The organism is Pseudomonas sp. NPDC089396, assembly GCF_044749545.1.
GTDB lineage: Bacteria > Pseudomonadota > Gammaproteobacteria > Pseudomonadales > Pseudomonadaceae > Aquipseudomonas.
In genome coordinates, this window is sequence record NZ_JBIVIC010000019.1 from 1 (window position 1) to 104,777 (window position 104,777).

Annotated in this window: 117 protein-coding genes, 1 tRNA gene and 1 riboswitch; of the genes, 77 read left to right on the top strand and 41 right to left on the bottom strand. The window is 62.9% G+C overall.

The annotated features are described in order from the left end of the window. The 31 genes from ACIPZB_RS25035 to bfr form a co-directional block, all read left to right on the top strand. The coding region (locus ACIPZB_RS25035) for an elongation factor Tu (protein WP_081011215.1) at window positions 1-378 on the top strand (378 nt) is incomplete at its 5' end. Window positions 379-519: 141 nt separating this feature from the next. Beyond that, window positions 520-831, top strand: coding sequence for a 30S ribosomal protein S10 (rpsJ, locus tag ACIPZB_RS25040; RefSeq protein ID WP_003186070.1), 312 nt, complete (start codon window positions 520-522; stop codon window positions 829-831). 80 nt (window positions 832-911) lie between these two features. Then, window positions 912-1,547 carry a 50S ribosomal protein L3 gene (rplC, locus tag ACIPZB_RS25045; RefSeq protein WP_003257089.1) on the top strand — a complete coding sequence of 212 codons (636 nt, stop codon included), beginning with the start codon at window positions 912-914 and terminating at the stop codon, window positions 1,545-1,547. Window positions 1,548-1,559: 12 nt separating this feature from the next. After that, the gene (gene rplD, locus ACIPZB_RS25050) at window positions 1,560-2,162 is read left to right on the top strand and encodes a 50S ribosomal protein L4 (RefSeq protein ID WP_008089819.1); all 603 of its coding nucleotides are present in this window, start codon (window positions 1,560-1,562) and stop codon (window positions 2,160-2,162) included. Further along, complete coding sequence (rplW, locus tag ACIPZB_RS25055) at window positions 2,159-2,458, top strand: 50S ribosomal protein L23 (RefSeq protein ID WP_003255484.1); 300 nt, start codon at window positions 2,159-2,161, stop codon at window positions 2,456-2,458. Before rplD ends, rplW begins: the two co-directional genes overlap by 4 nt. Before the next feature lie 14 nt (window positions 2,459-2,472). Beyond that, window positions 2,473-3,297 (top strand): 50S ribosomal protein L2, encoded by an 825-nt coding sequence (gene rplB, locus ACIPZB_RS25060; protein WP_008089816.1) that lies wholly within the window; start codon window positions 2,473-2,475, stop codon window positions 3,295-3,297. Between the two features lie 16 nt (window positions 3,298-3,313). Beyond that, entirely contained in the window at window positions 3,314-3,589 is a 276-nt protein-coding gene (gene rpsS / locus ACIPZB_RS25065) for a 30S ribosomal protein S19 (RefSeq protein ID WP_003255482.1), read from the top strand. A gap of 11 nt (window positions 3,590-3,600) precedes the next feature. Next, a complete protein-coding gene (gene rplV, locus ACIPZB_RS25070; protein WP_003103908.1) occupies window positions 3,601-3,933 on the top strand; it encodes a 50S ribosomal protein L22 in 333 nt (110 codons plus the stop codon). A 13-nt stretch (window positions 3,934-3,946) separates the two neighbouring features. Continuing rightward, window positions 3,947-4,633 (top strand): 30S ribosomal protein S3, encoded by a 687-nt coding sequence (rpsC, locus tag ACIPZB_RS25075; protein ID WP_003255481.1) that lies wholly within the window; start codon window positions 3,947-3,949, stop codon window positions 4,631-4,633. A gap of 12 nt (window positions 4,634-4,645) precedes the next feature. After that, window positions 4,646-5,059, top strand: coding sequence for a 50S ribosomal protein L16 (gene rplP / locus ACIPZB_RS25080; RefSeq protein ID WP_003255479.1), 414 nt, complete (start codon window positions 4,646-4,648; stop codon window positions 5,057-5,059). Next, a complete protein-coding gene (gene rpmC, locus ACIPZB_RS25085) occupies window positions 5,059-5,250 on the top strand; it encodes a 50S ribosomal protein L29 (RefSeq protein ID WP_002555481.1) in 192 nt (63 codons plus the stop codon). The genes rplP and rpmC overlap by 1 nt, the downstream gene beginning before the upstream one ends. Before the next feature lie 2 nt (window positions 5,251-5,252). Beyond that, window positions 5,253-5,519: a 30S ribosomal protein S17 gene (rpsQ, locus tag ACIPZB_RS25090; RefSeq protein ID WP_008089812.1), complete on the top strand. Its 267-nt coding sequence runs from the start codon at window positions 5,253-5,255 to the stop codon at window positions 5,517-5,519. Window positions 5,520-5,542: 23 nt separating this feature from the next. After that, window positions 5,543-5,911 (top strand): 50S ribosomal protein L14, encoded by a 369-nt coding sequence (gene rplN / locus ACIPZB_RS25095; RefSeq protein ID WP_008089810.1) that lies wholly within the window; start codon window positions 5,543-5,545, stop codon window positions 5,909-5,911. Window positions 5,912-5,922: 11 nt separating this feature from the next. Continuing rightward, window positions 5,923-6,237, top strand: coding sequence for a 50S ribosomal protein L24 (rplX, locus tag ACIPZB_RS25100; RefSeq protein WP_003255476.1), 315 nt, complete (start codon window positions 5,923-5,925; stop codon window positions 6,235-6,237). Window positions 6,238-6,257: 20 nt separating this feature from the next. Further along, window positions 6,258-6,797: a 50S ribosomal protein L5 gene (gene rplE / locus ACIPZB_RS25105; RefSeq protein ID WP_003255474.1), complete on the top strand. Its 540-nt coding sequence runs from the start codon at window positions 6,258-6,260 to the stop codon at window positions 6,795-6,797. A 13-nt stretch (window positions 6,798-6,810) separates the two neighbouring features. Beyond that, complete coding sequence (gene rpsN / locus ACIPZB_RS25110; RefSeq protein WP_008089807.1) at window positions 6,811-7,116, top strand: 30S ribosomal protein S14; 306 nt, start codon at window positions 6,811-6,813, stop codon at window positions 7,114-7,116. A gap of 209 nt (window positions 7,117-7,325) precedes the next feature. Continuing rightward, window positions 7,326-7,718 carry a 30S ribosomal protein S8 gene (gene rpsH, locus ACIPZB_RS25115; RefSeq protein ID WP_008089805.1) on the top strand — a complete coding sequence of 131 codons (393 nt, stop codon included), beginning with the start codon at window positions 7,326-7,328 and terminating at the stop codon, window positions 7,716-7,718. A gap of 12 nt (window positions 7,719-7,730) precedes the next feature. After that, a complete protein-coding gene (gene rplF, locus ACIPZB_RS25120; protein ID WP_008089803.1) occupies window positions 7,731-8,264 on the top strand; it encodes a 50S ribosomal protein L6 in 534 nt (177 codons plus the stop codon). 10 nt (window positions 8,265-8,274) lie between these two features. After that, window positions 8,275-8,625: a 50S ribosomal protein L18 gene (rplR, locus tag ACIPZB_RS25125; RefSeq protein ID WP_008089801.1), complete on the top strand. Its 351-nt coding sequence runs from the start codon at window positions 8,275-8,277 to the stop codon at window positions 8,623-8,625. A gap of 3 nt (window positions 8,626-8,628) precedes the next feature. After that, window positions 8,629-9,129 carry a 30S ribosomal protein S5 gene (rpsE, locus tag ACIPZB_RS25130; RefSeq protein ID WP_003255465.1) on the top strand — a complete coding sequence of 167 codons (501 nt, stop codon included), beginning with the start codon at window positions 8,629-8,631 and terminating at the stop codon, window positions 9,127-9,129. A gap of 2 nt (window positions 9,130-9,131) precedes the next feature. After that, window positions 9,132-9,308, top strand: a complete 177-nt coding sequence (gene rpmD / locus ACIPZB_RS25135; RefSeq protein ID WP_008089798.1) for a 50S ribosomal protein L30 — start codon at window positions 9,132-9,134, stop codon at window positions 9,306-9,308. Window positions 9,309-9,311: 3 nt separating this feature from the next. Continuing rightward, the gene (rplO, locus tag ACIPZB_RS25140; protein WP_008089796.1) at window positions 9,312-9,746 is read left to right on the top strand and encodes a 50S ribosomal protein L15; all 435 of its coding nucleotides are present in this window, start codon (window positions 9,312-9,314) and stop codon (window positions 9,744-9,746) included. Beyond that, complete coding sequence (secY, locus tag ACIPZB_RS25145) at window positions 9,747-11,078, top strand: preprotein translocase subunit SecY (RefSeq protein WP_003255459.1); 1,332 nt, start codon at window positions 9,747-9,749, stop codon at window positions 11,076-11,078. A gap of 28 nt (window positions 11,079-11,106) precedes the next feature. Next, the gene (gene rpmJ, locus ACIPZB_RS25150) at window positions 11,107-11,223 is read left to right on the top strand and encodes a 50S ribosomal protein L36 (protein WP_002555468.1); all 117 of its coding nucleotides are present in this window, start codon (window positions 11,107-11,109) and stop codon (window positions 11,221-11,223) included. Window positions 11,224-11,354: 131 nt separating this feature from the next. Beyond that, on the top strand, window positions 11,355-11,711 hold the full coding sequence (rpsM, locus tag ACIPZB_RS25155) for a 30S ribosomal protein S13 (protein WP_003255457.1): 357 nt from the start codon (window positions 11,355-11,357) through the stop codon (window positions 11,709-11,711). An 18-nt stretch (window positions 11,712-11,729) separates the two neighbouring features. Continuing rightward, the gene (rpsK, locus tag ACIPZB_RS25160; protein WP_003255454.1) at window positions 11,730-12,119 is read left to right on the top strand and encodes a 30S ribosomal protein S11; all 390 of its coding nucleotides are present in this window, start codon (window positions 11,730-11,732) and stop codon (window positions 12,117-12,119) included. Between the two features lie 15 nt (window positions 12,120-12,134). After that, window positions 12,135-12,755: a 30S ribosomal protein S4 gene (rpsD, locus tag ACIPZB_RS25165; protein WP_008089778.1), complete on the top strand. Its 621-nt coding sequence runs from the start codon at window positions 12,135-12,137 to the stop codon at window positions 12,753-12,755. Between the two features lie 22 nt (window positions 12,756-12,777). Continuing rightward, entirely contained in the window at window positions 12,778-13,779 is a 1,002-nt protein-coding gene (locus ACIPZB_RS25170) for a DNA-directed RNA polymerase subunit alpha (RefSeq protein WP_003255452.1), read from the top strand. A 42-nt stretch (window positions 13,780-13,821) separates the two neighbouring features. Next, window positions 13,822-14,208 carry a 50S ribosomal protein L17 gene (gene rplQ, locus ACIPZB_RS25175; protein ID WP_003255451.1) on the top strand — a complete coding sequence of 129 codons (387 nt, stop codon included), beginning with the start codon at window positions 13,822-13,824 and terminating at the stop codon, window positions 14,206-14,208. A gap of 173 nt (window positions 14,209-14,381) precedes the next feature. Then, window positions 14,382-15,821, top strand: coding sequence for a catalase (locus ACIPZB_RS25180; protein ID WP_400643186.1), 1,440 nt, complete (start codon window positions 14,382-14,384; stop codon window positions 15,819-15,821). Between the two features lie 163 nt (window positions 15,822-15,984). Continuing rightward, window positions 15,985-16,449, top strand: coding sequence for a bacterioferritin (bfr, locus tag ACIPZB_RS25185; RefSeq protein ID WP_008089766.1), 465 nt, complete (start codon window positions 15,985-15,987; stop codon window positions 16,447-16,449). Between the two features lie 69 nt (window positions 16,450-16,518). Here bfr and uvrA read toward each other — a convergent pair whose 3' ends face one another. After that, a complete protein-coding gene (gene uvrA, locus ACIPZB_RS25190; RefSeq protein ID WP_400643187.1) occupies window positions 16,519-19,353 on the bottom strand; it encodes an excinuclease ABC subunit UvrA in 2,835 nt (944 codons plus the stop codon). Window positions 19,354-19,482: 129 nt separating this feature from the next. On the opposite strand from uvrA, the gene ACIPZB_RS25195 reads away from it, so the two are divergent. Together ACIPZB_RS25195 and ACIPZB_RS25200 are read left to right on the top strand one after the other, a co-directional pair. Beyond that, entirely contained in the window at window positions 19,483-20,877 is a 1,395-nt protein-coding gene (locus ACIPZB_RS25195; protein ID WP_400643188.1) for an MFS transporter, read from the top strand. Window positions 20,878-20,886: 9 nt separating this feature from the next. Further along, window positions 20,887-21,438 carry a single-stranded DNA-binding protein gene (locus ACIPZB_RS25200; RefSeq protein WP_400643189.1) on the top strand — a complete coding sequence of 184 codons (552 nt, stop codon included), beginning with the start codon at window positions 20,887-20,889 and terminating at the stop codon, window positions 21,436-21,438. 87 nt (window positions 21,439-21,525) lie between these two features. Here the strand turns inward: ACIPZB_RS25200 and ACIPZB_RS25205 are convergent, their stop codons facing one another. From ACIPZB_RS25205 to ACIPZB_RS25215, 3 genes are all read right to left on the bottom strand, one after another. Next, window positions 21,526-21,999, bottom strand: coding sequence for a heme-binding protein (locus ACIPZB_RS25205; RefSeq protein WP_400643190.1), 474 nt, complete (start codon window positions 21,997-21,999; stop codon window positions 21,526-21,528). A 212-nt stretch (window positions 22,000-22,211) separates the two neighbouring features. Beyond that, a complete protein-coding gene (locus ACIPZB_RS25210; RefSeq protein ID WP_400643191.1) occupies window positions 22,212-22,484 on the bottom strand; it encodes a DUF3077 domain-containing protein in 273 nt (90 codons plus the stop codon). 4 nt (window positions 22,485-22,488) lie between these two features. Further along, window positions 22,489-22,758, bottom strand: a complete 270-nt coding sequence (locus ACIPZB_RS25215; protein WP_008089753.1) for a hypothetical protein — start codon at window positions 22,756-22,758, stop codon at window positions 22,489-22,491. A gap of 564 nt (window positions 22,759-23,322) precedes the next feature. Between ACIPZB_RS25215 and fdnG the strand changes: the two genes are divergently transcribed. The 7 genes from fdnG (at window position 23,323) to ACIPZB_RS25250 (ending at window position 32,652) form a co-directional block, all read left to right on the top strand. After that, window positions 23,323-26,391 (top strand): formate dehydrogenase-N subunit alpha, encoded by a 3,069-nt coding sequence (gene fdnG / locus ACIPZB_RS25220; RefSeq protein ID WP_400643192.1) that lies wholly within the window; start codon window positions 23,323-23,325, stop codon window positions 26,389-26,391. Beyond that, window positions 26,391-27,341 carry a formate dehydrogenase subunit beta gene (gene fdxH, locus ACIPZB_RS25225; RefSeq protein ID WP_400643193.1) on the top strand — a complete coding sequence of 317 codons (951 nt, stop codon included), beginning with the start codon at window positions 26,391-26,393 and terminating at the stop codon, window positions 27,339-27,341. Before fdnG ends, fdxH begins: the two co-directional genes overlap by 1 nt. Further along, window positions 27,338-27,994 carry a formate dehydrogenase subunit gamma gene (locus ACIPZB_RS25230; protein ID WP_400643194.1) on the top strand — a complete coding sequence of 219 codons (657 nt, stop codon included), beginning with the start codon at window positions 27,338-27,340 and terminating at the stop codon, window positions 27,992-27,994. The genes fdxH and ACIPZB_RS25230 overlap by 4 nt, the downstream gene beginning before the upstream one ends. Window positions 27,995-27,998: 4 nt before the next feature. After that, window positions 27,999-28,925: a formate dehydrogenase accessory protein FdhE gene (fdhE, locus tag ACIPZB_RS25235; RefSeq protein ID WP_400643195.1), complete on the top strand. Its 927-nt coding sequence runs from the start codon at window positions 27,999-28,001 to the stop codon at window positions 28,923-28,925. Between the two features lie 278 nt (window positions 28,926-29,203). Then, a complete protein-coding gene (gene selA / locus ACIPZB_RS25240; RefSeq protein ID WP_400643196.1) occupies window positions 29,204-30,631 on the top strand; it encodes an L-seryl-tRNA(Sec) selenium transferase in 1,428 nt (475 codons plus the stop codon). After that, window positions 30,628-32,550, top strand: a complete 1,923-nt coding sequence (selB, locus tag ACIPZB_RS25245) for a selenocysteine-specific translation elongation factor (protein WP_400643197.1) — start codon at window positions 30,628-30,630, stop codon at window positions 32,548-32,550. The genes selA and selB overlap by 4 nt, the downstream gene beginning before the upstream one ends. 6 nt (window positions 32,551-32,556) lie before the next feature. Further along, window positions 32,557-32,652 (top strand) — tRNA-Sec (locus ACIPZB_RS25250). 260 nt (window positions 32,653-32,912) lie between these two features. Here ACIPZB_RS25250 and ACIPZB_RS25255 read toward each other — a convergent pair. After that, entirely contained in the window at window positions 32,913-33,899 is a 987-nt protein-coding gene (locus ACIPZB_RS25255) for an asparaginase (protein WP_400643198.1), read from the bottom strand. A 72-nt stretch (window positions 33,900-33,971) separates the two neighbouring features. Then, entirely contained in the window at window positions 33,972-35,414 is a 1,443-nt protein-coding gene (locus ACIPZB_RS25260) for an alanine/glycine:cation symporter family protein (RefSeq protein WP_400643199.1), read from the bottom strand. Between the two features lie 177 nt (window positions 35,415-35,591). Between ACIPZB_RS25260 and ACIPZB_RS25265 the strand changes: the two genes are divergently transcribed. Beyond that, window positions 35,592-36,401 (top strand): helix-turn-helix domain-containing protein, encoded by an 810-nt coding sequence (locus tag ACIPZB_RS25265; protein WP_400643200.1) that lies wholly within the window; start codon window positions 35,592-35,594, stop codon window positions 36,399-36,401. A gap of 115 nt (window positions 36,402-36,516) precedes the next feature. Here ACIPZB_RS25265 and ACIPZB_RS25270 read toward each other — a convergent pair whose 3' ends face one another. Together ACIPZB_RS25270 and ACIPZB_RS25275 are read right to left on the bottom strand one after the other, a co-directional pair. Beyond that, window positions 36,517-37,305, bottom strand: a complete 789-nt coding sequence (locus ACIPZB_RS25270; RefSeq protein ID WP_400643201.1) for a TSUP family transporter — start codon at window positions 37,303-37,305, stop codon at window positions 36,517-36,519. A 14-nt stretch (window positions 37,306-37,319) separates the two neighbouring features. Then, a complete protein-coding gene (locus tag ACIPZB_RS25275) occupies window positions 37,320-38,363 on the bottom strand; it encodes a hypothetical protein (RefSeq protein ID WP_400643202.1) in 1,044 nt (347 codons plus the stop codon). Window positions 38,364-38,590: 227 nt separating this feature from the next. On the opposite strand from ACIPZB_RS25275, the gene ACIPZB_RS25280 reads away from it, so the two are divergent. After that, on the top strand, window positions 38,591-39,475 hold the full coding sequence (locus ACIPZB_RS25280; protein ID WP_008092333.1) for a sugar nucleotide-binding protein: 885 nt from the start codon (window positions 38,591-38,593) through the stop codon (window positions 39,473-39,475). After that, on the top strand, window positions 39,468-40,400 hold the full coding sequence (locus ACIPZB_RS25285) for an NAD-dependent epimerase/dehydratase family protein (RefSeq protein ID WP_400643203.1): 933 nt from the start codon (window positions 39,468-39,470) through the stop codon (window positions 40,398-40,400). Before ACIPZB_RS25280 ends, ACIPZB_RS25285 begins: the two co-directional genes overlap by 8 nt. Before the next feature lie 119 nt (window positions 40,401-40,519). Here ACIPZB_RS25285 and ACIPZB_RS25290 read toward each other — a convergent pair whose 3' ends face one another. The 5 genes from ACIPZB_RS25290 to ACIPZB_RS25310 form a co-directional block, all read right to left on the bottom strand. After that, entirely contained in the window at window positions 40,520-41,203 is a 684-nt protein-coding gene (locus ACIPZB_RS25290; RefSeq protein ID WP_400643204.1) for an OmpW family protein, read from the bottom strand. A gap of 110 nt (window positions 41,204-41,313) precedes the next feature. Continuing rightward, entirely contained in the window at window positions 41,314-41,847 is a 534-nt protein-coding gene (locus tag ACIPZB_RS25295) for a DUF3299 domain-containing protein (protein WP_400643251.1), read from the bottom strand. A gap of 99 nt (window positions 41,848-41,946) precedes the next feature. Continuing rightward, window positions 41,947-43,212 carry an ABC transporter permease gene (locus ACIPZB_RS25300; protein WP_400643205.1) on the bottom strand — a complete coding sequence of 422 codons (1,266 nt, stop codon included), beginning with the start codon at window positions 43,210-43,212 and terminating at the stop codon, window positions 41,947-41,949. Beyond that, a complete protein-coding gene (locus ACIPZB_RS25305; protein ID WP_400643206.1) occupies window positions 43,212-43,922 on the bottom strand; it encodes an ATP-binding cassette domain-containing protein in 711 nt (236 codons plus the stop codon). Before ACIPZB_RS25305 ends, ACIPZB_RS25300 begins: the two co-directional genes overlap by 1 nt. Continuing rightward, entirely contained in the window at window positions 43,923-44,486 is a 564-nt protein-coding gene (locus ACIPZB_RS25310; protein WP_400643207.1) for a DUF2796 domain-containing protein, read from the bottom strand. Window positions 44,487-44,618: 132 nt separating this feature from the next. Here ACIPZB_RS25310 and ACIPZB_RS25315 point away from each other — a divergent pair, with 132 nt between their 5' ends. Further along, window positions 44,619-44,963 (top strand): hypothetical protein, encoded by a 345-nt coding sequence (locus ACIPZB_RS25315; RefSeq protein WP_400643208.1) that lies wholly within the window; start codon window positions 44,619-44,621, stop codon window positions 44,961-44,963. 126 nt (window positions 44,964-45,089) lie between these two features. Here the strand turns inward: ACIPZB_RS25315 and trxA are convergent, their stop codons facing one another. Genes trxA through ACIPZB_RS25330 form a run of 3 tightly spaced genes read right to left on the bottom strand, consistent with a single transcriptional unit; the run spans window position 45,090 to window position 47,106 of the window. After that, a complete protein-coding gene (gene trxA / locus ACIPZB_RS25320; protein WP_400643209.1) occupies window positions 45,090-45,962 on the bottom strand; it encodes a thioredoxin in 873 nt (290 codons plus the stop codon). Between the two features lie 31 nt (window positions 45,963-45,993). Continuing rightward, window positions 45,994-46,653: a class I SAM-dependent methyltransferase gene (locus ACIPZB_RS25325; RefSeq protein ID WP_400643210.1), complete on the bottom strand. Its 660-nt coding sequence runs from the start codon at window positions 46,651-46,653 to the stop codon at window positions 45,994-45,996. Next, window positions 46,654-47,106, bottom strand: a complete 453-nt coding sequence (locus ACIPZB_RS25330; protein WP_008092349.1) for a YbaY family lipoprotein — start codon at window positions 47,104-47,106, stop codon at window positions 46,654-46,656. It lies immediately after the preceding gene. 105 nt (window positions 47,107-47,211) lie between these two features. Between ACIPZB_RS25330 and nrdR the strand changes: the two genes are divergently transcribed. The 12 genes from nrdR (at window position 47,212) to ACIPZB_RS25390 (ending at window position 56,120) form a co-directional block, all read left to right on the top strand. Further along, window positions 47,212-47,676, top strand: coding sequence for a transcriptional regulator NrdR (gene nrdR, locus ACIPZB_RS25335; RefSeq protein ID WP_008092351.1), 465 nt, complete (start codon window positions 47,212-47,214; stop codon window positions 47,674-47,676). A 2-nt stretch (window positions 47,677-47,678) separates the two neighbouring features. Next, a complete protein-coding gene (gene ribD, locus ACIPZB_RS25340) occupies window positions 47,679-48,809 on the top strand; it encodes a bifunctional diaminohydroxyphosphoribosylaminopyrimidine deaminase/5-amino-6-(5-phosphoribosylamino)uracil reductase RibD (RefSeq protein WP_400643211.1) in 1,131 nt (376 codons plus the stop codon). Between the two features lie 42 nt (window positions 48,810-48,851). Continuing rightward, entirely contained in the window at window positions 48,852-49,517 is a 666-nt protein-coding gene (locus tag ACIPZB_RS25345; protein WP_003255399.1) for a riboflavin synthase, read from the top strand. Window positions 49,518-49,535: 18 nt separating this feature from the next. Further along, a complete protein-coding gene (ribBA, locus tag ACIPZB_RS25350; protein ID WP_400643212.1) occupies window positions 49,536-50,627 on the top strand; it encodes a bifunctional 3,4-dihydroxy-2-butanone-4-phosphate synthase/GTP cyclohydrolase II in 1,092 nt (363 codons plus the stop codon). A 90-nt stretch (window positions 50,628-50,717) separates the two neighbouring features. Further along, on the top strand, window positions 50,718-51,194 hold the full coding sequence (gene ribE, locus ACIPZB_RS25355; RefSeq protein WP_008092356.1) for a 6,7-dimethyl-8-ribityllumazine synthase: 477 nt from the start codon (window positions 50,718-50,720) through the stop codon (window positions 51,192-51,194). Further along, complete coding sequence (gene nusB / locus ACIPZB_RS25360) at window positions 51,191-51,691, top strand: transcription antitermination factor NusB (protein WP_008092358.1); 501 nt, start codon at window positions 51,191-51,193, stop codon at window positions 51,689-51,691. The genes ribE and nusB overlap by 4 nt, the downstream gene beginning before the upstream one ends. Before the next feature lie 18 nt (window positions 51,692-51,709). After that, the gene (gene thiL / locus ACIPZB_RS25365; RefSeq protein WP_400643213.1) at window positions 51,710-52,669 is read left to right on the top strand and encodes a thiamine-phosphate kinase; all 960 of its coding nucleotides are present in this window, start codon (window positions 51,710-51,712) and stop codon (window positions 52,667-52,669) included. Continuing rightward, window positions 52,666-53,169 carry a phosphatidylglycerophosphatase A gene (locus ACIPZB_RS25370; RefSeq protein ID WP_008092362.1) on the top strand — a complete coding sequence of 168 codons (504 nt, stop codon included), beginning with the start codon at window positions 52,666-52,668 and terminating at the stop codon, window positions 53,167-53,169. Before thiL ends, ACIPZB_RS25370 begins: the two co-directional genes overlap by 4 nt. Before the next feature lie 17 nt (window positions 53,170-53,186). Then, on the top strand, window positions 53,187-53,930 hold the full coding sequence (locus tag ACIPZB_RS25375; RefSeq protein ID WP_400643214.1) for a substrate-binding periplasmic protein: 744 nt from the start codon (window positions 53,187-53,189) through the stop codon (window positions 53,928-53,930). 344 nt (window positions 53,931-54,274) lie between these two features. Beyond that, complete coding sequence (gene ribA / locus ACIPZB_RS25380; RefSeq protein WP_008092366.1) at window positions 54,275-54,892, top strand: GTP cyclohydrolase II; 618 nt, start codon at window positions 54,275-54,277, stop codon at window positions 54,890-54,892. Continuing rightward, window positions 54,889-55,308: an MFS transporter gene (locus ACIPZB_RS25385; protein ID WP_400643215.1), complete on the top strand. Its 420-nt coding sequence runs from the start codon at window positions 54,889-54,891 to the stop codon at window positions 55,306-55,308. Before ribA ends, ACIPZB_RS25385 begins: the two co-directional genes overlap by 4 nt. After that, window positions 55,308-56,120: a cobalamin-binding protein gene (locus ACIPZB_RS25390; protein ID WP_400643216.1), complete on the top strand. Its 813-nt coding sequence runs from the start codon at window positions 55,308-55,310 to the stop codon at window positions 56,118-56,120. The genes ACIPZB_RS25385 and ACIPZB_RS25390 overlap by 1 nt, the downstream gene beginning before the upstream one ends. Here the strand turns inward: ACIPZB_RS25390 and ACIPZB_RS25395 are convergent. From ACIPZB_RS25395 to ribB, 5 genes are all read right to left on the bottom strand, one after another. Continuing rightward, window positions 56,098-57,939 carry a TonB-dependent receptor plug domain-containing protein gene (locus ACIPZB_RS25395; protein WP_400643217.1) on the bottom strand — a complete coding sequence of 614 codons (1,842 nt, stop codon included), beginning with the start codon at window positions 57,937-57,939 and terminating at the stop codon, window positions 56,098-56,100. The two genes, ACIPZB_RS25390 and ACIPZB_RS25395, sit on opposite strands and share 23 nt — an antisense overlap. 104 nt (window positions 57,940-58,043) lie before the next feature. After that, window positions 58,044-59,945, bottom strand: a complete 1,902-nt coding sequence (gene dxs / locus ACIPZB_RS25400; RefSeq protein WP_400643218.1) for a 1-deoxy-D-xylulose-5-phosphate synthase — start codon at window positions 59,943-59,945, stop codon at window positions 58,044-58,046. A 182-nt stretch (window positions 59,946-60,127) separates the two neighbouring features. Next, on the bottom strand, window positions 60,128-61,015 hold the full coding sequence (gene ispA, locus ACIPZB_RS25405) for a (2E,6E)-farnesyl diphosphate synthase (protein ID WP_400643219.1): 888 nt from the start codon (window positions 61,013-61,015) through the stop codon (window positions 60,128-60,130). Next, the gene (locus ACIPZB_RS25410) at window positions 61,012-61,254 is read right to left on the bottom strand and encodes an exodeoxyribonuclease VII small subunit (protein ID WP_008092375.1); all 243 of its coding nucleotides are present in this window, start codon (window positions 61,252-61,254) and stop codon (window positions 61,012-61,014) included. The genes ispA and ACIPZB_RS25410 overlap by 4 nt, the downstream gene beginning before the upstream one ends. Before the next feature lie 210 nt (window positions 61,255-61,464). Next, window positions 61,465-62,118, bottom strand: a complete 654-nt coding sequence (gene ribB / locus ACIPZB_RS25415) for a 3,4-dihydroxy-2-butanone-4-phosphate synthase (RefSeq protein ID WP_400643220.1) — start codon at window positions 62,116-62,118, stop codon at window positions 61,465-61,467. Between the two features lie 80 nt (window positions 62,119-62,198). Beyond that, window positions 62,199-62,340: riboswitch (FMN riboswitch) on the bottom strand. Between the two features lie 92 nt (window positions 62,341-62,432). On the opposite strand from ribB, the gene ACIPZB_RS25420 reads away from it, so the two are divergent. After that, entirely contained in the window at window positions 62,433-63,638 is a 1,206-nt protein-coding gene (locus ACIPZB_RS25420; RefSeq protein WP_400643221.1) for an RtcB family protein, read from the top strand. A 110-nt stretch (window positions 63,639-63,748) separates the two neighbouring features. On the opposite strand, the gene ACIPZB_RS25425 is transcribed toward ACIPZB_RS25420, so the two are convergent. The 13 genes from ACIPZB_RS25425 to ACIPZB_RS25485 form a co-directional block, all read right to left on the bottom strand. Then, complete coding sequence (locus ACIPZB_RS25425) at window positions 63,749-64,639, bottom strand: alpha/beta hydrolase (RefSeq protein ID WP_400643222.1); 891 nt, start codon at window positions 64,637-64,639, stop codon at window positions 63,749-63,751. Window positions 64,640-64,660: 21 nt separating this feature from the next. Then, window positions 64,661-66,892, bottom strand: a complete 2,232-nt coding sequence (locus ACIPZB_RS25430; RefSeq protein ID WP_400643223.1) for a TonB-dependent siderophore receptor — start codon at window positions 66,890-66,892, stop codon at window positions 64,661-64,663. Between the two features lie 75 nt (window positions 66,893-66,967). Further along, window positions 66,968-68,314: a histidine kinase sensor domain-containing protein gene (locus ACIPZB_RS25435; protein ID WP_400643224.1), complete on the bottom strand. Its 1,347-nt coding sequence runs from the start codon at window positions 68,312-68,314 to the stop codon at window positions 66,968-66,970. Further along, entirely contained in the window at window positions 68,314-69,006 is a 693-nt protein-coding gene (locus ACIPZB_RS25440) for a response regulator transcription factor (protein ID WP_400643225.1), read from the bottom strand. The genes ACIPZB_RS25435 and ACIPZB_RS25440 overlap by 1 nt, the downstream gene beginning before the upstream one ends. 322 nt (window positions 69,007-69,328) lie before the next feature. Further along, window positions 69,329-70,027: a helix-turn-helix transcriptional regulator gene (locus tag ACIPZB_RS25445; protein WP_400643226.1), complete on the bottom strand. Its 699-nt coding sequence runs from the start codon at window positions 70,025-70,027 to the stop codon at window positions 69,329-69,331. Between the two features lie 173 nt (window positions 70,028-70,200). Further along, window positions 70,201-70,728 carry an inorganic diphosphatase gene (gene ppa / locus ACIPZB_RS25450; protein ID WP_008092397.1) on the bottom strand — a complete coding sequence of 176 codons (528 nt, stop codon included), beginning with the start codon at window positions 70,726-70,728 and terminating at the stop codon, window positions 70,201-70,203. Between the two features lie 93 nt (window positions 70,729-70,821). Continuing rightward, the gene (locus tag ACIPZB_RS25455; RefSeq protein WP_400643227.1) at window positions 70,822-71,637 is read right to left on the bottom strand and encodes a zinc-dependent peptidase; all 816 of its coding nucleotides are present in this window, start codon (window positions 71,635-71,637) and stop codon (window positions 70,822-70,824) included. Between the two features lie 8 nt (window positions 71,638-71,645). Continuing rightward, entirely contained in the window at window positions 71,646-72,293 is a 648-nt protein-coding gene (locus ACIPZB_RS25460; protein WP_400643228.1) for a DedA family protein, read from the bottom strand. A 240-nt stretch (window positions 72,294-72,533) separates the two neighbouring features. Next, window positions 72,534-72,992: a GNAT family N-acetyltransferase gene (locus tag ACIPZB_RS25465; protein ID WP_400643229.1), complete on the bottom strand. Its 459-nt coding sequence runs from the start codon at window positions 72,990-72,992 to the stop codon at window positions 72,534-72,536. 108 nt (window positions 72,993-73,100) lie between these two features. Next, complete coding sequence (gene eutC / locus ACIPZB_RS25470; RefSeq protein ID WP_400643230.1) at window positions 73,101-73,919, bottom strand: ethanolamine ammonia-lyase subunit EutC; 819 nt, start codon at window positions 73,917-73,919, stop codon at window positions 73,101-73,103. Window positions 73,920-73,927: 8 nt separating this feature from the next. Continuing rightward, complete coding sequence (locus ACIPZB_RS25475; RefSeq protein ID WP_400643231.1) at window positions 73,928-75,322, bottom strand: ethanolamine ammonia-lyase subunit EutB; 1,395 nt, start codon at window positions 75,320-75,322, stop codon at window positions 73,928-73,930. Between the two features lie 49 nt (window positions 75,323-75,371). After that, window positions 75,372-76,820, bottom strand: a complete 1,449-nt coding sequence (eat, locus tag ACIPZB_RS25480) for an ethanolamine permease (RefSeq protein ID WP_400643232.1) — start codon at window positions 76,818-76,820, stop codon at window positions 75,372-75,374. Between the two features lie 206 nt (window positions 76,821-77,026). Further along, window positions 77,027-78,547 (bottom strand): aldehyde dehydrogenase family protein, encoded by a 1,521-nt coding sequence (locus ACIPZB_RS25485; protein WP_400643233.1) that lies wholly within the window; start codon window positions 78,545-78,547, stop codon window positions 77,027-77,029. A 257-nt stretch (window positions 78,548-78,804) separates the two neighbouring features. Here ACIPZB_RS25485 and ACIPZB_RS25490 point away from each other — a divergent pair, with 257 nt between their 5' ends. The 4 genes from ACIPZB_RS25490 to ACIPZB_RS25505 all read left to right on the top strand — a co-directional run bounded on the left by ACIPZB_RS25490 (window position 78,805) and on the right by ACIPZB_RS25505 (window position 83,107). Next, window positions 78,805-80,781 (top strand): sigma-54-dependent Fis family transcriptional regulator, encoded by a 1,977-nt coding sequence (locus ACIPZB_RS25490; protein WP_400643234.1) that lies wholly within the window; start codon window positions 78,805-78,807, stop codon window positions 80,779-80,781. Between the two features lie 66 nt (window positions 80,782-80,847). Then, window positions 80,848-82,197: a UDP-N-acetylmuramate:L-alanyl-gamma-D-glutamyl-meso-diaminopimelate ligase gene (gene mpl / locus ACIPZB_RS25495; RefSeq protein WP_008098339.1), complete on the top strand. Its 1,350-nt coding sequence runs from the start codon at window positions 80,848-80,850 to the stop codon at window positions 82,195-82,197. After that, window positions 82,194-82,823 (top strand): flavin prenyltransferase UbiX, encoded by a 630-nt coding sequence (gene ubiX, locus ACIPZB_RS25500; protein ID WP_400643235.1) that lies wholly within the window; start codon window positions 82,194-82,196, stop codon window positions 82,821-82,823. Before mpl ends, ubiX begins: the two co-directional genes overlap by 4 nt. After that, complete coding sequence (locus ACIPZB_RS25505) at window positions 82,820-83,107, top strand: YceK/YidQ family lipoprotein (protein WP_400643236.1); 288 nt, start codon at window positions 82,820-82,822, stop codon at window positions 83,105-83,107. Before ubiX ends, ACIPZB_RS25505 begins: the two co-directional genes overlap by 4 nt. 108 nt (window positions 83,108-83,215) lie before the next feature. Here the strand turns inward: ACIPZB_RS25505 and ACIPZB_RS25510 are convergent, their stop codons facing one another. The 3 genes from ACIPZB_RS25510 to ACIPZB_RS25520 all read right to left on the bottom strand — a co-directional run bounded on the left by ACIPZB_RS25510 (window position 83,216) and on the right by ACIPZB_RS25520 (window position 86,208). After that, window positions 83,216-83,860, bottom strand: a complete 645-nt coding sequence (locus ACIPZB_RS25510; RefSeq protein ID WP_008098334.1) for an oxidoreductase — start codon at window positions 83,858-83,860, stop codon at window positions 83,216-83,218. A gap of 27 nt (window positions 83,861-83,887) precedes the next feature. Then, entirely contained in the window at window positions 83,888-85,621 is a 1,734-nt protein-coding gene (locus ACIPZB_RS25515) for a C13 family peptidase (RefSeq protein WP_400643237.1), read from the bottom strand. Window positions 85,622-85,752: 131 nt separating this feature from the next. Further along, entirely contained in the window at window positions 85,753-86,208 is a 456-nt protein-coding gene (locus ACIPZB_RS25520) for a MaoC family dehydratase (protein ID WP_008098330.1), read from the bottom strand. Between the two features lie 145 nt (window positions 86,209-86,353). Between ACIPZB_RS25520 and ACIPZB_RS25525 the strand changes: the two genes are divergently transcribed. The 3 genes from ACIPZB_RS25525 to ACIPZB_RS25535 are packed head-to-tail and all read left to right on the top strand — an operon-like array spanning window position 86,354 to window position 88,029. Next, window positions 86,354-86,716, top strand: a complete 363-nt coding sequence (locus ACIPZB_RS25525; RefSeq protein WP_400643238.1) for a CidA/LrgA family protein — start codon at window positions 86,354-86,356, stop codon at window positions 86,714-86,716. Further along, entirely contained in the window at window positions 86,713-87,429 is a 717-nt protein-coding gene (locus tag ACIPZB_RS25530; protein WP_400643239.1) for an LrgB family protein, read from the top strand. The genes ACIPZB_RS25525 and ACIPZB_RS25530 overlap by 4 nt, the downstream gene beginning before the upstream one ends. Before the next feature lie 9 nt (window positions 87,430-87,438). Beyond that, a complete protein-coding gene (locus ACIPZB_RS25535; RefSeq protein ID WP_400643240.1) occupies window positions 87,439-88,029 on the top strand; it encodes an LON peptidase substrate-binding domain-containing protein in 591 nt (196 codons plus the stop codon). A 108-nt stretch (window positions 88,030-88,137) separates the two neighbouring features. Here the strand turns inward: ACIPZB_RS25535 and ACIPZB_RS25540 are convergent, their stop codons facing one another. Beyond that, window positions 88,138-89,454, bottom strand: a complete 1,317-nt coding sequence (locus ACIPZB_RS25540; protein WP_400643241.1) for a bifunctional DedA family/phosphatase PAP2 family protein — start codon at window positions 89,452-89,454, stop codon at window positions 88,138-88,140. A 3-nt stretch (window positions 89,455-89,457) separates the two neighbouring features. Next, the gene (locus ACIPZB_RS25545) at window positions 89,458-90,150 is read right to left on the bottom strand and encodes a DNA-3-methyladenine glycosylase (RefSeq protein WP_400643242.1); all 693 of its coding nucleotides are present in this window, start codon (window positions 90,148-90,150) and stop codon (window positions 89,458-89,460) included. A gap of 294 nt (window positions 90,151-90,444) precedes the next feature. On the opposite strand from ACIPZB_RS25545, the gene ACIPZB_RS25550 reads away from it, so the two are divergent. The 13 genes from ACIPZB_RS25550 (at window position 90,445) to ACIPZB_RS25610 (ending at window position 102,871) form a co-directional block, all read left to right on the top strand. Beyond that, window positions 90,445-91,716: a glutamate-5-semialdehyde dehydrogenase gene (locus ACIPZB_RS25550; RefSeq protein ID WP_400643243.1), complete on the top strand. Its 1,272-nt coding sequence runs from the start codon at window positions 90,445-90,447 to the stop codon at window positions 91,714-91,716. 1 nt (window position 91,717) lies between these two features. After that, complete coding sequence (gene nadD, locus ACIPZB_RS25555) at window positions 91,718-92,377, top strand: nicotinate-nucleotide adenylyltransferase (protein WP_400643244.1); 660 nt, start codon at window positions 91,718-91,720, stop codon at window positions 92,375-92,377. 44 nt (window positions 92,378-92,421) lie between these two features. Further along, window positions 92,422-92,844 (top strand): ribosome silencing factor, encoded by a 423-nt coding sequence (gene rsfS / locus ACIPZB_RS25560; RefSeq protein ID WP_008090423.1) that lies wholly within the window; start codon window positions 92,422-92,424, stop codon window positions 92,842-92,844. Between the two features lie 9 nt (window positions 92,845-92,853). After that, window positions 92,854-93,321 carry a 23S rRNA (pseudouridine(1915)-N(3))-methyltransferase RlmH gene (gene rlmH / locus ACIPZB_RS25565; protein WP_008090421.1) on the top strand — a complete coding sequence of 156 codons (468 nt, stop codon included), beginning with the start codon at window positions 92,854-92,856 and terminating at the stop codon, window positions 93,319-93,321. Window positions 93,322-93,337: 16 nt separating this feature from the next. Next, complete coding sequence (gene mrdA / locus ACIPZB_RS25570) at window positions 93,338-95,227, top strand: penicillin-binding protein 2 (RefSeq protein ID WP_400643245.1); 1,890 nt, start codon at window positions 93,338-93,340, stop codon at window positions 95,225-95,227. Window positions 95,228-95,265: 38 nt separating this feature from the next. Beyond that, window positions 95,266-96,369, top strand: coding sequence for a rod shape-determining protein RodA (gene rodA / locus ACIPZB_RS25575; RefSeq protein ID WP_400643252.1), 1,104 nt, complete (start codon window positions 95,266-95,268; stop codon window positions 96,367-96,369). A 17-nt stretch (window positions 96,370-96,386) separates the two neighbouring features. Beyond that, window positions 96,387-97,397, top strand: a complete 1,011-nt coding sequence (gene mltB / locus ACIPZB_RS25580) for a lytic murein transglycosylase B (RefSeq protein ID WP_400643246.1) — start codon at window positions 96,387-96,389, stop codon at window positions 97,395-97,397. Then, entirely contained in the window at window positions 97,397-98,395 is a 999-nt protein-coding gene (locus ACIPZB_RS25585) for a septal ring lytic transglycosylase RlpA family protein (RefSeq protein ID WP_400643247.1), read from the top strand. Before mltB ends, ACIPZB_RS25585 begins: the two co-directional genes overlap by 1 nt. 273 nt (window positions 98,396-98,668) lie before the next feature. Beyond that, window positions 98,669-99,829 (top strand): D-alanyl-D-alanine carboxypeptidase family protein, encoded by a 1,161-nt coding sequence (locus ACIPZB_RS25590; protein WP_008100497.1) that lies wholly within the window; start codon window positions 98,669-98,671, stop codon window positions 99,827-99,829. 75 nt (window positions 99,830-99,904) lie between these two features. Further along, the gene (locus tag ACIPZB_RS25595; protein WP_008100495.1) at window positions 99,905-100,180 is read left to right on the top strand and encodes a DUF493 domain-containing protein; all 276 of its coding nucleotides are present in this window, start codon (window positions 99,905-99,907) and stop codon (window positions 100,178-100,180) included. Further along, on the top strand, window positions 100,180-100,827 hold the full coding sequence (gene lipB / locus ACIPZB_RS25600; RefSeq protein ID WP_400643248.1) for a lipoyl(octanoyl) transferase LipB: 648 nt from the start codon (window positions 100,180-100,182) through the stop codon (window positions 100,825-100,827). Before ACIPZB_RS25595 ends, lipB begins: the two co-directional genes overlap by 1 nt. A 2-nt stretch (window positions 100,828-100,829) precedes the next feature. Then, complete coding sequence (lipA, locus tag ACIPZB_RS25605; RefSeq protein ID WP_008100490.1) at window positions 100,830-101,846, top strand: lipoyl synthase; 1,017 nt, start codon at window positions 100,830-100,832, stop codon at window positions 101,844-101,846. A gap of 86 nt (window positions 101,847-101,932) precedes the next feature. Beyond that, a complete protein-coding gene (locus ACIPZB_RS25610; protein WP_400643249.1) occupies window positions 101,933-102,871 on the top strand; it encodes an LD-carboxypeptidase in 939 nt (312 codons plus the stop codon). 117 nt (window positions 102,872-102,988) lie between these two features. Here the strand turns inward: ACIPZB_RS25610 and ACIPZB_RS25615 are convergent, their stop codons facing one another. Continuing rightward, window positions 102,989-104,305, bottom strand: coding sequence for a lytic murein transglycosylase (locus ACIPZB_RS25615; RefSeq protein WP_400643250.1), 1,317 nt, complete (start codon window positions 104,303-104,305; stop codon window positions 102,989-102,991). A gap of 60 nt (window positions 104,306-104,365) precedes the next feature. Continuing rightward, a complete protein-coding gene (gene arfA, locus ACIPZB_RS25620; RefSeq protein ID WP_012274368.1) occupies window positions 104,366-104,530 on the bottom strand; it encodes an alternative ribosome rescue factor ArfA in 165 nt (54 codons plus the stop codon). Window positions 104,531-104,777 lie beyond the last annotated feature (247 nt).

The following is a 104,777-nucleotide window of genomic DNA, read 5'->3' on the forward strand; positions in this document are numbered from 1 at the left end:
CGTGCTGGCGAGAACTGCGGCGTTCTGCTGCGTGGTACCAAGCGTGACGACGTTGAGCGTGGCCAGGTTCTGGTCAAGCCAGGTTCGGTCAAGCCGCACACCAAGTTCACCGCAGAAGTCTACGTCCTGTCGAAGGAAGAAGGCGGCCGTCACACTCCGTTCTTCAAAGGCTACCGTCCTCAGTTCTACTTCCGTACCACTGACGTGACCGGTAACTGCGAACTGCCGGAAGGCGTTGAAATGGTAATGCCAGGTGACAACATTCAGATGACTGTCACTCTGATCAAGACCATCGCAATGGAAGACGGTCTGCGCTTCGCTATCCGTGAAGGCGGTCGTACCGTCGGCGCCGGCGTCGTAGCCAAAATCATCGAGTAATCACTCGACCGATTGAAAAAACCCCCGCTCAGCGGGGGTTTTTTTTATTGGGTTGACACTAAATTGGGGCGTCTATAGAATCACGCCTCCTTTTAGCGGGCGTAGTGCGTCCGTTGGGAACAGCCTGGAGTCTGAAATCCAATGCAAAATCAGCAAATCCGTATCAGGTTGAAGGCTTTCGACCATCGCCTGATCGACCAATCCACCCAGGAAATCGTGGAAACCGCGAAACGTACTGGTGCACAAGTGCGTGGTCCAATTCCACTGCCTACCCGCAAAGAGCGTTTCACCGTTCTGGTCTCCCCGCACGTCAACAAAGACGCGCGTGACCAGTACGAGATTCGCACTCATAAGCGTGTTCTGGACATCGTCCAGCCAACGGATAAAACCGTTGACGCGCTGATGAAGCTTGATCTGGCGGCAGGTGTGGAAGTACAGATCAGCCTCGGCTAAGACTTCGGTCTAGTCGTGTAACGCTCTGAAATGGGCGGCCATAGCGGGTGAAAGCCCCGTACACTCATGAGGTTTACAACATGACTATTGGTGTAATCGGTCGCAAATGCGGTATGACCCGCATTTTCACCGAAGAAGGTGTCTCCATTCCGGTCACGGTCATTGAGATCGAGCCGAATCGCGTCACCCAGTTCAAAACTGAAGAAACCGATGGCTACCGCGCAGTGCAAGTCACTGTCGGCGAGCGTCGTGCTTCGCGTGTGACTGCCGCTCAGGCAGGCCACTTCGCCAAGGCTAACGTTGCCGCTGGTCGCGGTGTTTGGGAGTTCCGTCTTGAAGAAGGCGATTTCCAGGCTGGCGATCTGATCAAAGCTGAACTCTTCACTGCAGGCCAGCTGGTAGACGTAACCGGTCAGTCCAAAGGTAAAGGCTTCGCCGGTACCATCAAGCGCTGGAACTTCCGTGGCCAGGACAACACCCACGGTAACTCCGTGTCGCACCGTGTCCCAGGTTCCATCGGCCAGTGCCAGACTCCTGGTCGTGTGTTCAAGGGCAAGAAAATGTCCGGTCACATGGGCGCCGAGCGCGTGACTGTTCAGTCCCTGGAAGTAGTTCGCGTAGACGCTGAACGCAACCTGCTGCTGGTCAAGGGTGCCGTTCCTGGCGCTACTGGCGGCGACGTGGTTGTACGTCCGGCTGTCAAGGCTCGCGGTTAAGGGGAAACTGACATGCAACTTAACGTAAATGACGCTCAGGCGATCGAAGTTTCCGAACTGACCTTCGGTGGCGAATTCAACGAGACGCTGGTTCACCAAGCAGTCGTGGCCTACATGGCCGGCGGCCGTCAGGGCACCAAGCAGCAGAAGACCCGTTCCGACGTGGCTGGTGGCGGTAAGCGCCCATGGCGTCAGAAGGGTACTGGCCGTGCTCGTGCTGGTACCACTCGTGGTCCGATCTGGCGTGGCGGTGGTGTTACCTTCGCAGCTCGCCCTCAAGATCACTCGCAGAAGCTCAACAAGAAGATGTACCGCGCAGCCCTGCGCTCCATCCTCGCTGAGCTGGTGCGTAGCGACCGTCTGGTCGTGGTTCAGGACTTCGCTGTTGAAGCGCCGAAAACCAAAGATCTGCTGAACAAGCTGAACGGCATGGGTCTGAACGACGTTCTGATCGTTTCCGACGCTGTTGATCAGAACCTGTACCTGGCTGCTCGTAACCTGCCGCACGTCGATGTACGTGACGTACAAGGTTCCGACCCAGTCAGTCTGATCGCATACGAGAAAGTGTTGATCACTGTCTCGGCCGTGAAGAAATTCGAGGAGCTGCTGGGATGAACCAGGAACGCGTATTCAAAGTCCTCCTTGGCCCGCACGTTTCCGAGAAGGCTACCGTTCTGGCTGAGAAAAAAGGCCAGTTCGTATTCAAGGTTGCTACCGACGCAACCAAGCTGGAAATCAAGAAAGCTGTCGAAGGCCTGTTCAACGTAAAAGTTGAAAACGTGTCGACTGTTAACGTTCTGGGTAAAACCAAGCGTACCGCACGTGGTCTGGGCAAGCGTAATGACTGGAAGAAGGCGATCGTCTCCCTTCAGCCAGGCCAAGATCTCGATTTCAGCAGCAGTGCTGAGTAAGGAAGGGGTGCATCATGGCAATCGTTAAATGCAAACCGACTTCCCCTGGCCGCCGTTTCGTGGTCAAGGTGGTCAACAAGGAGCTGCACAAAGGCGCTCCTCACGCACCGCTGCTCGAGAAGAAATCGAAGTCTGGTGGTCGTAACAACAATGGCCGTATTACCACTCGTCACGTTGGTGGTGGTCATAAGCAGCATTACCGTCTGGTCGACTTCCGTCGCAACGACAAAGATGGCATTCCAGCCACTGTCGAGCGTATCGAATACGATCCAAACCGTACTGCTCACATCGCCCTGCTGTGCTACGCAGACGGTGAGCGTCGCTACATCATCGCCCCTAAAGGCGTGAGCGCTGGCGACCAGCTGATCGCAGGTGCCCTGGCCCCAATCAAGGCCGGTAACTCCCTGCAGCTGCGCAACATCCCAGTAGGTAGCACCATTCACGGCGTCGAACTGAAGCCGGGTAAAGGTGCTCAGATCGCTCGTTCCGCTGGTGCTTCGGCTCAGCTGATCGCTCGTGACGGCGTATACGTGACTCTGCGTCTGCGCTCCGGTGAGATGCGTAAAGTACTGGCTGAGTGCCGTGCGACCCTGGGCGAAGTCTCGAACTCCGAGCACAGCCTGCGTTCGCTGGGTAAAGCTGGTGCCAAACGCTGGCGCGGCGTTCGCCCAACCGTTCGTGGTGTTGCCATGAACCCGGTTGACCACCCACATGGTGGTGGTGAAGGTCGTACCTCCGGTGGTCGTCATCCGGTATCGCCATGGGGCTTCCCAACCAAGGGTGCTAAAACCCGCGGTAATAAGCGTACCGACAACATGATCGTCCGTCGTCGCAAGTAACTAGAGGGATACGACAGTGCCACGTTCTCTGAAAAAAGGTCCTTTTATCGATCTTCACCTGTTGAAGAAGGTCGAAGTGGCGGTGGAGAAGAACGATCGCAAACCAGTTAAAACCTGGTCGCGTCGCTCGATGATCCTGCCACAAATGGTCGGTCTGACCATCGCGGTTCACAACGGTCGCCAGCATGTCCCAGTTCTCGTGAACGAAGACATGGTCGGCCACAAACTGGGCGAGTTCGCCGGTACCCGCACCTATCGCGGGCACGTGGCTGACAAGAAAGCCAAGCGTTAAGGGGTAAGGAAATGGAAGTAGCCGCTAAGTTGTCGGGCGCTCGCATCTCCGCCCAGAAAGCCCGCTTGGTCGCCGACCAGATCCGCGGGAAGAAGGTGGGCGAAGCGCTCAACCTGTTGGCCTTCAGCAGCAAAAAAGCCGCTGAAATCATGAAGAAAGTCCTCGAGTCGGCCGTTGCCAACGCCGAACACAACGAAGGCGCAGACGTTGATGACCTGAAGGTCTCCACCGTCTTCGTCAACGAAGGGCGTTCGCTGAAGCGCATCATGCCACGTGCCAAAGGCCGTGCTGATCGCATCGTCAAGCGGTCTTGCCATATCACTGTCAAGGTTGCGGACAAGTAACGGAGTCGATCAGATGGGTCAGAAAGTACATCCCACTGGCATTCGCCTGGGAATCGTCAAGGAGCACACCTCCGTCTGGTACGCAGACGGTGCTACTTACGCAGATTACCTGTTGAAGGATCTGAAAACGCGTGAGTACCTCCAAGACAAACTAAAAAGCGCGTCCGTAAGCCGTATCGATATTCATCGTCCGGCTCAAACTGCACGCATCACCATCCACACCGCTCGTCCCGGTATCGTTATCGGGAAGAAAGGTGAAGATGTCGAGAAGCTGCGTCAGGACCTGACCAAGCAGATGGGTGTGCCTGTGCACATCAACATCGAAGAGATCCGCAAGCCGGAACTCGACGCTATGCTGGTTGCGCAGAGCGTAGCTCAGCAGCTGGAACGCCGCGTAATGTTCCGTCGCGCCATGAAGCGCGCCGTGCAGAACGCCATGCGTATTGGTGCCAAGGGCATCAAGATCCAGGTGAGCGGTCGTCTCGGCGGTGCTGAGATTGCTCGTACCGAGTGGTATCGCGAAGGTCGTGTGCCTCTGCACACCCTGCGTGCCGATATCGACTACAACACCTACGAAGCTCACACCACTTACGGTGTGATCGGTGTGAAGGTTTGGATCTTCAAAGGCGAAGTTATTGGTGGTCGCCAAGAAGAACTGAAACCACAAGCACCAGCGCCTCGTAAAAAAGCTGCTAAGTAAGGGGTACGCCAAATGTTGCAACCAAAGCGTACAAAATTCCGCAAGCAGATGACTGGCCACAACCGTGGTCTGGCACTGCGCGGTAGCAAAGTCAGCTTCGGCGAATTCGCCCTGAAAGCTGTTGCTCGCGGTCGCCTCACCGCTCGCCAGATCGAGTCCGCACGTCGTGCGCTGACCCGTCACGTTAAGCGTGGCGGTAAGATCTGGATCCGTGTGTTCCCGGACAAGCCGATCTCCAAGAAGCCTCTCGAGGTTCGTATGGGTAAAGGTAAGGGCTCCGTGGAATACTGGGTTGCCCAGATCCAGCCAGGCAAAGTCCTGTACGAGATCGAGGGTGTTTCTGAAGAGCTGGCGCGCGAAGCTTTCGCCCTGGCTGCTGCAAAGCTGCCTCTCGCCACCTCCTTTGTTAAGCGGACGGTGATGTGATGAAAGCGAATGAACTTCGTGAAAAATCTGCACAGCAACTGAATGAGCAATTGCTCGGCTTGCTGCGCGACCAGTTCAATCTGCGTATGCAGAAAGCAACTGGCCAGTTGGGTCAGTCGCACCTGCTCTCGCAAGTTAAGCGTGACATCGCTCGCGTGAAAACTGTGCTCAACCAGCAGGCAGGTAAGTGATCATGGCTGAAGCTGAAAAAACCGTCCGTACGCTGACTGGCCGTGTCGTCAGCGACAAAATGGACAAGACCATCACCGTTCTGATCGAGCGTCGCGTAAAGCACCCGATCTACGGTAAATACGTTAAGCGTTCGACTAAGCTGCACGCGCACGACGAATCCAACCAGTGCAAAATCGGCGACAAGGTTTCCATCCGTGAAACCCGTCCGCTGGCCAAGACCAAGTCCTGGGCACTGGTTGAAGTCCTCGAACGCGCTGTTGAAGTCTAAGGGCTAGGGGTCGGAGAAATTTTATGATTCAGACTCAATCCATGCTCGATGTGGCCGATAACAGCGGCGCTCGTCGCGTCATGTGCATCAAGGTACTCGGCGGTTCGCACCGCCGTTACGCCGGCATCGGTGACATCATCAAAGTAACCGTCAAGGAAGCAATTCCGCGCGGTAAGGTCAAAAAAGGCCAGGTGATGACCGCTGTTGTCGTCCGTACCCGTCACGGTGTACGTCGCGCTGACGGTTCCATCATTCGTTTCGACGGCAACGCTGCTGTTCTGCTGAACACCAAGCAAGAGCCGATCGGCACTCGCATCTTCGGGCCAGTGACCCGTGAACTTCGTACTGAGAAGTTCATGAAGATCGTCTCGCTCGCCCCTGAAGTGCTGTAAGGAGATCCGACATGCAAAAGATTCGTCGTGACGACGAGATCATCGTGATCGCCGGCAAAGACAAAGGTAAGCGCGGTAAGGTGCTGAAGGTTCTCGCTGATGACCGTCTGGTCATCGGTGGTGTGAACCTGGTTAAGCGTCATACCAAGCCTAACCCGATGGCGGGCGTTCAGGGCGGTATCGTCGAAAAAGAAGCGCCTCTGCACGCTTCCAACGTTGCCATCTTCAACGGCGAAACCAACAAGGCTGACCGCGTTGGTTTCAAAGTAGAAGACGGTAAGAAAATTCGTGTCTTCAAGTCGACCCAAAAAGCGGTTGATGCTTGAACACTGCTAGGTAGAAGACCATGGCACGACTGAAAGAGATTTACCGGAACGAAATCGCTCCCAAGCTTAAGGAAGAACTTAAGCTGTCGAACGTGATGGAAGTTCCACGCGTAACCAAGATCACCCTGAACATGGGTCTGGGCGAAGCCATCGGTGACAAAAAAGTCATCGAGCACGCTGTAGCCGACCTGGAAAAGATCACCGGTCAAAAGCCGGTCGTGACTTTCGCTCGTAAATCCATCGCGGGCTTCAAAGTCCGTGAGGGATGGCCGATCGGCGTCAAGGTGACCCTGCGTAGCGACAAGATGTACGAATTCCTGGACCGCCTGCTGGCGATCTCCCTGCCTCGGGTTCGCGACTTCCGCGGCCTGAATGCCAAGTCCTTCGATGGCCGTGGCAACTACAGCATGGGCGTGAAAGAGCAGATCATCTTCCCGGAAATCGATTACGACAAGATCGATGCTCTGCGCGGTTTGGACATCACCCTGACCACCACTGCTCGTTCGGACGACGAAGGCCGCGCTCTGCTGCGTGCTTTCAAGTTCCCGTTCCGCAACTGATTGGAGTAGGAAAATGGCCAAGAAGAGCATGAAAAACCGCGAGCTGAAGCGTCAGCTCACGGTAGCCAAGTTCGCTAAAAAGCGCGCTGAGCTGAAAGCGACCATCGTCAACGTGAACGCCTCTCCAGAAGAGCGTTTCGCTGCCGTAGTCGCTCTGCAGAAGCAGCCGCGTGACGCTAGCGCTGCGCGCCTGCGCAACCGTTGCCGCCTGACCGGTCGTCCTCACGGTGTATACCGTAAGTTCGGCCTGGGCCGTAACATGCTGCGTCAAGCTGCAATGCGCGGCGACGTACCAGGTCTGGTCAAGGCCTCCTGGTAATCGCTGTCGGTGTGATCCCGACGGAAGGGGAGCAATCTTCCGACCGTCGGTGACCTCACCAAGAAACAAGCCCCTATATGGGGCTTGTTTCGTTTCTGCCTTGTGTCTAGAATGACCGGCTCACCCGAGCCTGGGTTTTTTACCCTGCCCGCTCGGGTGGTTGTGATAGCCGCAAGGCTAATAATTCTTGTATCAGGAGCATCTAGCCCATGAGTATGCAGGACCCGTTAGCGGACATGCTAACTCGCATCCGTAATGCCCAGATGGCTGAAAAGTCCGTCGTAAGCATGCCTTCCTCTACCCTGAAGGTCGCGGTTGCCAAAGTTCTGAAAGACGAAGGTTACATCGCTGGCTACCAGGTTACTGGTGAGGCCAAGCCGTCCCTGTCGATCGAACTCAAGTACTTCGAAGGCCGTCCGGTCATCGAGGAACTGAAGCGTTCCAGCCGTCCTGGCCTGCGCCAGTACAAGTCCGTCACAGATCTGCCGAAAGTTCGTGGCGGCCTGGGCGTGTCTATCGTCTCCACCAACAAAGGTGTGATGACTGACCGCGCTGCGCGCGCTGCCGGTGTCGGCGGCGAAGTTCTGTGCACAGTGTTCTAAGGGGAGATAGGCATGTCTCGCGTCGCTAAGAACCCCGTTAAGCTGCCAGCAGGCGTCGAAGTAAAATTCGCCGGCCAGCAGCTTTCGGTGAAGGGTGCCAAAGGCGCTCTCGAACTGAACGTTCACTCGTCTGTTGAAGTTACCGAAGAGTCCGGCGAACTGCGTTTCGTCGCTCGCAACGGTGATCAGCAAGCTCGCGCCATGGCCGGTACTACCCGTGCTCTGGTCAACAACATGGTCCAAGGCGTAAGCCAAGGCTTCGAGCGCAAGCTCCAGCTGGTCGGTGTTGGTTACAAGGCACAGGCTAAAGGCACCGTCCTGAACCTGGCTCTGGGCTTCTCGCATCCAGTGGACTACGAACTGCCAGCCGGTATCACCGCTGAAACTCCTAGCCAGACCGACATCCTGATCAAGGGTATCGACAAGCAGCTGGTAGGTCAGGTGGCCGCTGAAATCCGCGACTTCCGTCCACCAGAGCCGTACAAAGGCAAGGGTGTGCGTTACGCGGACGAAGTAGTCCGTCGTAAAGAAGCCAAGAAGAAGTAGGGCCTAGCAAATGACCGACAAAAAAGTTACTCGACTGCGTCGCGCTCGCAAAGCACGTCTCAAGATGCACGAACTCGAAGTCGTGCGCCTGTGCGTGTTCCGCTCCTCGCAGCACATCTATGCCCAGGTCATTTCGGCCGACGGCAGCAAGGTTCTGGCAAGCGCCTCGACCTTGGACAAAGACCTGCGTGATGGCGCCACTGGCAACATCGACGCGGCCACTAAGGTTGGCAAGCTGGTAGCTGAGCGCGCGAAAGCCGCCGGTGTATCTCAAGTTGCCTTTGACCGTTCCGGCTTCAAGTACCATGGCCGCGTCAAAGCGCTGGCTGATGCTGCTCGTGAAGGCGGGCTGGAGTTCTAAGTTATGGCAAATAACGATCAAAAGCGCGACGAAGGCTACATCGAGAAGCTGGTTCAAGTTAACCGCGTAGCTAAAACCGTTAAAGGCGGCCGTATCTTCACCTTCACCGCGCTGACCGTGGTTGGTGATGGCAAGGGTCGCGTTGGCTTCGGCCGTGGCAAATCGCGCGAAGTACCTGCCGCGATCCAGAAAGCCATGGAAGCTGCTCGTCGCAACATGATCCAGGTTGACCTGAAGGGCACCACCCTGCAGTACGCCACCAAGGCTGCCCACGGCGCCTCGAAGGTTTACATGCAGCCTGCTTCGGAAGGTACCGGTATCATCGCCGGCGGCGCCATGCGTGCTGTCCTGGAAGTTGCTGGTGTTCAGAACGTCCTGGCCAAGTGCTACGGTTCGACCAACCCAGTGAACGTGGTTTACGCCACCTTCAAGGGTCTGAAAGCCATGCAATCTCCTGAGTCCATTGCTGCCAAGCGCGGCAAGAGCGTTGAGGAGATCTTCTGATCATGGCAACCGTAAAAGTAACGCTGATCAAGAGCGTCTCGGGCCGTATTCCTAACCACAAACTGTGCGTTAAGGGTCTGGGTCTGCGTCGCATCGGTCACACTGTAGAAGTCCAGGATACTCCCGAGAACCGCGGGATGATCAACAAGGCTTACTACATGCTGCGCGTCGAGGGTTAATCGATGAAACTCAATGATCTGAGTCCAGCGCCGGGTTCCCGTCGCGAAAAGCATCGTCCGGGTCGTGGTATCGGTAGCGGTCTGGGTAAGACCGGCGGCCGTGGCCACAAAGGTCAGACCTCCCGTTCGGGTGGTTCGATCGCTCCGGGCTTCGAAGGCGGTCAACAGCCGCTGCACCGTCGTCTGCCGAAATTCGGCTTCGTTTCCCTGAAAGCCATGGACCGCGCCGAAGTGCGTCTGTCCGAGCTGGCCAAGGTGGAAGGCGACGTGATCTCCGTGCAATCCTTGAAGGATGCCAACGTGATCAACCAGAACGTACAGCGTGTGAAAATCATGCTGTCTGGCGAAGTCACTCGCGCAGTCACCATCAAGGGTATCGCAGCCACCAAGGGTGCGCGTGCGGCTATCGAAGCAGCTGGCGGCAAGTTCGAGGAATAAATGGCTAAGCAAGGTGCTCTCTCTTCGCTCGGTAAGGGCGGGATGTCGGAACTCTGGGCTCGTCTGCGCTTTCTGTTCATGGCGATCATCGTCTATCGGATAGGTGCGCATATCCCGGTTCCAGGCATCAATCCGGACCGTCTGGCGGATCTGTTTCGGCAGAATGAGGGGACCATTCTTAGCTTGTTCAACATGTTTTCCGGTGGCGCGCTCGAGCGCATGAGCATCTTTGCACTGGGGATCATGCCGTACATCTCGGCATCGATCATCATGCAGCTGATGACGGCGGTCAGCCCGCAACTGGAGCAGTTGAAGAAGGAAGGTGAAGCTGGCCGTCGCAAGATCAGCCAGTACACCCGCTACGGCACCGTTATCCTGGCACTGGTACAAGCCATTGGCATGTCCATTGGCCTGGCCAACCAGGGCGTGGCGTTTTCTGCGGGCCTGGGCTTCCATGTCGTCGCCGTCTCCACTTTCGTGGCAGGCGCGATGTTCATGATGTGGCTGGGCGAGCAGATCACCGAGCGCGGTGTGGGCAACGGTATCTCGATGTTGATCTTCGCAGGTATCGTTGCCGGTCTTCCGAGAGCAATCGGGCAGTCTTTCGAGTCTGCGCGCACAGGCGATATCAACATTTTCGCCCTGGTCGCTATCGGTTTGCTGGCAGTAGCGATTATCGGTTTCGTGGTGTTCATTGAGCGTGGTCAGCGTCGTATCGCCGTTCACTACGCCAAGCGTCAGCAGGGCCGCAAGGTCTTCGCTGCGCAGACCAGCCACTTGCCGCTGAAGGTGAACATGGCGGGGGTTATCCCGGCCATTTTCGCGAGCAGCATTCTGCTGTTCCCGGCTTCGCTGGGTGCCTGGTTCGGTCAGTCCGAAGGTATGGGCTGGCTGCAGGACATCTCGCAGTCGATCGCTCCTGGTCAGCCGTTGAACATTCTGCTGTTTAGTGCAGGGATCATTTTCTTCTGCTTCTTCTACACAGCGTTGATGTTCAATCCGAAAGACGTAGCGGAAAACCTGAAGAAGTCCGGTGCCTTTATTCCGGGTATCCGTCCTGGTGAGCAGTCGGCGCGCTACATTGATGGCGTTCTGACCCGTTTGACCATGTTCGGTGCTCTTTACATGATGGCCGTCTGCCTTCTGCCCCAGTTCCTGGTGGTAGCAGCAAATGTGCCGTTCTACCTTGGCGGGACCTCGTTGCTGATTGTGGTAGTGGTTGTGATGGACTTCATGTCCCAAGTACAATCGCACCTCGTTTCGCACCAGTACGAATCCCTGATGAAGAAAGCCAACCTGAAAGGCTACGGTGGCAGCGGTCTGCTGCGCTGATACGCCCCTAAGGTTCGAGGAGTCGGTAATGAAAGTTCGTGCATCGGTGAAAAAGCTGTGCCGTAACTGCAAGATCATCCGTCGCGAAGGCGTCGTACGAGTGATCTGCAGCGCGGAACCGCGTCACAAACAGCGCCAAGGCTGAGTGTGATCTGCGCTTCAAACCCAGCAGCTAGTGTGCTGCTGGGTTGATTATTCGTTTCTACAGCGATATTATCTCGCGCCCTATTTCTTGGCTTCCGGGGCGTAGGTAGCTGTCAATTGGAGTCCCACTGAATGGCCCGTATTGCAGGCGTCAACATTCCAGATAACAAGCATACTGTTATCTCGCTGACCTACATCTATGGTGTCGGTCGCACAACTGCACAGAAGATCTGTGCAGACGCTGGTGTCAACCCAGCCGCAAAGATCAAGGATCTGAGCGACGAGCAAATCGAAACCCTGCGTGGCGAAGTCGCGAAGTTCACCACCGAAGGTGACCTGCGTCGTGACATCAACATGAAGATCAAGCGCTTGATGGACCTGGGTTGCTACCGCGGCCTGCGTCATCGTAAAGGTCTGCCGGTTCGCGGTCAGCGCACCAAGACCAACGCACGCACCCGTAAGGGCCCGCGTAAGCCGATCCGCAAGTAACCGCCCAGGAATATAGACATGGCAAAACCTGCTGCTCGTCCTCGTAAGAAAGTCAAAAAGACAGTGGTTGATGGCATCGCCCACATCCATGCGTCTTTCAACAACACCATCGTGACCATCACCGACCGTCAGGGCAATGCTTTGTCCTGGGCGACCTCCGGTGGTTCGGGTTTCCGTGGTTCGCGCAAATCCACCCCGTTCGCAGCACAGATCGCTGCTGAGCGTGCTGGTCAAGCTGCGCTGGAATACGGTCTGAAGAACCTCGACGTAAACGTCAAGGGTCCAGGTCCAGGTCGTGAGTCCGCCGTTCGTGCTTTGAACAGCTGTGGCTACAAGATCGCCAGCATCACCGACGTGACGCCAATCCCGCATAACGGGTGCCGTCCGCCGAAGAAGCGCCGCGTGTAATCAGGAGACAGAAGAATGGCACGTTACATTGGTCCAAAATGCAAACTGTCTCGTCGTGAAGGCACCGATCTGTTCCTGAAGAGCGGCGTTCGCGCTCTGGAATCGAAGTGCAACATCGAAGCAGCCCCAGGTATCCACGGCCAGCGCCGTGGCCGTCAGTCCGACTACGGTACCCAGCTGCGCGAGAAACAAAAAGTCCGTCGTATCTACGGTGTTCTGGAGCGTCAGTTCCGCGGTTACTACCAAGCTGCTGCCTCGAAAAAAGGCGCAACCGGTGAGAACCTGCTGCAACTGCTCGAGTGCCGTCTGGATAACGTCGTTTACCGTATGGGCTTCGGCTCGACTCGTTCCGAGTCCCGTCAGCTGGTTTCGCACAAAGCGATCAGCGTCAACGGTAAGACTGTAAACATTCCATCCTACCAAGTTCGTCCGGGTGACGTGGTCGCGGTTCGCGAGAAGTCGTCGAACCAGCTGCGCATTGTTCAAGCCCTTGAACTGTGCGCCCAGCGTGGCCGAGTTGAGTGGGTAGACGTAGATGCTGCTAAAAAGTCGGGCGTTTTCAAGAACGTTCCTGCTCGCGGCGACCTGTCTGCCGACATCAACGAAAACCTGATTGTCGAGCTCTACTCCAAGTAAGGGCTAGAAAATAGGTGCATCCATGCAGATTTCGGTAAATGAGTTCCTGACTCCCCGCCATATTGATGTGCAGGTAGTCAGTCCGACCCGCGCCAAGATCACGCTCGAGCCTCTCGAGCGTGGTTTCGGCCATACCCTGGGCAACGCGCTGCGCCGCATCCTGTTGTCCTCCATGCCTGGCTGTGCAGTAGTCGAGGCCGAGATCGATGGCGTACTCCATGAGTACTCCGCGATCGAAGGTGTACAGGAAGATGTCATTGAAATCCTGTTGAACCTGAAAGGCCTGGCTATCAAGCTGCACGGTCGTGACGAAGTTACGCTGACCTTGTCGAAAAAGGGTTCGGGGGTGGTTACCGCTGCCGATATTCAGCTGGATCACGATGTCGAGATCGTCAACCCCGATCACGTAATCGCGAACCTGGCGTCGAATGGCGCCCTGAACATGAAGCTCACTGTAGCTCGTGGTCGCGGTTACGAGCCGGCCGACTCCCGTCAGACCGACGAAGACGAAAGCCGTAGCATTGGCCGTCTGCAGTTGGACGCTTCGTTCAGCCCGGTGCGTCGTATCGCCTATGTGGTCGAAAACGCCCGTGTTGAACAGCGTACCAACTTGGACAAGCTGGTCATTGATCTGGAAACCAACGGCACCCTGGATCCTGAAGAGGCTATCCGCCGCGCTGCGACCATCCTGCAACAGCAGCTGGCCGCGTTCGTCGACCTCAAAGGTGACAGCGAGCCTGTCGTAGTCGAGCAGGAAGACGAGATCGATCCGATCCTGCTGCGTCCGGTTGACGACCTGGAACTGACTGTACGTTCGGCCAACTGCCTCAAGGCGGAGAACATCTACTACATCGGCGACCTGATTCAGCGTACCGAAGTAGAGCTGTTGAAGACTCCTAACCTGGGCAAGAAGTCCCTGACTGAAATCAAGGACGTCCTGGCCTCTCGTGGTCTGTCTCTCGGCATGCGCCTCGACAACTGGCCGCCTGCAAGTCTTAAGAAAGACGACAAGGCGACCGCCTGATCGTCGTAATCACCGAACGTAGTGTTTGGTAAGGAATGAATCATGCGTCATCGTAAAAGTGGACGTCACCTGAGCCGTACCAGCTCTCACCGCAAGGCTATGTTCCAGAACATGGCAGTGTCGTTGATCGAGCACGAGCTGATCAAAACCACCCTGCCGAAAGCCAAGGAACTGCGCCGCGTTGCCGAGCCGCTGATCACCCTGGCCAAGGAAGACAGCGTTGCTAACCGTCGTCTGGCCTTCGACCGTACCCGTTCGAAGTCCGCTGTTGGCAAACTGTTCAACGACCTGGGCAAGCGTTACGCCACCCGTCAGGGCGGCTACCTGCGCATCCTGAAGTGCGGTTTCCGCGCTGGCGACAACGCGCCTATGGCGTACGTCGAGCTGGTTGATCGTCCGGTCGGCGGTGCTGTAGAAGCTGCTGAGTAAGACGTTCTGTCTGCTACAAAGAACCGGGCCTAGTGCCCGGTTTTTTGTGCCTGCATGTATTGTTTGTTTCTATTGATGTGAATCAATCAATGAATTTGTCCTTGTAACATACCTGCTCAATACTCTCCTTCAAGCCGTTTAGCCCGGCGCTTGAAGACCGTTAAGGAGAGCCCATGAGCAAGATACTCACCACCGCCAGCGGTGCACCTGTAGCTGACAACCAGAATTCCCGTTCTGCCGGCCCGCGCGGCCCGTTGCTGCTCGACGACTTCCACCTGATCGAGAAGCTCGCCCACTTCAACCGTGAGAACATCCCTGAGCGGCGCGTTCACGCCAAGGGGTCGGGTGCCTACGGCACATTCACTGTCACCCGCGACATTACCGGCTACACCAGTGCCAAGCTTTTCGCACAGGTTGGCAAGCAGACCGAGACCTTCCTGCGTTTCTCCACGGTTGGTGGCGAACGCGGTTCGGCAGACACCGAGCGCGACCCGCGTGGTTTTGCAGTGAAGTTCTACACCGAGGAAGGCAACTGGGACATCGTCGGTAACAACACGCCGGTGTTTTTCATCCGTGACCCGCTCAAGTTCCCGGACTTTATCCACACCCAGAAGCGTCACCCGCAAAGCAACTTGAAGAATGCCCAGATGATGTGGGATTTCTGGTCGCACTCTCCCGAGGCATTGCACCAGGTCACCATCCTGTTCTCCGACCGGGGTATCCCGGATGGTTACCGCCACATGCACGGCTTCGGCAGCCACACCTACAGCCTGATCAATGCGCAAGGTGAGCGCACCTGGGTGAAGTGGCACTTCAAGACTCGACAGGGCATCAAGAATCTGGCTCCAGCAGAGGCTGCACGCCTTGCAGGCAGTGACCCGGACTACGCTCAGCGTGACCTGTTCGAGGCCATCGAGCGCAGTGATTTTCCACGTTGGTCGGTCTGCATCCAGGTGATGAGTGAAGCCGAGGCAGCCAGCCGCGACGAAAACCCGTTCGACGTGACCAAGACCTGGTCGCAGAAGGACTATCCACTGATCGAAGTGGGCGTGCTGGAGCTCAACCGCAACCCGCTCAACTACTTCGCCGAAGTCGAGCAGGCGGCATTTGGCCCGAGCAACATGGTGCCCGGTGTAGGCCTGTCGCCCGACCGCATGCTGCAAGGCCGCGTATTCGCCTATGCGGATGCGCATCGCTACCGGGTGGGCACCAACCACCAGCAGTTGCCCGTCAACGCCCCGCGTTGCCCGGTAAACAGCTACCAGCGTGACGGTTCGATGGCCACCGGCAGTTATGGCAGCGCGCCGAACTACGAGCCAAACAGCTACACCGATGCACCGAAAGAGTCGCCTCGCCACGCCGAGCCAGCGTTGGCCCTCAATGGTTCGGCCGACCGTTACGACCACCGCGAGGACGATGATTACTACAGCCATGCCGGCGCGCTGTTCCGCCTGATGAGTGATGAGCAGAAAACCCTGCTGATCAACAACATCGCCGGTGCTATGGCAGGCGTCAGCGAAGACGTGATTCAGCGGCAGCTGCAGTACTTCTTCAAGGCGGACCCAGCCTACGGTGAAGGTATCGCCAAGGCCCTGGGGCTGAATCTCGCCTAACTCGAAGTGATAAGAAGAACCGCCCTCATTTGGGCGGTTTTTCAATGAATATCACTACTGTTTAACCGATTTTTTGCTTCTAGTTGCGCGTTTTTCAGTGACCGAGACGAAAAGCTGGTTCACACTATGTGGTATTCAAGTTTCAACACGGAGAAGCAGGGCGATGCAAGGTCACCCGGACGTAATCAACTACCTCGTCACGTTGCTGAAGGGCGAACTGGCAGCACGCGACCAGTACTTCATTCACTCGCGCATGTACGAAGACTGGGGCCTGTCCAAGCTCTACGAGCGTATCAACCACGAGATGGAAGAAGAGACGCAGCACGCCGATGCGCTGATGCGCCGTATCCTCATGCTCGAAGGTACCCCGGACATGCGCGCCGATGACCTGGAAGTGGGCAGCACCGTACCGGAAATGATCGAGGCCGACCTCAAGCTCGAGTACAAGGTGCGCGCCGCGCTGTGCAAAGGCATTGAACTGTGCGAACTGCACAAGGACTACATCAGCCGCGACATCCTGCGTGCGCAGTTGGCCGATACCGAAGAAGATCACACCTACTGGCTGGAGAAGCAGCAGGGCCTGATCAAGGTCATCGGCCTGGAGAACTACCTGCAGTCGCAGATGTAAGTTATCCACAGACCACAAAAAAGCCCCTGGTACCCACGGTACCAGGGGCTTTTTTAATCCACAGGCCGGTCAGGCCCGGTCACGCTCCAGCAACGGCTTGAGGTAATGCCCGGTGTAGGACTGTTTCATCTTGGTCAGTTCTTCCGGGGTGCCGCAGGCAATGATCTGCCCACCTTTGGAGCCACCTTCCGGTCCCAGGTCCACCAGCCAGTCGGCCGTCTTGATCACGTCCAGGTTGTGCTCGATCACCACCACGGTGTTGCCGTGGTCGCGCAGGCGATGCAGCACGTCCAGCAATTGCTGGATATCGGCGAAGTGCAGCCCGGTGGTCGGTTCATCGAGGATGTACAGCGTCTTGCCGGTATCGCGCTTGGACAGTTCCCGCGAAAGTTTTACCCGCTGCGCCTCGCCACCGGACAAAGTGGTCGCCGACTGCCCCAGCTTGATGTACGAAAGACCTACATCCATCAGGGTCTGCAGCTTGCGCGCCAGGGCCGGCACCGCGTCGAAGAACTCGCGGGCATCCTCGATGGTCATTTCCAGCACCTCGTGGATGTTCTTGCCCTTGTACTTGATCTCCAGGGTTTCACGGTTGTAGCGCTTGCTCTTGCACACGTCGCACGGCACGTAGATGTCCGGCAGGAAGTGCATCTCCACCTTGATCAGGCCGTCGCCCTGGCAAGCCTCGCAGCGACCGCCCTTGACGTTGAACGAGAAGCGACCTGGGCCATAGCCGCGCGAGCGCGATTCCGGCACGCCGGAGAACAGTTCGCGGATCGGGGTGAAGATGCCGGTGTAGGTCGCCGGGTTCGAGCGCGGTGTGCGGCCGATCGGGCTCTGGTCGATATCGACCACCTTGTCCAGATGCTGCAGGCCGTCCATGCTGCTGTGCGCGGCGGCTTCCAGGGTGCTTGCGCCGTTGAGCGCAGTGGCTGCCAGCGGGAACAGGGTGTTGTTGATCAGCGTCGACTTGCCCGAGCCGGACACACCGGTCACGCAGGTCAGCAGGCCGATCGGAATCTCCAGGTCGACGTTCTGCAAGTTGTTGCCACGGGCGCCCTTGAGCTTGAGCTGCAGCTTCTTGTCGCGCGGGGTGCGCTTGGCCGGCACGACGATCTTCTTGCGCCCCGACAGGTACTTGCCGGTCAGTGAGTCAGGGTGGTCCATGACCTCCTGCGGCGTACCCTCGGCCACGATCTGGCCACCATGCACACCCGCACCTGGGCCGATGTCCACGACGTAGTCGGCCAGGCGAATGGCATCCTCGTCGTGCTCGACCACGATCACCGTGTTGCCCAGGTCGCGCAGGTGGTTGAGGGTGGCCAGCAAGCGGTCGTTGTCCCGTTGATGAAGGCCGATGGACGGTTCATCGAGGATGTACATGACCCCCACCAGGCCGGCGCCGATCTGGCTGGCCAGGCGGATACGCTGGGCTTCGCCGCCCGACAGGGTATCGGCGCTGCGGTCGAGGGTGAGGTAGTCGAGGCCGACGTTGACCAGGAACTGCAAACGCTCGCAGATTTCCTTGAGGATCTTCGCGGCGATTTCGCCACGGCGGCCGGTCAGTGTCAGCGCGCCGAAATAATTGCTTGCCTCACCGATGGGCAGGTTGGTGACCGCCGGCAGGGTCTTTTCGCCTACCCACACATGCCGTGCCTCACGGCGCAGGCGGGTGCCGCGGCAGTCGGGGCAGGGCTGGGTGCCGAGGAACTTGGCCAGCTCCTCGCGCACGGTGGCGGATTCGGTCTCGCGGTAGCGGCGCTCAAGGTTCGGCACGATGCCTTCGAACGGGTGCGAGCGCTTGACGATGTCGCCCCGGTCGTTGAGGTACTTGAAGTCGACGCTCTGCTTGCCGCTGCCTTGCAAAATCACCTTCTGGTGCTCGGCCGACAGTTCGCCGAATGGCTCCTCAAGGCTGAAGCCGTAGTGCGCGGCGAGCGAACCGAGCATCTGGAAGTAATAGACGTTGCGCCTGTCCCAGCCGCGGATCGCACCCTCGGCCAAGGTCAGCTCACTATTTACCAGGCGCTTGGTGTCGAAGAACTGCTTCACGCCCAGGCCGTCACAGGTGGGGCAGGCGCCAGCCGGGTTGTTGAAGGAGAACAGCTTGGGTTCCAGCTCGCTGATGGCATGGCCGCAGATCGGGCAAGCGAAGCGTGCGGAGAAAATCGTCTCTTCGCCTTCTTCGTCGTCCATCGGTGCCACCAGGGCAATACCGTCGGCCAGCTTGAGCGCGGTTTCGAACGATTCGGCCAGGCGCTGCTGCAGGTCGGCGCGCACCTTGAAGCGGTCCACCACCACGTCGATGCTGTGCTTTTTCTGCTTGTCCAGCTTGGGCAGTTCGTCGAGCTCATAGAGCTTGCCGTTGACCCGCGCCCGCACGAAGCCCTGGGCGCGCAGTTCATCGAACACGGCCAGGTGCTCACCCTTGCGCTCGCGGATTACCGGCGCCAGCAACATCAGCTTGCTGCCTTCCGGGCGCTCCAGCACCAGGTCGACCATCTGGCTGATCGTTTGCGCCTCCAGCGGAATGTCATGGTCCGGGCAGCGTGGGGTGCCTACGCGCGCATAGAGCAAGCGCAGGTAGTCGTAGATCTCGGTGATGGTGCCAACCGTCGAACGCGGGTTGTGCGAGGTCGATTTCTGCTCGATGGAAATGGCCGGCGACAAGCCTTCGATAGTGTCGACGTCAGGTTTTTCCATCATCGACAGAAATTGCCGGGCATAGGCCGACAGCGACTCCACATAGCGGCGCTGGCCTTCGGCGTACAGTGTGTCGAAGGCAAGCGACGACTTGCCGGACCCGGACAGGCCGGTGATCACGATCAGCTTGTCGCGTGGCAGGGTCAGGTCGATGTTCTTAAGGTTGTGGGTACGCGCCCCACGAATCAGGATCTTGTCCACTGCGGCCTCGCTTGGCGGGCATAAACAAGGAAGTATACGGCGCCCTGCCAGTACGCGGCAAAGCGTCGCGTAGATGCCGTCAAGCTGTCGGACTGATAGAATCGCCGCCGGTTCACACGAGGTTAATCCATGCACGACACCCACAACGAGCGCATGAGTGGCAGCGAAACCCGCGCCGCTGGCGGCCTGGCCCTGGTCTTTGCCTTTCGTATGCTGGGCATGTTCATGGTCTTGCCGGTGCTGGCCACCTACGGCATGGACCTGGCCGGCGCCACCCCTGCGCTGATCGGCCTGGCCATTGGCGCCTACGGCCTGACCCAGGCAGTCCTGCAGATCCCGTTCGGGATGATTTCCGACCGCATCGGTCGTCGCCCGGTGATCTACCTGGGGTTGGTGATCTTCGCCCTGGGCAGCGTGCTGGCGGCCCAGGCCGATTCCATCTGGGGGGTGATCGCCGGGCGTATCCTGCAGGGCGCCGGGGCGATTTCCGCCGCGGTGATGGCGCTGCTTTCCGATCTCACCCGCGAGCAGCACCGAACCAAGGCCATGGCCATGATCGGCATGAGCATCGGCCTGTCGTTCGCGGTGGCGATGGTAGTCGGTCCGCTTCTCACAAGTGCTTTCGGCTTGTCAGGATTGTTCCTCGCCACGGCAGGACTTGCCCTGGTTGGCATCCTGCTGATCGCCTTCGTGGTGCCCAACACCCACACCACCTTGCAGCATCGCGAATCCGGCGTGGCGCGTCAGGCCCTGGGCCCGACCCTGCGTCATCCGGACCTTCTGCGTCTGGATGTGGGCATCTTCGTCCTCCACGCCATCCTCATGGCAAGCTTCGTGGCACTGCCACTCGCACTCGTTGAACGCGGTGGCTTGCCCAAGGAGCAACACTGGTGGGTGTACCTGACCGCGCTGTTTGTCTCATTCTTTGCAATGATCCCGTTCATCATCTACGGCGAAAAGAAGCGCAAGATGAAACGCGTCCTGGCTGGTGCGGTCAGTGTCTTGCTGCTGGTGGAGGTGTTCTTCTGGCAGTGGGCTGACGGTTTGCGCGGACTGGTGATTGGCACCGTGGTATTCTTTACCGCATTCAACCTGCTGGAGGCATCGCTGCCTTCGCTGGTGAGCAAGGTGTCACCTGCTGGTGGCAAAGGGACGGCGATGGGGGTGTACTCCACCAGCCAGTTCCTCGGTGCCGCGTTAGGCGGAATCCTCGGCGGCTGGTTGTTCCAGCATGGCGGACTGAGCACTGTGTTCCTCGGTTGCGCGGTGTTGTGTGCCATCTGGCTGATCGTGGCCTTGCGCATGAACGAGCCGCCCTATGTGACCAGCCTGCGCATGCCGCTGACGCCTGAAGCAGTCCGGGAAGCCGGGCTGACCGAACGCCTGATGGCTGTGCCGGGTGTGACCGACGCTGTGGTGGTGGCAGAAGAGGCCGCCATCTATATCAAACTGGATACGAAAATTTTGGACCGTGCGACCCTCGAGCGTCTGGTGAACCCAGCCTCTTCGGCGTGCGAAGCCTAGGAGAACGTTATGGCCCGTGGGGTTAACAAAGTCATTCTGGTCGGCACCTGTGGCCAGGATCCCGAAGTCCGCTACCTGCCCAACGGTAACGCCGTGACCAACCTGAGCCTGGCTACCAGCGAGCAGTGGACCGACAAGCAGTCGGGCCAGAAGGTCGAGCGTACCGAGTGGCACCGTGTGTCGCTGTTCGGCAAGGTTGCCGAAATCGCCGGCGAATACCTGCGCAAGGGTTCGCAGGTGTACATCGAAGGCAAGCTGCAGACCCGCGAGTGGGAAAAAGACGGCATCAAGCGCTACACCACTGAAATCATCGTCGACATGCAGGGCACCATGCAGCTGCTCGGCGGCCGTCCGCAGAACCAGCAAGGTGGCGGCGACCAATACAACCAGGGTGGTGGTAACAACTACAACCAGGGTGGCCAGCAGCAACAGTACAACCAGGCGCCTCAGCGCCAGCAGGCCCCGCGCCCGCAACAGGCCCCGCAGCGCCCAGCGCCGCAGCAGCCTGCGCCACAGCCGGCGGCTGACTTTGACAGCTTCGATGACGATATTCCGTTCTGATCAGAGCGGTAGGGCGTCACGCTAGACCAGAAAACCCAGGGCATTGGCCCTGGGTTTTTTTTATGCGAGTGAAAATGGGAGTGGCCGTCAGGCATCGCCATCCAGTGCCGCCTGGGCAAACTCCGCATCCAGCTCTGGCGTTGCGCCGCTGATGCCGATGCCGCCGATATGCTGGCCCTTCGCATCCATGATTGGCAGGCCGCCCCCCAACAGGGTGAAGCCTGGTAGGGATGCATAGGGATTTGCTGGATGTGCGGCACTTCGTTCTGCGAGCGAGCTGGAGGAAAGCGGGAAGCGGGCCGAGGTCGAGGCCTTGAGCTGCGCGACCTTGATGCTGCCGCTGCTGGTGCCGTCCATGCGGTGGAAGTGTTTGAGGTTGCCATGGTTGTCGACGATGCTGATGACGATGGCATAACCCTGGGCGCGGGCGGCGCGCTCGGCGGCGGCGGCCATTGTGCGGGCGGCTTCGGCGGTGATGGGGGAGGGAGCGTCGGCTTGTGAGGTTGCTGCCAATAGCAGCGAGCACATGAAAAGACTGGCACGGATGTGGTTCGAGTTCATGTGAGCATTACCCCTGAGGACTGTTGGTCGGGCAACCTAGCAAGCAGTTGTCGCTCAAGGATGTAGTCCGTTTCCGAAACTGATGTCCGGTAGGTGTGCTGTCGCTGCTGGCCCTATCGCGGGCAAGCCAGCTCCCACAGGTACTCCACTGTTCTCAAGGGTAGTGGGGTACCTGTGTGGGAGCTGGCTTGCCAGCGATAGGGCCCTTGAGGTCAATGCAATCGGTTCTTGGCCATCTCGATATCGTTCATCAATGCCTTGGCCAAGGCACTCAGGTAGTCCGCTGCACCGAGCAGCTTGTGGTCATCTTCCACGTCGCCCTCGCGCACCAGGTGCTTGATATAGCCCAGTAGCACCGAGACATGCTCGTAAGCATCGTCGATCGGAATACCCGGCTGCACACGCAGCAGGCCTACTGGCGGGAAACCCACTTCAAGGAAAGTCTCCACGCCGAGGGTGGTAATGACCTTGGGTTTATCCGTCATGGCGTCACCCCTCCACCTGTTGGCCAAACAGCCGAGTGTGCACATGCTCCACCAGCGTGTAGGCGATCTCGCTGGCATGCATCGCATTGCTCAGCATGCTCAGTCCGTGTTCGCCTGCGCGGGAGCGGCAGTGCTCGTCGAGGGTTTCGATGACGCCGCGTAGCAACTCGCTGGCGTGGGCCAGGGCGTCGGGTGGGTACATGTCGGATTGGACGGTGAAGAATGGGGTGGTGATAGGTTTACGGCGGGGAGGATCGGGGACGATCTTCTTCATGATGTAATTCCTATTTTTTCAAAATGGGAACTACCACTTGAATCTTTCTCACGGATTGGGTGGTAGCCGTACGTGGAGTGAGAAAACCGAGGAAAAAAAGGCAAAAACCCGGCCAGGCAGAAGCCTGCCCACGTACGGCCACCATAAAGGTGCTGCTATTTTTTTTCGGTCGGGTTTCTCACACCCGGTCGCCGAAGCGACCCGAGAACGTTATCCGTGAGGCATTTCCCCGACAACAGCGAAACTTCAGTAGCGCTCGTAGGATAATTCCCAAACTAGAGAATCCTGAAGCATTTGGTTTCAGGTTCAGAAATATCTTACGGCTGCTGGCCCTATCGCTGGCAAGCCAGCTCCCACAGGTACAGCACCGCACTTGAGAACAGTGAGATTCCTGTGGGAGCCGGCTTGCCGGCGATAAGGCCCCTGCCCATGACCCAAGTCATCGCACCTTTGCGTTTCTTGACTAGTCTTACCTTCTGGCGGCCATCAAAAAGCCGCCACCGTGACTACGCAAGAGACGCCGGCCATGTTCCGTGCGTCCATACACCTGATCAGGAGTGCACGATGGACCTCAACCGTCGGCAGTTCTTCAAGGTCGCCGCCGTCGGCCTTGGAGGCTCGAGCCTGGCAGCGTTGGGCATGGCCCCGACGCCTGCGTTCGCCGAGCAGGTGCGTCACTTCAAGCTGGCGCACACCAAAGAAACCCGCAACACCTGTCCCTACTGCTCGGTCGGCTGCGGCCTGATCATGTACAGCCAGGGCGATGCGGGCAAAAACGTCAAACAGAACATCATCCACATCGAAGGCGATGCCGACCACCCGGTCAACCGCGGCACCCTGTGCCCGAAAGGCGCCGGCCTGCTCGACTTTATCCACAGCCCCAGCCGCCTGCAGTACCCCGAGGTACGCAAGCCGGGGAGCAAGGAATGGGTACGAGTTGAATGGGACGAAGCGCTCGACCGCATCGCCGACCTGATGAAGCAGGACCGCGACGCCAACTTCATCGAGAAGAACGCCCAGGGGCAGACGGTCAACCGCTGGCTTACCACCGGTTTCCTCGCTGCCTCCGCCGCCTCCAGCGAGGCTGGCTACCTGACCCACAAGGTCGTTCGCGCAACAGGCATGCTGGGGTTCGATAACCAAGCACGTGTCTGACATGGCCCGACGGTGGCAAGTCTTGCCCCGACGTATGGCCGTGGCGCCATGACCAACCACTGGTCCGATATCGCCAACGCGAATCTGGTCCTGGTGATGGGTGGCAACGCAGCAGAAGCGCACCCGTGCGGCTTCAAGTGGGTGACCGAGGCCAAGGCGCACAACAAGGCGCGGCTGATCGTGGTCGACCCGCGGTTTACCCGTACCGCTTCGGTGGCGGACTACTACGCGCCGATCCGTACCGGTACCGACATCGCCTTCATGGGCGGGCTGATCAATTACCTGTTGAGCAACGACAAGATCCAGCACGAGTACGTGCGCAACTACACCGACGTGTCGTTCATCGTCAAAGAAAACTATGGCTTCGAGGACGGGCTGTTCAGCGGCTACGACGAGGCCAAGCGCGTGTATGCCGACAAGTCGGGCTGGGGCTACGAGCTGGGCGAGGACGGTTTCGCCAAGGTCGACCCGACCCTGCAGCACCCGCGCTGCGTGTTCCAGCTGATGAAGCAGCATTACAGCCGCTACACCCCGGAAATCGCCAGCATGACCTGCGGCATGCCGCAGGACGCCATGCTCAAGATCTGGGAAGAGATCGCCACCTGCTCGGTACCGGGCAAGACCATGACGATCCTCTATGCACTGGGCTGGACGCAGCACTCGATTGGCGCGCAGATCATCCGCAGTGCGGCGATGGTCCAGTTGCTGCTGGGCAACGTCGGCATGCCGGGCGGTGGGGTCAACGCCTTGCGCGGGCACTCCAACATCCAGGGCCTGACCGACCTGGGCCTGTTGTCGAACTCGTTGCCGGGTTACCTGACCCTGGCCGGCGATGCCGAGCAGGACTACGCCACCTACATCGACAAGCGCGCCTCCAAACCCCTGCGCCCTGGGCAATTGTCCTACTGGCAGAACTACGGCAAGTTCCACGTCAGCCTGATGAAGGCCTGGTACGGCGCCAATGCCACCGCGGAAAACAACTGGGGCTACGACTGGCTGCCCAAGCTCGACGTGCCAGCCTACGACGTGCTGCGCATGTTCGAGATGATGGGCCAGGGCAAGGTCAACGGCTACATGTGCCAAGGCTTCAACCCGATCGCCGCGCTGCCGGACAAGAACCGCGTCACCGCCGCCCTGGGCAAGCTCAAGTGGCTGGTGATCATGGACCCGCTGGCCACCGAGACCTCGGAGTTCTGGCGTAACGCCGGGAAGTTCAACGATGTCGACACGGCCAACATCCAGACCGAGGTGATCCGCCTGCCCACCACCTGCTTTGCCGAGGAGGACGGCTCGCTGGTCAACAGCAGCCGCTGGCTGCAGTGGCACTGGAAGGGCGCCGATGGGCCGGGTGAAACCCGCACCGATGTGCAGATCATGAGCGAGCTGTTCCTGCGCCTGCGCCACCGGTACCAGACCGAGGGTGGCGCCTACCCGGATGCCATGCTGAACATCCACTGGCCGTACAAGATCCCTGAAGAGCCTTCCCCGGAAGAGCTGGCCAAGGAGATGAACGGCTGGGCGGTAGCCGATGTCACCGACCCGACTGGCGCGGTCATCAAGGCAGGGCAGCAACTGGCGGGCTTCGGCCAACTCAAGGACGACGGCAGCACCGCGTCGGGTTGCTGGATCTTCGCCGGCAGCTGGACCGAGCAGGGCAACCAGATGGCGCGCCGTGACAACAGCGACCCGTTCGGCATGCACCAGGTGCAGAACTGGGCCTGGGCCTGGCCGGCCAATCGGCGCATCCTCTACAACCGTGCCTCCAGCGACCCGCAGGGCAAGCCATGGGACCCGGAGAAGAAGCGCCTGGTGTGGTGGAACGGCAAGGCCTGGGCCGGCACCGACGTGCCCGACTTCAAGGTCGACTCGCCACCGGAAGCCGGGATGAACCCGTTCATCATGAACCCCGAGGGCGTGGCGCGGTTCTTTGCCATCGACAAGATGGCCGAAGGCCCGTTCCCCGAGCACTACGAGCCGTTCGAGACGCCCATTGGCATCAACCCGTTGCATCCGCAGAACAAGAAGGCCACCAGCAACCCGGCCGGGCGGATCTTCGATTCGGTGTGGGACACCCTCGGCACGCACGACGAGTTCCCCTATGCGGCGACCACGTACCGGCTGACCGAGCACTTCCACTTCTGGAGCAAGCACTGCCCCCTCAACGCAATCATCCAGCCCGAGCAGTTCGTCGAGATCGGCGAGGTGCTGGCCTTTGATAAGGGCATCAAGGCGGGCGACCGGGTGCGGGTGTCGAGCAAGCGCGGGCATATCGAGGCGGTGGCAGTGGTGACCAAGCGGATTCGTCCGCTGCAGGTCAACAACCAGACCGTGCACCAGATCGGCATCCCGTTGCACTGGGGCTTCACCGGTGCGACGCGGCACGGCTACCTGACCAACACCCTGGTGCCGTTCCTGGGTGATGGCAACACGCAGACGCCGGAGTCCAAGTCGTTCCTCGTCAAAGTGGAGAAAATCTGATGGCCAGCCAAGACATCATCGCCCGCTCGGCCACCACCACCGTACCGCCTTCGGTACGCCAGCAGCAGGAAGTCGCCAAGCTGATCGACACCACCAAGTGCATCGGCTGCAAGGCCTGCCAGGTGGCGTGTTCGGAGTGGAACGAACTGCGTGACGAGGTCGGCCACAACCACGGCACCTACGACAACCCCCAGGACCTCACCGCCGAGACCTGGACCTTGATGCGCTTCACCGAGCACGAGCGCGACGACGGCAACCTGGAGTGGCTGATCCGCAAGGATGGCTGCATGCACTGCGCCGACCCAGGTTGCCTGAAGGCCTGCCCGAGCCCGGGGGCGATCATCAAGCACGCCAACGGCATCGTCGACTTCAACCAGGACCATTGCATCGGCTGTGGGTATTGCATCACCGGCTGCCCGTTCAACATTCCGCGCATCTCGCAGAAGGACCACAAGGCGTACAAGTGCACCCTGTGTTCCGACCGCGTGAGCGTGGGCCTGGAACCGGCCTGCGTGAAGACCTGCCCGACCGGGGCGATCGTCTTCGGCAGCAAGGACGAAATGAAGGTGCACGCCGCCGAGCGCATCGTCGACCTCAAGTCGCGGGGCTTCGACAACGCCGGCTTGTACGACCCGGACGGCGTCGGCGGTACCCACGTCATGTATGTGCTGCACCACGCCGATACGCCCAGGCTGTATGCAGGCCTGCCGGACCAACCCGTGATCAGCCCGCTGGTGGGCCTGTGGAAAGGCTTTACCAAGCCGCTGGCGCTGTTGGCCATGGGCGCGGCGGTACTGGCCGGATTCTTCCATTACGTGCGGATCGGCCCACAACGGGTCGAGGAGGATGAACACCCCACGCCGCCGGACGACAGCGTGCATCAGGTGGACCCGGCGGTCCATGTCTATGACCCCAATCGGCCCGGCGGGCAAGGGGAGCAGCGGCCATGAACGACAAGAAGCCAATAATGCGGTACACCGCCAACGAGCGGACCAACCACTGGATCGTCGCCATCCTGTTCATCCTCGCCGGGCTGTCCGGGCTGGCGCTGTTCCACCCCGCGCTGTTCTGGCTCAGCCATCTGTTCGGTGGCGGCCCCTGGACGCGCATCCTGCACCCGTTCCTGGGGGTGGCGATGTTCGTGTTCTTCCTGGGCCTGGTGTTTCGCTTCTGGCGCGCCAACTTCATCACCGCCAACGACCGCCTGTGGTTGCGCCGCATCGACCGGGTGATGGTGAATCGGGAAGACGGCGTTCCCCCCATCGGCAAGTACAACGCCGGGCAGAAGTTGCTGTTCTGGACCCTGCTCGCGTGCATGCTGGTGCTGCTGATCAGCGGCGTGGTGATCTGGCGCGCATACTTCAGCCTTTACTTCGAAATCGGCGTCATTCGCCTGGCCACCTTGCTCCATGCCCTGGCGGCGTTCGTGCTGATCCTCAGCATCATCGTGCACATCTACGCCGGCATCTGGATCAAGGGCTCGATCGGCGCCATGCTGCATGGCTGGGTCAGCCGCCCCTGGGCGCGCAAGCACCATGAGTTGTGGTACCGCGAAGTGACGGACGACAAGCCGCCCCACCCGCACGGACGTAAAGAAGGATGAACGCTTGAGCACGATACTCGAACCCGGGCAGATCGAAGCGTCGGCCGTGATGCCGCCGTTTCTGCATCTGCCGCCGGCCAACCTGTTCGAACTGCGCGCCGCCCGCCTGGTGCATCTGGCCGAGGGCAATGCGCTGGGCCGGTACCTGAAACTGGTCGCGCGCCTGTGCCGCGTCCAGCAGCAGCTTGTGGATAACCCCCCCGGTGCCTTGCCGGTGGCCGAGGAGCGCCAGCGCCTGTGCATAAGTCATGGGCTGCCGCCGCTGGCGGCTGACAGCCTGGTGCGTGAAGGGCCGTGGCTGGTCTGGTTGCAGGCATTGCTCGCACACTTCGAGGATGAAACCAGCGGCCCGCTGGGCGAGGCGCTGCATCGGCTGCGAGGCAGTGACGACAGCCAGCGCAAGGGTTGGGGTATCGCCTTGCTCGCTGGCCAATATGATGCGGTACCGGCAGAACTGGTGCCGTTCATTGGCGCCGCCTTGCAAGCGGCCTGGTCCAGCTGGCTGCTGGCGCTGCCTGCGCCAGAGCTGAAGCCTGCCGACAGCCTGGCCCAGTGCCCCGCTTGCGGCTCGCCGGCGATGGCCGGGGTGGTACGCAATCGCGGCAAGCACAACGGTTTGCGTTACCTGGCCTGTTCACTGTGTGCCTGTGAATGGCATGTGGTGCGGGTCAAGTGCGTGTATTGCGAGGCGAGCAAGGATTTGCGCTACACCAGCCTGGAGGATGATCGCCATGCGCCAGGCAAGGCGCCGTTGCAGGCTGAGTGCTGCCCTGGGTGCAACAGCTATCTGAAGCAGAATTATCTGGAGAACGATGCCGCAGCCGAACCGCTGGCCGATGACCTCGCCAGCCTGGCGCTGGATATCCGGTTGGACGAGGAGGGCTTCCATCGCCTGGCACCGAACCTGATGCTCGCGCCTGGTGGTGGGTGAGTGTCTACACTGCAAGATCGAGTCGCCCCTATCGCCGGCAAGCCCGCGCCCCCCCGGGACCCCCCGGTTTACGGCACAGCCGCGGAACCGTGGGGGCCCCCGTGGCCGCCCCAGGGCCCCCACCCACAAAAGCCCCCCACCCCCCCCCCCCCCCCCCCCCCCCCCCCCCCCCCCCCCCCCCCGCCGCGCCCCCCCCCCCCCCCCCCCCCCCCCCCCGCCCCCGCCCCCCCCGGCGATAGGGCCCGAACAGACAATGGACCCGTCCAAGGTAGTACTGCATGTCTCCAAGCCCCGCCAGCGACACCCCACGCCTGCCGTCCATCGACACCCTGCTGCGCCACCCGGCCTGCCTCCCGCTGATCGACCGCCACGGCCGCGACGCCGTCCTGGCCACCCTGCGCCACCTGCTCGACGACCTTCGTGACCCTGTTCGCAATGGCCAACTCAGCGCCGCCGAACTGGCCGCCGAAGTCCTGCTGGGCCGCACTGGCGAACGCCTGGCCGTCCAGCAACGCAGCCAGGTCCGCCGCGTGTTCAACCTCACCGGCACTGTGCTGCACACCAACCTCGGCCGCGCCCTGCTGCCGGAAGAGGCCGTCGAAGCCATGCAGACCGCCGCGCGTTACCCGCTCAACCTCGAATTCGACCTGGCCACCGGCAAGCGCGGCGACCGTGACGACCTGATCGAGGGCTTGATCCGCGAGCTGACCGGCGCCGAGGCCGTCACCGTGGTCAACAACAACGCCGCCGCCGTGCTGCTGGCGCTCAACAGCCTCGGCGCACGCAAGGAGGGCATCATTTCCCGAGGCGAGCTGATCGAGATCGGCGGCGCCTTCCGCATCCCCGACATCATGGCCCGCGCCGGGGTGAAGCTGCACGAGATCGGCACCACCAACCGCACCCACGCCCGCGATTACGAAGCGGCCATCGGCCCGCGTACCGGCTTGCTGATGCGCGTGCATTGCAGCAATTACAGCATCCAGGGCTTCACCACCCAGGTGCCTACCGCCGAGCTGGCACGCATCGCCCACCAGCATGAACTGCCACTGCTCGAAGACCTCGGCAGCGGCAGTCTGCTCGACCTGACGCGCTGGGGCCTGCCCGCCGAGCCGACAGTGCGCCAGGCCCTGGCTGACGGCGCCGACATCGTCACCTTCAGCGGCGACAAACTGCTCGGCGGCCCGCAAGCCGGCATCATCGTCGGCCGCAAGGAACTGATCGCCAAGATCAAGAAAAACCCGCTCAAGCGCGCCCTGCGCGTCGACAAGATCACCCTCGCCGCACTTGAAGCGGTGCTGGCGCTATACCGCAACCCCGACCGCCTGGCCGAGCGCCTGCCCAGCCTGCGCCTGCTGACCCGCAGCCAGGCCGACATCCAGGCCCAGGCCAATCGCCTGGCCCCTGAACTGAAAGCCCGCCTCGGCGAGCAATGGGCGGTCAGCGTGGAGCCCGCGCTGGGCATGATCGGCAGCGGCAGCCAGCCGGTGGCGCGCTTGCCGAGCGCCGCCCTGTGCCTGCGCCCGCAGGTGTCGAAGAAACTGCGCGGGCGCAGCCTGCATGTGCTCGAGCGTGCCCTGCGCGACTTGCCCGTGCCGGTGCTTGGGCGCATCGATGACGATGCCTTGTGGCTTGACCTGCGCCAGCTCGACGACGAAGCCCAGTGGTTGGCGCAATTGCCCGCCCTGCGGCTGGGGCCGGTGCAGTGATCGTTGGTACAGCCGGGCACATCGACCACGGCAAGACCGCGCTGCTTCAGGCCCTGACCGGCCAGCCCGGTGACCAGCGTCAGGAGGAACGCGACCGAGGCATGACCATCGACCTGGGCTACCGTTATGCGTCGCTCGCCGAAGGCGCGCCGTTGACTGGTTTCATCGATGTGCCAGGCCATGAGCGATTTATCCACAACATGCTGGCCGGTGCCCATGGCATCGACCTGGTGTTGCTGGTAGTGGCCGCAGACGACGGTGTGATGCCGCAGACCCGAGAGCACTTGGCGATCCTCGAGTTGTTGGGCATTCCCCAGGCGCTGGTGGCCATCAGTAAATGCGACCGGGTCGAGCCGGCGCGCCTGGCCGAAGTCCAGGCACAAGTCCGCGAACTGCTGGCGCCGGGGCCGTATGCCGGGGCGCGGCAGTTTCCGCTGTCGAGCATCACAGGGGAGGGCATCGAGTCGCTGCGCCAGGCCTTGCTGGAGGCCGAAGCGCGTGTGCGTCAGCGCAGCGTGCGCGGTGGTTTCCGCCTGGCCGTGGACCGTGCCTTTGCCGTGACTGGCGCCGGTGTCGTGGTGACCGGCACGGCGCTGGCCGGGCGCGTCAGTGCCGGTGACACGCTGTTGCTGGGCAAGGCCGGCAAAGGGGTGCGGGTGCGAGGCCTGCATGCGCAGAACCAGACCGCGCTGGTGGCCGAGGCCGGCCAGCGAGTGGCGCTGAATATCGCCGCTGAACGCCTGGCGGTAGAGCAGGTGCATCGTGGCGACTGGCTAGTGCCCGAGTGGCTGCATGCGCCCAGCGCACGGGTGGATATCGAACTGAACCTGCTGCCGAGCGAGACGCGCCTCTTCGAACACTTCAGCGCCGTGCACGTTCACCTCGGCACCCAGGATGTGACGGCGCGGGTGGCGTTACTCGAAGGCGAATCCCTGGCGGCGGGCCAGCGCATGTTCGCCCAGTTGCTGCTCAACGCGCCGCTGCAAGCGGTGCACGGCGACCGCCTGGTGCTGCGCGATCAGCGCGCACAGCGAACGCTGGGTGGCGGCAAGGTGCTCGACCCGTTTGCGCCAAGTCGCCAGCGGCGCAGTGACGAGCGCCTGCGTCAGTTGCAGGTGCTGCGCGATGCCGAGGACCTCGAACAAGCCCTGCCGGCACTGCTCGCCAGCGCGCCTGGCGGCCTCGATCCGCAGCGCCTGGAGCGCCAGTTCAATCGGCTGCGTGAAACCTGGCATCTGCCGCAGGACGTGCTGGTGGTGGCCACGCGGCAGGGCCCGGTGCTGTTCGCCAACGGCCAATGGCAAGCGCTCAAGCGGCAGGTTCTGGCGCAGTTGGCCCAGTTCCACGAACAGGAGCCCGACCAGCTCGGCCCTGACCGTGACCGGTTGCGCCGCTTTGCCGCTTTGCCGCTGGAGCGCCCGGTGTTCGTCAGCTTGCTGGATGAGCTGCTCAACGACGGTACGGTTGCCAGTAGCGGGCCGTGGCTGCACTTGCCCGATCACCAGGTACAGCTGAGCGAGGCCGACAACGCCTTGTGGGCGCGCCTGCTGCCGAAGTTGCTGGAGGGGCGCTACGATCCGCCCTGGGTCAGGACGTTGGCCACTGAAGAAAAGTGTCCCGAGCCTGAAGTGCGACTCTTGCTGCGCAAGCTGGCGCGGTTGGGGCTGGTGCACCAGGTGGTGCGCGACCTGTTCTATCCCGAGGCGACGCTAAAGCGCATGGCAGAGCTGCTGCTCGTGCAAGCCAGCGAAACGCCGATAGTGCAGGTGGCCGCGTTTCGCGATATGTTGGGCATCGGTCGCAAGCGCAGTGTGCAGATTCTCGAATACTTCGACCGCATCGGCTTGACCCGCAGGGTTGCCGATCAGCGTCACATCCGTGCCGACAGCGCCCTGGCCCAGCAGCAAGCCAGGCACTGAGTTCAAGGAAGGCAATCGCGCCCGGTGGCGCGGCCGGGCTTCAAACCCGGTTGGGGACGGCAGCCGTTCCCGGGCAGGTTCGACTCCCGCTGCCTTCCGCCAATCTTTATGTCTGTAGTGGCCCTATCGCCGGCAAGCCGGCTCCCACAGGTGCCGCGCAGCACTCAAGACCAGCGCTCTACCTGCAGTGCCCTGTCGCCGCGCAGCACTCAAGGCCAGCGCTCCACCTGTAGTGCCCTATCGCCGCGCAGCACTCAAGGCCAGCGCTCCACCTGTAGTGCCCTATCGCCGCGCAGCACTCAAGGGCGGCGCTGTACCTGTGGGAGCCGGCTTGCCGGCGATGAGGCCCGAGCCGTCACCAGTCAGGCCCGCTCCCCACACAGATCCAGCGCAAACCACTGCTCCGCCGCTTCGACATCCAACCCCGCCCCCAGCAGCCCGAACAACTTGCCCAGCGCCGCCTCGCGTGTCATCCCGCCGCCACTGACCAACCCCGCAGCACGCAGTCGATTGCCTGCCGCATAGGTATCGAACACCACCGACCCTTGCGGGCACTGGCTGATGGCAACCAGCATCACCCCACGCTGACGCGCCGCACGCAGCACATCAAGCAGCGCCTGATCGTCCGACGGCCCGGTACCACTGCCATAGCATTCCAGCACCAGACCTTGCACACCCGTGTCCAGCACGCCGCGCAAATGTTCGGCTTGCAAGCCGGGGTACACCGGCATCACGGCCAGATTCACCGGCTGGCGCTGCTGACCATAGCGCAATGCCTCAGGCACCGCGCTCGCGCGCGAACCTTCACGATGGCGCGGTAGCGCGGCAAAGGCGTCGAACGCTTCACTGCGCAACTTCGAGGCGCGGCAGCCATGCAGCAGCTGCCCGTGGAAGTACAGCTGCACGCCATCCTCCAGGCCTTGTTCGAACTGGCGCAGGGCCCCGCACAGGTTATCCCAGGCATCGCTGCCCGGCGCTCCGGCCGGCAGCATCGAGCCGGTCAGCAGCACCGGCACTGGTAGGCCCAGCAGCAGGAACGACAGTGCCGCCGCACTGTAGGCCAGGCTGTCGGTGCCATGCAGCACCAGCACGCCGTCATGCCCCGCATCCACCGCCGTGACGATGGCATCGCGCATGGCCAGCCAGTTGTGCTGCTGCATGTTGGCGCTGTCCAGCAACGGGTTCAGTTCCTGCAGCGTCCAATGCACCTGCGGTGCAGCGGTCAGCTGGACGAAGTGTTCGCGCATGCGCGCTTCAAAACCACCGGCTGGCGCCAGGCCTTCGGCGGTTTCGAGCATGCCGATGGTGCCCCCGGTATAGAGGACGAGGAGATTCTTGACTGCACGCATGGAGAGCATCCGTAGCGGTGAGCGGAGGGGAAGCAGCCGCCCGCGGACGGGGCGGCTGTGCAGGGCAGGATATCAGCGTTGTGGCTGGACTTGGCCGGTGGCGTTGCCCGCGGCGGGTTCAACTTGCGGATTGGCCGGCCAGGCATTGCGGTCCAGGTCCAGGTCGGCGAACTTGGCCGAGTCGAACACTGGTTGATTGATGCCCGCCTTGCGCTGGTCATCGTAGTCGCGCATGACCCGCAGGCCGACCTTGAACAGCAGGGCCAGGGCGATCAGGTTGACGAAGGCCAGGCAAGTCATGGTGATGTCGGCGAAGGCGAACACGGTCGACAGGTCCTGCATCGAACCCCAGACCACCAGCGCCAGCACCAGGGCGCGGAACACCATCAGCACCAAGCGGTTGCGGCTGAGGAACTGCAGGCTGTTCTCGCCCAGGTAGTAGTTGTAGAGGATGCAGGTGAAGACGAACAGCGACAGCGCCACGCTGACGAACACGCGGCCCCAGTCACCGACCACGGCGGCCAGCGAGTTCTGAGTCAGGACGATGCCATCGCCCTCGAAGCCTGGGGTGTAGAAGCCCGACAGCAGGATCAGCAGCGCGGTGCAGGTGCAGATCACGAAGGTGTCGAGGAACACACTGAAGGCCTGGACCACACCCTGCGCGCCGGGGTGCTTCACGGCGGCCACGGCGGCGACATTGGGCGCACTGCCCAGGCCCGCTTCGTTGGCGAACACGCCACGCTTCACGCCCATGACGATGGCGCTGCCGAGCAGGCCGCCGAATGCAGGGTCCAGGCCGAAGGCGCTCTTGAAGATGGTTTCCAGCATGGCCGGTACGTGTTCGATCTGGGTGCCGATCACGTACAGGGTCACGCCGATGTAGGCCAGGGTCTTGACCGGTACCAGCAGGTCCGACACCGCGGCGATGCGCTTGATGCCGCCGAGGAAGGTGATGGCCAGCAGCACTGCGAGGACGATGCCGGTGTGGCTTGGGTCGAAGGCAAAGGCGTTTTGCAGCGAGTGGGTCACGGTGTACGACTGCAGGCCGATGAAGGCGAAGCCGTAGGTGACCAGCAGCAGGATCGAGAACACCACTGCCATGCCTTTGTGCTTCAGGCCATGCTGGATGTAGTAGGCCGGGCCGCCACGGTACAGGCCATCGCCGTCGGCGCGCTTGTAGACCTGGGCCAGGGTGCACTCGAAGAAGCTGCTGGCCATGCCCACCAGGGCCGTGACCCACATCCAGAACACCGCGCCAGGGCCGCCCAGGGTCACGGCGATGCCGACACCGGCGATGTTACCGGCGCCTACGCGACCCGCGAGGCTCAGCATCAGGGCCTGGAAGGAGCTCAGCTGGCCTGCCTGGCCACGCAGCGATTCCTTGAACACGGTGAACATGTGGCCGAAGTGGCGAAACTGAACGAACCGCGAGCGGATGGTGAAGTAACCGCCGAGACCGACGATCAGCACGATGAGGAGTTTCCCCGAAAGGAAATCGTTGAGTGCTTCGAGCATTGGAAAATGACCTCGATTCTTATTCTTTGCATGGAAAGACCAGCGGACGGCAGGCGCACCGCTATTCGTTGGGGGCATGTTTGGCTATGACAAGAGTGGTTACAATTTCGCGGCTTGCTCTGACTTGATGCGACTTGATGCTAAAATGGCGTCATTCGCGTCACCTGGAACCTGCTCATGGGCGATCATTTCGCTACCAACCTCAAACTGGCTTGCAGCCATTACCGCTCTATTTCCGAAGTTTGCCGCCAGCTGTCGATCAACCGCGCGCAGTTCAACAAGTACCTGAGCGGGCAAAGCCGCCCGACGGCGTTCAACCTCAAGCGCATCGGCGATTTCTTCGGTGTCGAGGATTACGAGCTGAACCTGCCGGCCGAGCAGTTCGCCCGGCTGATCGGCGCCCGGGTATCCGCGGTGGCCGATCAGCCTAGCGACCCGATCAGCGAACTGTTCCGGCCGTTGCACGAACACGCTGGCAATCTGTCGCGCTACTGCGGTTACTACTTCGAATATTCCAACTGCATGTCGGTACCGGGCACGATCCTGGTGTCGCTGGTGCATCTGTGGGAAGAACGCGGCCGCTTCCTGTTCGAGCGGCAGGAGCGCCAGGAACGTTCCAGCGCTACCGAGCAACACGCTGAGGTGCGCTGCCGCTATCTGGGCGCGGCGTTCCAGCTGCAAGACCGGGTGTTCCTGATCGACTACGAGTCGCTGACCTTGAACGAGATGAGCCAGACCATCCTCATTCCCAGCTTCAAGAGCCGCATTACCCGCTTGAATGGGCTCAAGACCGGCGTCTCCAGCGGTGACCGACGCAATCCGGCCTGTACCCGTGTGGTGTGGGAGTTTCTGGGCGAGGAAATCAACCGCATCAATGCCTACCGGCAGGTAAAGCTGTACCAGCCGGATGATCCGCGAATCGATGACGATGTGCGTGAGCGGTTGAGTGTGGGGCCGTTGCGCAACAGTCTGTTCGAGATCGAATAACGGTATTGCCTGTGCTGGCCCTATCGCCGGCAAGCCGGCTCCCACAAGAAATACGGCGCTGTACCTGTGGGAGCCGGCTTGCCGGCGATAGGACCAACGAGAACCTCGCGAAGGTTCAAAGCTGACGCAGCCATCCACCTACGGGATGACTGCTGTCGAGCAGCAGCCTCAACGCCATCAGGCAGCACACTGTGATCAGCAGTGGTTTGACCAGTCGCGGCCCAAAGAAGAGGGCGCTACGAGCGCCGAGTTGGGCGCCGATGATGGCGCACATTGCCATTGCCAGTGCCAATGGCCAGATGATGGAGCCACCGTAGGCAAACACCGACAGGGCTCCCAGGTTGCAGGACGCATTGAGCAGCTTGCTGCTGCAGATAGCCTGCATGAGGTGCTGCCCCAGCAGCAAAATAAGGGCGAGCATGAAGAACGAACCAACACCGGGGCCGAAAATGCCATCGTAAAAACCGATGAGCGGAGCGACTGCCATGCAGAACAGGGCGAGCGACACTCTGGCTTTGCGTACCTGCTCGTTAAGCTTTGGGCTGAAGGCGAAGTAAAGCGCTACCAGAATCAGCAGAATCGGTATGCACGCCTGGAGTACCGTTCTGGGCACGAAGCTGACCGACAAGGCTCCGGCAGCCCCGCCGAGGAATGACATGGCCGCCATGGGCATGCCCTGTCTCCAGTCGATCATCCCTTTTCGCGCGAACGCGGCCGTGGCGGATACGGTGGCCGAGGCGGCCTGGAACTTGTTGGTGGCGATCGCAGCCAGGGGTTCGATACCGGCCACAAATAAAACCGGCAGGGTGATCAGACCGCCGCCTCCGGCAATGGCATCGAGGAAACCTGCTGCCAGCGCAACCAGAGCGAGTGTGAGGATCAGCGTCCAGTCAAGTTCGAGCATTGTGCGTCCTCCTCTCAGCCACGGACCAGCAAAGGGTCTTCGGCAAGCACCAAAGGCGTCGCGAAGGGCGAATAGCCGAACTGACGAACCAGCAGGCGCCGGTTGTCCCGTACTCTGTCGCGGCCGTGCAAGGCCCGGCTGTTGTTGATCAGCAGCGCGCAAGCAGGTTGCAGAATGAAGGTGAGTGGCTGGGTGTCGTTGACTGCCTGTTGAAAGTTGTCGAACGCTCGGCTAGCAGCACTGCTTGCATGATCGTTGAGGGAGAAACGGTAGCTGTTGTAGCGCAGCGAGAAGCCGCCGTTGGCTTCGAACTGCAACATCGAGATGGCCTTGCCAGCCGACCCGCACCCATCGGCGAAGCAGTCACTGCGTGTGAAGTCGAACGAGGCCGACGTAAGTGCCAGTACATCGAGGTAGTTCAAGCGTTCGAGGATGTCTTGCACTGGAAATACGTAGGTAGGTTCTTCTGCCGGGTTCCAGCGTGCAGTGAGGATCAGGGCGGAAGGTGCCGGAGAGTGGCCCGTGTGGGCCAGGGTCGAGCAGTTGTAAGGCGCTTCAGTGTGTGGTCCCAGGCGCAAACCGGCATGCGAGCTGGTTTCGACTTCAGCGCCAGCGATTTCCTCGGGCTTCGGTACGCAGCCGCCGCCTTTGAAGTTGCCGACCAGGCGCACCTGCCTACCTTCGTTGTCGATGTCGAAGGCAAAAGCACGATGCCGCACCAGTTCGAGCAACAACTGGTTGCGCGATGCCAGGTATTGGCAATGATCATTGCCCGCCAGTGCAGGAAGTTCGGGCAACCGCTCAGGGACTGGGTCATCGTCGCAACCCTGCATCTGCGTAAACAGCAGTGCGCAAAGCCGGCCTTCGGCAAAGTGTTCCAGAATGGCTTGCTGCTCCACGCTCAGCATGCGCTTGAGGCGTTCGGCTAAGCTTCTGGCCTGAATCGTTGCTCCCTTTGCTTCAGGGCCACCCGATCGAGTGATGGCCTGGCTGGCGCTGGTCAAGGCTTGGCGCTGTTCCGGGGTGAAGTTCAGATGTGCGACTTCTGGATGAAACATGCAACATTCCTTGTGTTTGATTGTGTTGTCCCACTGGCGGGAAAGATCGATGTTTTCAACTGGAAGTGGGCGAGTCGCTATTCAATGCGGTCACTTCGGCTCAAGAAAGTCAGCTCGTTCCTTGATCGATGTAGGAACTGTCCCTGGCCCCTGGGTTGGACTTCCCCGCCCGGAAACCGCAAAATGACCCCTTTCCTCCAATCAACCTGTTCGGATCTGCTGACTCTATGCGTATGCGCCTGATGCTGTTGGGTGGTGGCAATGCCCTCGGGCAAGCGCTGATTCGTCTCGGGGCCGAGGAAGGCATCGCATTTCTGGCGCCGCGCCCGCCAGAAGGCGGCTGGGGGCCGGCCAGCCTCACGCAGCTGCTGGACGACAATCGCCCCAATGCCCTGGTCAACCTGGCCTACTATTTCGACTGGTTTCAGGCCGAGTCGGTCAGCGAGCAGCGCCTGGCGCAACAGGAGCGGGCGGTGGAACGGCTGGCAGAGCTGTGCCAGCACCACCAGATCACCCTGGTGCAGCCTTCCAGCTACCGGGTGTTCGATGGCTCGCGAGCGACCGCCTACAGCGAAAAGGACGAACCGGTACCCTTGGGCCTGCGCGGCCAGGCGTTGTGGCGCATCGAGCAGAGTGTGCGAGCGACCTGCCCGCAACATGTGCTGTTGCGTTTCGGCTGGTTGCTGGACGAAAGCATCGACGGCGCCCTGGGCCGTTTCCTGACCCGCGCCGAGCAACCCCAGGAGCTGCTGCTGGCCGATGATCGACGAGGCAACCCGACGCCGGTGGACGATGCTGCGCGGGTAATCCTCTCGGTGCTCAAGCAGCTCGATTGCAACGCGCCGCTGTGGGGCACCTACCATTACGCTGGCAACGAGGCGACCACGCCGCTGGCGCTGGGCCAGGCGATACTCGCCGAGGCCGGGCAGTATCGCCAGTTGGCGGTGCAGGCACCGACCGCCCAGGCCCATGCCGCTCGCCCCGATGCCAGCGAAGAACCGCAGCATGCGGTGCTGGCCTGCAAGAAAATACTTCACACCTTCGGCATCAAGCCGCGTGCCTGGCGCGCCGGTTTGCCGCCCCTACTGGACCGTTTCTACCGCCATGGCTGATGCCCCCATCCTGATCACCGGCGGTGCCGGCTTCATTGGCTCCCACCTGTGCGATGCGTTGCTGGACAAAGGCTACGCCGTGCGTGTGCTCGACGACCTCTCCACCGGCAAGCGCGCCAATCTGCAGCTGGGTAACCCGCGCCTGGAGCTGATCGAAGGAGATGTCGCCGACGCCAAACTGGTCGAGCGCGCCGCGGCAGGCTGCAAGGCTGTCGTCCACCTGGCCGCCGTGGCCTCGGTGCAGGCTTCGGTCGAAGACCCGGTAAAGACCCACCAGAGCAATTTCATCGGCACCCTGAATGTGTGCGAGGCCATGCGCGTGCATGGCGTGCGCCGCGTGCTGTTCGCCTCGAGCGCCGCGGTTTACGGCAACAATGGCGAAGGCCAGTCGATTGCCGAAGACACGCCCAAGGCACCCTTGACCCCGTACGCCGTGGACAAGCTGGCCAGCGAGCAGTACCTGGACTTCTACCGCCGCCAGCATGACCTGGAACCGGTAGTGTTCCGCTTCTTCAATATCTTCGGCCCGCGCCAGGACCCTTCCTCGCCCTATTCCGGGGTCATCAGCATCTTCAGCGAGCGGGCGACCCAGGGTTTGCCGATCACCGTGTTCGGTGATGGCGAGCAGACGCGCGACTTCCTCTATGTGGGCGACCTGGTGCAAGTGATGGTGCAGGCGCTGGAGCAGCCGCAGGTAGAGGAGGGCGCGGTGAACATCGGCCTGAACCAGGCGACCTCGCTGAACCAGTTGCTCAAGGCGCTGGAACAGGTCGTGGGCAGCTTGCCGGCGGTGAGCTACGGCCAGGCACGTTCGGGCGACATCCGCCATTCGCGGGCGGACAACCAGCGGTTGCTGGCGCGGTTCGATTTCCCCGAGCCGACTTCGATGGTCGAAGGCTTGGCGCGCCTGCTCGGCAAGGCCTGAGTCTGCAGCGGGCCGCTTCGCGGCCCATCATGGTGGTTCGTTGCCACGACAAGCCAACGCCCACAGGGCTTGTAGCCGGAAACAAAAAGGGCGGCCAAAGCCGCCCTGCGCTTAAACGGTCAGAACTTGTAGCCAAGCCCCACCATGTAGACCCATGGGTCTACATCCACATTGACCTTGGTCTTGCTGTAGCCCAGTGCGGTCGGGCCGTCGACGCTGGCTTTGGTGTCGATGTCGACGTACCAGACCGAGGCGTTGATCAGTATGTTGTCGGTCAGCATGTAGTCCATGCCCAGCTGGCCGGAGATACCCACCGAGTCTTGCAGTTCGAGGTTGCTGAAGCCTTGCTGCTTGCGTTCGCTGGTCAGGTCTTCGTCGAAGAACAGGGTGTAGTTGATACCGATGCCGGCATACGGCTGGAACCGCGAGCCCGGGTCCATCGGGTAGTACTGCAGGGACAGGGTCGGTGGCAGTTGCTTGACGTCGGCCAGCTTGCCATCCAGCCCGCCGCCCAGGCCCTTGACCCCTACTTCATGCTGGAACGGTGTGGCGGCCAGCAGCTCGATGCCGACGTGGTCGGTGAGCATGTAGGCGAAGGTCAGGCCCAACTGGGTGTCGCTGTCCAGAGTAGCCTTGGTGCCCGACACCTTGCTGCCATCGAACTTCAGATCGCCGCTGTTCTCGTTCGGTGCAGTGGTGATGGCGCCCGCGCGCAGGATCATGTCCCCCGCCTTGTGGGCGTGGGCGACAGGGGCGACGAGCGCAAGGGCCGCGAGCGAGGCACCGAGCAAAGACTTGTTCATGGAAGCTCCCAGAGGACGTTATTAATTGAAGTAGTCCAATATTACGGAGCCGGTTGAACAGAAAGTTTGACCCAGCTCAAAGAAGCGTACTCACGAATTCGAAACAGTTCTCACTTAAGCACATAAGCGTAAATTTTTTCCGCTTCCATCTGGTATCCGGCGTCGGCCAGTTCGCTGCGGGAGGCTCTAACTTGCAGCTTCCCTTCGATCCAGTAGGGCTGGTAGAGGTCTTCGACGCGCACGCCCATTTCGCTGAAGATGTGCACGATCTGGTTGGCAGGGGGGGGCGGTACATGGATGCACGCGCCGTAGTAGGGCACCAGGAGAAATTCGGTGGTACGGCCTTCTTCGCTGACTTCCAGCGGCACGATGTAGCCGGGCAGCTTGATTTGCTGGCCGTCCAGGTCCTTGACCACCGGGGCGTCGGGCGCTTGCTGGTGCGCGGCAGGCGCTGATTCGGCGGACAGGGCGTCGCTCAACTGCGACATGTCGTGCAGGGGGGTGAGTTGCGGCGGGATGACGGGGGCGCCTTCGGGGATCAGCGCGGGCCAGTCGAGCTCGCGGGGAGCAGCTGCCCAGAGCGGCAGGGCCAGTAGCAAAAGCATCAGTAACAGGAGGCCTTGCAGTGCCTGGACCGGCCTCATCGCCGGCAAGCCGGCTCCCACATGGGCCGCGCCAACGCCCCCTGTGGGAGCCGGCTTGCCGGCGATGAGGCCAGTGAGTTTGTCGGTCATGGTCAGCCCTCAGAGGTGGATCGACAAGCCATCGGCCAGCGACTGCCGATACGCCCGCCAGGCCGGCACACTGCCCATCAGCAAGGCGGCGCCGAGGATGATGGCCAGCAACGTCCATTCATGCGCGCTAGGCCAGGCCAGTGGCAGGTACAGGCCATAGTTGGCCTGCAGATAACCCTGCGCCAGGGCGATCCCCGCATACAACAGCCCAAGCCCCGCCGCGATGCCCGCCACGGCCAGCGCCAGCGCTTCGAGCACCAGCAACCCGGCAATATGCCAAGGGCGAGCCCCTACCGAGCGCAAGATCGCCATCTCCCGGCGGCGCTCGTTGAGGCTGGTGAGAATGGCCGTGAGCATCCCGATCAACCCCGTCAGTACCACGAACAGCGAAACCACGAACAGCGCCTGCTCGGCGGTGCCCATCAGGCTCCACAGCTCCTGCAGCGCCACCCCAGGCAGGATCGCCAGTAACGGCTCGCTGCGGTACTCGTTGATCTCGCGCTGCACGCTGAACGTGGCGATCTTGCTGTTCAGGCCGAGCATGAATGCCGTGATGGCGGCAGGTTGCAAGTCCATGCTCCGCGCCTGCTCGGCGCTGATGCGCCCAGCGCCACGGGCCGGCACTCCGTTGTGCCAGTCGATGTGGATGGCTTCCATCCCCGCCAGGCCGATATGCAAGGTACGGTCGACCGGCGTGCCGGTGCGCTCCAGCACACCGACCACGGTGAATGGTTTGTCGTCGTGCTTGACCAGGCTGATCGCGGCCACGCCATGGGCCAGGACCAGCTTGTCGCCCAGCTTGTAATGCAGCGCGTCGGCGACTTCGGCGCCGAGCACCACTTCGAACGGGTCGTCGGCAAAGGCGCGACCTTGGCTCAGCGCCAGGTGCTGCCGGCGGCCGTACTGGTAATGGCTGAAGTAGTCGCCGGTGGTGCCCATTACCCGGTAGCCGCGGTGCGAGTCGCCCAGTGAAATCGGGATCGCCCATTTCACCCGAGGGTCCTGGGCATAGTGTTGGAAGCTGTCCCAACGGATGTTGTTGGTGGCGTTGCCGATGCGGAACACCGAATACAGCAGCAAATTGACCGAGCCCGAGCGGGCGCCAACGATCAGGTCGGTGCCGCTGATGGTGCTGGCGAAGCTGGCGCGGGCTTCGGTGCGCACACGCTCGACGGCCAGCAGCAGACACACCGACAGGGCGATGGCGAACGCGGTGAGCAGGGCGGTGAAGCGGCGGTTGGCCAGGCTGGCCAGGGCAAGGCGAAGCAGGTACATCAGGCCTCCTGGGGCTTGGCCGCGCGGTTGAGCTCGGCCAGGGACAGATGACGGTCGAACAGGGGCGCGAGGCTCTGGTCATGGCTGACGAACAGCAGGCTGGAACCGGCCGCCCGGCATTCGGCGAACAGCAGGTGGATGAACGCTTCACGGGTATCGGCATCCAGCGCCGAGGTCGGTTCGTCGGCGATGACCAGTTCCGGCTGGCCGATCAGTGCGCGGGCTGCGGCAACGCGCTGCTGCTGGCCGATCGACAGGCTGCCGGCGCGCCGTGCGAGCAGAAACGGGTCATCCAGGCCAAGGTGCGCGAGCAGTACGCTGGCGGCCTGGTCGACACTGCCATGCCGTTGCCGTGCACGCTCGGCGCGGCTGCGCGAGAAGCGGCAGGGCAGCTCGACGTTCTCGCGCACCGACAGGAATGGCAGCAGGTTGAACTGCTGGAAGATGTAGCCGGTATGGTCGACCCGGAAGCGGTCACGCGCCCCTTGCCCCATTGCGCCCAGGTCATGGCCGAGCAGCTGGATGCGGCCCTGGCCCGGAAGGTTCACACCGCCGAGCAGCCCCAGCAGCGTGGTCTTGCCGCTGCCACTGGGGCCTTTGAGGAACAAGGCCTCGCCCGCCTCCAGGCGGAGCGCCGGGATATCCAGCAGCGGCGCCTGGCCTGGCCAGGCGAACACCAGGTCATGCAGTTCGATCAACGGCTGGCTCATTCAGAAAGTGACCACGGCGTTGCCCGGCGAGGTTTCCGCGCCTTTCTGGCCGTTCGGGCCAATCAGTTGCACGTTGATCTTCTGGGTAGCCGGGAAGGCCTTGAACAGCGGTGCGAGGTCGATCTGGGTGAGTTTCGCGGGCGCTGCGCAGTTCAACTGATAATGAGCGCCGATATCGCTGTGCTGATGGCCGTGTTCGTGTTCATCGCCGTCGTCGTCGGCTTTTGCGGGGTCACCGAACAGCGGGCTTTCCAGCACCTGGGCGTCTTCCTTGCAGCCGGCGGCTGCAGCCAGGCCAAACAGCGTCAGCGGCTGTTCGAGCTGCTGGCGCACGGCGGCCACCTTGGCCTTGTCGGCATCGCTGTGGGCAGCATGTTCGAAGCCGACCAGGTTCATCGCCGGGCTGTCCAGTTCCAGTTCCAGGGTACTGCCGTCGAGCACGGCGTTGAGCTTGGCCACGCCATGTTCGTGGGCGCCGAGGGTGCCGTGGTCGTGGTCATCGTGGGCGTGGGCCACGGCGAAGGGCAGCAGGGCGAAAGGCAGGGCGAGCAGCAGGCGACGCATGGACGACTCCAGGGCGGGCTGGTAGGGATTTGGTAATGTTATAACAATTTTTCTCTGCCTCGCCAGCCTGCCTGGCGCAGGTTTCATGTTGCTGTAGCATGAGGGTATCGAACTGGCTTCAAGGAACGCATCGTGAGAATTCGTGGACAGATTGGTGACTGGCCGGTGGACCTGACCATCGAGCTGGAGCCGGCGGAGTGGGCGCAGTTGGGGCGGCAGATCGAGGTGCCGGTGGTTGGTGAGGCTGTATCGACGATTACCGCAGCGGCGCCGCGCCAGGATGACGGGCAATGGCAGGCCGCGCGCGAAGTGCTGCGCCAGGCAGGGCGAATGGATGGGCCGCAATTGCTCGACCGGCTGGAAGGGCTGACGGGCAGTACGGCAGCAGGCAAGCGGCTGCTGGTGCGGTTGCGGCACAGCAGCGAGGTGAAGGTGGAAAGTGGTGTGGATGCGCCGGTTTATCACTGGGTGGGGTGAGGGTTTCAGTATTTTGGGGGCCGCTTCGCGCCCCTTTCGCGACACAAGGCCGCTCCTACAGGCTACGCGATCATCTGTAGGAGCGGCCTTGTGTCGCGAAAGGGGCGCGAAGCGGCCCCAGCGATTTCAGAACATGGCCGACGACAGCTTGCGACGGTACACGCTTACCAGCGGATGATCGCCTCCGAGCAGTTCGAACACCTGCAGCATCGCCTTCTGCGGCAGCCCGTCAGCGTACCCACGGTTACGCTGGAACAGCTTCAGCAACCCATCCAGCGCCGCTTCGTACTGCTGACGCGCCAGTTGCTGAATGCTCAGCTGGTACGCCGCTTCATCATCCTGCGGGTTCTGCGCCAGGCGGCTCTTCAGTTCGGCGACTTCCGGCAGGCTGGCGGCCTGGCGCAGGAAGGTCAACTGGGCCTTGGCACCGGCCAGGGCGGCCTTGTGTTCGTCGGTCTTGACCGCGTCCAGCACCACCTGGGCCTCGCTCAACTCATTGCGCTCGGCCAGGCAGCGGGCATACAGGATCAGCGCTTCGGCATTGCTGTTGTCCTCGCTCAGCAACTGCTGCAGCGCGGCTTCCGCTTCGGCGAAACGGCTCTCGGCGAACAGCGCCTTGGCCTGCTCCAGCGGCGATGCGGCGGGGGCGGCAGGCATTTGCACATGCGGCTCGAGCATGGCGCGGATCGCCGACTCCGGCTGCGCACCGGCAAAGCCGTCGACCGGCTGGCCGTCCTTGAACAACACCACGGTCGGCAGGCTGCGAATACCGAACTGGGCAACCACTTGTTGCTCGACGTCGCAGTTGATCTTGGCCAGCAGCAACTCGCCCTGGTAACCCTCGGCGATTTTCGCCAGCAACGGCATCAATGCCTTGCAGGGGGCGCACCACTCGGCCCAGAAGTCCACCAGCACCGGCTTGTGGAAGGAGTTCTCGATCACCAGCTGCTGGAAGGTGGCATCGGTAGCGTCGAAAATGTAAGGCGTGTCTTGGGTCATCGCGACTCTCGCAAACTCGTGTATGGCATCACTATAAGGCGCCGCGGCTGGCGTGGTACAGGCTGACCCGGCGGAATTCGTGTGGTTCGGCCAGGTCCGGCAGGGTCAGTGCTTCGAGCACGCCCAGCTGCTGGTAGAGCGGGTGGCTGAAGTCGCGTACCCGTGAGTCGGCCACCAGGGCCTGGCGACCGCGGCCGAGGAAGGCATCGAGCAGCGGCAGGTTGGCGCGGTCGTACAGCACATCGGCAACCAGGATCAGGTCGAAGCGGTCGTCTTCGGCGAAGAAGTCGCTGCTGTAACCCAGCTCCACCCCGTTCAGCAGGGCATTGGCGCGGCAGGCGTCGAGTGCCAGCGGGTCGAGGTCGCACGCCACCACTTCCACAGCACCGGCACGGGCAGCGGCAATGCCGGCGATGCCGGAGCCCGCGCCAAAGTCCAGGACGCGCTTGCCGGCCACCCACTCGGGGTGTGCGGCCAGGTAGCGGGCCATGGCCAGGCCGCTGGCCCAGCAAAAGCTCCAGTAGGGCGGCTCTTCGAGAATGCGCCGGGTTTCTTCGCTGCTGAAGGCGCGGTCCATGTTCTGGTCGTCGATGAGCCAGAGCTTGAGCTCGCACTCGGGCAGTTCGCTGACGACCAGACGGGCTTCGCCGATCAGGCTGCCGAGGGCCTGCTGCAGTGCCAGCGGCGCCACTTACGGCGCCTTCTCGAAGCGCAGCGGGCCGGTGGCCTGGTTTTGCGCCTGAACGATGCGCACCGGCGGCAGGTGCATGATCAACTGGCCCGAGCTGCTGGCGCGGCCGCGCAGTTCGACCCGGGCGCCGGCGGGGAATGCCTCGGGATTGAAACGCAGTTGGTAGGGCAGGTCCTGGCCGGTGCCGGTCAGGGAGCTGCTGGCCAGCAACTGCTGCGGCCGGTCGCGCTCGTCGATGACCAGCAGGGCCAGCTCCACATCGGCACCGGCCGGAATGTTCAGCAAGGTGCCGCTCAGTTCACGCTGGTAGACCGGCAATGGACCGAGTGGCTGCGCCTTTTTCGCCACCTTGGAAGGTGCTGCTACGGGCGCTTGTTCGGTGTTGGGTCGGTCGCTGCCGCAGGCAGCGAGAAGGGCGGTGCAGCACAGCACGGCGAGCGCGCGAAAATGCATAGGGGAGTCCTTCACGGGCAGAATTGCATGGATGTTAACCCCTTTGGCTTGTCTTGCGAGTGCAATGCGCTACCATGGCCCTCCCTTTTTTTGTTGCCTGCCACCATGCACTGTCCCTTTTGCGGTGCCAACGACACCAAGGTCATCGACTCGCGCCTGGTCGCCGAGGGCGAGCAAGTGCGCCGCCGTCGCGAGTGCGTGGCTTGCGGCGAGCGTTTCACCACCTTCGAAACCGCCGAGCTGGTGCTGCCGCGGCTGATCAAGCAGGACGGCACGCGCCAGCCCTTCGATGAAGAAAAGCTGCGTGCCGGCATGCAGCGCGCGCTGGAGAAGCGCCCGGTCAGTGTCGAGCGCCTGGAAGCGGCGCTGGCGCACATCAAGAGCCGGCTGCGGGCGACCGGCGAACGTGAGGTCAAGTCACTGGTCGTCGGCGAGTTGGTGATGGCCGAACTGCGCAAGCTCGATGAAGTGGCCTACATCCGTTTCGCTTCGGTGTACCGGCGCTTCCAGGACCTCGACGAATTCCGCGAAGAAATCGACCGCCTGGCCCGCGAGCCAGCTAAAGAGTGAACATGCCGAGCCAGACCGCGATCCTCGACGCCCATTACATGGCCCGTGCCCTGGAGCTGGCGCGCAAGGGTGTGTACACCACCCACCCCAACCCGCGCGTGGGTTGCGTGATCGTTCGCGATGGCGAGGTCGTCGGCGAGGGCTGGCATGTGCGTGCCGGCGAGCCGCATGCCGAGGTGCATGCGCTGCGCCAGGCCGGTGACCTTGCACGCGGCGCCTGTGCCTACGTGACCCTGGAGCCGTGCAGCCACCATGGCCGTACCCCGCCGTGTGCCGAAGCGCTGGTCAAGGCCGGTGTGGCGCGTGTGGTGGCCGCCATGCAAGACCCCAATCCCCAAGTCGCCGGCCAAGGCCTGCGACGGCTGGCTGATGCTGGCATCGAAGTGGCAAGCGGTGTGCTCGAGGCCGAGGCCCGCGCACTGAACCCCGGTTTCCTCAAGCGCATGGAGCGCGGCCTGCCGTTCGTGCGCGCCAAGCTGGCCATGAGCCTGGACGGTCGCACGGCCATGGCCAGTGGCGAAAGCCAGTGGATTACCGGCCCTGCGGCGCGGTCTGCGGTACAGCGTCTGCGGGCCCGCTCCAGCCTGGTGCTGACCAGCGCCGCCAGCGTGCTGGCCGATAACGCACGGATGACCGTACGCGGTGCCGAACTGGGGCTGGATGAGGAAACCACCGCGCTGGCCTTGAGCCGGACACCACTGCGTGTGCTGATCGACGGCCACCTGCGTTTGCCGCTGGATGCGCCGTTCTTCCAGGCGGGGCCCGCCCTGGTGGTGACCGCCATGGGCGATGACCCTCGCTATGCCGAGGCTGGCCACGAACTGCTGAACCTGCCAGGCAGCAACGGCCACGTCGATCTACAGGCCCTGATGCAGGTGCTGGCAGCGCGCGGCGTCAACGAAATCCTGCTGGAGGCCGGTGCCGGCCTGGTCGGTGCCTTCGCCCAACACGGCTTGATCGACGAGTACCAACTGTTCGTCGCCGGCACCTTCCTCGGCTCCCAGGCCCGCCCGCTGCTGGACTGGCCATTGAGCACGATGAGCGAAGCACCCCGACTGAAAATCACTGAAATGCGCGCAGTGGGCGATGACTGGCGGGTCACGGCCATCCCTCTGCCGGCGCCCGGCGTATAATGCCGGGCTTGCCCCGCGCAACCCGTTCTTGAGGAAGACCCCATGTTCACCGGCATCATCGAATCCATCGGCACCATCCGCAGCCTGACCCCGAAGGGCGGTGACGTGCGTGTGTACGTCGAAACCGGCAAGCTCGACCTGGGTGACGTCAAGCTCGGCGACAGCATCGCCGTCAACGGCGTATGCCTGACCGCCGTCGAGCTGCCGGGCGATGGTTTCTGGGCCGACGTCAGTGTCGAGACCCTCAAGCGCACCGCCTTCATCGACCTCAAGAGCGGCAGCAAGGTCAATCTGGAAAAGGCCCTGACCCCGACCACCCGCCTGGGCGGCCACCTGGTCAGCGGCCACGTCGACGGTGTCGGCGAAATCATCTCGCGCAGCGATAACGCCCGCGCCATCCAGTTCCGCGTGCGTGCGCCCAAGGAGCTGGCCAAGTACATCGCCCACAAGGGGTCGATCACCGTCGACGGCACCAGCCTGACGGTCAATGAGGTCAATGGGGCTGAGTTCGAGCTGACCATTGTCCCGCACACCCTGTCCGAAACCATCATGGCCGACTACCGCGCAGGACGTCGGGTGAACCTTGAGGTCGACCTGCTGGCCCGTTACCTGGAGCGCTTGCTGCTGGGTGACAAGGCGGCCGAACCGAGCAAGGGCAGTGGCATCACCGAAAGCTTCCTGGCCGCCAACGGCTTCTTGAAATCCTGATTGAGAAGGGGGTGCCGCGTGGCGCTCAACAGCATCGAAGAACTGGTCGAAGACATCCGCCAGGGCAAAATGGTCATCCTCATGGATGACGAAGACCGCGAGAACGAAGGCGACATCATCATGGCGGCCGAGTGCTGCCTGCCTGAGCACATCAACTTCATGGCCAAGCACGCCCGTGGCCTGATCTGCATGCCGATGACCCGCGAGCGCTGCGAAACGCTCAAGCTGCCGCTGATGGCACCCCGCAACGGTTCGGGCTTCGGCACCAAGTTCACCGTGTCCATCGAAGCCGCCGAAGGCGTCACCACCGGCATCTCCGCCGCCGACCGCGCACGTACCGTGCAGGCTGCCGCCGCCAAGGATGCCAAGGCCGAGGACATCGTCAGCCCAGGCCACATCTTCCCGCTGATGGCCCAGCCCGGCGGTACGCTGGCCCGCGCCGGCCACACCGAAGCTGCCTGCGACCTGGCGCGCATGGCCGGCTTCGAGCCGAGCGGCGTGATCTGCGAAGTGATGAACGACGACGGCACCATGTCGCGCCGTGCCGAGCTGGAAGTGTTCGCTGCCGAGCACGGCCTGAAGATCGGCACCATCGCCGACCTGATCCACTACCGCATGATCCACGAGCGCACCGTGCAGCGCGTGTCCGAGCAGCCGATCGAGAGCGAGCTGGGCCAGTTCAACCTGGTCACCTACCGCGATTCGGTGGAGGGCGACGTGCACATGGCCCTGACCCTGGGCAAGATCTGCGCTGAAGAGCCAACCCTGGTACGTGTGCACAACATGGACCCACTGCGCGACCTGCTGATGGTCAAGCAGGCGGGTCGCTGGAGCCTGCGCGCCGCCATGAGCGCCGTGGCCGAGGCCGGCAGCGGCGTGGTACTGCTGCTCGGCCACCCGCTGGAGGGTGACGTGCTGCTGGCGCACATCCGCGAAAGCGCTGGCGACGGTCAGGCCAAGGCGCCGACCACCTACAGCACCGTCGGTGCCGGTTCGCAGATCCTGCGTGACCTCGGCGTGCGCAAGATGCGCCTGATGAGTTCGCCGATGAAGTTCAATGCGATATCCGGATTCGATCTGGAAGTTGTAGAATACGTGCCCTCCGAGTGACTTGAGGCGGCATTGACGCCCTGCAACTCGAGTCCAGACCCTGTCGAGGCCGCCGTGCGCGGCCTCGCTCTTGAATATGAGAATATCGGAATGACCCTGAAGACCATCGAAGGTACCTTCATCGCCCCCAAAGGTCGCTATGCTTTGGTGGTTGGCCGCTTCAACAGCTTCGTCGTAGAAAGCCTGGTAAGCGGTGCCGTTGATGCCCTGGTACGCCACGGTGTCAGCGAAAGCGACATCACCATCATCCGTGCCCCGGGCGCGTTCGAAATCCCGCTGGTGGCACAGAAAGTCGCCCAGCAAGGCGAATACGACGCGATCATCGCCCTGGGCGCAGTGATCCGTGGCGGTACCCCGCACTTTGAATACGTGGCGGGCGAATGCACCAAGGGCCTGGCCCAGGTGTCCATGGAGTTCGGTGTGCCGGTGGCCTTCGGTGTTCTGACCGTCGACTCCATCGAGCAAGCCATCGAGCGTTCCGGCACCAAGGCCGGCAACAAAGGTGCTGAAGCTGCCCTGTCCGCTCTGGAAATGGTCAGCCTGCTGGCGCAGTTGGAGGCCAAGTGATTAGCGACGAAAGCGATCGTTTCAACCCGCGCGATCCAAAACCTGCGGATGCCGGCAAGCCATCGAAGAGCGCCAAGCGCCGCGAAGCCCGCAAGCTCGCGACCCAGGCGTTGTATCAGTGGCACATGGCACAGCATTCGCTGAACGAGATCGAAGCGCAGTTCCGGGTCGATAACGATTTCACCGATGTCGACGGCGCCTACTTCCGCGAAATCCTGCATGGGGTTCCGGCGATCAAGAGCGAAATCGACAAGGCGCTGGTGCCTTGCATGACCATCGCACTGGAAGAGCTCGACCCCGTCGAGCTGGCCGTGCTGCGTCTGTCCACCTGGGAGTTCATCAAGCGCGTCGACGTACCGTACCGCGTGGTGATCAACGAAGGCGTGGAACTGGCCAAGGTCTTCGGCGCCACCGACGGCCACAAGTTCGTCAACGGCGTGCTGGACAAGCTCGCGCCTTCGCTGCGCGAAGCAGAAGTCAAGGCGAACAAGCGCTGATCCTGGCGCTGCCTGGCCATGGGTGAGTTCGAGCTGATCAACCATTACTTCGCCGCCGCGCCCTGTGCGCAGGGCGGCGAGGGCGTGGTGTTGGGGATCGGCGACGACTGTGCCCTGCTGGACCTTCCCCCCGGCGAGCAGCTGGCGGTGTCGACCGACACCCTGGTTGCCGGCGTGCATTTTCCCGCTGTCTGCGACCCTCGCCTGCTTGGCCAGCGCTCATTGGCCGTGGCGGTCAGCGACCTGGCGGCCATGGGCGCCGAGGCCATCGGCTTCACCCTTGCCCTGACCCTGCCTGGGGTCGGCCCGGACTGGCTCGAAGCCTACGCCGCCGGCCTCAGCCACATGGCCCAGCGTTGTCGTATCAGCCTGATTGGCGGCGACACCACCCGGGGTCCGTTGAGCATCACCGTCACTGTGTTCGGCCGCGTGCCGGCTGGCCAGGCCCTGCGCCGCAGCGGTGCCCGTCCGGGCGACCTGCTGTGTGTGGGTGGTTCGCTGGGCAAGGCGGCGGGTGCACTGCCACTGGTGCTCGGTGAGCGCGATGCGCCTGCCGAACTGGCAGAGCCGCTGCTGGCGCACTACTGGTCACCGCAGCCCCAGCTCGGCCTCGGCCAACGCTTGCGCGGCCTGGCTACGGCGGCCCTGGACATCTCTGACGGCCTGCTCGCGGACTGCGGGCATATCGCCAAGGCGTCCGGTGTCGCGCTTGAGGTGAACCTGGCGCAGGTGCCAGTGTCTCCAGTTCTAGAGGCCTTTCTCGGCCGCGAAGCCGCCGTGCAGGCGGCGCTTACTGGCGGCGATGACTATGTGCTGGCATTCACCTTGCCCCCCGAGTCGCTCGCGGCGCTGGCAGACGTCGAGGTGCATGTCGTCGGCCGCGTGCTCGAAGGCCACGGGGTGACGCTGCGTGACCCGCAGGGCCTGGACATCACCCCCGTCCAACGGGGCTATCAACACTTTAGGGAGACACCGTGACCGACCACCCCAACCAGGTGCCTGCGGAGTTCGTTCCGCCATCGGTCTGGCGCAACCCCTGGCATTTCATTGCCTTCGGCTTCGGCTCCGGCACCCTTCCCAAGGCCCCGGGCACCTGGGGTTCGATGGTGGCCATCCCGTTCATCCCGTTGTGGCAGATGTTGCCGGACTGGGGCTACTGGTTGCTGCTGGGCGTCACCATGTTGTTCGGCTTCTGGCTGTGCGGCAAAGTCGCCAATGACTTGCGCGTGCACGATCATGAAGGCATTGTCTGGGACGAGATGGTCGGCATGTGGATCACCCTATGGCTGGTGCCTGAAGGGTGGCAGTGGATCCTGGCAGGGTTCCTGATGTTCCGCTTCTTCGACATCCTCAAGCCATGGCCGATCCGCTGGATCGATCGTCATGTGCATGGCGGAGTCGGCATCATGCTCGACGATATCCTGGCTGGCGTCTTCGCCTGGCTGGGCATGCAGCTTCTGGTATGGGCGGTGGGCTGACAACAGGGAGTGCTTCGATGGCCATAAGGACTGTGCTGCTGGCAATGCTGCTTACGTTTGCGTCCTGGGTGGTGGCAGCCGAAGAGGTGCCGAAACAGATCCACCTGGTCAGTGAAGAGTGGCTCGACTACACCAATGCCGATGGAACAGGCGTGGCCTGGGATGTACTGCGCAAGGTGTTCGAGCCGGCTGGGGTCAAGGTGGTCACCCAGACCATGCCGTACAGTCGCGCGATCGGGCTGGTGAAGCGTGGCGAGGCGGATGCCTGGGTTGGCTCGTACAAGGAAGAGACCGACGACAACCTTTACCCGCGCTGGCACTTCGACATGGATCATATCTATGCCCTGGGGCTTGCCAGCAAGCCGGTGCCGAGCCATGACACGGTCGGCAGCTATCGCCTGGCCTGGGTGCGCGGTTATGACTACGCCAGCTATTTGCCCAATGTGCACACGTTCCGTGAGATCCAGCGTCGCGAAGGCATCCTGCCGATGCTCGAACATGACCGTGTGGACTTCTACATCGATGCGCAGACCGAAGTGGATTATGTACTGGGGCAGAGCTCGCAACCTGAGCGTTTTCGCCGTACACATGTAGCCGAGTTGCCGTTGTACCTGGCCTTTGCCCGCAATGAACAGGGCAGGGCTTTGCTTGACCTGTTCGACAGGCGCATGGCCGAACTGGTACGCAGTGGCGAGTTGAAGCCGATTTTCGAGCACTGGAAGCAGCCGTATCCGTTCACTCCGGACAGCAAGCCGCAATAACTGGGGTCGCTGCGCGGCCCATCGCCGGCAAGCCGGCTCCCACAGTTCAGCGCCGCTCTCAAGACCAGCGCTAAACCCACTGGTTCAGCGCCGCTCTCAATGCCAGCGCTAAACCCACAGGTTCAGCGCTGCTCTCAAGGCCAGCGCTAAACCCACAGGTTCAGCGCTGCTCTCAAGGCCAGCGCTAACCCTGTGGGAGCCGGCTTGCCGGCGATAGGGCCCGTGCAGTCAACCTAAGCATCGAACTTTTCGATCTTATGCCACGGTATTCAACGAGCGCACAGGCCCCAACCTGCTGATACAATCGCTTCACGAGAAATTTCCTACTTATCCAGGAGCACAACGTGCCCGTCGTCTTTGTTGCCGCCTCTAAACTCCCGACCCCCTTCGCGACTTTCACCATGCATGGCTTTCTCGACGAAGCCACTGGCCGTGAGCACGTAGTGCTCAGCCTGGGTGATATTGCCGACGGTGAGCCGGTGCTGGGGCGTCTGCACTCCGAGTGCCTGACTGGCGATGCCCTGTTCAGCCAGCGGTGCGACTGCGGTTCGCAGCTGGAAGCCGCCTTGCAGGCCATCGCCCGTGAAGGCCGTGGCGTGCTCTTGTACCTGCGCCAGGAAGGCCGCGGCATCGGCCTGCTGAACAAGATTCGCGCCTACGAACTGCAGGACGGTGGCGCCGACACCGTCGAAGCCAACGAGCGCCTGGGCTTTGCTGCCGACCAGCGCGACTACGCCATGTGCCTGCCGATGCTCGAACACCTGGGTGTGAAGTCGCTGCGCCTGATGACCAACAATCCGCGCAAGGTCAAAGCACTCACCGACATGAACATCAATGTCGCCGAGCGCGTTCCGCTGCACACCGGTCACAACCCCCACAACCGCTATTACCTGGCGACCAAGGCCGACAAGCTTGGCCACATGCTGGGTAGCGAACACCAGGGCGAGGTGCCCCAGGCGTGACCCGTGGCGAGGTGAAGCGGCGCCTGGCCCTGGCCTGGTGGCAATACCTGGCGGTCGGCCTGGTGCCGTTGCCGGTCATGGCCTGGGCCTTCGGTGGCGGCGATGCCCTGGTCTCGGTGCTGGCCATGCCGCTGTTCATCGCCGGTGCGGCGACCATGTTCCTCAGTCTGCCGCGCTTTGGCGCCTACAAGCGTGCCTTGATCGCCACCTCCAAGGTACTGGGCACGGCTGAAGAGCCGGCCGCCTGGATCGAGTTGGCGCGTGTGCGGCGCATGGCCATGCTGTTCGCCTGCTTCCCCGCGTGGGTCGCCGCGCTGTCGGTGCTGGTGGGGCTCGAAGCCGTGCCGCAGGTCTTGCTGGCGCTGTCCACCGTCGTGCTGCTCTACCTCTACCGCATCCCGCGTCAACTGGGCTGATGCGCGTACTCTTCTGGCTGCTGGCATTGCTGGCCAGCAGCGCCCAGGCCGGTGAGCCGTTGCGGGTCATCAGCCTTGCCCCTTCCATGACTGAAATCATGCTCGAACTGCAGGCCGACGACCTGTTGGTTGGCGTGCTCGACGGTGGCGAACGGCCGGCGGCGCTGGCCGACCTGCCTTCGGTGGGGCGCCAGGGGCAGTTGGACATGGAGCGCCTGCTCAGCCTCAAGCCGGATCTACTGCTGCTGTGGCCTTCAAGCGTGGCCCCGGCCCAGCGCGACCAGCTCAAACGCCTGGGCATCGCCACCTACAGCGCCGAACCCCATGACCTGGACCAGTTGCTCGCGCAGATCGAGGCGATTGCTGTGCAGGTCGGCCGCGCCGAGCAAGGGCGTCGCCATGCGGCGGCCCTGGGCGAGCGATTGCGGCAATTGCGCCAGCAGTATCGGCGGGCAGAGCCGCTGCGCGTGTTCTATCAGGTGTGGGACCGGCCGCTGTACACCTTGGGTGGCGGGCAGGTGGTCAGTGATGCCCTGGCAGTGTGCGGTGCGCGCAACATCTTTGCCGACCTCAGCCTGCCGGCACCGCAGGTCAGTGTCGAATCGGTGTTGTTGCGCGATCCGCAGGTGATCCTTGCGGGCAACTCGGCGCAACTGGCCAGCTGGAAGGCCTGGCCGCGCCTGAGCGCCGTGGCCGGCGAGCGCCTGCTGGTGGTGCCGGACAAGGGGCTGGAGCGGCCCAGCGGGCAGATGATCGAAGCCACCGCCCGCCTGTGCGCGCTGCTAGCGGCTAGAGCGCCGGCGTCCAGGTGACGCTGAACAGCGCCGTGCGGCCTTCTTCGCGGTAGCCGTAGTTGTTGCCCTGGTAGCTGTAGTGGGTGCGGCTGTACTGTTTGTCCAGCAGGTTATCCAGCTTCAAGTCGAACTTCAGCTCAGCGCTTGCAGCCCAACTTCCACGTAGGCCCAGCACACCGTAACCACTGATCGGGTCGGTATTGGCTTCGTCGTTGTAGCTGCTGCTTGCCGCCTGCCAGCTGGCGCCAACGCCGAAACGGTCGAACTGACGGTCGATGTCCAGGCTCACGGTGCGCCGTGCCCGGCGAGAGAGGGTATGACCGTTGTCGCGGTTGCGCGGGTCGATCAGTGCCAGGCCCAATTGCGACGTCCAGCCGTTCCATTCCTGGTCAAGGGCCATTTCGAAGCCGTTGATGCGGGCGGCCCCGACATTCTCGGGTTGCACGCTGTACTCGATCGCGTCACGCAGGTCCGTGCGATACAGCGAGGCTTCAAGCCTGCTGCTTTCGCTCAGTTGGCTGCGCCATTGCAGCTCATAACTCTTCGAGTGCTCGGGTTTGAGATCCGGGTTGTTGTAGCCGGGGAAATACAGATCGTTGAAGGTGGGCGCTCGGAAGCCTTCGCTGTACGACAGCAGTACATCGTTGGCCGCGTTGAGCGGCACCGTCAGGCTGCCACTCCAGGTGGTCTGCCCTCCGAACTGCTGATTCTCGTCGTGGCGCAGACCAAGCTCGGTAGAGAAGTGTTCGCCATGAAAGCGGTGCTGGGCGAACAGCGCGCGATTCCAACGGCTGTCCTCGGTGAAGTCGGTGCTGGCGTGGACACGGTCTTCGTACCAGTCGCCACCTAGCAGCAGGCTGTTGTGCTCATCCAGGGTCAGGTTGTTCTGCCAGGTGGCCTGGTCGCGGTACGTATTGAAGGGGAAGCTGGAATCGCTGAGCTTGTCTCGGCTGTCGTCGCGGTTCTCGCTGTGGGCCAGTTCGAACCGTGTGTTCCACGCCTCGGTGATCTGCGCATCCAGGTAGCTGCCGATGCTGCTGACGGAGAAGTTCGAGTAGGGCTCTTGCGGGCTGAATCCGCGTGGCTCGTCGTACTCGTGTCGGCCACTGCTGTCGAGCATGTTCAGACCCGCCTCAAAGCGTTCGCCAAAGGTATGGCTCAGGCTCAGGTTGAACGACTTGTTGCGATAGGCGTCATGGTCGCCGTCGCTGGCAAAGGATGGCCCGGTCGAGTCGATGCCGTCAGTTTCATCAAGGCTCGCGCCGAGGTTGAAGCGAGTCGCGCCGTTACCGCCTGAAAGCCCCAGGCTGCGTTGGAACGTCTGGTTGCTGCCTGCTGCCAGGCGCAGGCGCGGCTGCAGGTTCTGGCCATCGCCACGGCGGGTGAAAATCTGGATGACCCCGCCGATGGCATCGCTGCCATAGATCGCCGAACGCGAACCGCGCAGCACTTCGACGCGTTCGATCTGGTCGATGTCGAGAAACTGCAGGCCGCTGTCGCCGGAGGTGGCATTGGCAATGCGCACGCCATCGACCAGCACCAGGCTCTGGGCGGCCTTGGTGCCACGGATGAAGATCCCTGGCAGGCTGCCACGGCCACCGGTGGGTGCGACCTGTACACCCGGCACTCGGGTGAGCAGGTCGGTGACGCTACTGGGCTGCAGGCGGTCGATGTCGCTGCGGGTGAACACGGTGTTGGCGGCGCTGGTGGCGGTGCGTGACTCGACCTGGCGGTTGGCGCTGATCAGCACATCGGGGAGCTTCAGGGCGTCATCGCGTTCAGCGGCCAGCAGGGGGATAGGTAGGCAGAGCAGGGTGGTAAAGGTCGAGATCTTCATCGAGGCTTCCAAAGCAATCGCCGGCAAGCCGGCTCCCACAGGTACACCACAAGTTTCGAAGACTGTGGTGTACCTGTGGGAGCCGGCTTGCCGGCGATAGGGTATTATAGGCCCAGCTTGGCCATGCGCGCCGTTACTGAAGCCTCGATCCCGGCAGCATCCAGCCCGCACTCGGCCAGCATCTGCGCCGGCTTGGCGTGCTCGACGTAGATGTCCGGCAGGCCCAGGTGCAGCAGTGGCTTGACCACGGCCTGGCTGGCCAGGAACTCGCCCACGGCAGCGCCAGCACCGCCCATGATGGCGTTCTCTTCGATGGTCACCAGCAACTCATGGCTGCCCGCCAGTTCCAGCACCAGGGCCTCATCCAGCGGTTTGACGAAACGCATGTCGACCACCGTGGCGTCGATGCGCTCGGCTACTTCGAGGGCTTCGGCCAACTGCACGCCAAACACCAGCAGGGCGACTTTTTCACCCTGGCGACGGACCACGCCCTTGCCAATTTCCAGCGGGTCCAGATCGCCGCTGATCGGCGCGTTAGGGCCGGTACCGCGCGGGTAGCGCACGGCCGCCGGGCCGTTGTACAGGTGGCCGGTGCTGAGCATCTTGCGCAGTTCGTTTTCGTCGCTCGGGGTCATCACCAGCATGCCGGGGATGCAGCGCAGGTACGACAGGTCGTAGCTGCCGGCATGGGTCGGGCCGTCTTCGCCGACCAGACCGGCACGGTCGATGGCGAACAGCACGTCGAGGTTCTGCACCGCCACATCGTGGATCAGCTGGTCGTAGGCGCGCTGCAGGAAGGTCGAGTAGATCGCCACCACCGGCTTGCTGCCTTCGCAGGCCATGCCCGCGGCGAGGGTGACGGCGTGCTGCTCGGCGATCGCCACGTCGAAGTAACGTTGCGGGAAGCGTTCGCTGAAGGCGACCAGGTCGGAGCCTTCCTTCATCGCCGGGGTGATGCCCACCAGGCGATTGTCGGCGGCGGCCATGTCGCACAGCCACTGGCCGAACACCGCGGAGTATTTCGGCCCGCTGGCTTTCTTCGGCTTCGGCGCGGCCGGCTTGTCGGCAGGTTCGAGCTTGGTGATGGCGTGGTAACCGATCGGGTCGATCTCGGCCGGGGCGAAGCCCTTGCCCTTCTTGGTCACCACGTGCAGGAACTGCGGGCCCTTGAGGTCACGCATGTTGCGCAGGGTGGCGATCATGGTTGGCAGGTCATGGCCATCGATCGGGCCGATGTAGTTCCAGCCCAGTTCCTCGAACAGGGTGCCGGGGGCCAGCATGCCCTTGGCGTATTCCTCGGTGCGGCGAGCGATTTCCCAGGCACCCGGCAGGCGCGACAGCACTTTCTTGCTGCCTTCGCGCATGCTCGAGTAGGTGCGACTGGAGAGGATCTTGGCCAGGTAATTGGACAAGCCGCCGACATTGCGCGAAATCGACATGTCGTTGTCGTTGAGGATCACCAGCATGTCGGCATCGACTTCCTGGGCGTGGTTCAACGCCTCGAAGGCCATGCCGGCGGTGAGCGCGCCGTCGCCGATCACCGCGATCGATTTGCGTGCGCTGTTCTGCAGCCGGGCGGCAATGGCCATGCCCAGTGCGGCGCTGATCGAGGTGCTGGAGTGGCCGACACCAAAGGTGTCGTACTCGCTTTCGCTGCGGCGCGGGAAGGCGGCGATGCCGTCCTTCTGGCGCAGGGTCAGCATACGGTTGCGCCGGCCGGTGAGGATCTTGTGCGGATAGGCCTGGTGGCCGACGTCCCACACCAGACGGTCGTCCGGGGTGTCGAACACATAGTGCAGGGCGATCGTCAGCTCGATGACGCCCAGGCCGGCGCCGAAATGCCCACCGGTCTGACCAACGGTATAGAGCAACTCCTGGCGCAATTCGTCGGCCAGGGTCTCCAGGTCGGCTTCGGCCAACCGGCGCAGGCCGGCGGGCGTGTCAGCGCGGTCGAGCAACGGCGTGACCGGGCGTTCGCGGGGGATCTCTTGAAACGTCGTGGGCATCAGGCGAGTCGTTATGGATGTTTAAGACGCGGCAGTTTACCCCATTGTGGGAAATACTGCCCATTCAGACGGGTGGGGGAATGGGGCTGCTTTGCAGCCCATCGCCGGCAAGCCGGCTCCCACAGGTTCTCTGTTGTCTGTGGGAGCCGGCTTGCCGGCGATGGGCCGCAAAGCGGCCCCAATCAATGACGCCGCTCGACAATATAGCGAGCCAACGCCCGCAGCGGCTCGGCGTTTTCGCCAAACCCTTCGAGTGCGAACAGCGCCTGGTCGCGCAGTTCGATCGCATAGGCCTTGGCCGCCTCCAGCCCGAGCAGTGCCGGGTAGGTCGGTTTGTCACGGGCGACGTCAGCACCCTGGCGCTTGCCGAGGGTCGCGGTGTCGCTTTCCACGTCGAGGATATCGTCCTGCACCTGGAACGCCAGGCCGATTGCCTGGGCATAGGTCTGCAGGGCATCCAGCTGCGGCTGTTCGGCACGGCCGCTGGCCAGGGCGCCGAGGCGCACGCTGGCCTCGATCAGCGCACCGGTCTTGTGCCGGTGCATGTATTCCAGGGCCTGCTGGTCCAGTTTCAAACCCACCGAACCCAGGTCGATGGCCTGGCCACCGACCATGCCGGCAGGGCCTGCGGCCTTGGCCAGGGCCTGGACCATGGCCAGGCGGATGGCTTCGGACTGCGGGCTCAGGCGTGGGTCCAGCAGGGCACTGAAAGCCAGGCTTTGCAAGCCGTCACCGGCGAGGATCGCGCAGGCTTCGTCGAAGGCCTTGTGGGTGGTCGGCTGGCCACGGCGCAGGTCGTCGTCGTCCATGGCCGGCAGGTCGTCATGCACCAATGAATAGGCATGGATCAGCTCCACCGCGCAGGCAGCGCCATTGGCCTGGTCGGCCGGTGCGCCCAAAGCTTCGCAGGCCGCGTAGGCCAGCAGCGGGCGTACGCGTTTGCCGCCATTCATGACGCTGTAGCGCATGGCGGCATACAGCCGCTCCAGCTCTTTGGCGGGGGCGACGAACAGGGGTTCGAGCGCGGCATCGACACGGGCCTGGCTGCTGGCCTGGTAAGCACTGATCATGCTTCTGGCTCCGCGTCGAAGGGCTGCGCGGCAAGCTCGCCGTCACGCTCCAGGAGGATTTGCACTTTTTGCTCGGCCTGGGCCAGGGCGCCCTGGCAATCGCGCGTCAGGGCGATGCCTTGCTCGAAGGCGGCCAGCGAGTCTTCCAGCGACAACTCGCCGTTCTCCAGGCGCTCGACCAGGGCTTGCAGGTCGGCGAGGGATTGCTCGAAATCGATGGAGGCTTTTTTGCGGGCCATGGCGATGGGTCTCGGTGGCTGGTCAGAACGGCGCGACACTAGCAGAGCGGGGCGGGGGGAGCAAACTTGAGGCGCTCTGGGGGGTGGATTCACTGGCCTCATCGCCGGCAAGCCGGCTCCCACAGATACCCCACAATACTGGATGCCTGTGCTGTACCTGTGGGAGCCGGCTTGCCGGCGAATGGGCCGCAAAGCGGCCCCGGCAGTACATCAGGCTAGAACAGCTTCTTCCCGTTCCACCATCGTCTCGCGATACCGCGCCAGCTCTTCAATGGTCAGCACCGGCAAATTGTACTGCCGCGCATACACCGCCACCTGCTCGCCCCGGGCCATGCTGCCGTCCGGGTTCATCAGCTCGCACAGCACTGCCGCCGGCCGCAACCCCGCCAGGCGCGCCAGGTCTACCGAACCTTCGGTATGCCCACGACGGGTCAGCACCCCGCCATTGCGCGCGCGCAGCGGGAACACGTGCCCCGGGCTGACGATATGGCGCTGTTCGGCAGTCGAACGCAACGCCGCTTCGATGGTGGTGATGCGGTCCTGTGCCGAAACGCCGGTGCTCACGCCCTCGGCAGCCTCGATGGTCACGGTGAAGCCGGTGCCATGCCGCGCCTGGTTGTTCTGCACCATCGGCGCCAGTTGCAGGGCATCGACGGTGGCCTCGTCCAGGCACAGGCAGACGATGCCGCTGCAGTCGCGGATCATCATGGCCATGGTCTGTAGCGAGAGGTTTTCTGCGGCGGCCACGATGTCCGCTTCGTCCTCGCGATCGTCATCGTCGAGCAGCAGCACGGGGCGCCCGGCCTGGAAGGCGGCGATGGCGGCGGACACATTGGGGAATTGCGAGTGGTACTGGGTGGACATGAAACGCTCCTCGTGAATGATCGATGAACGTCTCGGGGCGAACAAAATGCGCGCGCAGGGGCGCCCGAATGGCCCCTGCCTGACGCCTTCTTTCATCCGGACTATGACCGTCGGCTCTGGAGTCGCACCAGATCTGCTGACCCCCGGCATGGCCGGGGCGCTCGCGGGCTCATCTTTCGATTTACCGCCGGTGGGGACTTTCACCCCGCCCTGAAGACCGGCCAAGCATACCGCACAGTGCCACCCCGCTGGCAACCCGCCGGCCTACGACCTTCGGCGGTATCATGGCGCCATGGCCTTACTGGAACAGCCCCATGGACATTCTCCAAGCCGCCGGCGGCAAGCCGGTCAAACTCTGGACCGACGGTGTGCCGGTCGAAGACGAAGCGCGCCGCCAGCTGCTCAACACGGCGCAGCTGCCGTTCATCTTCAAGCACCTGGCGGTGATGCCCGACGTGCACCTGGGCAAGGGTTCGACCATCGGCAGCGTGATCCCCACTGTGGGCGCGATCATCCCGGCGGCCGTGGGCGTCGATATCGGCTGCGGGATGATCGCCGCACGGACGTCGCTGCATGCCCGCGACCTGCCGGACAATCTGCACGGCCTGCGCACAGCCATTGAACACGCCGTGCCCCATGGCAAGACCTTTGGCCGCCACGACCAGGGCGCCTGGGACAATGTGCCGGGCAGCGCGGACAAGGCCTGGGGCCAGCTAGCCGGGCGCTTCAAAGCCATTACCGACAAGTATCCCCGGCTGGAGAAAACCAACAACCGCCATCATCTGGGCACCCTGGGCGGCGGCAATCACTTCATCGAAGTCTGCCTGGATGAAGCCGACCGGGTGTGGTTCATGCTGCACAGCGGCTCACGAGGTGTCGGCAATGCCATCGGCAACCTGTTCATCGAACTGGCCCAGGCAGACATGCGTCAGCACCTGGCCAACCTGCCGGACAAGGACCTGGCGTACTTCGAAGAGGGCAGCCGCCATTTCGCCGATTATGTTCAGGCCGTCGAATGGGCGCAGGACTTCGCCCGGCATAACCGCGAGCTGATGATGCGGGCGGTGGTCGCGGCGGCGCGCAAGGTGCTGGGCAAGCCTTTCGAGGCCAGCCTGGAGGCGGTCGACTGCCACCACAACTACGTGCAGCGTGAGCAGCATTTCGGGCGTGAGGTGCTGGTCACGCGCAAAGGGGCGGTGTCGGCGCAGAAGGGGCAGCTGGGCATCATCCCCGGCTCGATGGGGGCCAAGAGCTTCATCGTGCGGGGGTTGGGGAATGAGGAGGCGTTCTGTTCGTGCAGCCACGGTGCCGGCAGGGTGATGAGCCGGACCAAGGCCAAGAGTCGCTTTAGCGTGGAAGACCAGCGGCGCGCGACGGCGCATGTGGAGTGCCGCAAGGACAAGGAAGTGATCGATGAGATTCCCATGGCGTACAAGGACATCGATGCGGTGATGCGGGCGCAGCGGGAGCTGGTGGAGGTGGTGCACACGCTGCGGCAGGTGGTTTGTGTGAAGGGGTGACTGTGCGGGCCCTATCGCCGGCAAGCCGGCTCCCACAGGGATTGTGCTGATCTCACGGTTTGCGCTGTACCTGTGGGAGCCGGCTTGCCGGCGATAGGGCCGGTACAGGCCTACCGCGACATGTCCTCGATCACCTTTCTCAGCGAAGCCGGCAACATCGGCCCATGCCCCAGCCCCTCGAACCGCTCGAAGCGCACCTGCAACCCCTGCACCTTGGCCAGATCCGCCGCCAGCTCCCGCGCTGGCCGTTCCACATCGCCTTTCACCGGCGCACGCGGATTCGACGGTTCCTCACCGCCACGCATCAACAACAATGTCGGGCGGCTGTCCCCCAGGCGTTGCTGTAACCCCTGCGCCTCGCGAACGATGGCCCCGTCATGCCACCACAACGAAGGGCTGGCCGCCGCGTAGTCGCTGAATGCCCCAGGCCGGGTGAACAGCGCATGCAGCACCGCCAGCCCCCCATAGGAATGCCCCCACAGCGTCTGGCGTTGCAGGTCGATCGGCGCCACCCCGGCCACCCTCGGCCGCATGCGCTGGGTCAGCAGATCGAGGAACGCATCCACGCCACCACTGGGCTGCCCGGTCAGCGGATCGCGCTGCTCGGTTTGCCCAGGCAGCGCCGGGGTGTAGTCATAGGTGCGCCCGGTCCGCTCGATACGTTGCTCGGTCTGGTAACCCACCGCCACCAGCAGCGGCGCCTGACCGTCGGCGAGTCGCTGCAACTGCGCGCGGTCCAGCGCACCCAGCGCGGCATTGCCGTCGAGCATCCACAGCACCGGATAGCCAGCGGCAGGTGCCGGGCGGTCCGGCTTGCCGATCCACAACCGGTAATGACGCTGGCCATCGACCGAGTCCAGGTCGAGCTGGCTGAAGCGGTAGGCCAGGTCCTGGCGCTGCAGCAGTGAGGTGTCCATCTTCTGCTCGCGCTCCGGCTGCGCCTGGGCGGCCGGGGCGGTGAGGGCCAGTGCCATGGCCAGGTACAGGGGCATCTTGCTCATCAGGCAATACTCGTCATGGCGTCAGAACGACGCGGTCAGGCTGGTGTACAGGGTGCGCCCCGGTTCGTTGTAGGTGGCGGCGCCGGCACCTTCGATGCCGTTCACGCCCTGGGCATTGCCGGCACGGAACAGGCGCTTGTCGAACAGGTTGTCGATGCCGGCGGTCAGGCTGAGGTTCTTGCTGATCGCATAGGTGCCGCTGGCGCCAACCAGGGCATAGGGCGCCAGCTGGTCATTCGACGAACCGGTGACCCGCTCGCCGTGGTAGTCGTACTTCTTCGGCTTCTGCTTACCGTACCAGGCCACGCTCAACTGCAGCGAAAGGTCATCGTTGGCTTGCCAGTCGAGCATCGAGTTGAGGGTGTAGGCCGGGGTCACCGACAGGGTCTCGCCGGTTTCCTTGTTCTTCGACTGCAGCATGTAGGTGAGGTTGTTGGTCCACTGCAACTGCTCGGTCAGCGGGATGGTCAGGGTGCCTTCCAGGCCCTCGACCACGGCCTTGGGGATGTTCTCCCACTGGTAGATCGCGGCGTTGGCGTAGCTGCCGCTGCCGCCGCTGGCGTTGCCGATCGGGCTCAGGCCGGAGTCGATCTTGTTCTTGTAGTCGTTGCGAAAGTAGGTCAGGCCAGCGACCCAGCCGTCACGCTGGTACTCGATGCCCAGTTCCTTGTTGATGCTGGTCTCGGCTTCAAGGTTCTCGTTGCCTTGCAGGTAGCAGCTGGTGCTCTGCCCATAGCAGCCCTGGCCGCGGCTGTAGAGCAGGTAGTCGGGGTTGAGCTGGTACAGGTTCGGCGCCTTGTAGGCACGGGCGATGCCAGCTTTCAGGGTGAGGGTCTCGGTCAGTGCGTGGGACAGGTTGAGCGATGGGCTCCAGTTGTCGCCAACGATGCTGTGGTGGTCGAAGCGCAGGGCCGGGGTGAGCATGGTCCCGGGCATCAGCTCGATGTTGTCTTCGGCGAACAGCGAGAAGATCTGCGCTTGCGAACTGGTGTCGCGACCGCTGCTGGCCAAACCGTCGACGCCGCCGCCCTCGCTGGTGCTCTGGGTGTTGGCACTGGGGTCGTCGAGCTTTTGCTGGGTCCATTCGCTGCCCAGGGTCAGGGTCTGGTCGCGCCAGGCGTGCAGCGGCAGGTTCAGCTCACCGTGGGCCGTCAGGTCGCGCAGGGTCGAGGTGTAGAAATCGGTGCTGCTGAAGATCCCTTCGGTGCCGCCGGCCAGACCTTCGTTGATCCGCTGGTTGCGGGTTTTTTCATATTGCAGGTAGGCCATGCTGCTGCCGAAGTCCCAGTCGCCGCGATGGGTGAGGGCGAAGTTCTCGCGGTAGAGAATGTTGGTCTCCTTGCCCAGCATGCTTTTCACGTTGGCGTTGGAGTTGGTGTTCTGGGTATCGCCGGTGTAGAGGTTGCCCTGGCGGCTGAAGCCGGCCTCGAATTCCAGGGTTTGCTCAGGCGTCAGGTGCCAGCTCAGCAAGCCATTGACGTCCTTGTTGCGCACGCCCTCGCGGCCGGCGGGCAAGGTGCCGGCCTGGTTGCCGGTGCGCTCGGATTCATGGCCGGCGTTGATGTCCCAGTCATCCGAGTCGGTCTTGGCGACGTTGCCGTACACGCGGTAGCTGAGGGTGTCGGTGAGCGGGCCGTTGAGGCCGAAGCTCACGCGCTTGGTGGCGCCTTCGTCACCGTGCTCGGGAAAGTTCTGGTAAACGGTCATGTTGCCGTGGGTTTCGCCAGAGGCCTGCTTGGTGATGATGTTGACCACCCCGCCCATGGCCCCGGAGCCATAGCGGGCCGCGGCCGGGCCACGGATCACTTCGATGCGCTCCACCTGGTCGGCCGGCACCCAGTTGGTATCACCCCGCGAGTCACGCTCGCCGCGCCAGCCGTAGCGCACCGAACTGCGGCTGCTCACCGGCTTGCCATCGACCAGGATCAGGGTGTTTTCCGGGCCCATGCCGCGGATGTCGATCTGCCGGTTGTTGCCGCGCTGGCCGCTGGTGGAGTTGCCGGTCAGGTTGACCCCCGGCATGGTGCGGATGATCTGCGAGAGGTCATTGGCCGGCGGGCGTTTCTTGATGTCCTCGGCGGTGATGATCGACACGCCCGGCGCCTGCTTGGTTTCTTCCAGTGCAGTGGCCACCACGTTCTGGCTTTCCAGCTCGATGGGCGCAGGCTGATCGGTGGCGGCCTGCACGGCGCTGCTCAGCAGGCAGCTGGACAGCAGCAGGAAGGGGGCGAAAGAAAGCGGGCGGGGCGACATCATCGATCTCCGGAACAGCGAGCGGAAGGCAAGAGATCGTGGATGATAATTACTCTTAATTGAGAGTAAAGCGCATTAACTTTCTAAACATTTGCCGGCACTGGGCAGCAACAGGTGCAGGCACAGGCCCGGATGGCCATTGCTGGCCCACAGCTTGCCGCCTTGCAGCTCGATGGCCCGGCGGGCGATGGCCAGACCCAGGCCGAAACCGGCGCCGCTGTCAGCCAAGCGTTGGTAGGGTTGGAAAATGCGTTCCAGCTCATCGTGGGGCACGCCGGGGCCCTGGTCGCTCAGGCGCAGATGCCAGCAATCGCCCTCGCGCCAGCCGTCCAGGCAGACCCGGCCACCGCCCGGCGAATGGCGGATGGCGTTGCGCAGCAGGTTCTCCAGCGCCTGGGCCAGGCTGTCGAGATGGGCCTGCACCACGCAGTCGGTGCCCAGCGAGCAAGGGAGGCGTGTGCGGTCCCAGCCGCTTTCGAAACAGCTGTCCTGGCTCAATGCCTCCCAGACCGACAGCACCAGCACCGGCTCGGTGGCGAGCTGCGGTTGTTCGGTGTCCATCCAGGCCAGGTCGAGGGTGTCTTCCAGCAGTTTCTGCATGTCGTCCACTTCACGGTCCAGGCGCTCGCGCAGCTGCGCGGGCGGCAGGTCGCTGTCGTGGGCGATGCGCAGGCGGGCCAGGGGCGTGCGCAGCTCATGGGACAAGGTGCGCAGCAACAGGCGTTGCTGCTCCAGGCTCTGGCGCAGGCGGGCAGCCATGTGCTCGAAGGCCTGGGCCAGTTCGCCCAGCTCGTCGCGGCGCCTCTGCAAGGGCAGGCCAGGGCTCTCCAGGTCGTCGGCGCGCAGGGCGTCGGCGCGGTCGCGCAGGCGGTTCAGCGGCGCTACCAGATGGCGATACAGGGCCAGACCCATCAGCAGGGCGAGCAGCGCAGGGGCGACGCCGTGGGTGATGACGTGGGTCCATGGAGTGAGGCCCGTGGGTAGCAGGTGCTCGGGTAACTGGATGACCAGGCGACCTTCCTCCGGGTGCTCGGGGAAGGCGATGCTGACGTAGGGCAGTTCGTCCTGCAGGCGCCGGCTCATGGGCCAGTCGAGCTTGCGCATGAAGGTCAGGTGGCTGGCCTCCTCGGCGCTCAGTGGCGTGCTGCCGAGGCTTTCCAGGCGCGGGCCGATCAGTGCCACCCAGGTGTCCTCGGCGCGTTCGAGCTGGCGACGATAGGCTTCGGCGCCCGTTGCACCGCCGCTGTGCCAGGCGTCTTCGGCCTGTTGTGCGTAACGCGCGAGAGAGTCCTGGTCGGCGGGGGAAAGGAAATAGGTACTGCGCTCCACCGACAGCCCCCAGGTCCAGATCAGCCAGGTCAGCAACAGGCAGAAGCCAACTTGCAGCAGCGCCAGCTTCCACAGCAGGGGATGACGACGCATCAGCAATCTTCCGTGTTCACCAGAATGTAACCTTGGCCGCGCACGGCCTGGATCTGCAGGTGCTGGGCGCCGATGTCGGTGAGCTTGCGGCGCAGGTTGCAGACATGCACATCGAGGCCGCGATCCAGGCGGGTATAGGCCCGGTGCAATACGGTCTGGTAGAGAAATGCCTTGCTCAGCGCTTCGCCGGGGTGCGCGTGGAGGGTGGTCAGCAAGCGGAATTCGGAGCCGGTAAGGCCAGCGCCCTGGTCTTGGTAGAGGGCGTCCTGGCGCTCTTGATCGAGGGTCACCGAGCCCTGGCGGCCTGACGTGGCGGGCAAGCGGTCAAGGGCCACCCGGCGCAACAGCGCATCGACGCGGGCATTGAGCTCGGCGAGGCTGAAGGGCTTGGGCAGGTAATCGTCAGCGCCTCGGGTGAAGCCACTGATGCGATCCTGTTCGGCCCCCAGCGCCGACATCAGCATCACCGGCACGGCCTGCTGGCGGCGCAGTTCGTCGAGCAGGCTGAGGCCGTCGATGCCGGGCAGCATGATGTCCAGCAACACCAGGTCGAAGCGCGCTTGCTGCATGGCGTTCAGGGCCTGGGTGCCGGAGGCGCAGGCGTGGACGAGGAAACCACGGTTGCAGAAATGCTGTTCCAGGTCCTGGCGCAGGCGCTGGTCGTCTTCGGCGAGGAGAAGCTTGGTGGGCACGGCAGGAGCCTTGAATGAGAATTCGTATCAAATACGAATCATCCCACTGCGTGCGCTGATGGGCAAGCATGGCCGGGGTGTGTTTTGCAGGCATTAAAAAGCCGGCTTGTGGCCGGCTTCTCGGGGACGGCTCCGGCTAATTTATGGTAAGCCGCAACCGCCTTAACTGTGTGGCCATGAAAGGCCTGAAAGAGATAGCAAGCGCTCGTATGGATCGCTGCCGAGCCCTCTGGATCGCGGCTTGTGCCGGCCTGGGCTTGATGTGCGGCGTAGCATACAGAGGCTTGCGCAGGATGCCCAGCAAAAAATGGCACAGGGTGTTTCAACCGGGCCGTCGTTGGCGGTAATGCGACCAGTGGAACACCCAGCCGAGGATTTCCAGGCGTTGGTCCTGGCGTTGGGCGCGGGTGTAGCGCTCTACGGGGTAGTTGTGCCGGTCACTGCTGTGCAGGCACAAGGTGCCGTTCTGGCCGCTGCTGAGGCTGTTCACCCTGAGTGCGCCGTTATGCAGCAGGGCATAAGTCTCTCCGTCGACAACACTGGTCTGGCTCAAGTCGATGGCCAGGATCGCGTTACTGGGTATCCACGGCGCCATGTTGCTGGCTGGCATGGCCAGGCTCACGGCATTGCCTGGCGCGATGCCGAGCGCTTTGAGTGCTTTGGCGGGCAGGCGCAGGCAGTGTCCGTCAAGGGCGACGAGTCGGCCTTCGCTCACCTCGTGAAAGGGTAGGTGTAACAGCCGGCTATCGTGTTTCGACAGAGAACGGGTCGAAACGGGCTCGGACTCGGAGGCGTCAACCCGCAGGATCGAACTGGGGTGCTTGGGGCCTTCGCCGCAGCGCAACCAGCGCCTGTGGACACAGAACAGGTCGGCGATTTCGTCGAGGCGAGCAAGGGGAACGCCGCGTCGGAACCAGTTGTTGACGTGCTGGGGCGTGACACGACGCTGCGCAGCGAAGTCGGAAGGGGTCAGGCCGCATTCTTGGAGCAGGGCCTTTAGGCGGTCACCGGAAGTTTTCATGAGGCCGAGTCTAACGGCCAGCTCTCGGTAGGGAAATGAACGCGATGTTGATGGAAAATGTGCGAAAAGAGCGTGTTTGTAGGAAGTTGGCGTAGGACGTTGTAGGACTTTTTACCGTCCAGCCGACACCCACAAAAAACCCCGCCGAAGCGGGGTTTTTGTTGCAGTCGCTATCAGCCCTTGTAGGCAGCAACCGACTTGGTGATCGCGGCGCGGGCGGCGTCGGCGCCTTCCCAGCCTTCGATCTTGACCCACTTGCCCTTTTCGAGATCTTTGTAGTTCTCGAAGAAGTGCTCGATCTGCTGGATCAGCAGCGCCGGCAGATCGGTGTATTCCTTCACGTCGACGTACAGCTGCGACAGTTTGTCGTGCGGTACGGCGATGACCTTGGCGTCGCCGCCGCCGTCGTCGGTCATGTTCAGGATGCCGACCGGACGGGCACGGATGACCGAGCCAGGGGCAACTGGGTATGGGGTCACGACCAGCACGTCCAGCGGATCACCGTCGTCGGCCAGGGTGTTGGGGATGAAACCGTAGTTGGCCGGGTAGAACATCGGGGTGGCCATGAAGCGGTCGACGAACAGGGTGTCGCTGTCCTTGTCGATTTCGTACTTGATCGGCGCGTGGTTGGCCGGGATCTCGATGGCGACGTAGATGTCGTTCGGCAGGTCTTTGCCAGCCGGAATCTTGCTGTAGCTCATTGGGCAGTGCCCCCGTGTTTGATCAAAAAAGTGGCGGCGATTATAGGCACATTCCGCCAGGCCATGCCACGCCCGACCTGATGCGCGGGCGCTTCAGGCGTGGCTTTCGCGGTAGTCGGGGTGTTCGTTCTGCAACTGCGTGAGGCGCGCCAGCGGGTCCTGACGGTAGAACAGCGACAACTGCTGGTACACCTGTGGATAAGCCTGCTGCAGCAAGTCGGGAGCGCTGAAGAAGTATTCGCTGGAAACAGCGAAGAACTCCGCCGGGTTTTCCGCCGCGTAGGGGTCGATGGCCGTGTGCGCGTCGGGGTTGGCATCCAGCTGGTGGTTGAGGTCGTCGTAGGCCTGCTGCATGGTGAGGGCCCAGTCCTCGACGCGCATGTCGCTGTGCAGAGGGGGCAGGCCGTTGGCGTCGCCATTGAGCATGTCGAGCTTGTGCGCCAGCTCATGGATCACCAGGTTGTAGGCCTCCCAGCCGCCGCTGGTCAGCACCCCGGCCCAGGCCATGATCACCGGGCCTTGTTGCCAGGCTTCGCCGCTGTGCTCGGCATCCCAGACATGCTCCACGCCGCTGGCGTCGCGGTGGCGCTGGGGGCTCTTGAAGTCGTCGGGGTAAAGGATGATCTCGTGGAAGCCCTGGTACCAGTTCAGCTCGCCCAGGTGCAGCAGCGGCAGCTGGGCCTGGGCGGCAAGGAACAGGCGCTGTTCGTCGTCAAGCTCGACGCCGGGCAGGGTAGTCAGGTGCTTGTCGAGCAGAAACAGGATGCACGCCTCGCGCAGCCAACGGTCCTCGGTATCGCTGATGCCGTCGAGCATGGGCAGGCGTTCGCGAACCGCCTGCCATTGACGAGGCTCGATCGGGTAGCGCGCCAGGGTGCGCTTGCGCCGCCAGGCGCTGAATGACCACATGTGCGCTGTCAGTGGGCTTTGGCCGTGCGGCTCAGGCGGCCACGCAGCAAGCCCAGGACCATCGGGAACAGCGACAGGAAGATGATGCCGACGACCATCAGCGACAGGTGTTGCTTGATGAACGGCACGTTGCCAAAGAAGTAGCCCAAGGTCACCAGTCCGCAGACCCACAGGATTGAACCTGCGACGCTGAAGGCCAGGAAGCGCGGGTAGTGCATGTGGGCGATGCCGGCGACGAACGGCGCGAAGGTGCGCAGGATCGGCAGGAAACGCGCCAGGGTCACGGTCTTGCCGCCGTGGCGTTCGTAGAATTCGTGGGTGCGCTGCAGGTAATCGCGGCGGAAGATCTTCGAATTGGGGTTGTTGAACAGTCGCTCACCCGCTGTGCGACCGATCACGTAGTTGGTGCTGTCACCCAGGATCGCCGCAGCCATCAGCAGCCCAGCCAGCAACACCGGGTCCATGCCGCCGCCAGCGGCTACCGCACCGGCGATGAACAGCAGCGAATCGCCAGGCAGGAACGGCATCACCACCAGGCCGGTTTCGCAAAAGATCACCGTGAACAGGATGGCGTAGATCCAGGGGCCGTAATTGGTGACCAGCAGATCGAGGTAGGCATCGAGATGCAGGATAAGGTCCAGCGGGTTGAAATCCATGTACAGCACCTGTGTTCTTGACCCGCAGCTGCTACGGGCGCGCGGACCTGCGGGAGGGTAATTTTTCACACATGTCAGGAGGACGCATTATACGGCTAAGTCGGAGTCGTGCCCGGGGAGTTTGTAGCGGGGGGTTACCGGCCCTATCGCCGGCAAGCCGGCTCCCACAGGACCCCCACTGATTTCGAGAGCAGTGCAATACCTGTGGGAGCCGGCTTGCCGGCGATAGGGCCATAAAGGTCAATCGTAGGTGATAGGCAAGATGTAGCTCTCGAACTCGGTATCCTTGCGAAAGCCTATGGATTCATACGTCATGCGTGCCACCTCGTTATTGGCACTGGTCGACACCCGCATGCGCACCGACTGGGTGCCCTTGGCCATTTTCTTGGCCTCGCGCATCAGGTGGTCGGCCACCAGCATGCGCCGCGAGTCTTCGGCCACGAAGATGTCGTTGAGAATCCATACCCGCTTGAGCGACAGCGACGAGAAGCTCGGGTACAGCTGGCAGAAACCCAGCAATTTACCGTCGTCATCATCCGGCAAGGCCAGGTAGATGACCGATTCGTCATGCTTGAGGCGTTTTTCCAGGAAGCTGCGCGAGCTGTCCGGATAGGGGAGCTGCCCATAGAACTCGCGGTATCTGACAAACAGCGGAGTGAGCAGGTCGAGGTGTTCCAGGCTTGCCTTGATGATGCGCATGTGTGGCCCTCAGAGTCCATTTGGGGAAACAGCGGAATGCCAGCAACTCTCAAACGCATGCTGCCCAATGCAGGCTAGAAGTGCAATCCGCCATCCGTGACATGTTTTTTACCCTTCGCCGAGCAGAAAGTTACCTTTTTGATTGCGGTTGTTGTCATTTTCGAGGGTATGGACCTGTGCTTCATCCTTCAGATTCACCCCGGACAGCTGCCGGCGGCAGGCCTCGCGCATCAGGTAGAGCAGGCGGTGGGCGGCCATGCCGTAGCTCAGGCCCTCCAGGCGTACGTTGGAAATGCAGTTGCGGTAGGCGTCGGTCAGGCCGACCTTGGGCCCATAGGTGAAGTACAGGCCAAGGCTGTCGGGGGAGCTCAATCCGGGCCGTTCGCCGATCAGCATGACCGTCATGCGGGCGCCGAGCAGTTCGCCCACCTCATCGGCCACGGCCACACGGCCTTGCTCCACCAGCACTACCGGGGCGCTGGTCCAGCCATCGGCCGCCGCCTGTTCTTCGAAACGGCTCAGAAACGGCAGGGTATGGCGATGCACGGCCAAGGCCGAGAGGCCATCGGCGACCACGATCGCCAGGTCGAAGCCGGCTGGGTTGGCCTGGGCATGCTGGCGCAGGCGTTCGATCGAGTCTTCGTTCAAGCGTCGGCCGAGGTCGGGGCGCTGCAGATACTGGTTACGGTCGCTGGCGGCACTGTGCAGCAGCAGGCTGTCGCGCCCCCGGTCCTTCAATTGCTCGGCCAGCGCCGCGTGGTCGAATGGCAGGTGCACGGCGTCACGGGCCTGGGCGTGGGCGAACTGGAAGTCCAGCTGGGCGCTGGTCGGCAGGCTGATGCCGCTGCGGCCCAGGGCGATGCGGGCCGGCGTCAGGTTGCGCAAGGCCAGCCAGGGGTTTTCGGGAGTGGGCGTACGATGGTCCATGGTCACCTCTATGCCAGCTGCGCCAAGGCCTGGCGGAACGCCGGCGGAAGGTTGTCGCCGAAGCGTATCCGGCCATCGGCCTGGGTGAAAATGCCGGTGCGCTGCAACCAGGCCTCGAATTCCGGCCCGGGCTTGAGGCCCAGGGTCTGGCGCGCGTACAGCGCGTCGTGGAACGAGGTGGTCTGGTAGTTGAGCATGATGTCGTCGGAACCGGGGATGCCCATGATGAAGTTGATCCCGGCCACACCCAGCAGGGTCAGCAGGGTATCCATGTCGTCCTGGTCGGCTTCGGCGTGGTTGGTGTAGCAGATGTCGCAGCCCATCGGCACGCCAAGCAGCTTGCCGCAGAAGTGGTCTTCCAGACCTGCGCGGATGATCTGCTTGCCGTTGTACAGGTACTCCGGGCCGATGAAACCGACCACGGTATTGACCAGAAACGGCTTGAAGTGGCGGGCCACGGCATAGGCGCGGGTTTCGCACGTCTGCTGGTCGACACCATGGTGGGCATTGGCCGACAAGGCACTGCCCTGGCCGGTTTCGAAGTACATGAGGTTCTGTCCGAGGGTGCCACGCCCCTGGGACAGGCCGGCCTCATAGCCTTCCTGGAGCACGTTGAGGTTGATGCCGAAACTGGCGTTGGCGGCCTCGGTGCCGGCAATCGACTGGAACACCAGGTCCAGGGGCACGCCGCGGTTGATGGCTTCGATCGAGGTGGTCACGTGGGTCAGCACACACGCCTGGGTGGGGATGTCGTAGCGCTGGATGATGGCGTCGAGCATTTCCAGCAAGGCGCAGATCGAGGCGATGCTGTCGGTGGCCGGGTTGATGCCGATCATGGCGTCGCCATTGCCGTAGAGCAGGCCGTCGAGAATGCTGGCTGCGATGCCGGCCGGCTCGTCGGTGGGGTGGTTGGGTTGCAGGCGGGTCGACAGCCGCCCGCGCAAGCCCATGGTGCCGCGAAAGCGGGTGACCACGCGGATTTTCTGGGCCACCAGCACCAGGTCCTGCACGCGCATGATCTTCGACACCGCAGCGGCCATTTCCGGCGTCAGGCCTGGGGCCAGGGCGCGCAGGCTGTCTTCGTCGGCCTCTTCGCTGAGCAGCCAGTCGCGCAGGCCACCCACGGTGAGGTGGCTGACCGGGGCAAACGCTTGGGCGTCGTGGCTGTCGATGATCAGCCGGGTCACTTCATCGTGTTCGTAAGGGATCAGCGCTTCGTTGAGAAAGTGGCTGAGCGGGATATTGGCCAGGGCCATCTGCGCGGCCACCCGTTCGCCGTCGTTGGCGGCGGCAACGCCGGCCAGATAGTCCCCGGAACGTGCCGGGCTGGCCTTGGCCATCACGTCCTTGAGGCTGTCGAAGCGATAGACCAGGTGGCCCACCGTGTGTACGAAACTTGCCATACAGAATCTCCAGGGCGCCGCGGGGCTTGCCCGCGGCGGGTGTCGACGATCAGTGCAGAGCCTCTTCGGCTTTCTGGATCGCGGCGAATTCCTCTTCCGGTGTACCCGCAACCAGGTGGTGGCGGCTGTAGAACGCAAAGTAGGCGATCAATACCGCATAGATCACTGCGGCGCCAACCACCACCCGTGGGTCGACCAGGAAGCCCGCGACCACCGCGATGCAGGCCAGCACCAGTGCCACCCCCGAGGTGAAGATGCCGCCTGGGGTGCGGTACGGGCGCTCCATCTTCGGCCGGCGGATACGCAGGGTGATGTGCGCAGCCATCATCAGTACATAAGACAGCGTAGCGCCGAACACCGCGACCAGGATCAGCAGGTCGCCCTGGCCGGTCAGTGACAGGGCAAAACCAATGATGCCGGGGATGACCAGGGCCAGTACCGGCGCCTTGCTCTTGTTGGTCTCGGACAGTTTGCGCGGCAGGTAGCCGGCACGGGATAGGGCGAAGATCTGCCGCGAATAGGCGTAGATGATCGAGAAAAAGCTGGCGATCAGGCCCGCCAGGCCCACCAGGTTGACGAAGCTGCCCATCCAGGTGGAACCACCGTATGCCTTGGCCAGTGCCTCGACCAGCGGGTTGCCGGAGGCCTTCAGCGCTTCGGCACCGGCAGCGCCTGGGCCAACCACCAGGATCAGCAGGGCGAAGGCCAGCAGCACCAGCATTGCGCCAATCAGGCCGCGTGGCAGGTCGCGTTTCGGGTTCTTGGTTTCCTCGGCCGCCAGTGGCACGCCTTCTACCGCCAGGAAGAACCAGATGGCGTAGGGGATGGCCGCCCACACCCCGACATAGCCGAACGGCAGGAAGCTGCTGGCGCCCACCGCGTCGGTCTGGGCGATGTCGAACAGGTTCGCTGCATCAAAATGGGGCACCATGCTCACCAGGAACACGGCCAGGGCGATGGCGGCGATCGCGGTGATGATGAACATCAGCTTGAGCGCTTCACCGACGCCAAAAATGTGGATGCCGATGAACACGACGTAGAACGCCAGATAGATCATCCAGCCGCCGATACCGAACAGTGACTGGCAGTAGGCGCCGATGAACACGGCGATGGCGGCGGGGGCGATGGCGTATTCGATCAGGATCGCCGTACCGGTGAGAAAGCCGCCCCACGGGCCAAAGGCGCTGCGGGCAAAGCCGTAGCCGCCGCCTGCGGTGGGGATCATCGACGACAGTTCGGCCAGCGAGAAGCACATGCACAGGTACATGGTGGCCATCAGCAAGGTGGCGAGGAACATGCCACCCCAGCCCCCCTGGGCCAGGCCGAAGTTCCAGCCGGCGTAGTCGCCAGAGATCACGTAGGCGACGCCCAGGCCCACCAGCAGGACCCAGCCGGCGGCGCCTTTTTTCAGTTCACGTTGCTGGAAATAGTCCGAACCGACTTTTTCGAAGTCGACGGATGCACCTGCCGGCGTGCCGGCGGAATGATCGCTTGGCATAGATTCACCTGTTTTTCTTTTTGGTGGCCGGAGGGGTTCCGGTCGTTGGTGATGGGTGTTGCAGGAAGCGAGCCAGAGGTTTTATTGGGGTGGCTGTACCGGCCCTATCGCCGGCAAGCCGGCTCCCACAGGTGGAGCACTGTTCTCTTTGTGGGCGCTGGCTTGCCGGCGATGGGCTGCAAGGCAGCCCCCGAGGCCGGCTCGGTTTAGAAGAAGCCCAGCGGGTTGATGTCGTAGCTCACCAGCAGGTTCTTGGTCTGCTGGTAATGGTCGAGCATCATCTTGTGGGTTTCACGGCCAACGCCGGACTTCTTGTAGCCACCGAACGCGGCATGCGCCGGGTACAGGTGGTAGCAGTTGGTCCACACGCGGCCCGCCTTGATGCCGCGGCCCATGCGGTAGGCGCGGTTGATGTCGCGGGTCCAGACACCGGCACCGAGGCCGAACTCGGTGTCGTTGGCGATTGCCAGGGCTTCGGCTTCGTCCTTGAAGGTGGTGACGCTGACCACCGGGCCGAAGATTTCTTCCTGGAACACGCGCATCTTGTTGTTGCCTTTGAGCAGGGTCGGCTGGATGTAGTAGCCGGTGGCCAGCGAGCCCTCCAGTTTTTCCACCTTGCCGCCGGTCAGCAGCTCGGCGCCTTCATCCTGGGCGATCTGCAGGTACGAGAGGATCTTCTCGAACTGCTGCTGCGAGGCCTGGGCGCCGACCATGGTGTCGGTGTCCAGCGGGTCGCCGCGCTTGATCTGCAGCACCTTCTTCATCACCACTTCCATGAACTGCGGGTAGATCGACTCCTGTACCAGTGCGCGCGATGGGCAGGTGCACACTTCGCCCTGGTTGAAGAACGCCAGCACCATGCCTTCGGCGGCCTTGTCGATGAAGCTTGGCTCGGCCTGCATGATGTCTTCGAAGTACACGTTCGGCGACTTGCCGCCCAGCTCGACGGTGGACGGGATGATGTTCTCGGCGGCGCACTTCATGATGTGCGAGCCCACCGGCGTGGAGCCGGTGAAGGCGATTTTGGCGATGCGCTTGCTGGTGGCCAGCGCTTCACCCGCTTCGCGGCCATAGCCTTGCACCACGTTGAGCACGCCCGGTGGCAGCAGGTCGCCGATCAGCTCGACCAGTACGGTGATGCCCAGCGGGGTCTGCTCGGCTGGCTTGAGCACCACGCAGTTGCCGGCGGCCAGGGCCGGCGCGAGTTTCCAGGCGGCCATGAGGATCGGGAAGTTCCACGGGATGATCTGCCCGACAACGCCCAGCGGCTCGTGGATGTGGTAGGACACGGTGCCTTCGTTGATTTCGGCCGCGCCGCCTTCCTGGGCGCGGATGCAGCCGGCGAAGTAGCGGAAGTGGTCGACGGCCAGCGGGATGTCGGCGTTGAGGGTTTCGCGGATGGGTTTGCCGTTGTCCCAGGTTTCGGTGATGGCCAGGATTTCGAGGTTCTGCTCGATACGGTCGGCGATCTTGAGCAGCACGTTCGAGCGATCCTGCACCGAGGTGCGACCCCAGGCGTCGGCTGCGGCGTGGGCAGCGTCGAGTGCCTTGTCGATGTCTTCGGCAGTGGAGCGGGGGAATTCTGCGATCAGTTTGCCATTCACCGGGGAGGTGTTTTCGAAGTACTGCCCCTTGACCGGAGCTACGAACTCACCACCGATGTAGTTGCCGTAGCGGCTCTTGAAGGTAACCTTCGCGCCCTCGGTACCGGGATGTGCATAACGCATGGTGTGTCTCCTGGTTAATTGTGTTTGTTGAGGAGTTAACAAGCGTAGAGCAAAGGTTGGGCCAGTGTGGCAAGCCCCAAGGAAATCAATGACTTGGGACATTGCTCAGCACTGACCAGTCAGCCCTTGTGCCAGGGCTGGCACGGCCAGGGGTGACACTTTGTACCGTTTGCGACACGCCGGATGACGGTGCATTGCAAAGCCCGGTGGGGTGGAGGATGCTGAAGCGAGTCTCTATCTGCGGAGAACAACAACTAATGCAGAACAATCACTTCAGTCGCCATGCCCAGCAGGTGCATACCGTCGCCCGCGGCGAAGCCGGCAGCGATCCATCGATTGCCCGCTCCTGGCTGCGCTGCCTGGAGGACTACCACCTCGATCCTTCGGTGATCGAGGCACCGGTGGTGCTCGAGCATGGTCGCCTGCTGGAAAGCCGCGAGCGCCTGCATCAGGTGCTGAAAATCGCCGATGGCGAAATGAACAGCCTGCATCAGCAGCTTTCCGGTGCTGGTCATGCGGTGTTGCTGACCGATGCCCGCGGGGTAATCCTCAACTGCGTGACCGCGCCCAATGAGCGGCGCAACTTCGAGCGCGCCGGGCTGTGGCTGGGCGCCGACTGGAGCGAGGCCAGCGAAGGCACCAACGGCATCGGCACCTGCCTGGTCGAGCGCCAGGCGCTGACCATCCACCAGAACGAACATTTTCGTGGTCGCCATACCGGCCTGACCTGTTCGGCCAGCCCGGTGTTCGACCCCCATGGCGAGCTGCTGGCGGTGCTCGATGTGTCTTCGGCGCGGCCGGACGTGTCGCGCCAGAGCCAGTTCCACACCATGGCCTTGGTCAACCTCTCGGCGAAGATGATCGAGAGCTGTTACTTCCTGCGCCATTTCGAGCAGCAATGGTTGCTGCGCTTCCACTTGCAGGCCGAGTCGGTCGGCTTGTTCAGCGAAGGCTTGCTGGCCTTCGATGGCAATGGCCGCATCTGTGCAGCCAACCAGAGCGCCCTGAATCTGTTGGGCAGTATTCGCGGCGGCGTGCTGGGCAAGCCGCTGGAGCGATTCTTTGCCTGTAGCCATGACGAACTGTTCAGCCGCGCCACGACCAACGGCAGCACGGCCTGGCCGCTGCGCACCCGCGATGGCCGGCAAGTGTTCGCCAGCCTGCGTGGCCAGGCGCGGGCGCCGTTGTGGACGGTGCCGGCCAGCTTGCCAGAGGCCCGGCGCCCGGCCGATCCCGGCATCTGCCTGCTGGACCCGGCGCTGCAGAATGACTTCCGCCGTGCCGTGCGGGTGTTCGAGCGCGATGTGCCGTTGCTGCTGTGCGGTGAAACCGGCAGCGGCAAGGAGGCCTTCGCCCAGGCCGTGCACCAGGCCAGCCAGCGTCGCGGCAAGCCATTCGTGGCGGTCAACTGTGCGTCGATCCCGGAAAGCCTGATCGAGAGCGAGCTGTTTGGTTATCGCGGCGGCAGTTTCACCGGTGCCCGCAAGGAAGGCATGCGCGGCAAGCTGCTGCAGGCCGATGGCGGCACGTTGCTGCTGGATGAGATCGGCGACATGCCGCTGGCGCTGCAAACCCGCCTGCTGCGCGTGTTGGAGGAGCGCCAGGTGGTGCCGATCGGCGGCGAGGCACAGGCGGTGGATGTGCGTATCGTCAGTGCTACCCACCGGGACTTGCTGGAGCGGGTGGAGCAGGGCAGTTTCCGCGAGGACCTGTACTACCGGCTCAATGGGCTGGAGGTGGCGTTGCCGGCGGTGCGCGAGCGCAGTGACAAGGCCCAGTTGCTGGACTTCCTGCTACGCCAGGAGGCGCAGGGGCAGCGGGTCGAACTGGAGCCCAGGGCGCGTCAGGCGCTGCTGGACTTTGCCTGGCCGGGTAACGTGCGGCAGATGCGCAATGTGTTGCGCACGTTGGTGGCGTTGTGCGAGCACGCGTACATAGGGTTTGCCGATCTTCCGGCGATCATCTCGAAAAATGCTGGCGAGGGCTTTGCCCTCGATCGCCGGCAAGCCGGCTCCCACAGGTCGGGGGCCGCCCTTGAAGCAGGCGCTGTCCCTGTGGGAGCCGGCTTGCCGGCGATAGGGCCAGTCCTGCTTGAGGATGCCGAGTGCCAGGCATTGCTGTCAGTACTGGAGGCAAAACACTGGCACCTGACCCGCGTCGCCGAGCACTTGGGCATCAGCCGCAATACCTTGTATCGAAAACTGCGCAAACACGGCATTGCCAGGGGCGCCTGAGCGAAACAGCGGGTGCGATTTCCCCCGCCCTGGGCTACCCTGCCTCGAAGTTTTGCGAGGTCGACCATGCATATTCATATTCTCGGTATTTGCGGCACTTTCATGGGTTCCCTGGCGGTGCTGGCCAAAGCGCTCGGCCACCGCGTCACGGGCTCCGACGCCAACGTCTATCCCCCGATGAGCACCCAGCTCGAGGCCCAGGGCATCGAGCTGACCCAAGGCTACGACCCGGCCCAGCTGGACCCGGCGCCGGACCTGGTGGTGATCGGCAACGCCATGTCGCGGGGCAACCCGGCGGTGGAGTATGTGCTCAACAAAGGCCTGCCTTACGTGTCCGGCCCGCAGTGGCTGGCCGACCACGTGCTGCAGGGGCGTTGGGTGCTGGCAGTGGCCGGCACCCACGGCAAAACCACCACCAGCAGCATGCTGGCCTGGGTGCTGGAGCACGCCGGCATGAGCCCGGGCTTCCTGATCGGGGGCGTGCCGCAGAACTTCTCGGTCTCGGCGCGTCTGGGCGATACCCCGTTCTTCGTGGTCGAGGCCGACGAATACGACAGCGCGTTCTTCGACAAGCGCTCGAAGTTCGTGCATTACCACCCGCGCACCGCGATCCTCAACAACCTCGAGTTCGATCACGCGGATATCTTCCCTGATCTGGCGGCCATCGAACGGCAGTTCCATCACTTGGTACGCACCATTCCAAGCGAGGGTCTGGTCATTCATCCCACCACCGAGCAGGCCCTGGAGCGGGTGATCGGCATGGGCTGCTGGACCCCGGTGCAGACCACCGGTGAAGGCGGCCAGTGGCAAGCACGCCTGCTGAGCGCCGACGGCTCGCGATTCGAAGTGCTGTTCGAGGGTGAAGCGCAGGGTGTGGTCGACTGGGCTTTGACTGGCCAGCACAACGTCGCCAACGCCCTTGCGACCCTGGCTGCCGCTCGCCATGTGGGCGTGGTGCCGGCGATGGGCATCGAGGGCCTGAGCGCCTTCAAGAGCGTCAAGCGCCGCATGGAGAAGGTCGCCGAAGTACAGGGCGTGACCATCTACGATGACTTCGCCCACCACCCGACCGCCATCGCCACCACCCTCGACGGCCTGCGCAAGCAGGTAGGCGAGGCGCCGGTGATCGCGATCATCGAGCCACGCTCCAACTCGATGAAGCTGGGTGCCCACCGTGACGGCTTGCCGGAGAGCGTCAACGACGCCGACCAGGTGATCTGGTACGCGCCTGCGAACCTGGGCTGGGACCTGGGCGCCACCGCCGCGCAATGCAAGGTGCCTAGCGTGGTGGCCGATAGCCTTGAAGCGATCATCGAGCGGGTCAAGGGCCAGGCGCGGCCGGGTACCCATGTGGTGATCATGAGCAATGGCGGCTTCGGCGGCCTGCACGGCAAGCTGGCCGAGGCCCTGAAGTGAGCGGGCCGGAACGCATTACCCTGGCCATGACCGGCGCCTCCGGGGCGCAGTATGGCTTGCGCCTGCTCGACTGCCTGGTGCGCGAAGACCGAGAGGTGCATTTCCTCATCTCCAAGGCTGCGCAGTTGGTGATGTCGACCGAGACCGACGTGGTGTTGCCGGCCAAGCCTCAGGCCATACAAGCGTTTCTGACCGAGTACACCGGTGCTGCGGACGGGCAGATCCGTGTGTATGGCAAGGAAGACTGGATGTCGCCGGTGGCCTCGGGCTCCGGCGCCCCGGCGGCGATGGTGGTGGTGCCTTGCTCTACTGGCACCCTGTCGGCCATTGCCAGCGGCGCCTGCAACAACCTGATCGAGCGTGCGGCGGACGTTACCCTCAAGGAGCGTCGCCAGCTTATTCTGGTGCCACGCGAGGCGCCGCTGTCGACCATCCATCTGGAGAACATGCTCAAGCTGTCGCAGATGGGAGCGGTGATCCTGCCTGCAGCGCCAGGCTTCTATCACCAGCCGCAGACCATCGATGACCTGGTCGATTTCGTGGTGGCGCGCATTCTCAATCTGCTGAACATCCCGCAGGACATGTTGCCGCGCTGGGGTGAGCACCATTTCGGGGTGGATGATTGAAGCGTTCGCTGGCCGGGTTGCTGGCCGCGAGCTTGCTCAGTGGCTGTGCCACGGTACGCACGCTGGATGCGAACAAGCCAGGGGCACCGGTGGTGTATGCCGGCACCCGGCTGGACCTGTATGTGATGAAAGGGGGTTGCTGCCCGAAGGATCATTTCGGTGCCGAGGCGCCGGCATATCCGGGGCTGGACCTGCCCGGCAGTGCGTTGCTGGATACCTTGTTGCTGCCGCTGTCACTGCTGACCGCGGCCGGGATCGGCTTCCAGGCTACGGGTGGTCTGTAAAAAGCTATCGCCGGCAAGCCGGCTCCCACAGGGACTCCACTGAATTCGAATACGGTGGAGTACCTGTGGGAGCCGGCTTACCGGCGATAGGGCCCTTGCAGACGAAGGCTATTTCTTGCCCAGCTTGCGCAATTCATCCGACTCGATAATCCGAATCCCGTCTTCCTCTTCCAGCGCCAGACGCCACAGCGCTCGCGCCAACGTGCACGCCTCGATCCCCCGATACTTGCCCGGCATCAATCGCGAAAACGGTGATGCCAGCCGCTCGCCCAGGCGCGGCTGAATTCGCTCGCCCAATAGCAGCGATGGCCTGACGATCGTCAGCTGCGGCCAGTCCAGCGCTTTGAGCGCCTCTTCCATCTCGCCTTTGACCCGGTTGTAGAAAATCGGCGACTTCGGGTCGGCGCCGATGGCACTGACCACCAGCAGATGCCGCGCGCCCATTTCCCGTGCCCGCTTGCTGAAGGCCACCACCATGTCCAGGTCGACGGCGCGGAACGCTTGTTCCGAACCGGCTTGCTTGAGGGTGGTGCCAAGGCAGCAGTAGGCGATATCGACGCGCCCGGCCAGCTGCGGGAGAAACACCGCCGGGTCGCCAACCGGGTTTTCCAGGTGCGGATGAGCCGCCAGCGGCCGACGAGTCGGCGCCAGCACGCGGCTGATGGTGGGTTCGTTGAGCAGGCGGTCAAGCAGATGTTCACCGGTAAGGCCCGTTGCACCGGCAAGCAGGACATGCTGAGGCGTCAAGTACATGATGTCTCTCCTGTGTTACACACAAGCTTAGTGGGTGCCAGGTGTTTTTTCCTGTTCCTGCGCCTGGGCTTGTGTGGCATTGCGCAAGGCTTCTTCCGCTTGTTGCTGGCGCAGGCGCTTCCAATGTGCCAGTACTGCGGGCGGGGCCCAGATCTGTGGCTCCGAGGCCTCGAAACCTTCCCTTCCTTCACGTTCGGCAACGCTGCTGCGCGCCAGTTCGAACGCCTGTTTCAAATCATCGGTCTGGTTCAATGCCTCGGCGAACAGGGCGTCGCCAAAGTAAGTGAAATCGGCCTCTTCCGAGCAGCCGAAGGACACTCGGTCGGCACGCGCGGCGGTCATGATCACGGTGCGATCGTCTTTGAGCGGCGCGATATAACCGCCGGAATAGCAGGCGGAGATGACAATTATCTTGTCGCGGTCCTTGAGCGGGGCCAAGGCGCTGGCCAGCTCATCGGCGGGCAGGTCGGCCAGCTGAAAGCGCGGCTGATCGAGCACCAGTTGGTGGTCCGCGCTGCCGTGGCTGGTCAGGTAGATGAACACCAGGTCTTCCGGGCCGCTGCGTTCGGCCAGGGTGTGGGCGGCGCGGGTCAGGTTCTCGCGGGTGGCCATGGGCCGGGTCGTCATCTGGTCGCGGTGGTTGACCAGGGTGACCTGGCCGCGGGCCCCGAAACGCACCTTGAGCATATTGCTGACATAGTCGGCTTCGCGCAGGAACACGCTCTGCTGGCCATCGCCCGCCAGCACCAGGCTGTACAGCTGGATGGGCGGGGCCGAGCGGGGCACGCGGGCCAGGGCTTCTTCGAGCAAACGACCTTGGTTGAGCAGGGCCAGGTCCAGTGGGTCAGGCAGCAGCTTGCCCTTTTGGTCGCGCACGCGCACACCGTTGACCCAGTAGCCGCTTTCGACCTTGCCATTGGCCAGGGTCAGTTTGCCTTGACCGTGGTAGGCATCGTTGTCGAAGCCGCCGATGTATTTGCTGCCATCAGGCAGTTGCAGGCTGCCGTGGCCAGAGAGGCGCCAGTCGACGAAGTTGCCCTTGTAGTGGCTACCGTCGCTGCCCAGCAGTTCGCCTTCGCCGATCAGCGCACCGTCCTTGAACTCGCCGATCCACACATCGCCGTCGGCATTCTCGTAGCGGCCGCGGCCCTCAAGGCGGTTGTCCTTGAACTCGCCGATGTACTGTTCGCCATCGACACTGTCGTAGGTGCCGCTGCCTTGCAACTGGCCGTCGACGAAGCGGCCGCTGAACTGGTTGCCGCTGGCATCGCTGCGCACGCCGGCACCGTTGGGCTTGCCCTTGGCGAACAGGCCCTGGTAGCGGCTGCCGTCGGCCAGTTCGAGCTGGCCCGCACCCTCGTATTGGTCGTCCTTGAACTGGCCACGGTAGGTCTGGTCGGCCTGCTTGAGCGCGCCTTCGCCATCACGTCGGCCATGGCTGAAGGTGCCGGCGTAGTGGCTGCCGGGGGTGGTCAGGTCGCCCAGGCCCTGGAACAGCCCGGCGGCGAACTGGCCGCGATAGACCTCGCCATTGCTGCCGTGCCACTCGCCCTGCCCATGCCATTGGCCGTCCTTGAAGCCGCCGGCGTACCAGCTGCCATTGGGGTAGTCGATGCGTCCTTCGCCCTGTAGCAGGCCGTCCACTACCTGCCCGCGATAGCGGCCGCCGTCAGGCAAGCGCGCGTCCGGTGGCGACAATGCTTCGCCATCACCACAAGCGGCGAGCAGCAGGGTCAGGGCGAGTGGGAGCAGTGGACGCATGGCGGAATCCGGGCAATAGGTCTGCCGAGTATGCCGCAGAATGGTGCGCTATAGGTATGGCTGACCGGGCGGACGGGGTCTTGGCCAAGCCTGCTCCATCAGGCAGCAGGCTGGGTCACGAACAGGCTTTGTCAGACGAAGCAGAGCGACAAAGGTTCGGCAATGTAGGCGGGTTTCTCTTCGCCTTCGATTTCCAGGGTCACCGTGGCCTTGAGCAGCCACTGTCCGGGCTTCTTCTCGGTCACTTGGGCCAGTTCGACCTTGAGGCGCACATTGCTGTCGACCTTCACCGGTTGAATGAACCGTACGCTGTCCAGGCCGTAATTGACGACCATCTTCATCCCTTCGGGCAGCACCAGGACGTCCAGCATCAATTTGGGTATCAACGACAAGGTCAGAAAGCCGTGGGCAATGGTGCTGCCAAACGGGGTTTTCGCCGCTTTTTCCGGGTCGACATGAATGAACTGGAAATCGCCGGTGGCCTCGGCGAACAGGTTGATGCGTTGTTGATCGATTTTCATCCAGTCGGAACGTCCCAGTTCCTTTCCAACGTATTGCGACAACTCGTTTACCGGTACAAGGGGCATCACGACTCTCCAGGTTCTTATTTGGTACGACAGTGCTAGATCAGCACGACTTGCTGGCTCAGTCAAGTTGGCCCGCTTTGCGGCGAATATCGGCTTATAGGGGGGGCCGTGCTTATAATGGCCAGCATGCCCGAAGGAGATTCTTATGCTGTTGCGTGGTTTGACCTGGCTGGTGCTGTTTCAGCTGCTGGGTACTGCAATCAATCATCTGTGCGTACCGATGTTGCCGGGGCCGATCATCGGCCTGCTGCTATTGCTGTTCTTCCTCATGGCCCGTGGTGAGGTGGGCAAGCCGCTGAACGAGGCGGCCAGTAGTCTGCTGCGCTACCTGCCGTTACTGCTGGTGCCGCCGGCGGTAGGGGTCATGGTCTATGCCAAGGACATTGCCGCTGACTTCTGGGCCATTGCTGGCGCATTGTTGATTTCCTGCCTGGTCACCCTGGTATTCGTCGGTGTGCTGATGCAAAAGCTCATGCAGCGCCAAGGTAAGCGCGGGGAGCCGTCATGATGCTCGATTGGCAGGGCGCGCTGGATGCGGTTGTGCACCATCCCTTGTTCGGTATCGGCATCACCCTGGCCGCCTATCAGATCGTCCTGGCCGCCTACGAGCGCACGCGCTGGATCTTCCTGCAGCCGGTGCTGGTGTCCATGGTGCTGGTGATCGCGGTGCTGCTGGTGTGCGGCATCGACTACCGCGAATACCGCAAGAGCACCGAAATCATGAACATCCTGCTCGGCCCCGCCACCGTGGCGCTGGCCGTGCCGCTGTACCTGAACCTGCGGCGTATCCGTCAGCTGTTCTGGCCGACATTTACTACGCTGGTAATCGGAGGCCTGTTCGCCACAGTCTGTTGCCTGCTGCTGGGCTGGTGGTTCGGGGCCGAGCACATGATTCTGATGACCATGGCGCCGAAGTCGGTTACCTCGCCCATCGCCATGCTGGTGGCCGAGCAGATTGGCGGCGTGGCGGCCTTGGCAGCGGTGTTCGTGCTGATTACCGGGGTGATCGGGGCCATTTTCGGCCCTGCGCTGTTGAGCCGCTTTGGTGTGCACAGCCCCGAGGCACGGGGCATGTCACTGGGCGTCACGGCGCATGCCGTGGGCACCTCGGTGGCCCTGCAGGAGAGTGACGAGTGCGGCGCGTTTGCCGCGTTGGCGATGAGCCTGATGGGTGTGGCCACGGCGGTGTTCCTGCCGTTGGCGGTCAGCCTGGTGGCTTGAGGAATTGTGATGACGCTACCGCTGTTTCCGCTCGATACCGTGCTGTTTCCCGGCTGTCTGCTGGATTTGCAGATTTTCGAGGCGCGCTACCTGGACATGATTGGTCGGTGCATGAAGCAAGGCACAGGCTTTGGTGTGGTGTGCATCCTCGAAGGCGAGCAGGTCGGCAAGGCGCCACCGGTGGTCGCGTCGATCGGCTGCGAGGCGCTGATCCGTGACTTCGTCCAGCAGGACAATGGCTTGCTGGGCATTCGCGTGGAAGGGGTGCGGCGTTTCGAGCTGAGCCAGACCGAGGTGCAGAAGGATCAACTGCTGCTGGGCGAGGTTCACTGGCTGCCGGAACAGCCGGACAGCCCCCTGACCGAGCAGGATGACGACCTGCTGGCGCTGCTGGTGGCCCTGGGCGAGCACCCGATGGTCGAAGCCCTGGACATGCCGCGGGATGTCGACGGGCGCCAGGCGCTGGCCAACCAGCTGGCTTATCTGCTGCCGTTCATGGAAGAGGACAAGCTGGACCTGCTGGCGATCGACTCGCCGGCCGAGCGCCTGGCCGAGATCCAGAAGCTGCTGGAGCGGATTCAGGGTGAGTTGTTTGCCTGAGTGACTTTCTGGCGTCTCTACTGGCCCTATCGCCGGCAAGCCGGCTCCCACAGGAATGCAGTGGGGTACCTGTGGGAGCCGGCTTGCCGGCGATAGGGCCGCTACAGGTCAATACTGATAACGCAGCAGTGCCTGCGGCAACGCATGCATGGCAAAGAACGCCAGCAAGGCGATGCAGGCCGGCAACACCAGCCACCAGGCCCGCTGCGGCAGTGCACTGAGTGGCTGACGGTGCTGCACCAGCGTCAGGCTGAGCGCACACACGCAGCAGGCCAGCAAAGCCCCCGCCATGATGTCAGTCGGCCAGTGCGCCCCCAGGTATACCCGCGACAAAGCGATCGCCAGCGCCGGTATGCACCCCAGCAGTATCCACGTCAGGCGCATGCGCGGTGGCTGACCGCGCCCCGCCAGCACCGCCATCACCAGAAAGAACGCAAACGACGCCGAGCTGTGCCCGCTGGGCATGCTGTAGCTGGTCAATGGGTCGCTCAGCACTTCGGGCCGGGCGCGGGCGAACAACCATTTCAACGTGCCATTGGCGATCGCCGTGCCCATCAGCGCACCGCCCGCGAACAACGCATGGCGCCATTGGCGCGCGAGCAGCAGCAGGCCGGTCAGCAGCCCGCCGAGGAACAGCTGGGTACGGAAGTCGCCCAGGCGAGTCACCAGCACCACACTGCCGTCGAGGGCCTGGCTGCGATGTTCCTGCACCAGGGTCATCACCCCTTGATCGAACTCGTGCAGATACGGCCACCCCAGGAATAGTCCGGCCAAAGCCAGGAAGCTCAGGCCGGCGATCAGTCGCGTACCGTGGCGCTGGTCGCGAATGCTGCTGTTCAGGCTCAGGCCGATCACCACCGCCAGGGTGCCGGCGATGATGCCTGCATCCAGCCAGAAGCCTTCCGGCAGTGGCAGGCGCATGGCCGCGCCGGTGGCCCAGCCGGGCAGCAGGTACGCTACCGACCAGCCCGCGCCGGCCACCAGGCTTACCACGATGAAACGAGGTAGCGGCATGTCGAACATCCCCGCTACCATCGGCAGCATCGGCCGTAGCGGGCCGATGAAACGGCCTACCAGCAAACTGGCGATGCCATAGCGATGGAAGTAGGTCTCGGCGCTGCCGATCCATTCAGGGTGGTGACGCAGCAGCGGCAGGCGTCGAATGTTCTGGTGGAAGTACTTGCCGATGGTGTAGGACAAAGCGTCGCCGAGCAGGCCGCCAAGGAACCCCAGCAGCAAGGTTTCGCCGAGGGTGAAGGCGCCACTGCCGGCCAGCACCGCTACCGCGAACAGCAACACGGTACCAGGCACGATGATGCCGGCGATGGCCAGGCACTCGATGCAGGCCACCAGAAAAATCGCCAGGCCAAGCCACTGTGGGTTGGCGCTGAGCCAGCCGGTCAGGCTGTCGAGCCATTGGCCCATGCTTTAGCTTCCTTGTTGGAGAATGAAGAAGTCTTGCCCTTCGACTTGCCCCCGGCGCAGCGGGTTCCGGGTGCAGAAACGGGCGTATTCGGCGTCGACGAAGCGGTACGGCAGGTGCTCGTCGCGGCCATGGGGGATGCCCAGGCGGGCCGCCTGGATCACCTGTGGTACGGCGATGCCGCAGTCCTCGACGTAGAGACGCTCAGGGTCGAAGCGCTGGGCATCCCATTGCGGCACCTTCAGGCCCATGGCCCGGCACAGCAAGGTCTGCCCGGCGCACAGGCGCTCCGGTGGGCGCAGGTTACCGCTGGCGTCGGGGTTGTTCAGTTGCATCTGTGTCAGGCTGTTGGCCGTGGAGATGGCGTCTACCCAAGGGTAGGCGGACTTGATCAATACCGCGTTGCCTGGGCCCTGGGCACTGAAGTTGAGCGAATCGCCGCCGCGGGCGTAGTACATGTAGATATGCCCGCCGTCGAGAAACAGCGCCTTGCGCTTCTCCGTGTAGCCGAGGGAGGCGTGGCTGCCCTTGTCGGCCAGGTAGTAGGCCTCGGTCTCGATGATCCGCGCGGCCAGCCACAGGTCTCCGTGGCGGTGACGGATGACCTTGCCCAGCAGGGCCTTGGCCAGGGCTTGGGCGTCCTGGTCGAAGAAACTGTCGGGCAGGGCGCGGGCAGGGCAGGGGGCTGTATCTGGCATGCTGGCGGTTCGTCAGGGTGAAGGCGCGGATGATAGCAACGAATCGCTTAACCGAGGCTGAACCACAAAGATCGAGTTGGCCCTGTCGCCGGCAAGCCAGCTCCCACAAATCCCCTGTGGGAGCCGGCTTGCCGGCGATAGGCCGGACCTGCAAGAGGACATTTCGATAAGCGCAGTTACATCTTTCCTGGTTTTGGCGATGACCATTTTCGACCATCCGCCACCCGCCGCTGGGCGTACACCTGCGCGACAGTTATAATCAGCCGATTTCCCCTTCGCCAAGACACCGAACCCATGACTGAGTCCGTTCTTGACTATATGACCCGCTTGGGTCGCGCCGCTCGCCAGGCTTCCCGGGTGATCGCCCGCGCCAGTACCGCGCAGAAGAACCGCGCCCTGCAGGCCGCCGCCGATGCCCTGGACGCCGCGCGTGTCGAGCTTGCCGCAGCCAACGAACTGGACTTGGCCGCCGGCCGTGCCAATGGCCTGGAGCCGGCGCTGCTGGACCGCCTGGCCCTGACCCCGGCACGCATCGATGGCATGATCACCGGCCTGCGCCAGGTGGCCAGCCTGCCGGATCCGGTCGGCGCCATCCGCGACATGAGCTATCGGCCGTCGGGTATCCAGGTCGGCAAGATGCGCGTGCCACTGGGCGTGATCGGCATCATCTACGAGTCGCGTCCGAACGTGACCATCGATGCGGCCAGCCTGTGCCTGAAGTCGGGCAATGCCACGATCCTGCGGGGCGGTTCCGAGGCCATTCACTCCAACCGCGCCATCGCCACCTGCATCCAGCGTGGCCTGGCCGAGGCCGGCCTGCCGGCAGCGGTGGTACAAGTGGTCGAGACCACCGACCGGGAAGCGGTCGGCGCGCTGATCAGCATGCCCGAGTTCGTCGATGTCATCGTCCCGCGCGGTGGCCGTGGCCTGATCGAACGCATCAGCCGTGATGCACGCGTGCCGGTGATCAAGCACCTGGACGGCATTTGCCACGTCTATGTCGCCGAGCACGCCGACCTGGACAAGGCCTGGCGCGTCGCCTTCAACGCCAAGACCTACCGTTATGGCATCTGCGGCGCGATGGAAACCCTGCTGGTCGACCAACGTGTGGCCGCAGCTTTCCTGCCGGAAATGGCCCGCCGCTTCCAGGACAAAGGCGTCGAACTGCGCGGCTGCGAACGCACCCTTGCGCTGATCGATGCCAAGCCGGCCACTGAAGACGACTGGCACACCGAGTACCTCGACGCGATCCTGTCGATTCGTGTGGTCGACGGCCTGGACCAGGCTATCGAGCACATCAACCACTATGGCTCGCACCACACCGATTCGATCATCACCGAGCACCAGGGGCAGTCTCGCCAGTTCATGGCCGAGGTCGACTCGGCATCGGTGATGCTCAATACCCCGACCTGCTTCGCCGACGGTTTCGAGTACGGTCTGGGCGCGGAGATCGGCATTTCCACCGACAAGCTGCACGCTCGCGGCCCTGTCGGCCTGGAAGGCCTGACTTGCGAGAAATACGTAGTGATCGGTGACGGCCAACTGCGTGGCCAGGAGTCCTGCTGAGTTGAGCAAGGCCCAGGCAGTCCGGCGCATCGGCATTCTTGGCGGTACTTTCGACCCCGTGCACATCGGCCACCTGCGCAGCGCGCTGGAAGTGGCCGAGTTCATGGCGCTCGATGAGTTGCGCCTGTTGCCCAATGCCCGCCCGCCACACCGCGATACCCCGCAGGTGGCGGCGCAGGACCGCCTGGCAATGGTGCGCGAGGCGGTGCAAGGCGTCGAGCGCCTGACTGTCGATGCCCGGGAGCTGGAGCGCGACAAGCCGTCGTACACCATCGACACCCTGGAATCGATCCGCGCCGAACTGGGCGCCAACGACCAGCTGTTCCTGGTGCTGGGCTGGGATGCCTTTTGCGGCCTGCCTGGCTGGCACCGCTGGGAAGAGCTGCTGCAACACTGTCACATCCTGGTGCTGCAACGCCCAGATGCCGACGTTGAACCAACTGACGAGCTGCGCAACCTGCTGGCTGCGCGCTCCGAGAGCGATCCCACCGCCATGTCCGGCCCGGCGGGGAATATTTCGTTCGTCTGGCAGACGCCGCTCGCGGTGTCGGCTACACAGATCCGACAGCTGCTGGCCAGCGGCAAATCGGTGAGGTTCCTGGTGCCGGACGCCGTACTGGCCTATATCGAGGCGCACGAACTGTATCGTGCCCCTAACTGACGGTGCCCCAGGGCGCCTCATTCAAACGAGTCGAAGAGTTTTTTATGAGCAAGCAGAAAATCAATGGCGAAGACCTGGTCAAACTGACCATCAGCGCGCTGGAAGACGTCAAGGCCCAGGACATCCAGGTCATCGACGTGCGCGAAAAGCACAGCCTGACCGACTACATGATCATTGCCACCGGTACCTCCAATCGCCAGATCAACGCGATGCTGGAAAAGGTCCGTGAAGCCGTCAAGAAAGAAGGCGCGCAGCCGCTGGGCGAAGAAGGCAAGGGCGACAGCGACTGGGTGCTGCTGGACCTGAACGACGTCATCGTGCACATGATGACCGCCGCTGCCCGCCAGTTCTACGACCTGGAGCGCCTGTGGCTGGGTGCCGAGCAGAGCCGTGCCGCCGATGCCAAGCACCACAGCCCGGAAAACGCCAGCGACTACTTCACCGACAAGCTCAAAGACCGGGAATAAGGAAGCGTCGTGCGTCTGCGTCTGATCGCGGTCGGCTCGCGCATGCCCAAATGGGTCGAGGAAGGCTGGCATGAATATGCCAAGCGCCTGCCCCAGGAGCTGTCGCTCGAGCTGGTGGAAATCCCGCTGAACACCCGTGGCAAGAATGCCGACGTCGCCCGCCTGATCCGTCAGGAGGGCGAAGCCATGCTGAGCAAGGTGCAGCCTGGGGAACGCATCGTCACGCTCGAGGTCCATGGCAAGCCCTGGAGTACCGAGCAGCTGGCCACAGAGCTGGACCGTTGGCGCCTGGACTCGCGCACGGTGAATTTGATGGTGGGCGGCCCGGAAGGGCTGGCGCCTGAGGTCTGCGCGCGCGCTGAGCAACGCTGGTCGCTGTCGCCGTTGACCCTGCCGCACCCGTTGGTAAGGATACTCATCGGCGAGCAGATCTATCGCGCCTGGACCGTGTTGTCCGGGCACCCTTACCATAAATGAGCCTGTAAGCAGTCCGATGTCGCAGCCGATCCGTCTCAAGGACCACGAGAAAGACGCCCGCTTGGTGCGCAACCGCGTCGTGGTCGGCGCAGTCGCGATCGTGTTGCTGATCTGTGTACTGATTGCACGCTTGTATTACCTGCAGATCATTCAGTACGACTATCACTCCACGCTGTCGGAGAACAACCGGGTGCACGTGCAGCCGATTCCGCCGACGCGCGGGCTGATCTTCGACCGTAACGGGGTGATCATCGCCGATAACCGGCCCAGCTTCAGCTTGTCCATGACCCGTGAACGTGCGGGTAACTGGCAAGAAGTGTTGGACAACATCGTCGAAGTGCTGGAGCTCACCCCCGACGACAGGGCGCTGTTCGAGAAGCGCATGAGGCAGGGGCGGCGACCGTTCGAACCGGTACCGATCCTGTTCGAGCTGACCGAAGAGCAGATCGCTCGTGTGGCTGTGAACCAGTTCCGCCTGCCAGGCGTGGAAGTGGTTGCCCAGCTGGTGCGTCATTACCCGCAAGGGGCGCATTTTGCCCATTCGGTCGGCTATGTCGGGCGGATCAACGAGAAAGAGCTCAAGACTCTCGACCCGGTCAACTACAGCGGCACTCACCATATCGGCAAGACCGGTATCGAGCGCTTCTACGAAGACGACCTGCACGGCCAGGTCGGCTACGAGGAAGTCGAGACCAACGCGCGAGGGCGGGTGCTGCGGGTGCTCAAGCGCACCGATCCGAAGCCGGGCAAGGACATCGTACTGAGTCTGGACATCAAGCTGCAGGAAGCCGCCGAAGCCGCCCTGGGCGGTCGCCGTGGCGCGGTCGTGGCGCTCGATCCGCGTACCGGTGAGGTGCTGGCGATGGTCAGCCAGCCGAGCTTCGACCCCAACCTGTTCGTCACCGGCATCAGTTTCAAGGCCTATGCCGAACTGCGTGACTCGATCGACCGGCCGCTGTTCAACCGTGTACTGCGCGGCCTGTATCCGCCGGGTTCGACCATCAAGCCGGCAGTGGCCATCGCTGGCCTCGACAGTGGTGTGGTCAATGCCGGTAGCCGGGTATTCGACCCAGGCTACTACCAGCTGCCCAACTACGATCACAAATACCGTAACTGGAACCGCTCCGGTGATGGCTGGGTCGACCTCGACACCGCGATCATGCGTTCCAATGACACCTATTTCTACGACCTTGCCCACAAGATGGGCATCGACCGCTTGTCCACCTACATGAACAAGTTCGGCATCGGCCAGAAGGTCGCCCTCGACATGTTCGAGGAGTCGCCTGGCCTGATGCCTTCGCGTGAGTGGAAGCGCGCCACCCGCCGCCAAGCCTGGTTCCCGGGCGAAACGCTGATTCTCGGCATCGGCCAGGGCTACATGCAGGCCACCCCGCTGCAGCTGGCCCAGGCCACTGCGCTGATCGCCAACAAGGGTGTATGGAACCGCCCGCACCTGGCCAAGACCATCGAAGGCCAGCCGCCGGTGGACCCCAACCCGATGGAAGACATCGTCCTGCGCGACAAGTCCGACTGGGCCAAGGTCACCCATGGCATGGAGCAGGTGATGCACAACGCCCGGGGTACCGCGCGCAAGGCCGCGGCCGGTGCCCAGTACCGTATCGCCGGCAAGAGCGGTACCGCTCAGGTGGTGGCGATCAAGCAGGGCGAGAAGTACGACCGTAACAAACTTCAGGAGCGCCATCGCGACCACGCCTTGTTCGTCGCCTTCGCCCCGGCCGACGCGCCGAAGATCGTGGTGTCGGTGATGGTCGAGAACGGCGAATCCGGGTCCGGCGTCGCGGCCCCCGTGGTGCGGCAGATCATGGACGCCTGGCTGCTCGACGAGAACGGCCGGCTCAAGCCTGAATTCGCCCCTGCCACCGTCGCTCAGGAAACGGCCCCGTGAAAAACAACTTCGATCGCATGCTCTCCAGCGAGGACGTGATGCGTCGACGCGCCAGCTTTCTGCAGCGCATCCACATCGACGGCCCCTTGCTGGTCATCCTCCTGACCCTCGCGGCCGGCAGCCTGTTCGTTCTCTATTCGGCCAGCGGCAAGAACTGGGACTTGCTGATCAAACAGGCCACCTCGTTCGGCATCGGCCTGGTGTCGATGTTCATCATCGCCCAGCTTGAACCGCGCTTCATGGCGCGCTGGGTGCCGCTGGCGTACCTGGCCGGGGTATTCCTGCTGATCGTGGTGGACGTGATGGGCCACAACGCCATGGGTGCCACGCGCTGGATCAACATTCCCGGGGTGATCCGCTTCCAGCCCTCGGAATTCATGAAGATCATCATGCCAGCGACCATCGCCTGGTACCTGGCCAAGCGCACCTTGCCGCCGCAGCTGAAGCACGTGGCCATCAGCCTGGTGCTGATCGGCGTGCCGTTCATTCTCATCGTCCGCCAGCCCGACCTGGGCACCGCACTGCTGATTCTCGCCTCCGGTGCCTTCGTGCTGTTCATGGGCGGCTTGCGCTGGCGCTGGATCATCAGCGTGCTGGCTGCCGCAGTGCCCGTGGCCGTGGCCATGTGGTTCTTCGTCATGCACGACTACCAGAAACAGCGCGTGCTGACCTTCCTCGACCCGGAGAGCGACCCGCTGGGCACCGGCTGGAACATCATCCAGTCCAAGGCGGCGATCGGCTCGGGCGGGGTGTTCGGCAAGGGCTGGCTGCTGGGCACCCAGTCGCACCTGGACTTCCTTCCTGAAAGCCACACCGACTTCATCATTGCGGTGCTCGGCGAGGAATTCGGGCTGGTCGGTATCTGCCTGCTGCTGATCGTCTACCTGCTGCTGATCGGTCGCGGACTGATGATCACCGCCCAGGCCCAGACTCTCTACGGCAAGCTGCTGGCGGGCAGCTTGACCATGACCTTCTTTGTATACGTGTTCGTCAATATCGGTATGGTCAGCGGCCTTCTGCCCGTGGTGGGCGTGCCGCTGCCCTTCATCAGCTATGGCGGAACTTCGTTGGTGACGCTGCTGTCAGCGTTTGGCGTTCTGATGTCGATCCATACGCACCGCAAATGGATCGCACAGGTTTGAATAAGGTGAAGAATTTCATGCAAGCAGTGCGTAACTGGGCTGCCCGTTGTGCGCCGTGGATCGGTGCGGTGGGCCTGTTCAGCGCTGTCCAGCTCGCTCATGCCGGCGACTACGACGACTCGCCCCAGGTGGCCGAGTTCGTCAGCGAGATGACTCGCGACTACGGTTTTGCCGGTGAACAATTGATAGGCGTGTTCCGTGAGGTGCAGCGCAAGCAGTCGATCCTCGACGCCATTTCGCGCCCGGCCGAGCGGGTCAAGCCGTGGAAGGATTACCGGCCGATGTTCATCACCGATGCGCGTATCGCGCGCGGGGTGGACTTCTGGCGCCAACATGAGGCGGTGCTGGCCCGTGCCGAGCAGGAGTACGGCGTACCGGCTCAGTACATCGTCTCGATCATCGGAGTGGAGACCTTCTTCGGCCGTAATACCGGCAACTACCGCGTCATCGATGCGCTGTCGACCCTGGGCTTCGATTACCCGCCCCGTGCCGAATTCTTCCGCAAGGAGCTGCGCGAGTACCTGCTGCTGGCGCGTGAAGAGCAACTCGACCCGCTGACCCTCAAGGGCTCCTACGCGGGCGCCATGGGTCTGCCGCAGTTCATGCCGAGCAGCTTCCGCAATTACGCGGTGGATTTCGACGGCGACGGCCACATCAATATCTGGAACAACCCCGACGACGCCATCGGCAGCGTGGCCAGCTACTTCAAGCAACATGGCTGGGTGGCCGGGGAGGGCGTGGTCAGCCGCGCCCAGGTCAGTGGCGCACGTGTCGACGAGGGGCTGACCACCGGTATCGAGCCGGCGAAGACGTTCGGGGAGTTGCGGGCACTGGGCTGGTCGAGCCATGATGCGCTGCGCGATGATCTGCCGGTTACCGCCTTCCGCCTGGAGGGCGAAAACGGCCCCGAGTACTGGATGGGCCTGAAGAACTTCTACGCGATCACTCGCTACAACCGCAGCGTGATGTATGCCATGGCGGTGCATCAGCTCGCGGAACAGCTGGTCCAAGCACGGGGCGTCAAGTAATGCGCGCAATCTTCACTGCCAACACCTTCAAGCTGCTGACCTGCATGGCCGTCGGCGCGCTGCTGGCCAGCTGTTCCTCCAGCGGCCCGACCTCCAAGCCAAGCGGCAATACCGTGAGTTCCAAGCCCGGGCTGGATATCAACCGGGCCCACAAGGACGGCGCGCCGTGGTGGGACGTGGACGTGAACAAGATCCCAGATGCCACGCCGACCGTGCATACCGGGAACTACAAGGCCAACCCTTACACGGTGCTGGGCAAGACCTACTACCCGATGCAGGACTCGCGCAACTACCGCGCCGAGGGCACCGCATCGTGGTACGGCACCAAGTTCCACGGCCAGAACACCGCCAATGGTGAGCTGTATGACCTCTACGGCATGAGTGCGGCGCACAAGACCTTGCCGTTGCCGGCCTACGTGAAGGTGACCAACCTGGCCAACGGCCGCAGCGTGATCCTGCGCGTCAACGACCGTGGCCCGTTCTATTCCGACCGCATCATCGACCTGTCCTATGCCGCCGCCAAGAAACTGGGCTACGCGGAGATCGGTACTGCGCACGTGCGCGTCGAAGGCATCGATCCGCAGCAGTGGTGGGCCCAGAAAGGCCAGCAACCGCCATTGGTGCTCAAGGAGCCTCAGGTCGCGCAGACCCAGGCGATTGGGGCCAATACCGGGCGGGTCGAGCAGTGGACTCCGCCGCCACAACAGCATGCGGCGCCGGTGGTACCGGTGCAGGTGGGCGGCAACAACGTGCCGGGCGCCAACGGTGGCAGCTTCCTGCAGGTGGGGGCCTTCGCCAACCCGGACGCCGCCGAGTTGCTGCGCTCGAAGCTCAGCACCATGGTCAGCGCACCGGTATTCATCAGCTCCATCGTGCGTAACCAGCAGACCCTGCACCGCGTGCGCCTGGGGCCTATCAACAGCCAGGGCGAGATCCAGCAGACACAAGACAGCATTCGCCTGGCGAACCTTGGGCAGGCCAAGCTGGTCACAGACTGACTGTACCGGCCTCATCGCCGGCAAGCCGGCTCCCACAGGGACCCCACTGGTTTCGCGCTCCGTGTGGGAGCCGGCTTGCCGGCGATGAGGCCAGTAAATGGCACCGCCAAACTGTCGGTTTTGTCATGAATTGCCGGGCGCGGCCATGTACAATGCCAGCTTTTGCGCGTTGCGCCAGGCTGCACTGCAGCCTCCAAAACTAGACTGACTGGCGCTGGGCACACGATGTGGCCCAGGGAACATCTCAGACCATTAGCGATTTTCGAGAGACGGATGAACATCACCAACCTTGCCAAACGACTTTGCCTGCCCGTACTGCTGATGCTCACGCCTGCTGCCTTCGCGGCCGAGCAGATGATGCCGGCACCACCGCAACTGGCAGCCAAGTCCTATGTACTCATGGACGCGTCCAGCGGCAACGTGCTGGTTGCGAACAACGGTGACGAGCGTCTGCCGCCCGCCAGCTTGACCAAGCTGATGACTGCCTACATCGCCACCGTGGACATCCGTCGCGGCCAGATCGGCGAGAACGACCCGGTCACCGTCAGCGAAAACGCCTGGCGCACCGGCGGTTCGCGCATGTTCATCAAGGTTGGCAGCCAGGTCACCGTCAGTGACTTGCTGCACGGCATCATCATCCAGTCGGGCAACGACGCGTCGGTCGCCCTGGCCGAGCACATTGCTGGCAGCGAAGACGCCTTCGCCGACATGATGAACAAGACCGCTGCCGACATCGGCATGTCCAACAGCCACTTCATGAACCCGACCGGCCTGCCGAACCCGGAGCACTACTCCTCGGCCCACGACATGGCGCTGCTGGCCCGTGCCATCATCGACATCGATCCGGCGCACTACGCGATCTACTCGCAGAAAGAGTTCTTCTGGAACAACATCAAGCAGCCCAACCGCAACCTGCTGCTGTGGCGTGACAAGACCGTCGACGGCCTGAAGACCGGCCACACCGACGAAGCCGGCTACTGCATGGTGGCTTCGGCGGTACGCGACGGCCAACGCCTGATCGCCGTGGTGTTCGGCACCAACAGCGAGCAGTCCCGTGCTGCCGAGACCCAGAAGCTGCTGACCTACGGTTTCCGCTTCTTCGAAACCCAGACCTTCTACCAGAAGGGCACCGAGCTGACCCAGGCACCGGTCTGGAAGGGCGCTACCAGCATCGTCAAGGCGGGCCTGGCCAACGACCTGACCATGACTATGCCTAAAGGCCAATTGAAGCGCCTGCAGGCTTCGATGACCATGAACCCGCAGATCACCGCACCGATCGCCAAAGGTGACGTGATCGGTAAAGTGGAAGTCAAACTTGACGAGAACGTGGTTCACAGCGCCGACCTGATCGCCCTCGATGGCGTTGAGGAAGGTGGTTTCATCCGTCGTATGTGGGATAGCATCCGTCTATTCTTCTACGGGTTGTTCAACTGATTACGTGACCTGCCACGCCCCCGCCGATACTGCGGGGGCGTTGTTGTTGCCACGGCTTACGAGGCCGTTTCCGCCATGAGCGAACCTGACGTCAAGTCGCACAAAATCGAATTCCCTTGCGCTGATTACCCGATCAAGGTCATCGGCGACACCGTGGTCGGCTTCAAGGACATGGTGATCGAAGTCCTGAGCAAGCACGCCAAGGTCGACCTTTCCACCCTGGCCGAGCGCCAGAGCAAGGAAGGCAAGTACACCACCGTGCAGCTGCACATCGTTGCCGAAAGCGAGAACCAGCTGCACGACATCAACAGCGCCCTGCGCGCGACCGGCATCGTGAAAATGGTGCTCTGATGTCCTTGTGTCTCGGTTTTCGCGAGCTTGGCCTGCAGCCCTATGAACCGGTGCTGGAAGCCATGCGTCGCTTTACCGAGCAGCGTAGCCCGGACAGCCAGGACGAAATCTGGCTGGTCGAGCACCCCGCGGTCTTCACCCAGGGCCAGGCCGGCAAGGCCGAGCACCTGCTGGTGCCGGGCGACATCCCGGTGGTGCAGACCGACCGTGGCGGCCAGGTGACCTACCATGGTCCCGGGCAGATGGTGGCCTACCTGCTGCTGGATGTGCGCCGCCTGGGCTTTGGCGTGCGCGAGTTGGTCAGCCGCATCGAGCAGACCCTGATCGACTTGCTGGCCAGCTACGGCGTCGTTGCCGCGGCCAAACCCGATGCGCCGGGTGTCTATGTCGATGGAGCGAAGATCGCCTCCCTCGGCCTGCGAATCCGCAACGGCCGTTCTTTCCACGGCCTTGCTCTGAACGTGGACATGGACCTTGCGCCATTCCGCCGAATCAACCCCTGTGGGTATGCGGGGCTGGCCATGACCCAGCTGCGCGACCTGGCAGGCCCGATCGAACTCGACGAGGTCAGGACAAGGCTGCGCGGACAGCTGGTCAAGCACCTCGACTATGCTGAGCAGACGACCCTGACGGGCGGAATCGACTGAATATGACAACTGTGCAAGAAGCCGTGCCGAACCTGATACCTACCCAGGATGCCACCTCGCGCCCAGCGCCGAAGAAGGTGGAAGCTGGGGTCAAGCTGCGTGGCGCCGAAAAGGTCGCGCGCATCCCGGTGAAGATCATCCCTACCGATGAACTGCCGAAGAAGCCGGACTGGATCCGCGTGCGTATCCCGGTGTCCCCGGAGGTCGACCGCATCAAGCAGCTGCTGCGCAAGCACAAGCTGCACAGCGTGTGCGAAGAAGCGTCCTGCCCGAACCTGGGCGAGTGCTTCTCCGGTGGCACCGCCACCTTCATGATCATGGGCGACATCTGCACCCGGCGCTGCCCGTTCTGCGACGTAGGCCATGGTCGGCCGAAGCCGCTGGACCTGGACGAGCCGAAGAACCTGGCCGTCGCCATTGCCGACCTGCGCCTGAAGTACGTGGTCATCACCTCGGTGGACCGCGACGACCTGCGTGACGGTGGCGCCCAGCACTTCGCCGACTGCATCCGCGAAATCCGCGCGCTGTCGCCGGGCGTACAGCTGGAAACCCTGGTGCCGGACTACCGCGGCCGTATGGACGTGGCCCTGGAAATCACCGCGCAAGAGCCGCCGGATGTGTTCAACCACAACCTGGAAACCGTACCGCGCCTGTACAAGGCCGCGCGTCCGGGCTCCGACTACGACTGGTCGCTGGACCTGCTGCAGAAGTTCAAGCAGCTGGTACCACACGTGCCGACCAAGTCGGGCCTGATGCTTGGCCTGGGCGAGACCGACGAAGAAGTGATCGAAGTGATGCACCGCATGCGCGAGCATGACATCGACATGCTGACCCTCGGCCAGTACCTGCAGCCTTCGCGCAGCCACTTGCCGGTGCAGCGTTTCGTTCACCCGGACACCTTCGCCTGGTTCGCCGAGGAAGGTTACAAGATGGGCTTCAAGAACGTCGCATCCGGCCCGCTGGTGCGTTCGTCCTACCACGCTGACCAGCAGGCTCACGAGGCCAAGATCAAGCTCTGATCCTGGTGTGAGCCGTCTATGCCGATGCGCGCCGAAAGGCGGCATCGGCATTTTTGTTTTTGTGCCATGCGCTGCAAGGAGTTGCGATGAATTGCGCTGAAACCCATGAGTCCCGTTTGCCCGCAGCGTTGCCGCATGACGCCTGCTTTGCCATTGTTGCCCCAGCCGGGCCGGCGCGGCTGGATGCGCAAAAGGCCAGCCAATGGTTCGCCGAGCGGGGCTACCGCTGCCGCATCTATCCGGGTGCCGAACAGACTCAGGGTTACCTGGCAGGCGCTGACCAACAACGGCTGGAGGATCTGAATGCTGCCTTTGCGGACCCGACTGTCGACGCGATCCTGTGCATGCGCGGCGGCTACGGCAGCATGCGCCTGCTCGACAAGCTCGATTTCGAGTTGATCCGTCGTCACCCCAAACCGCTGATTGGCTACAGCGATATTACCGCCCTGCACACGGCAATCTACCGACATACCGGTTTGTTGACCTTTCATGGGGCGATGCTCAATGCCGACTTGTTGGGCGCCAAACAGCAGCCGACCGAGTCTTCGCTGGTGGTGCAATTGTCAGGGCGGGTGGGTGAGGGTGACGAGATTGTCCATCCTTGCGCGTTTGCCTTGACGTGCGTACTGCCGGGGGTGGCCAGTGGGCGCTTGCTGGGTGGCAACCTGTCGATGTTGGGCGCGACCCTGGGTACTGTGGCCGAGATCGATACCCGGGGCAGCATCCTGTTCATCGAGGATGTGAACGAGCCGCTGTATCGGGTCGACCGTCTGCTGACCCAGCTGCGCCTGGCGGGCAAGCTGGAAGGGGTGAAAGGTGTGCTGGTGGGGGATTTTGCCGGGATCACCGTGGCGGCGATGACGCCCCTGTTGCAGGACATTTTCGGGCCGTTGGGCGTGCCAGTGCTGGCCGGGTGGCGCAGTGGGCATTGTGATCCGAATGTGTGTTTGCCGCTGGGGGCCCGGGTGAGGCTGGATAGCGAGGGGCAGAGCCTGGTGTTGGCTCAGGATTTGTTCAGGGGTTGAGATTGATGGGGCCGCTTTGCGGCCCTTTCGCGACACAAGGCCGCTCCTACAGAGATCGCGTACTCCTGTAGGAGCGGCCTTGTGTCGCGAAAGGGGCGCACAGCGCCCCCAGCATTCTCAGCGCTGGCGCAGGCTATCCAGCAACTTGTGGGTCGGGTACCCATCCGCCGGCCAACCCAGTCCCTGCTGGGCATTGCGAATCGCCTTGCGGGTATTGGCGCCGATGATGCCATCCGGGTTGCCTGCCTCGTGCCCGCTGGCGTTGAGCAGCGTCTGCAGCTCGACGCGCTCGCTGCGGCTCAGCGGCAGATCTTCTTTCGGCCAGTTGCCAGCAATGAAGCCCCAGCCCGAGAAGCGATCACCCAGCAGGCTCACCGCCAGCGCATAGGACGACGAGTTGTTGTACTTGAGGATCGCGCGGAAATTGTCCAGCACCAGGAAGGCCGGGCCACGCGCGCCTGCCGGCAGCAGCAGGGCGGCGGACAGATCGTTGCTGCCCGCTGGCAGCTGCGTGCCTGCCGGCAGCTTCACGCCCAGTTGCAACCACGCACTGACCGGTTTGCGCTGGGTGCCATCGGCCAACCAGTAGTCGAAGCCTGCGGGCACCTGTACCTCGAAGCCCCAGGGCTGGCCATGTTTCCAGCCGGAGCTCTGCAGATAGTGCGCGGTCGATGCCAGGGCATCCGGCGTGCTGTTCCAGATATCCCGACGGCCATCGCCATCGAAATCCACCGCATGGGTGTTGTAGGTGGTCGGAATGAACTGGGTCTGGCCCATCGCGCCGGCCCACGAACCGCGCATGGCTTCAGGCTCGATGTCGCCGTGCTGGATGATCTGCAAAGCAGCGATCAGCTGGTCCTGGGCGAACTGGGGGCGGCGACCCTCGTAGGCCAGGGTGGCCAGTGAGCGAATCACCGATTTGCTGCCCTGGAACTGGCCGAAGTTGCTTTCCATGCCCCACACCGAGACCAGCACCTGGCGGTCGACGCCATAGCGTTGCTCGATGCGCGTCAGCAGCTCGGCGTTCTGCTCCAGCAGGCGCTTGCCGTTGCGCACGCGCAAAGGTGAAAGCGCACCCTCGAGGTATTCCCACACCGGGCGGGTGAACTCAGGCTGGCTGCGGTCGGCCTTGATCACGTCCATGTCTGGCGTGACACCTACGAAGGCGCGGTCGAAGGTGCTGGCCGCGATGCCGGCTTGCAAGGCTTGCTGGCGGAAGCCGGCCTGCCATTGGGCGAAGCTTTGCAGGGGCTGGATTTCAGTGCTGACGTCGGGCGTGGTGCTGGGCAGGGTCACTACCGGCGCGGGCTGGGCAGGTGCCAGCGGCAGGGCGTCGGCGGCGGTGGGTTTTTCCGCGCAGGCGACGAGCAGGATGAAGCTGGAGGCCGCGATCAGCTGGCGGGATTTCCAGCGGGGGAGGAGGCAGAAGGGCATGCACAGATCCAGAATTTCAGGTCAGGTGCCGACCATACCATGCCTGCGCTTTCGATGCTTTCATGCGGCCAAAAAGTAAGAAGCCTCCCAATCTCTCGATTGGAAGGCTTCGCGGCGGTAGCTGCCTTTGCCCTTGTCTGGCTGCTCCTGGCGGCAGCGGAACAGCGGTTGGGCGATGATCGACTTGGCTTTGTTGGGGCCGTGCTTCTTCGGCTTTTTGCTCATGGGGAGGTTCCTGCTTGGGGGATGGGTTGCGCGGCGGACTGTAGGCCGGTAGTGGGGGCAGGGCCAATTGATTGTGTTTATGGCTCAGGGCCCTATCGCCGGCAAGCCGGCTCCCACAGGGTCAGCGCAGGACCTGAGCATTGTGGTGAACCTGTGGGAGCCGGCTTGAACTGGCCTAATGATCCCGGACACCTCTTAAGGGCGATATGATTCGCCCAATCAGGAGGTTCCATGCAAGAACGAAAGA

Bases quoted from the DNA above. Each gene is read 5' to 3' on its own strand.
- ACIPZB_RS25215 (WP_008089753.1), bottom strand. From the start codon at position 22,758: ATGAAGAAGATCGTCCCCGATCCTCCCCGCCGTAAACCTATCACCACC.
- eat (WP_400643232.1), bottom strand. From the start codon at position 76,820: ATGCCAAGCGATCATTCCGCCGGCACGCCGGCAGGTGCATCCGTCGAC.
- dxs (WP_400643218.1), bottom strand. From the start codon at position 59,945: ATGCCCACGACGTTTCAAGAGATCCCCCGCGAACGCCCGGTCACGCCG.
- thiL (WP_400643213.1), top strand. From the start codon at position 51,710: ATGGGTGAGTTCGAGCTGATCAACCATTACTTCGCCGCCGCGCCCTGT.
- rodA (WP_400643252.1), top strand. From the start codon at position 95,266: ATGCGTCGACGCGCCAGCTTTCTGCAGCGCATCCACATCGACGGCCCC.
- lipB (WP_400643248.1), top strand. From the start codon at position 100,180: ATGTCCTTGTGTCTCGGTTTTCGCGAGCTTGGCCTGCAGCCCTATGAA.
- ACIPZB_RS25265 (WP_400643200.1), top strand. From the start codon at position 35,592: ATGGGCGATCATTTCGCTACCAACCTCAAACTGGCTTGCAGCCATTAC.
- ACIPZB_RS25455 (WP_400643227.1), bottom strand. From the start codon at position 71,637: ATGTGGTCATTCAGCGCCTGGCGGCGCAAGCGCACCCTGGCGCGCTAC.
- ACIPZB_RS25210 (WP_400643191.1), bottom strand. From the start codon at position 22,484: ATGACGGATAAACCCAAGGTCATTACCACCCTCGGCGTGGAGACTTTC.
- ACIPZB_RS25305 (WP_400643206.1), bottom strand. From the start codon at position 43,922: ATGAGCCAGCCGTTGATCGAACTGCATGACCTGGTGTTCGCCTGGCCA.
- ACIPZB_RS25550 (WP_400643243.1), top strand. From the start codon at position 90,445: ATGACTGAGTCCGTTCTTGACTATATGACCCGCTTGGGTCGCGCCGCT.
- selA (WP_400643196.1), top strand. From the start codon at position 29,204: ATGTCTCCAAGCCCCGCCAGCGACACCCCACGCCTGCCGTCCATCGAC.
- ACIPZB_RS25375 (WP_400643214.1), top strand. From the start codon at position 53,187: ATGGCCATAAGGACTGTGCTGCTGGCAATGCTGCTTACGTTTGCGTCC.
- rpmC (WP_002555481.1), top strand. From the start codon at position 5,059: ATGAAAGCGAATGAACTTCGTGAAAAATCTGCACAGCAACTGAATGAG.
- arfA (WP_012274368.1), bottom strand. From the start codon at position 104,530: ATGAGCAAAAAGCCGAAGAAGCACGGCCCCAACAAAGCCAAGTCGATC.
- rpsH (WP_008089805.1), top strand. From the start codon at position 7,326: ATGAGTATGCAGGACCCGTTAGCGGACATGCTAACTCGCATCCGTAAT.
- ribB (WP_400643220.1), bottom strand. From the start codon at position 62,118: ATGTCCACCCAGTACCACTCGCAATTCCCCAATGTGTCCGCCGCCATC.
- ACIPZB_RS25420 (WP_400643221.1), top strand. From the start codon at position 62,433: ATGGACATTCTCCAAGCCGCCGGCGGCAAGCCGGTCAAACTCTGGACC.
- rplQ (WP_003255451.1), top strand. From the start codon at position 13,822: ATGCGTCATCGTAAAAGTGGACGTCACCTGAGCCGTACCAGCTCTCAC.
- rplW (WP_003255484.1), top strand. From the start codon at position 2,159: ATGAACCAGGAACGCGTATTCAAAGTCCTCCTTGGCCCGCACGTTTCC.
- ACIPZB_RS25525 (WP_400643238.1), top strand. From the start codon at position 86,354: ATGCTGTTGCGTGGTTTGACCTGGCTGGTGCTGTTTCAGCTGCTGGGT.
- ACIPZB_RS25445 (WP_400643226.1), bottom strand. From the start codon at position 70,027: ATGAAAACTTCCGGTGACCGCCTAAAGGCCCTGCTCCAAGAATGCGGC.
- ACIPZB_RS25545 (WP_400643242.1), bottom strand. From the start codon at position 90,150: ATGCCAGATACAGCCCCCTGCCCTGCCCGCGCCCTGCCCGACAGTTTC.
- ACIPZB_RS25430 (WP_400643223.1), bottom strand. From the start codon at position 66,892: ATGTCGCCCCGCCCGCTTTCTTTCGCCCCCTTCCTGCTGCTGTCCAGC.
- ACIPZB_RS25510 (WP_008098334.1), bottom strand. From the start codon at position 83,860: ATGTACTTGACGCCTCAGCATGTCCTGCTTGCCGGTGCAACGGGCCTT.
- ACIPZB_RS25280 (WP_008092333.1), top strand. From the start codon at position 38,591: ATGCGTATGCGCCTGATGCTGTTGGGTGGTGGCAATGCCCTCGGGCAA.
- rpsC (WP_003255481.1), top strand. From the start codon at position 3,947: ATGGGTCAGAAAGTACATCCCACTGGCATTCGCCTGGGAATCGTCAAG.
- ACIPZB_RS25485 (WP_400643233.1), bottom strand. From the start codon at position 78,547: ATGCGTTATGCACATCCCGGTACCGAGGGCGCGAAGGTTACCTTCAAG.
- fdxH (WP_400643193.1), top strand. From the start codon at position 26,391: ATGGCCAGCCAAGACATCATCGCCCGCTCGGCCACCACCACCGTACCG.
- rplE (WP_003255474.1), top strand. From the start codon at position 6,258: ATGGCACGACTGAAAGAGATTTACCGGAACGAAATCGCTCCCAAGCTT.
- ACIPZB_RS25395 (WP_400643217.1), bottom strand. From the start codon at position 57,939: ATGAAGATCTCGACCTTTACCACCCTGCTCTGCCTACCTATCCCCCTG.
- ACIPZB_RS25535 (WP_400643240.1), top strand. From the start codon at position 87,439: ATGACGCTACCGCTGTTTCCGCTCGATACCGTGCTGTTTCCCGGCTGT.
- rplN (WP_008089810.1), top strand. From the start codon at position 5,543: ATGATTCAGACTCAATCCATGCTCGATGTGGCCGATAACAGCGGCGCT.
- ACIPZB_RS25195 (WP_400643188.1), top strand. From the start codon at position 19,483: ATGCACGACACCCACAACGAGCGCATGAGTGGCAGCGAAACCCGCGCC.
- ACIPZB_RS25610 (WP_400643249.1), top strand. From the start codon at position 101,933: ATGAATTGCGCTGAAACCCATGAGTCCCGTTTGCCCGCAGCGTTGCCG.
- rplV (WP_003103908.1), top strand. From the start codon at position 3,601: ATGGAAGTAGCCGCTAAGTTGTCGGGCGCTCGCATCTCCGCCCAGAAA.
- rpsK (WP_003255454.1), top strand. From the start codon at position 11,730: ATGGCAAAACCTGCTGCTCGTCCTCGTAAGAAAGTCAAAAAGACAGTG.
- ACIPZB_RS25200 (WP_400643189.1), top strand. From the start codon at position 20,887: ATGGCCCGTGGGGTTAACAAAGTCATTCTGGTCGGCACCTGTGGCCAG.
- ACIPZB_RS25330 (WP_008092349.1), bottom strand. From the start codon at position 47,106: ATGCATTTTCGCGCGCTCGCCGTGCTGTGCTGCACCGCCCTTCTCGCT.
- ispA (WP_400643219.1), bottom strand. From the start codon at position 61,015: ATGATCAGTGCTTACCAGGCCAGCAGCCAGGCCCGTGTCGATGCCGCG.
- rpsE (WP_003255465.1), top strand. From the start codon at position 8,629: ATGGCAAATAACGATCAAAAGCGCGACGAAGGCTACATCGAGAAGCTG.
- ACIPZB_RS25530 (WP_400643239.1), top strand. From the start codon at position 86,713: ATGATGCTCGATTGGCAGGGCGCGCTGGATGCGGTTGTGCACCATCCC.
- ACIPZB_RS25590 (WP_008100497.1), top strand. From the start codon at position 98,669: ATGAACATCACCAACCTTGCCAAACGACTTTGCCTGCCCGTACTGCTG.
- rpsJ (WP_003186070.1), top strand. From the start codon at position 520: ATGCAAAATCAGCAAATCCGTATCAGGTTGAAGGCTTTCGACCATCGC.
- ACIPZB_RS25460 (WP_400643228.1), bottom strand. From the start codon at position 72,293: ATGGATTTCAACCCGCTGGACCTTATCCTGCATCTCGATGCCTACCTC.
- rplO (WP_008089796.1), top strand. From the start codon at position 9,312: ATGAAACTCAATGATCTGAGTCCAGCGCCGGGTTCCCGTCGCGAAAAG.
- ACIPZB_RS25205 (WP_400643190.1), bottom strand. From the start codon at position 21,999: ATGAACTCGAACCACATCCGTGCCAGTCTTTTCATGTGCTCGCTGCTA.
- rpsD (WP_008089778.1), top strand. From the start codon at position 12,135: ATGGCACGTTACATTGGTCCAAAATGCAAACTGTCTCGTCGTGAAGGC.
- ACIPZB_RS25345 (WP_003255399.1), top strand. From the start codon at position 48,852: ATGTTCACCGGCATCATCGAATCCATCGGCACCATCCGCAGCCTGACC.
- ACIPZB_RS25295 (WP_400643251.1), bottom strand. From the start codon at position 41,847: ATGAGGCCGGTCCAGGCACTGCAAGGCCTCCTGTTACTGATGCTTTTG.
- ACIPZB_RS25490 (WP_400643234.1), top strand. From the start codon at position 78,805: ATGCAGAACAATCACTTCAGTCGCCATGCCCAGCAGGTGCATACCGTC.
- nrdR (WP_008092351.1), top strand. From the start codon at position 47,212: ATGCACTGTCCCTTTTGCGGTGCCAACGACACCAAGGTCATCGACTCG.
- ACIPZB_RS25310 (WP_400643207.1), bottom strand. From the start codon at position 44,486: ATGCGTCGCCTGCTGCTCGCCCTGCCTTTCGCCCTGCTGCCCTTCGCC.
- ACIPZB_RS25615 (WP_400643250.1), bottom strand. From the start codon at position 104,305: ATGCCCTTCTGCCTCCTCCCCCGCTGGAAATCCCGCCAGCTGATCGCG.
- ACIPZB_RS25170 (WP_003255452.1), top strand. From the start codon at position 12,778: ATGCAGATTTCGGTAAATGAGTTCCTGACTCCCCGCCATATTGATGTG.
- ACIPZB_RS25270 (WP_400643201.1), bottom strand. From the start codon at position 37,305: ATGCTCGAACTTGACTGGACGCTGATCCTCACACTCGCTCTGGTTGCG.
- trxA (WP_400643209.1), bottom strand. From the start codon at position 45,962: ATGACCCAAGACACGCCTTACATTTTCGACGCTACCGATGCCACCTTC.
- rplF (WP_008089803.1), top strand. From the start codon at position 7,731: ATGTCTCGCGTCGCTAAGAACCCCGTTAAGCTGCCAGCAGGCGTCGAA.
- ACIPZB_RS25230 (WP_400643194.1), top strand. From the start codon at position 27,338: ATGAACGACAAGAAGCCAATAATGCGGTACACCGCCAACGAGCGGACC.
- rplD (WP_008089819.1), top strand. From the start codon at position 1,560: ATGCAACTTAACGTAAATGACGCTCAGGCGATCGAAGTTTCCGAACTG.
- rpsQ (WP_008089812.1), top strand. From the start codon at position 5,253: ATGGCTGAAGCTGAAAAAACCGTCCGTACGCTGACTGGCCGTGTCGTC.
- ACIPZB_RS25290 (WP_400643204.1), bottom strand. From the start codon at position 41,203: ATGAACAAGTCTTTGCTCGGTGCCTCGCTCGCGGCCCTTGCGCTCGTC.
- ACIPZB_RS25595 (WP_008100495.1), top strand. From the start codon at position 99,905: ATGAGCGAACCTGACGTCAAGTCGCACAAAATCGAATTCCCTTGCGCT.
- bfr (WP_008089766.1), top strand. From the start codon at position 15,985: ATGCAAGGTCACCCGGACGTAATCAACTACCTCGTCACGTTGCTGAAG.
- ACIPZB_RS25435 (WP_400643224.1), bottom strand. From the start codon at position 68,314: ATGCGTCGTCATCCCCTGCTGTGGAAGCTGGCGCTGCTGCAAGTTGGC.
- eutC (WP_400643230.1), bottom strand. From the start codon at position 73,919: ATGGACCATCGTACGCCCACTCCCGAAAACCCCTGGCTGGCCTTGCGC.
- mpl (WP_008098339.1), top strand. From the start codon at position 80,848: ATGCATATTCATATTCTCGGTATTTGCGGCACTTTCATGGGTTCCCTG.
- ribE (WP_008092356.1), top strand. From the start codon at position 50,718: ATGACCCTGAAGACCATCGAAGGTACCTTCATCGCCCCCAAAGGTCGC.
- rpsN (WP_008089807.1), top strand. From the start codon at position 6,811: ATGGCCAAGAAGAGCATGAAAAACCGCGAGCTGAAGCGTCAGCTCACG.
- ACIPZB_RS25390 (WP_400643216.1), top strand. From the start codon at position 55,308: ATGCGCGTACTCTTCTGGCTGCTGGCATTGCTGGCCAGCAGCGCCCAG.
- ACIPZB_RS25180 (WP_400643186.1), top strand. From the start codon at position 14,382: ATGAGCAAGATACTCACCACCGCCAGCGGTGCACCTGTAGCTGACAAC.
- ACIPZB_RS25540 (WP_400643241.1), bottom strand. From the start codon at position 89,454: ATGGGCCAATGGCTCGACAGCCTGACCGGCTGGCTCAGCGCCAACCCA.
- rpmJ (WP_002555468.1), top strand. From the start codon at position 11,107: ATGAAAGTTCGTGCATCGGTGAAAAAGCTGTGCCGTAACTGCAAGATC.
- ACIPZB_RS25515 (WP_400643237.1), bottom strand. From the start codon at position 85,621: ATGCGTCCACTGCTCCCACTCGCCCTGACCCTGCTGCTCGCCGCTTGT.
- rplX (WP_003255476.1), top strand. From the start codon at position 5,923: ATGCAAAAGATTCGTCGTGACGACGAGATCATCGTGATCGCCGGCAAA.
- rplB (WP_008089816.1), top strand. From the start codon at position 2,473: ATGGCAATCGTTAAATGCAAACCGACTTCCCCTGGCCGCCGTTTCGTG.
- rplR (WP_008089801.1), top strand. From the start codon at position 8,275: ATGACCGACAAAAAAGTTACTCGACTGCGTCGCGCTCGCAAAGCACGT.
- ACIPZB_RS25275 (WP_400643202.1), bottom strand. From the start codon at position 38,363: ATGTTTCATCCAGAAGTCGCACATCTGAACTTCACCCCGGAACAGCGC.
- ACIPZB_RS25585 (WP_400643247.1), top strand. From the start codon at position 97,397: ATGCGCGCAATCTTCACTGCCAACACCTTCAAGCTGCTGACCTGCATG.
- ACIPZB_RS25475 (WP_400643231.1), bottom strand. From the start codon at position 75,322: ATGGCAAGTTTCGTACACACGGTGGGCCACCTGGTCTATCGCTTCGAC.
- mltB (WP_400643246.1), top strand. From the start codon at position 96,387: ATGCAAGCAGTGCGTAACTGGGCTGCCCGTTGTGCGCCGTGGATCGGT.
- ACIPZB_RS25300 (WP_400643205.1), bottom strand. From the start codon at position 43,212: ATGTACCTGCTTCGCCTTGCCCTGGCCAGCCTGGCCAACCGCCGCTTC.
- ACIPZB_RS25520 (WP_008098330.1), bottom strand. From the start codon at position 86,208: ATGCCCCTTGTACCGGTAAACGAGTTGTCGCAATACGTTGGAAAGGAA.
- ribD (WP_400643211.1), top strand. From the start codon at position 47,679: ATGCCGAGCCAGACCGCGATCCTCGACGCCCATTACATGGCCCGTGCC.
- ACIPZB_RS25255 (WP_400643198.1), bottom strand. From the start codon at position 33,899: ATGCGTGCAGTCAAGAATCTCCTCGTCCTCTATACCGGGGGCACCATC.
- rsfS (WP_008090423.1), top strand. From the start codon at position 92,422: ATGAGCAAGCAGAAAATCAATGGCGAAGACCTGGTCAAACTGACCATC.
- ACIPZB_RS25260 (WP_400643199.1), bottom strand. From the start codon at position 35,414: ATGCTCGAAGCACTCAACGATTTCCTTTCGGGGAAACTCCTCATCGTG.
- rplP (WP_003255479.1), top strand. From the start codon at position 4,646: ATGTTGCAACCAAAGCGTACAAAATTCCGCAAGCAGATGACTGGCCAC.
- rplC (WP_003257089.1), top strand. From the start codon at position 912: ATGACTATTGGTGTAATCGGTCGCAAATGCGGTATGACCCGCATTTTC.
- secY (WP_003255459.1), top strand. From the start codon at position 9,747: ATGGCTAAGCAAGGTGCTCTCTCTTCGCTCGGTAAGGGCGGGATGTCG.
- ACIPZB_RS25465 (WP_400643229.1), bottom strand. From the start codon at position 72,992: ATGCGCATCATCAAGGCAAGCCTGGAACACCTCGACCTGCTCACTCCG.
- ACIPZB_RS25285 (WP_400643203.1), top strand. From the start codon at position 39,468: ATGGCTGATGCCCCCATCCTGATCACCGGCGGTGCCGGCTTCATTGGC.
- ppa (WP_008092397.1), bottom strand. From the start codon at position 70,728: ATGAGCTACAGCAAGATTCCGGCTGGCAAAGACCTGCCGAACGACATC.
- lipA (WP_008100490.1), top strand. From the start codon at position 100,830: ATGACAACTGTGCAAGAAGCCGTGCCGAACCTGATACCTACCCAGGAT.
- ACIPZB_RS25410 (WP_008092375.1), bottom strand. From the start codon at position 61,254: ATGGCCCGCAAAAAAGCCTCCATCGATTTCGAGCAATCCCTCGCCGAC.
- rpsM (WP_003255457.1), top strand. From the start codon at position 11,355: ATGGCCCGTATTGCAGGCGTCAACATTCCAGATAACAAGCATACTGTT.
- ACIPZB_RS25425 (WP_400643222.1), bottom strand. From the start codon at position 64,639: ATGAGCAAGATGCCCCTGTACCTGGCCATGGCACTGGCCCTCACCGCC.
- mrdA (WP_400643245.1), top strand. From the start codon at position 93,338: ATGTCGCAGCCGATCCGTCTCAAGGACCACGAGAAAGACGCCCGCTTG.
- rpmD (WP_008089798.1), top strand. From the start codon at position 9,132: ATGGCAACCGTAAAAGTAACGCTGATCAAGAGCGTCTCGGGCCGTATT.